This window comes from Streptomyces sp. NPDC005576, from assembly GCF_042871745.1.
Lineage (GTDB): Bacteria > Actinomycetota > Actinomycetes > Streptomycetales > Streptomycetaceae > Streptomyces.
The window spans coordinates 115130-229828 of record NZ_JBIAJC010000011.1; the positions used below are offsets into that span (position 1 = coordinate 115130).

Annotated in this window: 103 protein-coding genes, 5 tRNA genes and 1 pseudogene (2 of these 109 only partly in view); 81 read left to right on the forward strand and 28 right to left on the reverse strand. The window is 71.0% G+C overall.

The features are described from left to right. Positions 1-1353: the 5' portion of a hypothetical protein gene (locus ACFYPN_RS20945; protein WP_389300007.1), read on the reverse strand. Its footprint begins 252 nt before the window's first position; 1353 of the gene's 1605 nt are visible here — the first part of the coding sequence; it begins with the start codon at positions 1351-1353; the stop codon falls past the left edge of the window. A 198-nt stretch (positions 1354-1551) separates the two neighbouring features. Between ACFYPN_RS20945 and ACFYPN_RS20950 the strand changes: the two genes are divergently transcribed. Beyond that, entirely contained in the window at positions 1552-2256 is a 705-nt protein-coding gene (locus ACFYPN_RS20950) for a hypothetical protein (RefSeq protein ID WP_389300010.1), read from the forward strand. Further along, complete coding sequence (locus tag ACFYPN_RS20955; RefSeq protein ID WP_389300012.1) at positions 2253-2777, forward strand: hypothetical protein; 525 nt, start codon at positions 2253-2255, stop codon at positions 2775-2777. Before ACFYPN_RS20950 ends, ACFYPN_RS20955 begins: the two co-directional genes overlap by 4 nt. 78 nt (positions 2778-2855) lie before the next feature. On the opposite strand, the gene ACFYPN_RS20960 is transcribed toward ACFYPN_RS20955, so the two are convergent. Then, a complete protein-coding gene (locus ACFYPN_RS20960) occupies positions 2856-3707 on the reverse strand; it encodes a helix-turn-helix transcriptional regulator (RefSeq protein WP_358762825.1) in 852 nt (283 codons plus the stop codon). Positions 3708-3793: 86 nt separating this feature from the next. Here ACFYPN_RS20960 and ACFYPN_RS20965 point away from each other — a divergent pair, with 86 nt between their 5' ends. After that, entirely contained in the window at positions 3794-4576 is a 783-nt protein-coding gene (locus tag ACFYPN_RS20965; protein ID WP_389300015.1) for an SDR family NAD(P)-dependent oxidoreductase, read from the forward strand. 75 nt (positions 4577-4651) lie between these two features. Here ACFYPN_RS20965 and ACFYPN_RS20970 read toward each other — a convergent pair whose 3' ends face one another. Further along, positions 4652-5812, reverse strand: a complete 1161-nt coding sequence (locus tag ACFYPN_RS20970) for a PucR family transcriptional regulator (RefSeq protein WP_389300018.1) — start codon at positions 5810-5812, stop codon at positions 4652-4654. 225 nt (positions 5813-6037) lie between these two features. Here ACFYPN_RS20970 and ACFYPN_RS20975 point away from each other — a divergent pair, with 225 nt between their 5' ends. Beyond that, positions 6038-6964 (forward strand): proline dehydrogenase family protein, encoded by a 927-nt coding sequence (locus tag ACFYPN_RS20975; RefSeq protein ID WP_389300020.1) that lies wholly within the window; start codon positions 6038-6040, stop codon positions 6962-6964. Positions 6965-7013: 49 nt separating this feature from the next. Beyond that, positions 7014-8645 (forward strand): L-glutamate gamma-semialdehyde dehydrogenase, encoded by a 1632-nt coding sequence (gene pruA / locus ACFYPN_RS20980; RefSeq protein WP_389300023.1) that lies wholly within the window; start codon positions 7014-7016, stop codon positions 8643-8645. A gap of 135 nt (positions 8646-8780) precedes the next feature. On the opposite strand, the gene ACFYPN_RS20985 is transcribed toward pruA, so the two are convergent. Next, positions 8781-9452, reverse strand: coding sequence for an MSMEG_1061 family FMN-dependent PPOX-type flavoprotein (locus ACFYPN_RS20985; protein ID WP_389300025.1), 672 nt, complete (start codon positions 9450-9452; stop codon positions 8781-8783). A gap of 213 nt (positions 9453-9665) precedes the next feature. Between ACFYPN_RS20985 and ACFYPN_RS20990 the strand changes: the two genes are divergently transcribed. The 5 genes from ACFYPN_RS20990 (at position 9666) to ACFYPN_RS21010 (ending at position 14668) form a co-directional block, all read left to right on the forward strand. Continuing rightward, entirely contained in the window at positions 9666-10736 is a 1071-nt protein-coding gene (locus ACFYPN_RS20990; RefSeq protein ID WP_389300026.1) for a FecCD family ABC transporter permease, read from the forward strand. After that, positions 10733-11827, forward strand: coding sequence for a FecCD family ABC transporter permease (locus tag ACFYPN_RS20995; protein WP_389300029.1), 1095 nt, complete (start codon positions 10733-10735; stop codon positions 11825-11827). The genes ACFYPN_RS20990 and ACFYPN_RS20995 overlap by 4 nt, the downstream gene beginning before the upstream one ends. Before the next feature lie 98 nt (positions 11828-11925). Next, on the forward strand, positions 11926-12756 hold the full coding sequence (locus tag ACFYPN_RS21000) for an ABC transporter ATP-binding protein (protein ID WP_389300032.1): 831 nt from the start codon (positions 11926-11928) through the stop codon (positions 12754-12756). Between the two features lie 96 nt (positions 12757-12852). After that, positions 12853-13920, forward strand: coding sequence for an iron-siderophore ABC transporter substrate-binding protein (locus ACFYPN_RS21005; protein ID WP_389300035.1), 1068 nt, complete (start codon positions 12853-12855; stop codon positions 13918-13920). Positions 13921-14536: 616 nt separating this feature from the next. Beyond that, positions 14537-14668, forward strand: a complete 132-nt coding sequence (locus ACFYPN_RS21010) for a hypothetical protein (RefSeq protein ID WP_266709469.1) — start codon at positions 14537-14539, stop codon at positions 14666-14668. Positions 14669-14785: 117 nt separating this feature from the next. Here ACFYPN_RS21010 and ACFYPN_RS21015 read toward each other — a convergent pair whose 3' ends face one another. Next, on the reverse strand, positions 14786-16375 hold the full coding sequence (locus ACFYPN_RS21015) for a metallophosphoesterase family protein (protein WP_358756526.1): 1590 nt from the start codon (positions 16373-16375) through the stop codon (positions 14786-14788). A 129-nt stretch (positions 16376-16504) separates the two neighbouring features. Between ACFYPN_RS21015 and ACFYPN_RS21020 the strand changes: the two genes are divergently transcribed. After that, positions 16505-17545, forward strand: a complete 1041-nt coding sequence (locus tag ACFYPN_RS21020) for a 3-isopropylmalate dehydrogenase (protein ID WP_358756528.1) — start codon at positions 16505-16507, stop codon at positions 17543-17545. Positions 17546-17800: 255 nt separating this feature from the next. Then, the gene (locus ACFYPN_RS21025) at positions 17801-18892 is read left to right on the forward strand and encodes a branched-chain amino acid aminotransferase (protein ID WP_389300039.1); all 1092 of its coding nucleotides are present in this window, start codon (positions 17801-17803) and stop codon (positions 18890-18892) included. Between the two features lie 83 nt (positions 18893-18975). Here ACFYPN_RS21025 and ACFYPN_RS21030 read toward each other — a convergent pair whose 3' ends face one another. Continuing rightward, positions 18976-19626 carry an HAD family hydrolase gene (locus ACFYPN_RS21030; RefSeq protein WP_389300041.1) on the reverse strand — a complete coding sequence of 217 codons (651 nt, stop codon included), beginning with the start codon at positions 19624-19626 and terminating at the stop codon, positions 18976-18978. 157 nt (positions 19627-19783) lie between these two features. On the opposite strand from ACFYPN_RS21030, the gene ACFYPN_RS21035 reads away from it, so the two are divergent. The 3 genes from ACFYPN_RS21035 to ACFYPN_RS21045 all read left to right on the forward strand — a co-directional run bounded on the left by ACFYPN_RS21035 (position 19784) and on the right by ACFYPN_RS21045 (position 20834). Beyond that, the gene (locus ACFYPN_RS21035; protein ID WP_389300044.1) at positions 19784-19981 is read left to right on the forward strand and encodes a CsbD family protein; all 198 of its coding nucleotides are present in this window, start codon (positions 19784-19786) and stop codon (positions 19979-19981) included. Between the two features lie 152 nt (positions 19982-20133). Then, complete coding sequence (locus ACFYPN_RS21040; protein ID WP_358756536.1) at positions 20134-20367, forward strand: hypothetical protein; 234 nt, start codon at positions 20134-20136, stop codon at positions 20365-20367. Between the two features lie 83 nt (positions 20368-20450). Further along, positions 20451-20834, forward strand: a complete 384-nt coding sequence (locus tag ACFYPN_RS21045; protein WP_358756538.1) for a nucleoside triphosphate pyrophosphohydrolase — start codon at positions 20451-20453, stop codon at positions 20832-20834. 122 nt (positions 20835-20956) lie between these two features. On the opposite strand, the gene ACFYPN_RS21050 is transcribed toward ACFYPN_RS21045, so the two are convergent. Both ACFYPN_RS21050 and ACFYPN_RS21055 read right to left on the reverse strand, forming a co-directional pair. Further along, positions 20957-22297, reverse strand: a complete 1341-nt coding sequence (locus tag ACFYPN_RS21050; protein ID WP_389300046.1) for a methyltransferase domain-containing protein — start codon at positions 22295-22297, stop codon at positions 20957-20959. A 21-nt stretch (positions 22298-22318) separates the two neighbouring features. Continuing rightward, a complete protein-coding gene (locus tag ACFYPN_RS21055) occupies positions 22319-23389 on the reverse strand; it encodes a LysR family transcriptional regulator (RefSeq protein ID WP_389300048.1) in 1071 nt (356 codons plus the stop codon). A 207-nt stretch (positions 23390-23596) separates the two neighbouring features. On the opposite strand from ACFYPN_RS21055, the gene ACFYPN_RS21060 reads away from it, so the two are divergent. The 6 genes and pseudogenes from ACFYPN_RS21060 to cimA all read left to right on the forward strand — a co-directional run bounded on the left by ACFYPN_RS21060 (position 23597) and on the right by cimA (position 29414). Continuing rightward, positions 23597-24154: a hypothetical protein gene (locus ACFYPN_RS21060; protein ID WP_389300051.1), complete on the forward strand. Its 558-nt coding sequence runs from the start codon at positions 23597-23599 to the stop codon at positions 24152-24154. 5 nt (positions 24155-24159) lie between these two features. Then, the gene (locus tag ACFYPN_RS21065; protein ID WP_389300053.1) at positions 24160-24780 is read left to right on the forward strand and encodes a hypothetical protein; all 621 of its coding nucleotides are present in this window, start codon (positions 24160-24162) and stop codon (positions 24778-24780) included. A 115-nt stretch (positions 24781-24895) separates the two neighbouring features. Further along, positions 24896-25747, forward strand: coding sequence for a hypothetical protein (locus ACFYPN_RS21070; RefSeq protein WP_389300056.1), 852 nt, complete (start codon positions 24896-24898; stop codon positions 25745-25747). Beyond that, a complete protein-coding gene (locus ACFYPN_RS21075; RefSeq protein WP_389300059.1) occupies positions 25744-26907 on the forward strand; it encodes a cysteine desulfurase family protein in 1164 nt (387 codons plus the stop codon). The genes ACFYPN_RS21070 and ACFYPN_RS21075 overlap by 4 nt, the downstream gene beginning before the upstream one ends. Positions 26908-27155: 248 nt before the next feature. Next, a pseudogene (locus ACFYPN_RS21080) lies at positions 27156-27530 on the forward strand (MFS transporter); the annotation flags it as partial. Between the two features lie 276 nt (positions 27531-27806). Beyond that, entirely contained in the window at positions 27807-29414 is a 1608-nt protein-coding gene (gene cimA, locus ACFYPN_RS21085; RefSeq protein WP_389300062.1) for a citramalate synthase, read from the forward strand. An 88-nt stretch (positions 29415-29502) separates the two neighbouring features. On the opposite strand, the gene ACFYPN_RS21090 is transcribed toward cimA, so the two are convergent. Next, positions 29503-31389: a lectin gene (locus tag ACFYPN_RS21090; protein ID WP_389300065.1), complete on the reverse strand. Its 1887-nt coding sequence runs from the start codon at positions 31387-31389 to the stop codon at positions 29503-29505. A 357-nt stretch (positions 31390-31746) separates the two neighbouring features. Between ACFYPN_RS21090 and ACFYPN_RS21095 the strand changes: the two genes are divergently transcribed. The 4 genes from ACFYPN_RS21095 to ACFYPN_RS21110 all read left to right on the forward strand — a co-directional run bounded on the left by ACFYPN_RS21095 (position 31747) and on the right by ACFYPN_RS21110 (position 39396). Further along, positions 31747-32721, forward strand: coding sequence for a LacI family DNA-binding transcriptional regulator (locus tag ACFYPN_RS21095; RefSeq protein WP_358756551.1), 975 nt, complete (start codon positions 31747-31749; stop codon positions 32719-32721). 153 nt (positions 32722-32874) lie between these two features. Continuing rightward, positions 32875-35937: a glycoside hydrolase family 3 N-terminal domain-containing protein gene (locus tag ACFYPN_RS21100; protein WP_389300068.1), complete on the forward strand. Its 3063-nt coding sequence runs from the start codon at positions 32875-32877 to the stop codon at positions 35935-35937. A 282-nt stretch (positions 35938-36219) separates the two neighbouring features. Further along, the gene (locus tag ACFYPN_RS21105) at positions 36220-37632 is read left to right on the forward strand and encodes a hypothetical protein (RefSeq protein ID WP_358756555.1); all 1413 of its coding nucleotides are present in this window, start codon (positions 36220-36222) and stop codon (positions 37630-37632) included. 102 nt (positions 37633-37734) lie between these two features. After that, positions 37735-39396, forward strand: coding sequence for an FAD-dependent oxidoreductase (locus ACFYPN_RS21110; protein WP_389300071.1), 1662 nt, complete (start codon positions 37735-37737; stop codon positions 39394-39396). Between the two features lie 109 nt (positions 39397-39505). Here ACFYPN_RS21110 and ACFYPN_RS21115 read toward each other — a convergent pair whose 3' ends face one another. Beyond that, a complete protein-coding gene (locus tag ACFYPN_RS21115; RefSeq protein ID WP_358756558.1) occupies positions 39506-40120 on the reverse strand; it encodes a YceI family protein in 615 nt (204 codons plus the stop codon). 318 nt (positions 40121-40438) lie between these two features. Here ACFYPN_RS21115 and ACFYPN_RS21120 point away from each other — a divergent pair, with 318 nt between their 5' ends. Further along, positions 40439-40960, forward strand: coding sequence for a hypothetical protein (locus ACFYPN_RS21120; RefSeq protein WP_358756559.1), 522 nt, complete (start codon positions 40439-40441; stop codon positions 40958-40960). Positions 40961-41090: 130 nt separating this feature from the next. On the opposite strand, the gene ACFYPN_RS21125 is transcribed toward ACFYPN_RS21120, so the two are convergent. After that, positions 41091-42317 carry a glycoside hydrolase family 64 protein gene (locus ACFYPN_RS21125; RefSeq protein WP_389300075.1) on the reverse strand — a complete coding sequence of 409 codons (1227 nt, stop codon included), beginning with the start codon at positions 42315-42317 and terminating at the stop codon, positions 41091-41093. A 533-nt stretch (positions 42318-42850) separates the two neighbouring features. Here ACFYPN_RS21125 and ACFYPN_RS21130 point away from each other — a divergent pair. Together ACFYPN_RS21130 and ACFYPN_RS21135 are read left to right on the forward strand one after the other, a co-directional pair. Continuing rightward, entirely contained in the window at positions 42851-44434 is a 1584-nt protein-coding gene (locus ACFYPN_RS21130; RefSeq protein ID WP_358756562.1) for an acyl-CoA carboxylase subunit beta, read from the forward strand. A gap of 64 nt (positions 44435-44498) precedes the next feature. After that, positions 44499-44699: an acyl-CoA carboxylase subunit epsilon gene (locus ACFYPN_RS21135; RefSeq protein ID WP_358756564.1), complete on the forward strand. Its 201-nt coding sequence runs from the start codon at positions 44499-44501 to the stop codon at positions 44697-44699. Between the two features lie 259 nt (positions 44700-44958). On the opposite strand, the gene ACFYPN_RS21140 is transcribed toward ACFYPN_RS21135, so the two are convergent. The 8 genes from ACFYPN_RS21140 to ACFYPN_RS21175 form a co-directional block, all read right to left on the reverse strand. Next, a complete protein-coding gene (locus ACFYPN_RS21140) occupies positions 44959-45540 on the reverse strand; it encodes an ATP/GTP-binding protein (protein ID WP_148021028.1) in 582 nt (193 codons plus the stop codon). Continuing rightward, positions 45521-46189 carry a DUF742 domain-containing protein gene (locus tag ACFYPN_RS21145; RefSeq protein ID WP_389300078.1) on the reverse strand — a complete coding sequence of 223 codons (669 nt, stop codon included), beginning with the start codon at positions 46187-46189 and terminating at the stop codon, positions 45521-45523. The genes ACFYPN_RS21140 and ACFYPN_RS21145 overlap by 20 nt, the downstream gene beginning before the upstream one ends. A gap of 90 nt (positions 46190-46279) precedes the next feature. Next, entirely contained in the window at positions 46280-46693 is a 414-nt protein-coding gene (locus tag ACFYPN_RS21150; protein ID WP_266709517.1) for a roadblock/LC7 domain-containing protein, read from the reverse strand. A 10-nt stretch (positions 46694-46703) separates the two neighbouring features. Further along, positions 46704-49931 (reverse strand): nitrate- and nitrite sensing domain-containing protein, encoded by a 3228-nt coding sequence (locus ACFYPN_RS21155; protein ID WP_389300082.1) that lies wholly within the window; start codon positions 49929-49931, stop codon positions 46704-46706. Between the two features lie 350 nt (positions 49932-50281). After that, positions 50282-50863 carry an ATP/GTP-binding protein gene (locus ACFYPN_RS21160; RefSeq protein ID WP_266709547.1) on the reverse strand — a complete coding sequence of 194 codons (582 nt, stop codon included), beginning with the start codon at positions 50861-50863 and terminating at the stop codon, positions 50282-50284. Then, complete coding sequence (locus tag ACFYPN_RS21165) at positions 50844-51251, reverse strand: DUF742 domain-containing protein (RefSeq protein ID WP_358756572.1); 408 nt, start codon at positions 51249-51251, stop codon at positions 50844-50846. Before ACFYPN_RS21165 ends, ACFYPN_RS21160 begins: the two co-directional genes overlap by 20 nt. Positions 51252-51385: 134 nt before the next feature. Then, entirely contained in the window at positions 51386-51799 is a 414-nt protein-coding gene (locus tag ACFYPN_RS21170) for a roadblock/LC7 domain-containing protein (RefSeq protein ID WP_358756807.1), read from the reverse strand. A gap of 9 nt (positions 51800-51808) precedes the next feature. Further along, positions 51809-55711 (reverse strand): nitrate- and nitrite sensing domain-containing protein, encoded by a 3903-nt coding sequence (locus tag ACFYPN_RS21175; RefSeq protein ID WP_389300086.1) that lies wholly within the window; start codon positions 55709-55711, stop codon positions 51809-51811. Between the two features lie 581 nt (positions 55712-56292). Here ACFYPN_RS21175 and ACFYPN_RS21180 point away from each other — a divergent pair. The 9 genes from ACFYPN_RS21180 (at position 56293) to ACFYPN_RS21220 (ending at position 60415) form a co-directional block, all read left to right on the forward strand. After that, positions 56293-56448: a hypothetical protein gene (locus tag ACFYPN_RS21180; protein WP_389300089.1), complete on the forward strand. Its 156-nt coding sequence runs from the start codon at positions 56293-56295 to the stop codon at positions 56446-56448. A gap of 164 nt (positions 56449-56612) precedes the next feature. Then, positions 56613-57398 (forward strand): fumarylacetoacetate hydrolase family protein, encoded by a 786-nt coding sequence (locus ACFYPN_RS21185; RefSeq protein ID WP_358756576.1) that lies wholly within the window; start codon positions 56613-56615, stop codon positions 57396-57398. After that, positions 57391-58875: a glutamate--tRNA ligase gene (gene gltX, locus ACFYPN_RS21190; RefSeq protein ID WP_389300091.1), complete on the forward strand. Its 1485-nt coding sequence runs from the start codon at positions 57391-57393 to the stop codon at positions 58873-58875. The genes ACFYPN_RS21185 and gltX overlap by 8 nt, the downstream gene beginning before the upstream one ends. 220 nt (positions 58876-59095) lie before the next feature. Continuing rightward, complete coding sequence (locus ACFYPN_RS21195; protein WP_389300094.1) at positions 59096-59812, forward strand: HAD family hydrolase; 717 nt, start codon at positions 59096-59098, stop codon at positions 59810-59812. Positions 59813-59897: 85 nt separating this feature from the next. Further along, positions 59898-59969: transfer RNA gene (locus ACFYPN_RS21200), tRNA-Gln, on the forward strand. A 33-nt stretch (positions 59970-60002) separates the two neighbouring features. Next, a tRNA-Glu gene (locus ACFYPN_RS21205) sits at positions 60003-60075 on the forward strand. Between the two features lie 62 nt (positions 60076-60137). Beyond that, a tRNA-Glu gene (locus ACFYPN_RS21210) sits at positions 60138-60210 on the forward strand. Between the two features lie 12 nt (positions 60211-60222). Next, a tRNA-Gln gene (locus ACFYPN_RS21215) sits at positions 60223-60294 on the forward strand. Positions 60295-60342: 48 nt separating this feature from the next. Next, positions 60343-60415, forward strand: a tRNA-Glu gene (locus tag ACFYPN_RS21220). A gap of 269 nt (positions 60416-60684) precedes the next feature. Here ACFYPN_RS21220 and ndgR read toward each other — a convergent pair. Further along, positions 60685-61398 (reverse strand): IclR family transcriptional regulator NdgR, encoded by a 714-nt coding sequence (gene ndgR / locus ACFYPN_RS21225; protein ID WP_275491887.1) that lies wholly within the window; start codon positions 61396-61398, stop codon positions 60685-60687. A gap of 191 nt (positions 61399-61589) precedes the next feature. On the opposite strand from ndgR, the gene leuC reads away from it, so the two are divergent. The 4 genes from leuC (at position 61590) to ACFYPN_RS21245 (ending at position 64747) form a co-directional block, all read left to right on the forward strand. Beyond that, complete coding sequence (leuC, locus tag ACFYPN_RS21230) at positions 61590-63014, forward strand: 3-isopropylmalate dehydratase large subunit (RefSeq protein WP_389300096.1); 1425 nt, start codon at positions 61590-61592, stop codon at positions 63012-63014. A gap of 5 nt (positions 63015-63019) precedes the next feature. Next, a complete protein-coding gene (gene leuD, locus ACFYPN_RS21235; protein ID WP_358756584.1) occupies positions 63020-63613 on the forward strand; it encodes a 3-isopropylmalate dehydratase small subunit in 594 nt (197 codons plus the stop codon). A gap of 103 nt (positions 63614-63716) precedes the next feature. Beyond that, positions 63717-63944, forward strand: a complete 228-nt coding sequence (locus ACFYPN_RS21240) for a hypothetical protein (protein WP_358756586.1) — start codon at positions 63717-63719, stop codon at positions 63942-63944. Positions 63945-64087: 143 nt separating this feature from the next. Next, a complete protein-coding gene (locus tag ACFYPN_RS21245) occupies positions 64088-64747 on the forward strand; it encodes an HU family DNA-binding protein (RefSeq protein WP_389300099.1) in 660 nt (219 codons plus the stop codon). Between the two features lie 133 nt (positions 64748-64880). Here the strand turns inward: ACFYPN_RS21245 and ACFYPN_RS21250 are convergent, their stop codons facing one another. Together ACFYPN_RS21250 and cofC are read right to left on the reverse strand one after the other, a co-directional pair. After that, positions 64881-65084 carry a hypothetical protein gene (locus ACFYPN_RS21250; protein ID WP_358756590.1) on the reverse strand — a complete coding sequence of 68 codons (204 nt, stop codon included), beginning with the start codon at positions 65082-65084 and terminating at the stop codon, positions 64881-64883. Positions 65085-65094: 10 nt separating this feature from the next. Then, on the reverse strand, positions 65095-65823 hold the full coding sequence (cofC, locus tag ACFYPN_RS21255; protein WP_389300102.1) for a 2-phospho-L-lactate guanylyltransferase: 729 nt from the start codon (positions 65821-65823) through the stop codon (positions 65095-65097). 151 nt (positions 65824-65974) lie between these two features. Here cofC and ACFYPN_RS21260 point away from each other — a divergent pair, with 151 nt between their 5' ends. From ACFYPN_RS21260 to ACFYPN_RS21270, 3 genes are read left to right on the forward strand one after another with little or no spacing between them, the layout of a single operon-like run. Next, positions 65975-66727: a lysophospholipid acyltransferase family protein gene (locus tag ACFYPN_RS21260; RefSeq protein ID WP_389300104.1), complete on the forward strand. Its 753-nt coding sequence runs from the start codon at positions 65975-65977 to the stop codon at positions 66725-66727. Beyond that, positions 66724-67734 (forward strand): NAD(P)H-dependent glycerol-3-phosphate dehydrogenase, encoded by a 1011-nt coding sequence (locus tag ACFYPN_RS21265; RefSeq protein WP_389300106.1) that lies wholly within the window; start codon positions 66724-66726, stop codon positions 67732-67734. The genes ACFYPN_RS21260 and ACFYPN_RS21265 overlap by 4 nt, the downstream gene beginning before the upstream one ends. Positions 67735-67769: 35 nt before the next feature. Next, on the forward strand, positions 67770-68963 hold the full coding sequence (locus tag ACFYPN_RS21270) for a D-alanine--D-alanine ligase family protein (RefSeq protein WP_358756598.1): 1194 nt from the start codon (positions 67770-67772) through the stop codon (positions 68961-68963). Between the two features lie 79 nt (positions 68964-69042). On the opposite strand, the gene ACFYPN_RS21275 is transcribed toward ACFYPN_RS21270, so the two are convergent. Together ACFYPN_RS21275 and ACFYPN_RS21280 are read right to left on the reverse strand one after the other, a co-directional pair. Continuing rightward, positions 69043-69525 (reverse strand): DUF3515 domain-containing protein, encoded by a 483-nt coding sequence (locus tag ACFYPN_RS21275; protein ID WP_389300109.1) that lies wholly within the window; start codon positions 69523-69525, stop codon positions 69043-69045. Between the two features lie 20 nt (positions 69526-69545). After that, a complete protein-coding gene (locus ACFYPN_RS21280) occupies positions 69546-69779 on the reverse strand; it encodes an Lrp/AsnC ligand binding domain-containing protein (protein WP_328719194.1) in 234 nt (77 codons plus the stop codon). A gap of 261 nt (positions 69780-70040) precedes the next feature. On the opposite strand from ACFYPN_RS21280, the gene ACFYPN_RS21285 reads away from it, so the two are divergent. Together ACFYPN_RS21285 and thiD are read left to right on the forward strand one after the other, a co-directional pair. Beyond that, positions 70041-71012 (forward strand): thiamine-phosphate kinase, encoded by a 972-nt coding sequence (locus ACFYPN_RS21285; protein ID WP_358756602.1) that lies wholly within the window; start codon positions 70041-70043, stop codon positions 71010-71012. Positions 71013-71172: 160 nt separating this feature from the next. Further along, positions 71173-71982 carry a bifunctional hydroxymethylpyrimidine kinase/phosphomethylpyrimidine kinase gene (gene thiD, locus ACFYPN_RS21290; RefSeq protein ID WP_389300112.1) on the forward strand — a complete coding sequence of 270 codons (810 nt, stop codon included), beginning with the start codon at positions 71173-71175 and terminating at the stop codon, positions 71980-71982. A gap of 193 nt (positions 71983-72175) precedes the next feature. Here thiD and rpmB read toward each other — a convergent pair whose 3' ends face one another. Further along, entirely contained in the window at positions 72176-72361 is a 186-nt protein-coding gene (gene rpmB, locus ACFYPN_RS21295) for a 50S ribosomal protein L28 (RefSeq protein ID WP_019762972.1), read from the reverse strand. A gap of 258 nt (positions 72362-72619) precedes the next feature. Between rpmB and ACFYPN_RS21300 the strand changes: the two genes are divergently transcribed. The 11 genes from ACFYPN_RS21300 to ACFYPN_RS21350 all read left to right on the forward strand — a co-directional run bounded on the left by ACFYPN_RS21300 (position 72620) and on the right by ACFYPN_RS21350 (position 83752). After that, complete coding sequence (locus ACFYPN_RS21300) at positions 72620-74356, forward strand: DAK2 domain-containing protein (RefSeq protein WP_389300115.1); 1737 nt, start codon at positions 72620-72622, stop codon at positions 74354-74356. A gap of 90 nt (positions 74357-74446) precedes the next feature. Then, entirely contained in the window at positions 74447-76714 is a 2268-nt protein-coding gene (gene recG / locus ACFYPN_RS21305; RefSeq protein ID WP_358756608.1) for an ATP-dependent DNA helicase RecG, read from the forward strand. 171 nt (positions 76715-76885) lie between these two features. Then, positions 76886-77470 carry a 16S rRNA (guanine(966)-N(2))-methyltransferase RsmD gene (gene rsmD, locus ACFYPN_RS21310; RefSeq protein WP_389300117.1) on the forward strand — a complete coding sequence of 195 codons (585 nt, stop codon included), beginning with the start codon at positions 76886-76888 and terminating at the stop codon, positions 77468-77470. A gap of 26 nt (positions 77471-77496) precedes the next feature. Beyond that, positions 77497-77976, forward strand: coding sequence for a pantetheine-phosphate adenylyltransferase (gene coaD / locus ACFYPN_RS21315; RefSeq protein WP_358756808.1), 480 nt, complete (start codon positions 77497-77499; stop codon positions 77974-77976). Positions 77977-78073: 97 nt separating this feature from the next. Beyond that, positions 78074-79231 carry a cell division initiation protein gene (locus tag ACFYPN_RS21320; RefSeq protein ID WP_389300120.1) on the forward strand — a complete coding sequence of 386 codons (1158 nt, stop codon included), beginning with the start codon at positions 78074-78076 and terminating at the stop codon, positions 79229-79231. 229 nt (positions 79232-79460) lie between these two features. Further along, positions 79461-80069 (forward strand): DUF177 domain-containing protein, encoded by a 609-nt coding sequence (locus ACFYPN_RS21325; protein ID WP_358756614.1) that lies wholly within the window; start codon positions 79461-79463, stop codon positions 80067-80069. A 2-nt stretch (positions 80070-80071) separates the two neighbouring features. Next, positions 80072-80245, forward strand: coding sequence for a 50S ribosomal protein L32 (gene rpmF / locus ACFYPN_RS21330; protein ID WP_003965982.1), 174 nt, complete (start codon positions 80072-80074; stop codon positions 80243-80245). Positions 80246-80264: 19 nt separating this feature from the next. Next, entirely contained in the window at positions 80265-81089 is an 825-nt protein-coding gene (gene rnc / locus ACFYPN_RS21335; protein WP_358756616.1) for a ribonuclease III, read from the forward strand. A gap of 84 nt (positions 81090-81173) precedes the next feature. Next, positions 81174-82031 carry a bifunctional DNA-formamidopyrimidine glycosylase/DNA-(apurinic or apyrimidinic site) lyase gene (mutM, locus tag ACFYPN_RS21340; protein ID WP_358756618.1) on the forward strand — a complete coding sequence of 286 codons (858 nt, stop codon included), beginning with the start codon at positions 81174-81176 and terminating at the stop codon, positions 82029-82031. A 424-nt stretch (positions 82032-82455) separates the two neighbouring features. Beyond that, complete coding sequence (locus ACFYPN_RS21345) at positions 82456-82857, forward strand: hypothetical protein (protein WP_389300124.1); 402 nt, start codon at positions 82456-82458, stop codon at positions 82855-82857. A gap of 457 nt (positions 82858-83314) precedes the next feature. Beyond that, the gene (locus tag ACFYPN_RS21350; protein ID WP_389300127.1) at positions 83315-83752 is read left to right on the forward strand and encodes a DUF6941 family protein; all 438 of its coding nucleotides are present in this window, start codon (positions 83315-83317) and stop codon (positions 83750-83752) included. Positions 83753-84054: 302 nt separating this feature from the next. On the opposite strand, the gene ACFYPN_RS21355 is transcribed toward ACFYPN_RS21350, so the two are convergent. Continuing rightward, the gene (locus ACFYPN_RS21355) at positions 84055-84975 is read right to left on the reverse strand and encodes a CAP domain-containing protein (RefSeq protein ID WP_389300130.1); all 921 of its coding nucleotides are present in this window, start codon (positions 84973-84975) and stop codon (positions 84055-84057) included. A 164-nt stretch (positions 84976-85139) separates the two neighbouring features. Here ACFYPN_RS21355 and ACFYPN_RS21360 point away from each other — a divergent pair, with 164 nt between their 5' ends. The 5 genes from ACFYPN_RS21360 to ftsY all read left to right on the forward strand — a co-directional run bounded on the left by ACFYPN_RS21360 (position 85140) and on the right by ftsY (position 93280). Next, positions 85140-85421 (forward strand): acylphosphatase, encoded by a 282-nt coding sequence (locus ACFYPN_RS21360; protein WP_358756622.1) that lies wholly within the window; start codon positions 85140-85142, stop codon positions 85419-85421. Between the two features lie 437 nt (positions 85422-85858). Continuing rightward, positions 85859-86068 (forward strand): hypothetical protein, encoded by a 210-nt coding sequence (locus tag ACFYPN_RS21365; protein ID WP_358756624.1) that lies wholly within the window; start codon positions 85859-85861, stop codon positions 86066-86068. A gap of 406 nt (positions 86069-86474) precedes the next feature. Continuing rightward, positions 86475-90188, forward strand: a complete 3714-nt coding sequence (locus ACFYPN_RS21370) for an AAA family ATPase (protein ID WP_389300133.1) — start codon at positions 86475-86477, stop codon at positions 90186-90188. A 208-nt stretch (positions 90189-90396) separates the two neighbouring features. After that, positions 90397-91815, forward strand: coding sequence for a sugar porter family MFS transporter (locus ACFYPN_RS21375; protein WP_358756628.1), 1419 nt, complete (start codon positions 90397-90399; stop codon positions 91813-91815). A gap of 262 nt (positions 91816-92077) precedes the next feature. Next, positions 92078-93280, forward strand: a complete 1203-nt coding sequence (gene ftsY / locus ACFYPN_RS21380; RefSeq protein ID WP_358756630.1) for a signal recognition particle-docking protein FtsY — start codon at positions 92078-92080, stop codon at positions 93278-93280. 108 nt (positions 93281-93388) lie between these two features. Here the strand turns inward: ftsY and ACFYPN_RS21385 are convergent, their stop codons facing one another. Beyond that, positions 93389-94042: a bifunctional DNA primase/polymerase gene (locus ACFYPN_RS21385; RefSeq protein WP_389300137.1), complete on the reverse strand. Its 654-nt coding sequence runs from the start codon at positions 94040-94042 to the stop codon at positions 93389-93391. A 444-nt stretch (positions 94043-94486) separates the two neighbouring features. Here ACFYPN_RS21385 and ACFYPN_RS21390 point away from each other — a divergent pair, with 444 nt between their 5' ends. The 6 genes from ACFYPN_RS21390 (at position 94487) to ftsH (ending at position 104381) form a co-directional block, all read left to right on the forward strand. After that, complete coding sequence (locus ACFYPN_RS21390; RefSeq protein WP_358756634.1) at positions 94487-95962, forward strand: hypothetical protein; 1476 nt, start codon at positions 94487-94489, stop codon at positions 95960-95962. Between the two features lie 344 nt (positions 95963-96306). Further along, entirely contained in the window at positions 96307-97656 is a 1350-nt protein-coding gene (locus ACFYPN_RS21395) for an ammonium transporter (protein WP_358756636.1), read from the forward strand. Then, positions 97653-97991, forward strand: a complete 339-nt coding sequence (locus tag ACFYPN_RS21400) for a P-II family nitrogen regulator (protein ID WP_299533529.1) — start codon at positions 97653-97655, stop codon at positions 97989-97991. The genes ACFYPN_RS21395 and ACFYPN_RS21400 overlap by 4 nt, the downstream gene beginning before the upstream one ends. A gap of 31 nt (positions 97992-98022) precedes the next feature. Then, the gene (locus ACFYPN_RS21405) at positions 98023-100473 is read left to right on the forward strand and encodes a [protein-PII] uridylyltransferase (RefSeq protein WP_358756638.1); all 2451 of its coding nucleotides are present in this window, start codon (positions 98023-98025) and stop codon (positions 100471-100473) included. 204 nt (positions 100474-100677) lie between these two features. Next, complete coding sequence (gene ffh / locus ACFYPN_RS21410) at positions 100678-102234, forward strand: signal recognition particle protein (protein ID WP_358756640.1); 1557 nt, start codon at positions 100678-100680, stop codon at positions 102232-102234. 218 nt (positions 102235-102452) lie between these two features. Next, complete coding sequence (ftsH, locus tag ACFYPN_RS21415; RefSeq protein WP_358756642.1) at positions 102453-104381, forward strand: ATP-dependent zinc metalloprotease FtsH; 1929 nt, start codon at positions 102453-102455, stop codon at positions 104379-104381. Between the two features lie 85 nt (positions 104382-104466). Here the strand turns inward: ftsH and ACFYPN_RS21420 are convergent, their stop codons facing one another. After that, positions 104467-105345, reverse strand: coding sequence for a methyltransferase domain-containing protein (locus ACFYPN_RS21420; RefSeq protein WP_358756644.1), 879 nt, complete (start codon positions 105343-105345; stop codon positions 104467-104469). 765 nt (positions 105346-106110) lie between these two features. Between ACFYPN_RS21420 and ACFYPN_RS21425 the strand changes: the two genes are divergently transcribed. The 13 genes from ACFYPN_RS21425 to ACFYPN_RS21485 all read left to right on the forward strand — a co-directional run. Continuing rightward, positions 106111-106704 (forward strand): hypothetical protein, encoded by a 594-nt coding sequence (locus ACFYPN_RS21425; RefSeq protein ID WP_358756646.1) that lies wholly within the window; start codon positions 106111-106113, stop codon positions 106702-106704. Positions 106705-106860: 156 nt separating this feature from the next. After that, positions 106861-107292 carry a 30S ribosomal protein S16 gene (gene rpsP / locus ACFYPN_RS21430; RefSeq protein WP_266709635.1) on the forward strand — a complete coding sequence of 144 codons (432 nt, stop codon included), beginning with the start codon at positions 106861-106863 and terminating at the stop codon, positions 107290-107292. A gap of 2 nt (positions 107293-107294) precedes the next feature. Continuing rightward, the gene (locus ACFYPN_RS21435) at positions 107295-107534 is read left to right on the forward strand and encodes an RNA-binding protein (protein WP_014153811.1); all 240 of its coding nucleotides are present in this window, start codon (positions 107295-107297) and stop codon (positions 107532-107534) included. A 187-nt stretch (positions 107535-107721) separates the two neighbouring features. Next, a complete protein-coding gene (rimM, locus tag ACFYPN_RS21440) occupies positions 107722-108357 on the forward strand; it encodes a ribosome maturation factor RimM (RefSeq protein ID WP_358756648.1) in 636 nt (211 codons plus the stop codon). Beyond that, positions 108357-109178, forward strand: coding sequence for a tRNA (guanosine(37)-N1)-methyltransferase TrmD (gene trmD, locus ACFYPN_RS21445; RefSeq protein ID WP_358756650.1), 822 nt, complete (start codon positions 108357-108359; stop codon positions 109176-109178). The genes rimM and trmD overlap by 1 nt, the downstream gene beginning before the upstream one ends. 130 nt (positions 109179-109308) lie before the next feature. Beyond that, entirely contained in the window at positions 109309-109659 is a 351-nt protein-coding gene (gene rplS / locus ACFYPN_RS21450; protein WP_266709644.1) for a 50S ribosomal protein L19, read from the forward strand. Between the two features lie 45 nt (positions 109660-109704). Then, on the forward strand, positions 109705-110565 hold the full coding sequence (gene lepB, locus ACFYPN_RS21455; protein ID WP_389300145.1) for a signal peptidase I: 861 nt from the start codon (positions 109705-109707) through the stop codon (positions 110563-110565). Next, a complete protein-coding gene (gene lepB, locus ACFYPN_RS21460; RefSeq protein WP_389300148.1) occupies positions 110558-111658 on the forward strand; it encodes a signal peptidase I in 1101 nt (366 codons plus the stop codon). The genes lepB (ACFYPN_RS21455) and lepB (ACFYPN_RS21460) overlap by 8 nt, the downstream gene beginning before the upstream one ends. Then, positions 111561-112448 carry a signal peptidase I gene (gene lepB / locus ACFYPN_RS21465; RefSeq protein ID WP_358756810.1) on the forward strand — a complete coding sequence of 296 codons (888 nt, stop codon included), beginning with the start codon at positions 111561-111563 and terminating at the stop codon, positions 112446-112448. The genes lepB (ACFYPN_RS21460) and lepB (ACFYPN_RS21465) overlap by 98 nt, the downstream gene beginning before the upstream one ends. 49 nt (positions 112449-112497) lie before the next feature. Beyond that, positions 112498-113322 (forward strand): signal peptidase I, encoded by an 825-nt coding sequence (lepB, locus tag ACFYPN_RS21470; RefSeq protein ID WP_358756656.1) that lies wholly within the window; start codon positions 112498-112500, stop codon positions 113320-113322. Further along, a complete protein-coding gene (locus ACFYPN_RS21475) occupies positions 113312-113800 on the forward strand; it encodes an NUDIX hydrolase (RefSeq protein ID WP_358756658.1) in 489 nt (162 codons plus the stop codon). Before lepB (ACFYPN_RS21470) ends, ACFYPN_RS21475 begins: the two co-directional genes overlap by 11 nt. 64 nt (positions 113801-113864) lie before the next feature. Next, positions 113865-114173 (forward strand): DUF2469 domain-containing protein, encoded by a 309-nt coding sequence (locus tag ACFYPN_RS21480; RefSeq protein ID WP_003965949.1) that lies wholly within the window; start codon positions 113865-113867, stop codon positions 114171-114173. Between the two features lie 185 nt (positions 114174-114358). After that, on the forward strand, positions 114359-114699 hold the 5' portion of the coding sequence (locus tag ACFYPN_RS21485; RefSeq protein ID WP_358756660.1) for a YraN family protein. 22 nt of this gene lie beyond the right edge of the window; 341 of the gene's 363 nt are visible here — the first part of the coding sequence; its start codon is at positions 114359-114361; its stop codon lies off the right edge, out of view.

Below are 114699 nucleotides of genomic sequence, written 5' to 3' on the forward strand. Positions count from 1 at the left end.
GGTGGCCAGGGCCCGGACGTCGGGGTCCTCGTGGTCGGCGTAGGCGGCCAGCCCGTCGGTCGGGAAGTTCGGCCGGCTGGTGAGGCGGCTGCGCCCGGCACCGGTGTACTCGACAAAACCGCGCAGCAGAAGGGGGGCGGGGGCGTCCGGATGGTTCTGTGCCAGCAGGACGCGTACGCCGAGGTCGTCGTCGTCGGCCAGGCGTGCGACGAGGTCCGGCGGGAGCAGGTGATCGCCGGCCGCCCGCCGGCGCAGCAGGGGGTGGTCGGAGAGCGCGTTCCGCCGGACGGTCTCGGGCTCCTGGGGCGTCAGGCCCGGAATTCGCGGGCCGAAGTCATCGTCCAGGGGGACTTCGTAGTCGATCCGGGCGCGTTCCTCCTCGCTCAGTCCGGGGTGGACGGACACGGCCAGCCGGACCTCCGGGTCGGAGTCCGTCGCGAGCGCGCGGCGCTCGGCCGGCCCCAGGTCCGGGTGGCGCGCGACCCTCCTGCGTACCCCCGGGTCGGGATCGGCGACGAGTGCGTGGCGCTCGGCGGGCCCCAGGTCCGTGCGGCACGCGATCCGCCCCCGTATCTCCGGCTCCGGATCGGCGGCGAGGAGGGCCACGGTCTCGGGAGGGAGAGTGGGATTGGCGGCGATCATCGCCCTGTCCTCCCCACCCACGGGCGTCGCGAGGACGCTCTCCACCACCGCTCTGCTGAGGGCTCTGTTGAGCAGCATGTCGGTGCGGGCGTGGCACGACCGGTCGGGGAGCGCGTTCTCCACCCACACCGGGTCTTCGAGGCGCGCATGCCGCCGTGCGGCCTCCCGGACGCCGTCGTCGGGGTCGGCCAGCAGTGCGGCCAATTGGTCGGCGGTCCCTGGCCCGAACATGCCGAGCCCCCAACGGCGGACCTCCGCGATCGGATGCGTACGTATGGACGCGCGGAGCGGGGCCGAGACATGCCGGTAGAGACTCCCCCGTAGCTCGTCGTCATACGTTCTGATCATGTGGATGACGGTTTCGTCGGGCAGGGGCCGGAGCCGGTCGGGGAAGCGGGCCTCGGGCCCCTCGGCGAGGTGGGCTCGGACGAACCACTCGGGATCGTCCACCAGCCGGGCCCGCTGGGCCGGATCTACATGAGGGTTCCGGGCGAAGAAACTGCGGGTGCGGGTGTCGGGGTGGTCGATCACCGCGTCGACGACGGCGTCGGGCAGGGCCCGGTCCCGGCAGAGCGCCATCCGTGCGGCCAATGGGGCGTCCGCGAGAAGCCGCAGCAGGACACTCTCCGGCACCGCTGGGTTGAGGGCCAGCCCGGCGAGCCGACGGGTGGGAAGCCCGGCGTCCGCCCAGATCTCGGCAGGTGTCGGCATGCCGCGTGCCTCCATGGGTCAACCAGCTTGGTCATGCTCCTGGTTCGCGACCCTATCCGCCTCGCACGAGGACGGGCCGAACGTCGAGCCACCCCGGCCGACATCGACTCGCGCCTCCACGATCGGACGTGGCTCCGCGACGGAACCGTCCTATCCTGCTGACCCAAGAGGCATGGACAAGGGCGACGGAGGAGACGAATGCGGCGTGTGGTGCGGGGCTTCTGGGGCCCGCGGGTGGAGACCGTCGAAGAGCTGGCCCAGCGCTGGGAGCTGACGCTCCACCAGGTGGCCCGGCTGCTCGGGGACACGGCGACCGGGCCCGGGTGGGCGTGGCGGCGGGTCCGGGCGTCCGGCGCGGACGACGCCCCGCTCGCTCCGGGGCGGGAGCCGCTTGCCGAGGTCCTGGGCGAGGCGCGTACCGCCGACGACTGGTCCGACCGGGTCGGCACCGGGCTCCGGCTGATTGCCGTGCCGGAAGCGGGAGTTCGGGTGGAGATCAGCGGACTGGGCGGCGGGACACCGGAGTTCCTGCTCCAGTCCGTGGTGATGGCCGTCGAGGCGCCGGACGACGCCGAGGTCCCCGAGGGCGAACTGCTCGCCGTCCTCGCGCGCGTCTGGGAACCGGACTTCGGCGATGTCAGCGACGACGACCTCCTCGACGCCCTGGAGGACGAGGCCGGTCACACCGTCGGCGACCCGGTCGTCGGGCGGTACGGCTACCTCTCGCCCGCCCGGGCGGCCCTCGTCCCGGCCGGGATCGGGGCCGGCCGGCAGGAACTGCCCGGCGGGGGCGTCCTGCTGGCTCTCGGCGGCACGGCCGAGGTGGTCGCGGCCTACGCGGCACTGCACGCGAGCGGGGCGCTCCACCCGCTGCCCCGCCCGCTGGACCGGGCCGTGCTGTGAGCGTGCGGGCCGGGGAGGCCTTCGACGCCCGGCGGGCCGTGGCCGAGGTGGCGGCTTTGGCTGCGGGGACCGTACCCACCGCGGGGCCCACCCTCGGCGAGGGCGACCCGGTGACGGGGGAGTGGCGGGCGACTGCCGGACAGGGGTTCCGCCTCGTCCCGCTCTGGGAGAGCGACGATCTGACCGGCGCGTACGGAAGCGACTGGACCGACGCGGAGGGCGCGGCGCAGCGCCAACTCGACTTTCTCGTAGCGGAGCTGGACGTCCGGTGGGGGCCGCACCGCCGGGTGGCGATGCACCCGGCGCTCTCCCGTCGGCAGGCGGGCCGGCCGCTGCCCGAGCCCTTCGCCGCACTGCTCGACGAGGACTGCTACGGCGACCTGAGTGTCTGGGGACCGCTGCCCGGACGCGACCGCTGGGTGGGGGTGAGTGTCGGCCACAGCGACGGGGACGCGCCCCTGGTGATGGTCGCGCTGGTCAGCGAGTCGCCCGTGGTCGAGGTGGACCGGGAGGAGGACTGACGGTCTCCCTGCGGGTGGCCGGCGCGCCGGCGGTGACCACACCCGCGGGTCGCTCCGTCGCGGAGGCCGGCAGGCTCGCTATCGCCGGTAGTCGACCGCCTCGGTCCCCAGCACGTTCAACAGGGCCAGCGCCTCGGCGTCGGACGACCCCAGCGGTGCGCTGTAGAGCACCAGATGCTGGTCGCAGTCGGTGAGAGCGAGGCTGTCGCAGTCCACGGTGACCTCGCCGACGACGGGGTGGTGGAAGGTCTTCCTGAGCGTCGGGGCGGCCTGCACGTCGTGCCGCTCCCACAGACGGGCGAAGTCCGGGCTGCCGTCGCGGAGTTCGTCGACCAGGTCGGTCACGTCGGGGTCGGTCGGATAACGGGCCGCGGTGGCACGCAGCTCCTTCACCACGTGGTGCCGGAACTCGGAGGCGTCGGACACCCCGTAGAGAGGGCGGCCGGGCCGTCGCTCCCCGAGGAAGGCGCGGCGGGCGAGGTTGCGTTCCTGGCGGGTGAGGGCCGCGAAGTCCTCCATGAGAGCGGCGGCGAGGCCGTTCCAGGCGAGTACCTCGAACGCGGCGGACATGACGATGCCCGCCGTCTGCGGCAGTCGCTCCAGGAGGGTGAGGACGCTCGGCCGGACATCCCGCCGGTGCAGCCGGTTGCGGAGCGGCGCGGTGCCCGCCAGGACATGGAGGTGTTCGGTCTCGGCGTCGGTGAGCCGCAGTGCACTCGCTATCCCGGCGAGGACCTCGCCCGACGGCCGGGGCGCGCGGCCCTGCTCCAGACGGACGTAGTACTCCGTGGAGATGTGCGCGAGGACCGCGGCCTCCTCGCGGCGCAGTCCGGGGGTCCGCCGACGCGGTCCGGAGGGGAGACCGACGTCTTGTGGCGGGAGCCGTTCGCGGCGGCTGCGGAGGAACGCGCCCAGTTCCTGTCTGTCCATGGCCCCAGTGTGCACGGGGTACGGCGCTGTTCCCTGGTACAGCCTGTGCCTGTATCCGGTCCGGCCGTCCGCCCAAGACTGCTGACATGACGAAGCCCAGAGAATTCCCCCCTGCCGGCCTGCTCACTTCCAAGGTCGTCCTCATCACCGGCGCGAGCCGCGGCATCGGCGCCGCGGCGGCCAAACTCTTCGCCCGCGAAGGGGCGGTCGTGGTCCTCGCGGCCCGTTCGACGAGCGCCCTCGACGAGATCGTCACCGGCATCCGGGCTGGCGGCGGCGTGGCCCACGCCGTCCCCATGGACCTCGCCGACCGCGTGAGCATCCGCGCGGCCGTCGACCGCGTCGAGGAACTGCACGGCAGGTTGGACGGCGCCTTCAACAACGGTGCGGCGATCCAGCATCCCGGCCCGCTCGACACCACCAGCGACGAAGAGATCGACGAGCAGTTCACCGTGAACTTCCGGGGGCACTGGACGGCCATGAACGCGCAGGCGGCCCTCATGCGGCGGGGCGGCGGTGGCGCCATCGTCAACACGTCGAGCATCGGCAGCCGCCGTGCCAACCCGGCCCTGCCGGCGTACGGCGCGATGAAACGGGCGCTCAACAGTCTCACCGAGACCGCCGCGGTGAGCTGGGCCCGCGACGGTATCCGCGTCAACGGCCTGACCCCGGGCGCCACCGCCACCGAGATGATCGACAGCTGGGAGGCGCAGACCCCCGGCATCAAGGCGCAGCTGACCACGTCCATCCCGCTGGGGCGGATGGCGGAGCCGCACGAGGTCGCGGAGGCCGCCGCGTGGCTGCTCAGCGACCGTGCGGCGATGGTGACGGGCGTGATGCTGCCGGTGGACGGCGGGGCAGGCGCCTGACGGCAGGCGCCCGGCCGACGTGTCGCGGACTTCGGTGCGGTGAGGAGCACCGACGGGGCCGTCGGTGCGAACCGCTCAGAGCCGCGCCGCCTTCAGCGCCATGTGCAGCAGCAGCCGGTCCTCGCCGTCGTTGAGGTCCAGCCCGGTGAGCTGCTGGATCCTGGAGAGCCGGTAGTAGAGGGTCTGGCGGTGGATGCCCAGCTCGGCCGCCGTCCGGCTCGCCTGCCCCGCGAGGTCGAGGAAGGTCTCCGCCGTGCGGGCCAGCTCCGCGTGGCCCGGGGCCAGCAGCGCCACCACCGAGGGGTCCGGGCCGGTGGGGGAGCGGGGCAGGGCGGTCAGCAGGCGGTACGGGCCGATGCCGGACCACTGGGCGACCGGGCCGAACCGGGGCTCGGCCGCCGCCGCGCGGGCCGCCGACTCCGCCTCGTGCCAGGCCCCGGCCAGCTCGGCGAGGCCCCGGCGCGGAGCGGCGACCCCGGCGGTCGCCGCGCGGCCGGCGTCGGCGCGCAGCCGGCCGGCCGCCGAGTGGGCGGGGCCGGGCGAGTCCGTGGAGCGCAGCCGTACGAGCGCGGCCAGGCGCGGCGGCTCGGCTGCCGGCGGCGCTCCCGCCGGGGAGCCCACCACCGAGAGCGCGGCGGCCGACGGGACCGTACGGGCCGACGGGGTGTCGTCCGCCGTCCACGGCAGCACGCAGACCATCGCGTGCGGGCCGTCCGCATCGGTGCCGAGCGCCTCCCGGAGCGCGGTCAGCGCCATGTCCCGCTGCCAGCCGTGCCCCGCCGTGAGGGCGGCACCCAGTTCGCGGGAGAGGTCGGCGCCGGCCCGCGCCTCCTCCGCGAGGAGCGCGCCGATCCGGTCCGCCACCTCCATGGCCGCCGCCAGCCGTTCATCGGTGGGGCCGGGCTCGGTGTCCAGCAGCCATACGTACCCGAGCACCACGCCCCGGTGGCGTACCGGGAGGCAGATCCGGCCACGGTTGACCCCGGCCTCCGGGCCCGCCGGAATCCGGACCGGACCGGTCGCCCGGGTGATGCCGAACCCCTCGAACCAGGCGCGGACCGCCGGGGTGGAGCGGCGGGTCAGGATCGACCGGGTGCGGACGGGGTCCATGGCGGTGTCGTCGTCGCTGTCGTGCGCGCCGAAGGCGATCAGTCCGAAGTCACGGTTCTCCAGGGTGGCGGGCGCGGTCAGCAGCCCGGAGATCTCGTCGACGAGTTCCTGATAGTCGCCCTTCATCCCGCCATTCTCGCACCCTTCAGACAGATGTCTGAGGTGGTGAGCACGGATGCGTGACAGCTGTCGATGGCACACGATCGGTGACATCCATAGATTTCACCGTGGTTCTCCGTGACGTCACGGTCCGGACCGGTCCGGTGGTTTTCGCCCCGTTCTCCCGGCCCGTACAGGGACACGGACGGCCGTTCACGCAGTCGTTCATCCGTACTTATGTGGAGGTGCCCCGTGCTGGGTCCCGTGATTCTCGCCGCGTCGCGCAGCGACCGCATGCGCCGGTTCATCTCGGCCGCACCGGGCACCAAGCAGGTCGTCGACCGCTTCATCGCCGGTGAGAACGTCGACCACGTCCTCCCGGTCGTGCAGACCTCCGTCGACAAGGGCCTGGAACTCACCCTCGACGTGGTCGGCGAGGACATCACCACGCCCGCTGAGGCCGCCGCCGCACGCGACGCCTACCTGGAGCTGGTCGGCCGTCTGAAGGACCTGGGCCTCGGCACCAAGGCCGAGATGTCCGTCAAGCTCTCGATGTTCGGCCAGGCCCTCGAGGGCGGCCACGAGCTGGCCCTCGCGAACGTCCGGCCGGTCGTCGAGGCCGCCGCGGCCATCGGCACCACGGTCACCCTGGACGCCGAGGACCACACCACCCTCGACTCGATGTTCGCCATCCACGAGGAGCTGCGGAAGGACTTCCCGCAGACCGGCTGCGTGATCCAGGCCTACCTGTTCCGCACCGATGACGACGCCCGCCGCCTCGCCGCCGCGGGCAGCCGCGTGCGTATCGTGAAGGGTGCGTACAAGGAGCCCGCCTCCGTCGCGTACCAGGACAAGGCCGAGATCGACAAGGCGTACGTCCGCATCATGAAGATCCTCATGGAGGGCGACGGCTACCCGATGATCGGGTCGCACGACCCGCGTCTCGTCGCCATCGCCCAGGAACTCGGCCGCCAGGCCGGCCGCAAGCTCGACGAGTACGAGTTCCAGATGCTCTACGGCATCCGCAGCGACGAGCACGTCCGCCTCGCCGCGGAGGGCCACCGGATGCGTGTCTACACCGCGTACGGCACCGACTGGTACGGCTACTTCATGCGCCGCCTCGCCGAGAAGCCGGCCAACCTCCTCTTCTTCGCGCGCTCCATCCTCACCAAGGGCTGATCTCGCCCCGGCGGTCCCCACCCCGACGAACCAAGGAGACAAGGCACTCATGGATGCTGTCACCCAGGTCCCCGCGCCGGTCAACGAGCCGGTCCACTCCTACGCCCCGGGTTCCCCCGAGCGCGCCCGCCTGGAGGCGAAGCTCAAGGAGCTCGGCGAGAACCCGATCGACCTCCCGCTGACCATCGGCGGCGAGAAGCGGATGGGCGGCGGCGCGCGCTTCGACGTCGTGCAGCCGCACAACCACCGCGCCGTCATCGGTACCTTCGCCGGCGCCACCGAGCAGGATGCCAAGGACGCGATCGACGCCGCCCTCGCCGCCGCGCCGGCCTGGCGCGCGATGGCCTTCGACGACCGCGCCGCGATCATCCTGCGTGCCGCCGAGCTGCTCTCCGGGCCGTGGCGCGAGACGATGGCCGCCTCCACGATGCTCGGCCAGGGCAAGACCGCCCAGCAGGCGGAGATCGACACCCCCTGCGAGCTCGTCGACTTCTGGCGCTTCAACGTGCACTACGCGCGCCAGATCCTGGCCGAGCAGCCGCCGGCCAACTCCACCGGTGTGTGGAACCGCATGGACCACCGCCCGCTGGAGGGCTTCGTCTACGCGATCACGCCGTTCAACTTCACCGCCATCGCGGGCAACCTGCCGACCGCCCCGGCGCTCATGGGCAACGTCGTCGTGTGGAAGCCGTCCCCGACGCAGACCCACTCCGCGGTGCTGCTGATGCAGCTCCTGGAAGAGGCCGGTCTGCCCAAGGGCGTCATCAACCTGGTGACCGGCGACGGCATCGCCGTCTCCGAGGTGGCCCTGAACCACCGCGACCTGGCCGGTATCCACTTCACCGGCTCGACCCCCACCTTCCAGCACCTGTGGAAGACGGTCGGCAACAACATCGCCACCTACCGCACCTACCCGCGTCTCGTCGGCGAGACCGGTGGCAAGGACTTCGTCGTCGCCCACCCGTCGGCCGACCAGGCCGTCCTGAAGACCGCGCTGACCCGCGGCTCCTTCGAGTTCCAGGGCCAGAAGTGCTCGGCGTCCTCGCGCGCCTACGTTCCGGCCTCCATCTGGAACTCCGGCTTCAAGGAGAAGTTCGCAGCCGAGGTCGACGCCATCACCATGGGCGACGTCACCGACCTGTCGCACTTCATGGGCGCCGTCATCGACGAGCGCGCGTTCGCGAAGAACAAGGCCGCCATCGACCGCGCCGCCGCCGACCCGGCGTGCACGATCGTCGCGGGCGGCACCTACGACGACGCGGTGGGCTGGTTCGTCCGGCCGACCGTCATCGAGTGCACCGACCCGGAGAACGAGGTCTTCACGACCGAGTACTTCGGCCCGATCCTCGCCGTCCACGTGTACGAGGACGACCAGTACGACGCGATGCTCGACCAGATGGAGTCGGTCTCCGACTACGCCCTGACCGGTTCCGTCATCGCCAACGACCGCGCCGCCGCGGCCCACACGATGGAGAAGCTCCGCTACGCGGCGGGCAACTTCTACATCAACGACAAGTCGACCGGTGCCGTCGTCGGCCAGCAGCCCTTCGGTGGCGGCCGCGCCTCGGGCACCAACGACAAGGCCGGTGCGCCGCAGAACCTGCAGCGCTGGACGCTGACCCGCGCCATCAAGGAGACGCTGGTCGCGCCGACCGAGTACACCTACCCCCACCAGGGCTGACGCTCCGGGGGCGCCGCCTCCGTGCCTCGATCACCAGGCCGTCGCCCCACCCAGAACCCCGCCCCTGTCCGGCACCCCCCCTGCCGGACGGGGGCGGTCTGCGTTTCGCCCGTCCGGCGGGCGGCGGGCCGGCGCTCAGCCGCGCTGCCGGGGCACCGCGGACGGCGTGCCCCACGTATCCGGCCGCCAGACACCCGAGCGGCGCAGGGCCGCCGGGCAGTGCCGGAAGATCTCGTCGATCTCGACCAGCAGCGCCAGCTGCGGCCGGGTGCCCTTCGCGTCCGCCAGTTCGTCGAAGAACGGCGCGTCCCGCAGGACCCGTGCGCGGCCGTTGACCCGCAGCACGTCCATGACGCCGGGTATGAAGTAGAGCAGGCCCACGTGCGGGTTGCTCAGGATGTTGCGGAAGCCGTCCGCGCGGCGGTTGCCCGGCAGGTCCGGGAGTACGAGGGTGCGCTCGTCCAGGACGAACGTGAACCCCGGCTCCCCGCCCTTGGGCGAGGCGTCGCAGTTGCCCGCCGCGTCCGAGGTGGCGACCGTGCACAGCGGGGACTGCCCGAGGAGCCGGAGGTCCTCCTCCGTCAGCCTGTCGTGGACCTTCTCGATGACGATCGGGTGCGGGGCGCCGAGGAGTCCGGTCAGTTCCTCGGGGGCGGTGAGCTCGACCCAGCCTTCGCGGGAGAGCGGGGCGGCGGCGGACGGGGCGGCGGCGGGCGCTGCGGTGCTGAGGTGCAAGACGGCTTCCTGGCAGGTGACCTGGCGGTACGTACGGGCGGAGCCGGCGCCGGCCCGTATGGATGGCTCCATCTGGCCGGATCTGGACGGTGGGCCAGCGGATCATTCCGACCCGGACCGGTTTTTTCCGTACACCCTTACGATGTTAGGGTCACCTTACTGTAAGCCCTCGGGTGATCTCCTGGCGGGCATTCCCCCTGCGTGGAACCGGTTCCCGGCTGTACGCGGAGCCGTTGAGGAGCGAACGATGCCGGACGCGATACCGGCCACCGCGACAGGTGCCCGGTGACCCCGGCCTCCGCCACCCTGCCTTCGGCGCGCACCGCACCGCCGACCGGTGGCGTCAGCCGCAGGGGGTCCCGCCCCGCGCTCGCCGCCGGTCTCGTGGCCGCGCTGGTGGTGCTCGTACTGATCGCCGGAGTCAGCCTCGCCGTCGGATCGGGGCACGTACCGCTCGCCGACGTGTGGCACGGCCTGGTCACTCCCGACGACGCCCGGCGCGCCGACGTCGTCGTGCGGACGGTCCGCATCCCGCGCACCGTCGCCGGAGTCCTCGCCGGGGTCGCCCTCGGCCTCGCCGGGGCGCTCATGCAGGGCGTCACCCGTAACCCGCTGGCCGACCCGGGACTGCTCGGCGTGAACGCCGGAGCCTCCGCCTTCGTGGTCCTCGCCATGGGCGTCCTCGGCCTCACCGCCCCCGGGCAGTACATCTGGTTCGGCTTCGGCGGCGCGCTGCTCGCCGCCCTCTTCGTCTACGGCATCAGCTCGGTGGGCAGGGACGGGCCCACCCCGGTCAAGCTGGCGCTCGCCGGTGCCGCGACCACCGCCCTCCTCGGATCGCTCACCACGGCGATCCTGCTGACCGACAGCAAGACCTTCGACCAGTTCCGCTTCTGGCAGGTGGGCTCGCTCTCCGGACGGGAGACCGACGCGCTCTGGCAGGTGCTGCCCTTCATCGTCGTCGGCTCCCTCCTCGCCTTCGCCCTCGGTCCCCAGCTCAACGCCCTCGCCCTCGGCGACGACGTGGCGCGCGGCCTCGGGCAGCGGGTGGGCCCTGCCCGCGCCGCCGCCGCCCTCGCCGTGGTACTGCTCTGCGGTGCGGCGACCGTGATCGCCGGACCCATCGGGTTCGTCGGACTGGTCGTCCCGCACGCCGCCCGTCTGATCACCGGCCCCGACCACCGCTGGGTCCTCGCCTACAGCGCGGTCCTCGCCCCGGTCCTGCTCCTCGCCGCCGACATCGTCGGCCGTCTGGTGGCCCGCCCCGCCGAGGTGCAGGCCGGCATCGTCACCGCGGTGATCGGCTGCATCCCCTTCATCGTCCTGGTCCGCCGCCGCAAGCAGGTGGAACTGTGACCGCCCCCGCCGCACCTCCTGCACCCCCCGCGCACGCCGGGGCCGTACGCGAGGTGGCCCGGGTGCGCAGGGCCGGTCGCGTCCGCTACCTGTCCGTCTGCGTGGCCCTCGCCGTCGCCACCGTCGCCGCCCTCTGCGCCTCGCTGGCGTACGGGGACATGGCGGTGCCGCTCTCCGACGTGGTGGCCGCCCTCACCGGGCGGGCCGACCCCGCCACCTGGTTCATCGTCGGGGAACTGCGGATGCCCCGCGCCCTCATGGCCATCCTGATCGGAGTCGCCTTCGGGCTCTCGGGCGCGGTCTTCCAGAGCCTGCTGCGCAACCCGCTGGCCAGCCCCGACGTCATCGGCATCAGCTCGGGAGCCTCGGTCGCGGCCGTGCTCGCCTCCTCGCTCTTCGCCGTCAGCGGGGTCCTGCTCTCCGCGTGCGCGCTGGCCGGAGCGCTGCTCACCGGGGCGCTGATCTACGCGCTCGCCTGGCGGCGCGGTGTCACCGGCGCCCGGCTCGTCCTCGTCGGCATCGGGATCGGCGCCGGACTGTCCAGCGTGGTCTCGTACCTGATGACCCGCTCCGAGGTCACCGAGGCGCAGTCGGCGCTGCTCTGGCTCACCGGCAGCCTCAACGGCCGCTCCTGGGACCTGCTGCGGCCGCTGGCCTGGGCGCTCGTGGTGCTGCTGCCGCTGCTGTACCTGGCGGCCCGGCAACTGCCCGTGCTCCAACTCGGCGACGACACCGCCGCCGGACTGGGCGCCCGCACCCAGCGGGGCCGGACGGTCCTGCTCGCCTGCGCCGTCGCCCTGGCCGGGGTGGCGACCGCGGCAGCCGGACCGGTCGGGTTCGTCGCCTTCGTCTCCGCGCCGATCGCCCGTCGGCTGGCCCCCGGGCGGGGCGCCTCACTCGTCGCCTCCGGGCTGACCGGCGCGCTGCTGGTCCTGGTCGCCGACTTCGCGGCACAGCACGTGCTGGACCTCGTGCGGCTGCCCGTCGGCGCCTCGGGGCAGCTGCCCGTCGGGGTCGTCACCAGCGTGATCGGTGCCCCGTACCTGATGTGGCTGCTGGTCCGCTCCAACCGTGCGGGACAGGGCGGATGAGCCGGCCGCCGGCCTCCGCCGCCACCCGCGCGAGCAGGACCGGCACGGACCACCACGGATCACAGGACCACCAAGGGACCAGCGGGAAGGAGCACCGCGTGAGCGCGGAACACAGCCTGGGGGCGCGCGGGCTGCGCCTCGGATACGGCAGCCGCGACATCGTCGAGGACCTCGACATCGACATCCCGCCGGGCCGCGTGACGATGATCGTGGGCCCCAACGCCTGCGGGAAGTCCACCCTGCTGCGGTCCCTGGCCCGGCTCCTCGCCCCCTCGGCGGGCACCGTCCTGCTGGACGGCGAGGACATCCGGTCGATGCCGACCAGAGCCGTCGCCGGAATCCTCGGCATCCTCCCGCAGACCCCGGTGGCCCCCGAGGGCATCACCGTGGCCGACCTGGTCGGCCGGGGCCGCTACCCCCGCCAGGGCTGGCTGCGTTCCCGGACCGCCGAGGACGACGCGGCGGTCGCCGAGGCACTCGTCGCCACCGACGTGCTGGAGCTCGCCGAGCGCCCGGTCGACGAACTCTCCGGCGGTCAGCGCCAGCGTGTCTGGATCGCCATGGCGATCGCCCAGCACACCGACGTGCTGCTGCTCGACGAGCCGACCACCTACCTCGACATCAGCCACCAGCTGGACGTCCTCGACCTGCTCACCGACCTCAACCGGGAGCGCGGGGTGACGATGGTCGCCGTGCTGCACGACCTGAACCTCGCCTGCCGGTACGCCGACCACCTGGTCGCGATGAAGGACGGCCGGATCGTCGCCGAGGGCCGCCCCACCGAGATCGTGACCGAGGAGCTGGTCACGGAGATCTTCGGGATGCGCTGCTCGGTCGTCCCCGACCCGGCTTCCGGCACCCCGATGATCGTGCCGATCGGCCGCCACCACGTGCCGGCGACTGCTCGCGAGGGCGCGGCCGCGCCCTGAACGCCCGGCGGCCCAACCCGCCCCGGAGCGGAGCGAATTGCACGCTTACCGCACCCCCGTACGCGAAGGAAAATAAGGTTAGGCTAACCTCACGGTATGAAGATCGTGCGTCTCCGGAACCCCCTTGCCCGTCGTTCCGGCATCCCCACTCGCTCCCGCGCCTCCCTCGGCCTGCTGGCACTCCCGCTCGCCGCCGTGCTGATCGGCGCGACCGGCTGCTCCTCCGACGACTCCGGCGACTCGGGTGACTCCGCCAAGGACGCGGCGTCCACCGCCTCTGCCTCTGCCGGCGCGTTCCCGGTGTCCGTCGACACCAAGTTCGGCTCCATCACGGTGAAGGAGCAGCCCGAGCGGGTCGTCGCACTCGGCTGGGGCGACGCGGAGACCGCCCTCGCCCTCGGCGTCCAGCCGGTCGGCGAGAGTGACTGGCTGGCCTTCGGCGGTGACGGCGTCGGCCCCTGGGCCAAGGGCCTCTACACCAAGAGCCCCGAGAAGATCGGCACCATGGAGCCGGAGTACGAGAAGATCGCGGCGCTCAAGCCCGACCTGATCCTCGACACCAAGTCCAGCGGTGACCAGACCCGTTACGACACCCTCAGCAAGATCGCCCCGGTCATCGGCGTCCCGAAGGGCGGCGACCAGTACAAGTTGTCCTGGGAGCAGCAGACCGAGATGGTCTCCACCGCGCTGGGCAAGAAGGCCGAGGGTGACAAGCTGATCAAGGGCGTCGAGGACAAGTTCGCCGCCGCGGCGAAGGCGCACCCCGAGTTCAAGGACAAGACGGTCACCCTCGCCTCGAAGACCTCGGTCGGCTGGGGCGCGTACGTCTCGGGCACCGGTCGCGTCGACTTCGTCGAGCGGCTCGGCTTCAAGAACAACCCGGTCATCGAGAAGCAGGCTGGTGACGCGTTCTCGGTCAGTGTGTCCGAGGAGAACCTCGACCAGTTCGACGCCGACCTGCTCGTACTGGCGCCCATCGGCGTCACCCCCGCCCAGGTCACCTCCGACGCCCTGTACAAGAAGATCCCCGCGGTCGCCGACGGCCACGCGATCGTCTTCGACCAGGACGGTCTGAGCCAGGCGTTCGCCACCGACTCGATCCTCTCGACCTCCTACGCGATCGACCACGTCGTCCCGGAGTTCGCGAAGTACGTCCAGAAGTAGGTACGGAAGCCGGGCGCGGAAGCCGGGCACGGAAGCAGGAACCACCCACGCGGGCCACCGGGTCGGGGGGACGGGCGCACGGTCGCGCCCGTCCCCCCGACCCGGTCCGTTTTCCCCCGGGCGGGGCGGGGTGGGCCGGCCGCCGGGTCCGGCCCCGCCCGCCGACCGTGCGCTCGTGGGCGGGCACGATCCCGTGCGGTGCGGGCGCTCCCGGGGGGAGTCGCAGGGGGCGGGGGTACACCCGCCGTCTCAGATAGTAGGAAGTCCGAGTAATTGTGGAGACAGAGTGCTCCGGGTGTCCTACTTTTGTAGAAGCCGAACGATTCGCTCCTACCAGCGACTGGTGGTGAGCGGGCACGCCCGATGCAGGCCACCCCTGCGGCGTCCGCTCCCGTACCTTCCGGCGTTTCCCACCCGGTTCCGGCGTCCCCGGCGGCTGTACGTCACCCGCCGCCGTACCTCACCGGAGTCCGGCCCCGGTCCGCGCGCGTTTCCCGCGCCGCCGGTCGTACCCCGATACCCGTGACACCCCACCACCGGTAGCACCCGTGACACCCGTGACACCCGTGAGATCAGTGATCCCGTGACATCCGTGATTTCCAGGAGGCGTTCCCCCATGGCAGAGACCACCGTCCGCCGCCGCGTCCGTCACACTCCCCGCCCCACCGAAGCCGAGCGCCAGAACGCCGCCGCGGCCCTCCAGCGCGCCCTGGACCGCCGGGACAACGGCGGATCCACCGGCCACTGACGCCGACGGGCCCGAAGGCTCCCCTCCGCAGCCCCCCCGGGACGGGCGGGCGGGAGCCCCGGACCTGCGGCGACCGGTCACCGCAGTCGCCGACCGGCAGTCGGAGACCGTGCCGGATCAGCCGCGGCTGACCTCGAAGTGGTCGATGCGTGCGCCGGACTCGGCGAGCGCGGTGACCTTCATCTTCGGGTGCGGGCCGACCGAGACCTCCACCGCGAGGAAGGAGTAGCCGGTGTACCGCACGCGGGACCACTCCACGGTCTCCGCCGCGTGCACGCCACCCTTGGCCACGTAGTACGTGTCCACGCTCTCCTGGTCCTTGACGTGCCCCTCGTAGGTGTCGGGCGCCGGAAAGTTGTAGAGCGACTTGCCCGCGCCGCCGGCCGTGACGTACACGATGCCGTCGCGGGTCGGGTCCGTGCGCTCGCCGATCGGCACCTTGCGGGAGACCACGTTCTTCAGGATCGCGTCCGTGCGCTCGTACACGTGGTTGTGGCCGTTGATGACCAGGTCCACCTGGTGCTTCTCGAACAGCGGCACCCATGCCTCGCGGACCCCGCCCTCGGAGGCGTGCGCGTTGGTCGTCGAGAAGGCGCAGTGGTGGAAGAAGACCACGACGAAGTCGACGTCCCTGCGGGCGCGCAGCTCGCCGAGGCGGCGGTCCAGCCACTTCGTCTGCTTGCCGCCGCTGATGCCGAGGTTCGCCGGGATCTCGTTCGAGACGTCATTGGCGTCCAGCGCGACGACGGCCACGTTGCCGTGCACGAACGAGTACACGCCGGGCTGGCCCACCGGGTCGGGGCCGTTGTCCGGCAGCGTCCAGCGGGCGTTCTGGCCGCCGTAGCCGTCGGGGGAGTACCAGGCCTCCATGTCGTGGTTGCCGGTCGTCACCATCCACGGCACCGTCTTCGCGACGGTCTCCGTCTGGGCCAGGAACTGGTCCCAGGTGCGCGCGTCGTAGGTGTCGGTCTCCTGGCCCTGGCCCGACGGGTCGGCGTAGCAGATGTCGCCGGCGTGCAGGTGGAAGGCCGGGTTCTGACCGAGCAGCAGCTGGTCGTTGCCGAGGGCGTGGTAGCTCACGCCCTGGTCGCCGAAGGCCGTGAAGGTGAAGTTCTCGGCGCGCGACGGCGCGGTGGTGAACGTACCGAGCGAGCCCAGGTTGCGGGTGTCGGCCGGGTCGAAGCCGTCGTGGCCGACGCCGTAGTAGTACGTGGTGCCGGGCTGCAGGCGCTCCAGGCTCGCGTGCACGTAGAACTGCTCGGCGGCGGCGATCGCGCCGTTGTTCAGCGTCGGCGTGGTGAGGTGGCGCACCTCGGCGTCGATGCGGCGGCTCAGCGACCACGGCTTGAGGCCGATGCGGATGTACGGGCGCTTCACGGCGAACGGGACCTGCCACGCGACGCTCATCTGCGACTTCGGGTCGGCGCCGTACGCGAGGTGGCGGCCGAACGGGGCCACCAGCGAACCGTCCACCTGCGTGGTGGAGCGCGGGATGAGCACGGTCGGGTCGTTCTTGGAGGAGTTGGCGGCGGCGGGCGAGGCGGTGAGGAGGCCGGTGCCCAGGCCGGCGCCGGCGACGGCGGCGGTCGCCACGCTCGTACGGAGCACGCCGCGGCGCGTCAGCTTGGTGCGAAGGTACTCGTGCTGCTCCGCCATGCTCATGCGGGCGGCGAGCTTCTCGGGGATTCCGAAGCGAGGGATGTCCATGGCCAGAACATCTACTTCCGGAGTGTCCCGATCTCGTCCGTGAGGTGAACGGCACGCGTACAGCTCACCATGTGTCCGTATAGTGGACGGCTGGTGTCATGGGATGGGACGCGCGGATAGGGTGCCTTCATGTCTCGCAGCATCAATCTCGCAGTGATCCCCGGTGACGGAATCGGCCAGGAAGTCGTTGCCCAGGGCCTCAAGGTCCTCAACGCCGTCCTCCCGCAGGATGTGAAGCTGGAGACCAAGGAGTACGACCTTGGCGCCCAGCGCTGGCACCGCACGGGTGAAACCCTCCCGGACGCGGAGCTCGAATCCCTCAAGGGCCACGACGCCATCCTGCTCGGCGCGATCGGTGACCCCTCGGTCCCGTCCGGCGTGCTGGAGCGCGGGCTCCTGCTGAAGCTGCGCTTCGCCTTCGACCACTTCATCAACCTGCGGCCGTCGAAGCTCTTCCCGAACACCGCGACCCCGCTGGCCGGCCGCCCCGACATCGACTTCGTCGTCGTGCGCGAGGGCACCGAGGGCCCGTACACCGGCAACGGCGGTTCGCTGCGCACCGGTACGCCCGCCGAGGTCGCCACCGAGGTCAGCGTCAACACCGCGTACGGTGTCGAGCGCGTGGTCCGGGACGCCTTCGACCGCGCCGCGGCCCGCCCCCGCAAGAAGCTGACGCTGGTCCACAAGAACAACGTCCTCGTCTTCGCCGGGCACCTGTGGAAGAACACCTTCGACCGGGTCGCGGCCGAGTACCCCCAGGTCACCACCGACTACCTGCACGTCGACGCGGCGACGATCTTCTTCGTCACGCAGCCGGAGCGCTTCGACGTCATCGTCACCGACAACCTCTTCGGCGACATCCTCACCGACCTCGCCGCCGCCGTCACCGGTGGTATCGGCCTGGCCGCCTCCGGCAACATCAACCCGACCGGGGCCTTCCCGTCGATGTTCGAGCCGGTCCACGGCTCGGCCCCCGACATCGCCGGCCAGGGCAAGGCCGACCCCACGGCCACGATCCTCTCCGTCGCCCTCCTGCTGCGCCACCTCGGCCACGAGACCGAGGCCGCGCGCATCGAGGACGCCGTCTCCGCCGACCTGGCCGAGCGCGACGGGAAGACCCGCACCACCGACGAGATCGGCGACGCGCTCGCGGTACGCGTAGCAGGCTGACCCGACGACTCTCCAAGAAGCCGCCGGGTCGCGAAAGCGCCCGGCGGCTTCTTCACGTGCGGCCCCGGGTGCCACCATCGATCCGGGACCGCACTCCCGCCGCGTTTCGTGCCCGGCCCTCCCCGCGTGATAATCGAACGTGGGGCCGCGGCTCATGGCACTGCTCGGACGTCCTCGCGCTCTGCTCGCACCTGCGGGCGGGGACGGGCGGGAGCACGGTCCCTCACACACAAGAACGGTGAAGGACACGCACTCATGACGACGCCCACGATCGAGCTCAAGCCCACCTCGTCCCCGCTGTCCGACGCGGAGCGCGAGGCGATCCTCGCCGCCCCCGGATTCGGCCGCCACTTCTCCGACCACATGGTCACCATCCGGTGGACCGAAGGCCGCGGCTGGCACGACGCTCAGCTCGTTCCGTACGCCCCTCTCTCCCTCGATCCGGCGACCATGGTGCTGCACTACGCCCAGGAGATCTTCGAGGGACTGAAGGCGTACCGGCAGCCCGACGGCACCGTCGCCACCTTCCGCCCCGAGGCCAACGCCAAGCGCTTCCAGCGCTCCGCCCACCGCCTCGGCATGCCCGAGCTGCCGGTGGAGACCTTCATCGAGGCCTGTGACGTGCTGGTCCAGACGGACAAGGCGTGGGTCCCGGCACACGGCGGCGAGGAGTCCTTCTACCTCCGCCCGTTCATGATCGCCACCGAGGTCGGTCTGGGCGTGAAGCCCGCCAACGAGTACCTCTTCCTCGTCATCGGCTCCCCGGCCGGCGCCTACTTCCCCGGCGGCGTGAAGCCGGTCTCCATCTGGCTCTCCGAGGACCGCGTCCGCGCGGTCCCCGGCGGCATGGGCGACGCCAAGACCGGCGGCAACTACGCCGCGTCCCTGCTCGCCCAGGCCGAGGCCAGTGCCAGGGGTTGCGACCAGGTCGCCTACCTCGACGCGGTGGAGCACAAGTGGGTCGAGGAGCTCGGCGGGATGAACCTCTACTTCGTGTACGACAACCACATCGTCACCCCCGCCCTCACCGGCTCCCTGCTCGCCGGCGTCACCCGTGACTCCCTCCTCACCGTCGCCCGCGACCTGGGCTACACCTCCGAGGAGGGCCGGGTCTCCATCGACCAGTGGCGTGAGGACAGCGCGAACGGCACCCTGAAGGAGGTCTTCGCCTGCGGCACCGCCGCCGTGATCACCCCCGTCGGCACCGTCAAGTCGGCCGGGGGCGAGTGGACCCAGGGCGACGGCACCCCCGGCGAGATCACCCTCAAGCTCCGCGACCGCCTCCTGGACATCCAGCGCGGCACCGCCGAGGACACCCACGGCTGGATGCACCCGCTGGGCGACTGACGCCCGGGGCGCGGCCTTCGTACGTACGGCGCACCCGGGTCGGCCGGGTGCGCCGTACGTACGAAGGGAAGACCCCCCGCCCCCTACTCCCGCTCCCCCCGCACCAGCTCCGCCACCTCGTCGAGCGAGTCGACCGACCAGTCCGCCGTGGCGCGGACGGCCGGGTCGTCGGCCCACCAGTGGCCCCACGGCCCGCGCCGCAGGTGGGCGGTGCGCAGGCCGGCGGCGTGGGCGGGGAAGACGTCGTTGGCCGGATGGTCGCCGACGTACAGGGTGCTCTCGGAGCGGGTGCCGGAGACACCGAGGACGCGGGCGAAGAAGGCGGGCTCCGGTTTCGCGGCGCCCCACTCCTCGGACATCACGACGAGGTCGGCGGGCAGGTCCAACGCCCGCAGCGACACCCCGGCGCGGGCCGTCTGGTTCCCCGCGACGATCACCCGGATGCCGAGTTCGCGGAGCCCGCCGAGGGCCGGCCGTACGTCCGGGTAGAGGTCCGGCTCGTCCAGGTACTCGCCCCGGCCGGCCGCCCCACGGGCCCGCCACTCGGCCTCGACGTCGATGCCGGGGCGTACGAGCCGCAGCGCGTCGGAGTTGTCGCGGCCCTGGGTCACCACCGCCCCCACCAGAGCACTCAGGGTGTGGCGGGGCACGTCCAGCCAGTCCGCCCACGAGTTCCAGTACCGGTTGTCGTTGGTCAGCGTCTCGCCGACGTCGAAGACGATGGTCTCGATCACCGGGTCAACCCTACTGGGCCGCCGGAGCGGGGAGCCCGGCCCCCGCGGCTTCGCCCGCCCCTGTTTCGTCCGGACTCCGGCGGGCAGGCGCCCTTCTGCAGGCACTGCCGAGGTGACCTACGTTGGCAGTGACAGTTCGTCCATCCGAGGAGGCCCCGTGACTGACGGAAGCAAGGACAAGGTCAAGGGCAAGGCCAAGGAAGCCATGGGCAAGATGACCGGCAACCACAGCAAGGTCGCCGAGGGCAAGGCCGACCAGGCCAAGGGGGCCGCGAAGGACGCCGTGGACGACGCGCGCAGGGACCTGCGTGACAGGTCCGGTCCGAAGGACCCGCTGATCACCGACGACGAGTGAGTTCTCCCCGTCGCCTCCCGGGCCCCCGCCTTGTTTCTCCGGCGGGGGCCCGGTGGCTTTGCGGGCGGGGGATACCAGCCGGCCGAGCCGCCGCTCCGGCCGGAACCCACTCCTCCGCCGGTGAACGCAACGTACGCAAGTACCCCGGATCGTTGCCCTTCGCGCCCTTGTCCGCGCTCCCGGGCGTACGGCACGGGAAGCGGCGGCTGGCTGACCTGCTGGGCACTTACGCGGTCATGATCGAGCAGTACGCCCGGGAGCGGGCCGAAGCCATGGCCGAGAGCGATGAGTCCCTGGCCGCCCGGGACGACGCGTTGGGTGTCACCGTCCTGAATCCGTCACCGCAGCGGGCGGCCCATGCAGGACGGACTCACGGGAGGCGGTGACCCTGGACCCGTCTGGACCCGAACGGGTGGGAATGGCGGTTCGCCTGGCGAGTGGGGTGCCGTTTTCCTTAGGCTGCCTCGGCATGAAGGGGCCGGCCGTCAGGGGCCGCCTCACGCTGATAGGCGCAGGAGAACACCCGGTGGACCGCTACAGCAAGGTCGGCAAGTTGGTGCGGGACCGGATTCCGCAGATCATCCGCGAGGACGGGGCGGACCCGGTCACCTACGTCGCGGGTTCGCAGGAGTACCGCGACCGGCTCCGGGACAAGCTCTGCGAGGAGGCCGCCGAGGTGCTGGAGGCCGCCGATGAGAAGGCGCCGGAGGAACTTGCGGACGTCCTGGAGGTCGTGCACGCGCTCGCCGCGGACCTGGGCATCGACACGGACCAGTTGGAGAAGATCCGCGAGGCCAAGGCGAGTGAGCGCGGCGGCTTCGCGGAGCGCATCGTCTGGACCGGCAACCGCTGAGAGCCTCGCCGAGAAGCTGCTACGCGGATTCCGCACCACTTCTTAGGCGGCTGGGGATTTTGGCGGGTTTGCGGCTTCGTGCACCAGTCCGTAGGTGACTGGGCACGTTCCTCCGTGCGCTCCTATGCGGCTGGTTTGTGCAGGACCACATGGCAGACCCCGGGCAGCGGCAGCACCGGGACACCCTGGGCGGGCTGGAGGCCGGCCTGGCGGGCGAGGACGCTGATCTCGCTGGGAGCTATGCCGCGCTGGAAGGTTCCCTTGGCTTGACTGGACCAGAACCCGTCGTGATGGACGCTCCAGTCGCCGTCTGCGGCGGCCTTGGTGATTTCCTCGGGTGAGCGGGTGACGACCACGACATGTCCACCGGGGCGAGCGAAGGAGGCGGCGTCCTTGAGGGCCTGGATCCGCTGCCAGGGGTCGGGCAGCACGTTGAGGACGAACATTGAGGTGACCAGGTCGAATTTGGTCCGTTCGGGGCGGGGCCAACCGAAGTCTTCGTGCGGGTCGAAGCCTTCGGCCTCAAGGCCCGCCGAGCGGTAGTGGGCCACGTCGGCGCCGCGGCCGCAGCCATGGTCCAGGACGCTGCGGATGCCGAGCGGGCCGGTCAGGTGCGCGGTCACCGCCCGGGAGGCCGGAGAGGGGGCCTGGCGGCTCATCGCGGTCTTATGGGGCTGGTAGCCCCGCCGGGCCGGGGTCGCGGCGGGCCCGGCGCTGGTCAGCTCGCTCAGGGAGAAGAGGACGTCGTCCGGCTCGCCGGCCTGCAGAGTGAGGGGTAGGTCGATCAGCAGCGCGGAGTGGTCGGTGAACGCGGAGGGACCGCTTCGCACCGCAGCGTCCACGGTGACGGTGGTCGTCTGCGTCAAATGGCTGCTGAGCAGGACGAGATCGCAGCGGAAGCGGCTGGGCTTGCCGTTGAAGACCCGCTCAAAGGTGAAGGTGGGCACCTGATCGGCGGTGGTGTCGACCAAGTCCGCGTCCTGCATCAGCTGCTCCAGGACGCGTCGTTCGGCGTCGGTGGTGAAGGTGCTGGTCTCCTCGCCGAAGAGACCGTCTTCGGGTCGGCGGGCGAGGTTGAAGTCCCCGCAGATCACAAGCGGGTGCCCCTTCTCGGCCGTGGTCAGCGCGGTAAGTTCGGTCAGCTGGGCGGCCCGGGAGGCACCGGCATAAGCATCAAGGTGCACCTGGTAGACGACCAACCACTCCAGCTCGATGCGTTGAACCCACGGGGCCGGGGTGGCCACCGTCGGCGGGGCGAGGTCCTCGCTGATCCAGGCGGCCAGGCGCCCGTCCCCACCGGCGAAGGTGAAGCCTCCTAGGACCGGCGGCGTCCGGTCGGCCGGCTTGAACGGCTCCTGCGCGACCATGACTTTCACGCCGTGTTCGCGGAGCCAGGCGGCAAGGTTCGCGCGGGCGCCGGAGGTGCCGAGACGCTTGTTGAGGTTGACCGAGGCCAGCAGCACTAAGGTCCTCCAGAGCAGGGATCATAGGGGCAGGGGCTTGCCGCAGGCGGCCTCCTCGCGGAATGCCTCCCACAGGATGTTCAGCGGGTGGGAGGCGTCATACGTTTCGCGTTCTCCCTTGCGGGCGAAGACGCCGGAGACCAGCTGGAGCATGGGGTCGAAATCGTCGGCGAAGTCGATGAGCCGAAAGTCCTCGCTGCTGGGCAGCCGACCGTCGACGGCGGCCTCGCCGAGGGAGCGGGCACACAGCATGCACCCATAAGTCATGTGGGATCGCAGCAGGGCGAGTCCGTAATAGATGTCGTCGATCTCGGCGGCGATCTGCAGCCGCGAGCGGAAGTCGGGGCCATACCAGCGCTCGACGAAGTCGGTGATCACCCCGCGGGAGGGGATGACCAGCGGCAGGCTCCGCAGCCGGTCGATTCCTACGGTCTTCGAGGCGAATTCGCGCACCGGCAGGTTCGTCAGCAGGGCCAAGCCCTCGCGATGCCATTCGAGGAAGTCGTACTCGGGGGCGACCTTCTCGGCGGCGGCGTCGGCCGCGAGCCCACCGCACAGCAGGTCGACCTGGTTGGAGTCCAGGCGCTTCCAGAAGTCGCGGGTCCGCACGTGCACGACCTTCAGCTCGATCTCCCGCTCCAGCAGCTGCGGGGCCACCCTCTCCCACACCCGCCCCAGGAAGCCGAGGGTGAACTCGGTGGTTCCCACTGTGAGCGTCGAGCCGAGCCGGCGTCTGGAGTCGGCAATGCCCTGAAGCCAGTCGGCGAAGGTCGCCCGTCCTCGCTCGACGACCTCCAGTCCGGTCGGGGTGAAGAGGAAGTCCCGGCCCCGCCCCTGCTTGACCACCAGCAACTCGCCGGTCAACGCCTGGAAGTTGCGGTTGAGGATGTCCAGCTGCTTCTGCACGCTGGACTGCTCTCGCCGCAGAATTTTCGCCGCTGCCAGCGCGGTCCCCGCCTCCCGCACCACGATCAGTGTCCTCAATTGGTCCCAGGTCAGGTCCAGAAGGTCGGGGGAACACGAGATCAAATCGGCGCGGAACCCCTCGGGACCCGGCACCCTCAACGGTCCGGACGGTAACGACGGCATCATGATGTCCCCTCCCTGAAACGGCCTCACTCAGCTTGCACTGTTCGCACGGCCAGCGGAACTGAACTTCTCCGCATTTCACCCCAAGAAAACCTTTAAATGTCCAACCGGACATAGGGATATCGGGGAGTATCCCGGGGAACATTTGAGCTGCCGTCTTCGATCCGAAGGCTAGGAGCGAAGTACTGCCCAATCCCCCGGGGGTGAGCCATGCTCTCAGCCGAGTTGATCAACTGGCTGATCGGACAGAACGCTCTGGATTGGCCGGGTCAACTCCGGGGTGACGGGCTGCTCTTGACGCTTGGCTCACCGCTGCAACCGCTGGCCGATCCGAACACGCAGGTGATCGACCTGGCTGACCAGGCCAGCATCGACAACCTCTACGGTGAGCCGGTCACCGACTGGACGAGCTACGAGATGATGCCCGGCGAGATGCTGCTGGGCTCGGTCGAACAGCCCCTGCGGCTCGGTGCCGGACTGATGGGCATGATCGGTGGGCTGAGCCACCTGGCTCGCGTCGGCTTGGCCGTCCATGTCACCAGCCCGTTCGTGCTGCCCGGCTGGAACGGACACCTGACGCTGGAGCTGGTCAACACCGGCCCCGCCGTCTTGCGGCTGCACCACGGCATGGCACTGGGCCGCCTGCTCGTCTTCGCCCTGGACGGCCCACGCCCCGACGGCAGCGCACCCCACCCCTTCTACGGCCGCGAGGCCGACTTGAAGAGCCGATACGCCGATGAGTTCCCCACCAACCGTAGTTCGAGGTGACCGTGATGGACTGCCAGTTCTGCACCGAATTCGCCGCACGCGAGAGCACGACCCGGATCATCACCGAGACCGCAGAAGGCTGGGTGCTGCTGCCGACCGTCGGGACCCTGGCTCCGGGTTACTGCCTGTTCATGCCGCTGGAGCACCTGGACGCCGCCGCCGATGTCACCCCCGCCAGCCTGCAGCGCGTCGCAGAGGAAACCGAGGGCATGCGCGCACTGATCCAGGCCCGCTACGGACCGGTGATCCTGGCCGAACACGGCCCGCGCGACTGCGAGCTGGGTGCCTCCTGCTGCAGTCACTGCCACTTGCACCTGATCCCCGTCCCTGACCCCGACGAGATCACCGCCGCCTACGAGAAGATCGGTGGGCCGGGCCTGCGGCTCACCTCCATGACCGACCTGCCGGCGGCTGCGGACGGCTCCTACCTCTACCTCTCCCCGCATGCCGGCGAGCACTACTACTGGCCCTCGGCCGGCTTCGCCCGGCAGTTCGTACGCCGCGTCTGCGCGGACCAGCTCGGCATCGGCGCCTCCTATGACTGGCGCGATCACCCCTTCACCGAAAACAGTCAGCGCACCTTCGCCGAGCTGAGTGCCGACCTGCGTCTCACGGACGCCGCTTGAACCACGAGAGGGGAACAGCGCGATGCCGATATCCCTGCCCTGCCCGTTACACGCACTCAGTGCCGCCGAGCTGGAAGCGGCGGCGAGGGACCGGCGCTGGCCAAAGTGGCAGACCATGGCCCTGCTGCACTCGTTGAAACTGCCCGTACTCAACGCCTGCGTGATCCCGCCCAGCCACGGTGCGGCCGCAGTCCGCACCACCGCCCAGGTTCTGGCCGCCGCCACCGGCACCCAGACGCTGATGATCCGCTCGGACGGCGGGGTCGAGACCAAGCGTTACTACCGTGGCGGCAACACCTTCGCCATCGAGGAGATCGCGCCCCGGGCCGCAGCCCTGCTGGCGGACGGCCGAGCGGTGATCCTCGCGGAGCCCACCAACCGCTTCACCAACCGCCTCACCGTCCTTGTCCGCATGGACCGGCCCGGACCCGGCCGTCCCGGCTCGCTGACCCTGGAAGCTCTGGGGCCCGGCTACGACGTCGCGGACCTGACCCGCGGACATATCCCGCCGCAGGTCACCGCCCACCTTGACGATGTCGACTTCGCCCACTACCAGCCGCCCCGCTGGCACGAATGGAAGATCACCGGGGATAAGTGCCCCGGCGGCGAGGACGCCCGCCGCACCCGTCGCCTGGAACGCCTCGCCGCCCAGACCCTCACCGACGGCGGCCACCTGGACGGCGAGGCCAGCGCCGAGCACGCCGAATCCTGGCTGCGGCAGCGCGGTTACCTGCACCTGTTCGCCCCGCAGCCGACCCGCGAGGCCTTGGCCAAGCGCGCGCGTCGGCTCTTCGACGACGCCTTCTTCCTCGCGCTGTCCCAGCCGAACCGGAACTGGCACTGCCTGGCCACCGCGTTCTCCGTGTTCGCCGAGCCCCGGACCATCTACTGGGACCTGGTCGACGGCGAGCGCAAGTACGCCGCGACGGCACCGGCCGCCGCCCGACACCAGGAGCGGGCCGTATGAACACTCAGCCGATTTACCTCGACCACCAGGCCACCACCCCGCTCGATGAGCGTGTTCTTCAGGCGATGCTGCCGTTCCTCACCCGTGAGTACGGCAACCCCTCCAGCCCGCACGCCCTCGGACGCAGTGCGGCCAAGGCGATCCGCAGCGCCCGTCGCCAGGTCACCGACCTGATCTGCGCGAAGAACGAGCTGGAAATCGTCTTCACCTCCGGCGCCACCGAGGCCAACCACCTTGCGATTGTCGGCGCCGCCCTGGCCGCCCGGCCTACCGGCGGGCACGTCGTCACCACTGCGATCGAGCACAAGGCCGTCCTCGCCGCCTGCCGGCGCCTCGTCGACCACCACGGCTACACCCTTACCCAAGTCGGCGTCGACGCGTACGGCCGTGTCCACCCTGCCGACATTGCGGCTGTCCTCACCCGGCACACCGTGCTCGTCTCGGTGATGCACGCCAACAACGAGATCGGCACCCTGCAACGGCTCGCGGCCATCGCCGAGATCACTGCTCCACGCGGCATTCGCCTGCACACCGACGCCGCCCAGAGTGCTGGCAGCGGACTGCTGGACGTTACCGAACTCGGCGTTGACCTCGCCTCCCTGTCCTCTCACAAACTTCACGGTCCCAAAGGCATCGGCGCCCTCTACATCCGTGGCGGCACCCGCGTCACCGCCCAGCAGACCGGCGGTGGACAAGAACGCGGACTGCGGGCCGGCACCCCCAACGTCCCCGCCATCGTCGGCTTCGGCGCCGCCGCCCATCTCATCACCACCGACGCCGTCCCGCCCCCGGCCCGCATCCGGGTCCTCCGTGACCGGCTCCAGGGCCTCCTCCTGGCCTCGATCCCCGGCGCCACCGTCAACGGGCACCCGCACCGGCGGCTGCCCGGGAACCTCAGCCTCACCCTGCCAGGCATCGAGGCCACCGACCTCCTCGACCGCCTCCCCAACATCGCAGCTTCCACCGGATCGGCCTGCAGCACCGGCAGCGGGGAGCCCTCCCACGTCCTTACCTCGATCGGGCTCACCCGCTACCAAGCTCGCGCGACCCTCCGGCTCAGCATCGGCCGCACCACCACCGACACCGACATCGACCAGGCCGCCGACCTGATCATCCGCACGGCCCACACCCTGATGCCGGCCACTGTCCACGCGGCCTGACCTGCCAACCGAACCGGGACGCCTCCGCGGGAAAATCCCCCCAGGCCCGCCGGGGCGGCCCTTCGAGCGCCGCTCAGTCGTGGCAGCGTGGCGTGAGGCCGAATTCGCCTCCATGGCGTCGCCTACACCAACGGCACGGCCGGGGCCCTACCGGAAGCCTGGTCTCATGTCCTGCTCGTCAGCCCCTGCATTTCAGCCAGAGCGCACAGCAGAGATGAAGGGCAACACGCACAGACCGGCGGGAGAACATGGTGATGCCCAAGCACACCGGCACGTTCTGGCCCGCCCTCGTCGTCACCGGTTACACCTCCATCAACGCCTGTGTGAAGGCCGAGTTGTTCCCGACCGGCATCCGCGCGCTGGGGGTGGCCCTCCCGTACGCCGTCGCCAACGCGCTCTTCGGCGGGACGGCCGAGTACATCGCGCTCTGGTTCAAGGACGCGGGCGCCGAGTCCGGGTACTTCTGGTACGTGGCCGGCTGCGCCGCCGTCTCGCTCGTCGTCTACCTGAGCATGCGGGAGACGCGTGACCTGGACCTGTACCGGATCGGCGGCGCGGGTGAGCCGGCCGCACCCGCTCCGGGGCGGCCCTCCGGCGAGACGAGTGTCACGACCGCATTTTGAGACGGGCCCCTCAGGGGGACGGTGCTGTGCCAGACTGCTCCCGTGTCCTCGTTGTCCACGATTATTGGCAGCAGGCGCGCCGGTCCGCAGTGACCGTCCCGTACCACCACGTACGGCACGGCCACCGTGCCCCAGACCCGCGCGCAGACCTCTCGCACCCGCGAGGGGTTTTTTCGTTTTCCGGCCCCCACCCAGGCCGGGACGGCGTGCGCGGGATGATGGGGGCAAGTGGAGCCCGATCGTCCGGATCCACTCATCCGACAGGAGTCGCATCGCATGACCACCAAGGCCACCGCCACCGACGACAGTTTCCATGTCTTCGACACCACCCTGCGCGACGGTGCACAGCGTGAAGGCATCAACCTGACGGTCGCCGACAAGCTGACCATCGCCCGGCACTTGGACGACTTCGGCGTCGGATTCATCGAGGGCGGCTGGCCCGGCGCCAACCCCCGGGACACCGAGTTCTTCGCCCGCGCCCAGCAGGAGATCACCTTCGCCCACGCCCAGCTCGTGGCGTTCGGCGCGACCCGCAGGGCCGGTGGCAAGGCCGCCGAGGACCCGCAGGTCAAGGCGCTGCTCGACTCCGGCGCCCCCGTGATCACCCTGGTCGCCAAGTCCCACGACCGCCACGTCGAACTCGCCCTGCGCACCACCCTGGACGAGAACCTGGAGATGGTCCGCGACACCGTCTCCCACCTGCGCGAGCAGGGCCGCCGGGTCTTCGTCGACTGCGAGCACTTCTTCGACGGGTACCGCGCCAACCCCGAGTACGCGAAGGCCGTGGTCCGCGCCGCCTCCGAGGCCGGCGCCGACGTCGTCATCCTCTGCGACACCAACGGCGGGATGCTCCCCGCCCAGGTCCAGGCCGTCGTGTCCACCGTCCTCGCCGACACCGGCGCCCGGCTCGGCATCCACGCCCAGGACGACACCGGCTGCGCCGTCGCCAACACCCTCGCGGCGGTCGACGCGGGCGCCACCCACGTCCAGTGCACCGCCAACGGCTACGGAGAACGCGTCGGCAACGCCAACCTCTTCCCGGTCGTCGCCGCCCTGGAACTGAAGTACGGCAAGACGGTGCTCCCCGCGGGCGCGCTCGGCGAGATGACCCGCATCTCCCACGCGATCGCCGAGGTCGTCAACCTGACCCCCTCCACGCACCAGCCGTACGTGGGAGTGTCGGCCTTCGCCCACAAGGCCGGACTGCACGCCTCCGCGATCAAGGTCGACCCCGACCTCTACCAGCACATCGACCCCGCGCTCGTCGGCAACAGCATGCGGATGCTCGTCTCCGACATGGCCGGCCGCGCCTCCATCGAGCTGAAGGGCAAGGAGCTCGGCATCGACCTCGGTGGCGACCGCGAGCTGGTCGGCCGCGTGGTCGACCGGGTCAAGGAGCGCGAACTCCTCGGCTACACCTACGAGGCGGCCGACGCCTCCTTCGAACTCCTGCTCCGCGGCGAGGTCGACGGCCGCGCCCCCCGCTACTTCCGCACCGAATCGTGGCGGGCCATCGTCGAGGACCGCCCCGACGGTGTGCACGCCAACGAGGCGACCGTGAAGCTCTGGGCCAAGGGCGAGCGGATCGTCGCCACCGCCGAGGGCAACGGCCCCGTCAACGCCCTGGACCGGGCGCTCCGGGTGGCCCTGGAGCGGATCTACCCGCAGCTCGCCAAGCTCGAACTGGTCGACTACAAGGTCCGCATCCTGGAGGGACGTACCGGCACCGACTCCACCACCCGGGTACTGATCACCACGGGCGACGGCACGGGCGAGTGGGCGACCGTGGGGGTCGCCGAGAACGTCATCGCCGCGTCCTGGCAGGCGCTGGAGGACGCGTACACCTTCGGTCTGCTGCGGGCGGGGATCGAGCCCACGGAGTAAAGGCGTTCCCGGTGACGGGCGTCCCGCGAGCCGCTGTTTCCGAGGGCGCGGGGCGGCCCGTCACCGGGCCCTGCTCACGCGGCGGGTCTCACTGGAGCCGCCACTTCTGGTGGGCGGCCCCGGTGCAGCTCCAGATCTGGGCGCGCGCCCCGTTGGCCGTCGAGGCGTCCGTGACGTCCAGGCACTTGTTCGCCGCCGTGTTCACGACGTCCCCGGTGGTGGCGTTGTACGTCCACCGCTGCGCCCCGGTGCCGTTGCAGGTGTAGAGCTGGACCTTCGCGCCGTCGGCGGTCGACGCCGAGGTCACGTCCAGGCAGGCGCCGAGGGCGCGGATCGTGCCGTCGGACTGCACCGTCCAGCGCTGCGCGGCCGAGCCGTTGCAGTCGTAGAGCTGCACCGCCGTGCCGTCCGCCGCGCTGCCGTTCGCCGCGTCCAGGCACTTTCCGCCGGTGCCGGTGAACGCCCCCGAGGTGCCGGTCGCGCCGCCGGTGCCGGACTGGGTGCCGGACCAGGTGAAGGTGGCCGAGGTGCGGGCGGGCAGGGAGTAACCGAAGGTGGAGCCGCCCCAGTTGACGGTGAGCTGCTGGGCGGAGGAGCCGCCGTTGTAGGCGATCAGCGCCTTGGAGCCGTCCGTGTTGCGCCAGGCGACGTTGGGGATCGTGGAGCTGGCGGTGGACGCGATCCGGGAGGCTCCCGGGCGGACGAACTTCGTCAGGTGGCCCATCGTGTAGTACTCGATGTTGTAGTCCACCTGCCCACTCCTGCTGTCACCGTTGTGGACCGTGATCAGCCCGTCGCAGGTGCCGCAACCGCCGTTGTGCGGGCCCCGGTTCTGGTCCACCGCGAGGGACCACTTGGTGACCGACTTCGCCCAGTTGCGGGTGTAGTCGACGATGTTGAGCATGTCCTCCCGCTGCTGGTCGGCGATCCAGGTGCCGCCCGAGTGCTCGGTCTGGAACGCGTCCATCGTGGGGTACTGGTTGTGCACCGCGGTCTGCTTGGCGATGTCGCCGCCGTAGCCGTGCCAGGCGACCCCGCCGAAGTTCGGGTGGCTGCGCACCGCGGCGTCGTCCACGGTCGGCGCGGCGTAGGCGTCGTAGGTGTCCCAGTTCCAGTCGTGCGCCAGCACTTTGGTGGTGAGCCCCGCCGCCTGGAGCTTCGGCAGCAGCTCGCTCTTGGTGAAGTAGGCGAGCCCCGAGCCGTTCCAGCTCATCGAGGGATAGCCGGAGCAGCAGGTCGGCTCGTTCTGCGCGGTGACGTACTGGACCGGAACGCCCTGGTCGCGGTACGCCTGGAGGTACTTCACGAAGTAGTCGGCGTACGCGCCGTAGTCCTCGGCCTTCAGCCAGCCGCCGTTGAGCTGGCCACTGTCCTTCATCCACGCCGGGGCGGTCCAGGGCGAGGCCATCGTGGTGAGGGACGGGTTGAGCTGCTTCGCCTGCTTGGTCAGCGGCAGGACGTCCGCGAGGTCGTGCGCCACCGAGAACTTCGCCAGCGAGGGGTCGGTCTGCCCGGCGGGCAGGTCGTCGTAGGTGTACCCGGTCCTCGCCAGGTCCGAACCGCCCATCGGATTGCGGACGAACGAGAGCCCGATGCCCTCCGTGGGGGAGAAGAGCTTCTTCATCGTGGCGTCGCGGGTCGCGTCGCTGAGCGCCCCGCTGCTCTTCATCAGCCAGGCCGCCGTGTCCGTGAAGGACGCACCGCCGCCGGTGAAGGTCTGGTACCGGGTGTTCTCGTCCACCGTCACCGTGGTGCCCGCGCTCCCGCTGCCGGCGGTGAAGGCGACCGGCGTCTGGGCCTGGAGTCCCCGGGTGACGTGACGGCCACCGGAGTCGTCGGTCGTGGTCAGCACGATGGAGACGCTCTCGCCGGCCGCCTGGGCGGCGGGTGCGGCCAGCCCGGTGAGACCGGCCGCGGCGAGTGCGGTGGCCAGGAGCGCCGCGGCCGCTCCGCGGGATCTGTTCGATCGGATCATGGGGGAATGCCCTTCTTCGGCACAGGGGTGGGGTGTTGCCGTCGATCGAGGCGTGAGTGAACTGCTCTTGCCGGGCCCCGTCAAGAGGGGGCGCTCCTCCAAGAAGTGAAGGCACAACTACCCTTGCCTGCTTGCCGGATGGGCGTGGACCAATCTCGGTGTGAAGTATTGACGGCTCTGTTCGAGCGGAGTTAACTCCAGCCGCGACGCCGGTACCGGTTCCGGGACCGGTACCGCGAGCCGGCCGTCACTCCCATCGGCGTCGGCACTCCTCGTCACGTCCCGGCGGGCTGAAAACCACCGTTCCGGTGGCGGAAAGCGCGCAGGCCCCGAGTACGTCCTGGTCAGGAGGCTCCGTTGCGCGTCACGATCGCCGATGTGGCCCGGGCCGCCGGAGTAAGCAAGACGACCGTCTCGCGGGTGCTCAACACCAAGGCGGACGTGGACCGTTCCACCGCCTCCCGTGTTCGTGAAGTGATCGCGCACCTCGGCTACGTCCCCAGCTCCGGAGCGGTCGGCCTGGCCCGGGGGCGCAGCCGTACCGTGGGGATGCTGGTGCCCTCGCTGACCTGGCCGTGGATGGGCGAGGTCCTCCAGGGAGTCGTGGACACCGTCGAGGCGGCGGAGTACGGCCTGCTGCTCTTCACCTGCAACCGGGGCGCCGAGTCCGTGCGCCGCTTCACGACGCAGGTGTCGGCCCGCGCCTTCGACGGGCTCGTGGTCGTGGAGCCGGAGAACACCCTCGGCCACCTCACCGCGCTCCACCGCGGCGGCCTGCCGATCGTGCTGATCGACGACCGGGGGCACCACCCCGAATTCCCCTCGGTCGTGACCACCAATTACGAGGGCGGCGCGAGTGCCGGCCGCCACCTGCTGGCCGGCGGACGCACCCGCCCGCTGGTCCTCGGTGGGCCCGCCCACTACGGCTGCGTACGCGAACGGCTCGACGGATTCCGGTCCGTGCTGCCGGACGCCCTCGTCGCCCAGGGCGACTTCACCGAACGCGGGGGAGAGCGCGTCATGGCCCAACTCCTCGCATCCGGAACCCCGTTCGACTCCGTCTTCGCGCACAACGACGTCAGCGCCACCGGCGCCCTGAGAGCGCTCCGCGCCGCCGGCCGCCGGGTACCCGAGGACGTCGCCCTCATCGGCTTCGACGACATCCCGATGGCCGCGCACACCGCGCCCCCGCTGACCACCGTCCGCCAGCCCACCCGGGCGATGGGCGAGACGGCTGCCCGGATGCTCCTCGCCCACCTCGGCGGCACCCCCGCCCCGGCGGAACCGGTCGTGCTGCCCACGGAACTCGTGGTGCGCCGCTCGGCGCCCTGACCCCTCCCGGCGCACCCGCGGCTCCGGACGGCCGCACCCACCGGGACCCACCCACCCCCCCGCGGGATCCCCCACGAACCTCCGCCCCCGCACCCCTCGCCCCACCCGCACCGCTGCCGGACCCCGCGCAGCCGAGACGAGAGAAGAGCCGCAATGCCAGCTACCCGTCACCGAAGAGGATCGGCGCGGGCCCTCCTCGCCGCCGTCACGGTCCTCGCCGGACTGATCACGGCCGCCGTCCCCGCGGCGGCCGACGACCCCGCACCGGTGCTCGTCGACCGGTTCGAGGGCGAGGTCCCCCTCAGCGCCCCGCCCGCAGACTCGATCTTCACCTGGGGCTCGGACGCCGACGACCAGCCGAAGCTCGCCCTCACCGAGCGCGCCGACGCCCCCGAGGGCTCCAAGGTCCTCGAAGGCACCTACGACATCAGCGGCTGGGGCGGACTGAGCCACGAGTTCGCCGTCGACCAGACCCCCCAGAACTGGAGCGCCCACAAGGGCATCCGCTTCTGGTGGTACGGGCAGAACAAGGCGCCCCTGCCCCCCGGCTCCGGCAAGAAGATCAGCTTCGAGATCAAGGACGGCGGCGCCAACGGCGGTGCGTCCGAACTGTGGACGATGTCCTTCACCGACGACTGGGAGGGCTGGCACCAGGTCGAGGTCCCGTTCGCGGACTTCGTCTACCGCGGCGACTACCAGCCCGTCGGCGGCATCGACCACATCCTCGGCCTCGACCGGATGTGGGGCTACGCCCTCACCCTGCCGACCGGCGCGCCCGGCTCCTTCGCCATCGACGGCATGGAGCTCTACGGCAAGGCCGACCCGGCGCTGACCGCGGGCATCGCCACGGACGCCACCGTGCACCCGGTGGACGGCGGCGGCGCGGCGACCGTTCGCCTCATCCTGTCCACGACCGGCGGCCTTCCCGTCGAGGAGCCCGTCACCGTCGCGTACACCACGCAGGGCGGCACCGCGGTGGCCGGAACCGACTACACCCCGGTCACCGGGACGTACACCTTCCCGGCGGGCACCGCCTCGGGCGCCACCCACACCGTCGAGGTGACCACCAAGAAGGCGAAGAAGGCGTCCGAGGCCCGGACGATCCCGCTCGTCCTCACCGTCACCGGCGCGAAGGCCCCGACGGAGACCCCGCAGGTCGTCATCAACGCCCACGGCCTCCCGTACCAGAACGCCAAGCTCCCGGTGAAGCAGCGCGTCGCCGACCTGCTGTCCCGCCTCTCGCCCGCCGAGAAGGCCGGCCAGATGACCCAGGCCGAACGCAACGCGCTGCGCAGCCCCGGCGACATCGCCTCCTACGACCTCGGCTCGCTGCTCTCCGGCGGCGGCTCGGTCCCCACGCCCAACACCCCCGAGGCGTGGGCGTCGATGATCGACTCCTACCAGCTGCGCGCCCAGGCGACCCGCTTCCAGATCCCGCTGATCTACGGCGTGGACGCGGTGCACGGCCACAACAACGTCATCGGCTCGACGATCATGCCGCACAACATCGGCATCGGCGCCACCCGTGACCCGCAGACCGCCCAGAGGACCGGCGCGGTCACCGCGAGCGAGGTGCGCGCCACCGGCATCCCGTGGGACTTCGCCCCCTGCGTCTGCGTCACCCGCGACGAGCGCTGGGGCCGGTCCTACGAGTCCTACGGCGAGGACCCGGCGCTCGTCGAGTCCATGGAGACCGTGATCCAGGGCATGCAGGGCGCGGCGAACGGCAGCGACCTGGACCGCGACGACAAGGTGCTCGCCACCGCGAAGCACTACGTCGGTGACGGCGGCACCGAGTTCGGTTCCTCCACCACCGGTTCGTACACGATCGACCAGGGCGTCACCAAGGTCACCCGCGAGGAGCTGGAGGCGGTGCACCTCGCGCCGTTCCAGGAGGCGGTGGACCGCGGTATCGGCACCGTCATGCCGTCGTACTCCTCACTGGACATCCTGGGCGACGACCAGGGCCCGGTGAAGATGCACGCCGACGCCGAGATGATCAACGGCGTCCTCAAGGACCGGATGGGCTTCGAGGGCTTCGTCATCAGCGACTGGCAGGCCATCGACCAGATCCCCGGTGACTACGCCAGCGACGTGCGCACCTCGGTCAACGCCGGCCTCGACATGATCATGGTGCCGACCGCGTACCAGGACTTCACCAGCACACTCCGGAGCGAGGTCACCGCGGGCCGCATCAGCCAGGCCCGGATCGACGACGCGGTCTCCCGCATCCTGACCCAGAAGTTCAAGCTGGGCCTCTTCGAGAAGCCGTACGCCGACACGTCGAACATCGACGACATCGGCTCCGCCGCGCACCGTGCGGTGGCCCGTGAGGCGGCGGCCAAGTCCCAGGTGCTGCTGAAGAACGACGGCGCCGTCCTCCCGCTGAAGGCGAACCAGAAGGTCTACGTCGCCGGCTCCAACGCCGACAACATCGGCAACCAGGCCGGTGGCTGGACGGTGAGCTGGCAGGGCTCTTCCGGTGACATCACCGAGGGCACCACGATCCTGGAGGGCATGAAGAAGGACGCCTCCTCGGTCACCTACTCCCAGGACGCCTCCGCCGCCACCGACGGCTACGACGTGGGTGTGGTCGTCGTCGGCGAGACCCCGTACGCCGAGGGCATCGGCGACGTCGGCAACGGCAACGACCTGGAGCTGACGGCCGCCGACAAGGCCGCGATCCACAAGGTCTGCGCCGCGATGAAGTGCGCGGTCCTGGTCGTCTCCGGCCGTCCGCAGCTCATCGGCGACCGCCTCGGTGACATCGACGCCCTGGTCGCCTCCTGGCTCCCGGGCACCGAGGGCGACGGCGTGGCCGACGTGCTCTACGGCAAGCGCGCCTTCACCGGCCAGTTGCCCGTCACCTGGCCGAAGTCCGAGACCCAGCTGCCCATCAACGTGGGCGACGCCACCTACGACCCGCAGTTCCCCTTCGGCTGGGGTCTCACCACCCGGAAGAAGGCCCCCGCGGGCGGCGAGGCCACCCTGACCGCCCTCTCGGTGGCGGCCGGGATCGCCGAGAAGCTCCACCTCGGCAACACCGCCGCGGGCAAGGTGATCGCCGACCAGGCCCGGCTGCTGGTCCAGCAGAAGACCGGCGGAAAGCTGACGGCGGCGGTCTCCAAGCCGTTCGCCGAGGCCGACCACCTGCTGCTCACCGGTGACCTCACCGGCGCGGTGGCCAAGCTGCGGGCGGCCTACCGGGCCGCGTGACCCGCCGGTAGCGAGCGTACGAGCGAGCGAGCGTACGAGGGTGTGCCCGGGCAGGGCGTTCGTGCCCGGGCACACCTGTCGTCCGGGCACACCTGTCGTCCGGGCACACCTGTCGTCCGGGCACACCTGTCGTCCGGGCACACCTGTCGTCCGGGCACACCTGTCGTCCGGGTACGCCTGTCGTCCGGGCACGCGTGTCCCCTCCAGGCACAGCTGTTGCGCCTGGGTGTCCTCCCACCCCGGGACAGCGCGCGGGCCGGGCCGTCCGGAGTAGCGTGAAGTATGCGGAAAAGGCAGATGTTCGCATTCCTGGCCGGCCTGCTGCTGGTGCTCTCGACCGCGCTCCTGGCCTTCGTCCCCGCCGCGTCCGCGTTCCCGGGACGCGCGCCGACCGCCACGATCGAGGACGCGGCGCGGGCGCTCCGCAAGGACCCCGTGTACGTGGACCCGGGCGCCCGCGACCAGCTCTCCACCGCCCAGGAGAAGGCCCTGGAGAACCGGATCACCCAGGCCGACAAGCCGGTGTTCGTCGCCGTGCTCCCGAGCACCTCCGCCTTCCCCCCGGAAGGACTGCTGGCGACCCTGCGCAACGACACCGGCATCACCGGGGTGTACGCCGTCCGCCTCGGCGACGGGTTCGACGCGGGCGCCGACCCGCAGGTCATGCCGGTCCGCGCGGTCGACAACCTCACCGCGGCCGTGAAGGCCCCGGCCGCCGACACCTCCACCGACGCACAGCTCGGCGCCTTCGTCGACAGCGCGCTCCAACAGGCCAGGGGCAATGCCCCCGCGTCCTGGGGCGGCGGTGGGAACGGCTCCGCCGCCCGCGGCTCGGCCGGCACCGGACTGCTCGTCCTCGCCGGGGTCGCGGTCGTCGGCAGCGCGGGAGCCTACGCGGTCGTGCGCCGCAACCGCCGTCGGGTGCGCGCCGAGGAGAGCGCCGCGCTCGACAAGCTCAGGGTCGTCGTCGACGAGGACATCACCGCCTACGGCGAGACCCTGGAACGGCTCGACTTCCGCCCCGGCGAGCCCGGCGCCGACGAGGCGATGCGCGCCGACTACGCGCGTGCGCTCGACTCGTACGAGAGCGCCAAATCGCGCATGGAGAAGGCCGAGCGCCCGGCCGACGTCCGGGCCGTCACCCAGGCCCTGGAGGACGGCCGCTACTCCCTCGCCGTGCTGGAGGCCCGCCGCACCGGCTCCGCACTGCCCGACCGCAGGCCCCCCTGCTTCTTCGACCCGCGCCACGGCCCCTCGGTCGCCGACGCGCGGTGGCGCCCCACCGGCGGCTCCCCCCGCGAGGTCCCCGTCTGCGCCGCCGACCGGGCCCGGCTGGAGGACGGCGAGGACCCGGCGAGCCGCACCGTCGACGTGGGCGGCGGCCACCGGCGCCCGTACTGGGAGGCCGGACCCGCGTACGGGCCCTGGGCCGGCGGCTACTTCGGCGGCGGGCTGCTCCCCGGACTGCTGGTCGGCACGATGCTCGGTTCGATGCTCTCCACCCCCGCCTACGCGGCGGATTACGGCGGCGGGGACTTCGGCTCCGGCGGTGACTGGTCCGGCGGCGACGTCTCCGGCTCCGACTTCGACTCCTCCGGCTTCGGCGACGGCGGAGGCTTCGGCGACGGCGGAGGCTTCGGGGACGGCGGCGGTTTCGGCGGCGGGGGAGGATTCGACGGGGGCGGCGGGTTCTGAGCCTGTGCCGCTGGGTCACCATCCGATTTTGCCGTTCCGGCAAGCAAGCTTGTCGTCGGCGCGGGGCGGGCGCACCATCTCCGGTCAAGGAGGTGTTGCCCCATGAGTGACTCGACGCAGGGGTGTGACACGTACGACGTCGTGGTGGTCGGCGGTGGCGCCGCCGGGCTGAGCGGAGCCCTGGCGCTGGCCCGGGCGCGGCGGTCGGTGCTGGTGATCGACGCGGGGGAGCCGCGCAACGCGCCCGCGGCGCACGCCCACAACTACCTGGGCCGTGAGGGCGTCCCGCCGCGGGAACTGCTGGCGGACGGCCGGGCCGAAGCGGCCGCGTACGGCGCGCGGATCGTTGCGGGTGAGGCGGTGGGGGCCAGGGCACTGCCGGGCGGCGGGTTCCGGGTGGAACGCGCGGACGGGCCGGCGGTCGAGGGGCGCAGGCTTCTCGTCACCACCGGCCTGGTGGACGAACTCCCGCCCGTCCCCGGCTTGGCCGAACAGTGGGGCGCCGGGGTCCTGCACTGTCCGTACTGCCACGGCTGGGAGGTGCGCACCCGGCCCGTCGGCGTCCTGGCCACCAGCCCCCTGGCCGTGCACCACGCGTTGTTGTGGCGGCAGTGGACCGACGATGTGACGCTCTTCCGGCACTTGGCGGACGACTTCGGCGAGGAGGAGCACGAACAGCTCGCCGCGCGGGGCGTCACGGTGGTGGAAGGTGAGGTGGCCCGGGTCGAGGCGCGGGACGGCCGTCTCACCGGGGTCCGGCTGGCCTCCGGCGAGGTGGTGGCGCGCGAGGCGCTCGTCGTCCAGCCGCGCTTCACCGCACGCTCCGGCGTGCTGGAAGGCCTCGGGCTGGTGCCCACCGCGATGGAGATGTCCGGCCAGGTCCTGGGTACGTACATCGCCGCCGACCCGACGGGTGCCACGGACGTGCCCGGGGTGTGGGTGGCGGGGAACGTCGCCAACCTCATGGAACAGCTCGTCGGAGCGGCCGCCGCCGGGCTGAAGGCGGCCGCGGCGCTCAACGCGGACCTCGTCGCCGAAGACACCCGCCGTGCGGTGGAAGCCCGCCGCTCACCCTCCACCGATCCGGGAGACCGTATGACCGACGACCTGACCGACGACAGCACCGCACGCACCGACACCGGGACGCGTACCGACGCCGAGATGTGGGACGACCGCTACCGCGAGAGCGACCGGATCTGGAGCGGGAACCCCAACACCGTGCTGGTCCGGGAGGTGGCGGACCTTGAGCCGGGGCGCGCGCTGGACCTGGGATGCGGGGAGGGCGCCGACGCCGTCTGGCTGGCGCGGCAGGGCTGGCACGTCACCGCGACCGACCTGTCGCGGGTGGCGCTGGGCCGGGCGGCCGGCCACGCGGCCGACGCCGGGGTCACCGACCGGATCGACTGGCAGTGGCACGACCTGGGGGTGTCCTTCCCGGAGGGGGAGTTCGACCTGGTGTCGGCGCAGTTCCTGCACTCCATGGGGGACCTGCCCCGGGAGCGGATTCTGCGGCGGGCGGCCGACGCCGTCGCGCCCGGCGGGATTCTGCTGGTCGTGGGCCACGCGGGTTTCCCGCACTGGGAGAAGAACCCGGATCCCCGGGTGCCCTTCCCGACGCCCGAAGAGGTGCTGGCCTCGTTGGAACCGGCGCCGGGGGAGTGGGAGGTGCTCCTCAGCGGTGAGCACGAGCGGGTGCAGAACGACCCGGACGGCAACCCCACCACCCGTACGGACAACGCCCTGAAGATCCGCCGTACGGGGTGACCGGCACCGGGTGACCGGCCCGGCGTGCCATCCCCGCACGCGCGAGCGCCCGCCCCGGTCCTCCCCGGCGGGGGAGGGAGGGGCGGGCGCGCTCGGGGTCACGCGGGGATCAGGCGGCGGCCTTGATCGCGGAGATGTCGAAGGTCAGCTTGACCTTGTCGCTGACCATCACGCCACCGGTCTCCAGAGCGGCGTTCCAGGTCAGGCCCCAGTCGGAGCGCAGGATGGTCGCGTCACCCTCGAAGCCGACACGCTCGTTGCCGTAGACGTCGGTGGCCGAGCCGTTGAACTCCAGGTCGATGGAGAGCGGGCGGGTGACGTCCTTGATGGTGAGGTCGCCGGTGATCCGGTAGGTGTCCCCACCGAGCTGCTCGGCGCTGGTGGAGCGGAACGTCATCAGCGGGAACTTCTCGGTGTCGAAGAAGTCGCCGCTGCGCAGGTGGCCGTCACGGTCGGCGATGCCGGTGTCGATGCTGGCGATCTTGACGTCGATGGAGGCGGTGGAGTGGTGGGGGTCGGTGCCGTTCAGCACCAGGGTGCCCTCGTGCTCACCGAAGGAGCCGCGCACGTTCGTCACCATGGCGTGGCGCACCGTGAAGCCGATGCTGCTGTGGGCCGGGTCGATCGTGTAGGTGCCGGTCAGGGCGGCGAGCGCGGGGTCCACGGCGGGCTTCTCGGCGACAGCGGTCGTGGTGGCGGCGGCCTTGCGGTTGAACAGAGCCATGGCTCCTCCTCAGGAGACGTGATCCAGGAAGTCGAAGGCGATCGGGTTGTTCAACCTTCAACGACATTGACTCTAGACCTGTTTAGTTCAAAGTTCAACATCGAGGTCGAAGTCCCTTCCGCGGGCCGTCTCCCTGGGCCCCGACCCCGCCGTCGCCGCCTGCCAGCCCCGGCATTCACCGCATCGCCACGGATGCGGTCTGGCGGACGCGCGTAGAACTCGGGCAGTATCGCCCTTGCCGCGCCGCGCTCTCGCGTCCCATCCTTTCCGCTGCGCGGCGACAGACCAGAGTTGTCATGAGCAGGAGGAGATCCCCCCATGTTGACCCGTCCCAGGCTCCGCTCCGCCCTCACCGCCCTCGCCCTCGTCCTGGGCGTCCTCTTCGCCCCCGGAGTCGGCGTGCTCGGCGGCGCCACCGACGCCCACGCCGCCACCAAACTCACCCACGCCCAGGCCACCGCCCGGTTCAGCTCGTCCGGGATCACCTGGTCCTCCTCCGGCGGCTGTTCGGACCGGAACAACGCCACGTGCACCTCCTTCGACCAGCTCAACCTGGCCACCGCCCAGGGCGCCCAGACCCTCAAGAGCGCCACCGGCTGCGCCCTCAACATCACCGGGGGTACGGAGACGGGTCACGCGGGTGGCACCTACTCGCACTGGAACGGCTACAAGCTCGACTTCGCGAAGAACACCTGCCTGAACAACTACGTCACCGGCACCTTCACCTACATCGGGCTCCGCGGCGACGGATACGCCCAGTACCAGGCGGGTTCCGGCAACGTCTACGTCAACGAGGGCAACCACTGGGACGTGACCTACTACAACTGCGGCGGCTGCTGACCGGGCCGGGCCGGCACGCACACGTGTGCCCCCTCCCTCCGCTTCGTCAGGAGCGGGAGGAGGGGGCACACGTGCCGTGGGGGACCGGACGGCCGGGGGGCGGGGTCTTGAGGGTCTTGACCGTTGAGGATCAGGAACCGACGCTCACGGTGAAGCGCCGGGGGTTGCCGTCGTTCGCGGCGCCCGAGACGTCCGGCTGACCGTCCGGGCGTACGTCGTCGTAGGGGAAGGCGTACCCGATCGGGCTGTTGGCGTGCACGATGCGGGACCAGTGGTTGGTCACGGCCTCCCGGTAGTAGTCCGCGGTGGTCGTCCCGTTCGGCTGGTCCGGATGGCTGAGCATGATCGAGCGGTTGAACCCCGCCGCCAGCCGCGCCAGCAGGGCCTTCTTGTCGTCCGAGTCGGCGGGGTTGTTGGTGAAGGGGCCGTGGTTGCAGGTGAAGACGTCCTTGGACACCGGCTTGCTGAACGTGTGGCCCCCGTCGAAGACCAGCGTGTCCCCGCTGACCCGGCCGGCCCGCACGCCCCGGCCGCCCTGCAGGTCGATCCGCAGATCGGTGGAGCGGTACCGCTCCCAGACCTGGTCGATCTGCGCGGTGAACAGGTCCCGGAACGGCATCTGGTCCGGCCGGTCGAAGTACGGTGCCATGAGGTTCTGCGGGGAGACGACCCGCAGCACCTGCCCGTCCGCACCCCGGGTGACCAACTGGTCCCAGGGCTGCCCGTCCGCCGCCGCCTGGGCGGTCAGCCCGTCCGCGATCCGCTGCACCGCACCGTCGGGCAGCGGGGCGACGGTGTGGGTGCTGTCGCCCTCCAGGGTCAGCCCGATCGGGAGCGCCGTGACGAGGTCGACGTAGCTGATGTTCGCGTAGAGCTGCTGCGGGTTGAAGGTGAACTCGCAGAAGGACCAGGTCCGCCCGTAGTTCGGGTCCGCGGAGGTGGCGAAGGCCGGCTCCACCAGGGCAGGGCCCGGGTTCAGGTAGAAGTCCAGCGTGTCGTCCCGTACGAAGTACACCCGGGCGCCGTACATCTGCGGGAGCGTCAGCACCACCGGAGCGCCGCCCGCCCCGTTGAGCGGGATCGAGCAGTCGACCGGCAGGGGGGTCTGTGCCGCGGCGGGGGAGTCCGGCCGGTAGAGGCTGCCGTCCGCGCGCAGGAGCACCCATCGGTCGGTGGACTGCTCGTGGCCGGTGACGTACGCCCGCACCGTGCCGGGGAGCGAGCGGTTCACCAGGGCCAGCTCGCAGGTCGCGGCGGCGGCCGAGGCGCGCGGCGAGAGGGCGCTGCCCCAGACGGGATAGCTGAGCGCCGCGGCAGAGGCGGCCGCGCCGGTGAGGAAGGTACGACGAGAGATCACGAGGAGCTCCGCAGGGGTGGGGGGTGAGAGGGGGAGCACGGCCGGACCGTGCGGACGGTGGGGGCCGCCCTGTGGTGCGCACCACTCTCACCACGCCCGTCACAGGGGTCAAGAGGTGTGACTGAGAGCGCTCTCAGTATCGTTGTTTCTTCACAACTCGTCTTCAAGAACCCCGTGTTGGCAGGTGCGGGGGTGTCACTCGCCCTCGTCCGGGCCGAGAGGCGACAAGAGGTGGAAGGAAGTGCGGCCCTCGACGCGGCCCGGCCGCCGGGGGCCCCGCGGAGGGGTGGCGGCCGGCGGCCCCGGTACCCGGCGGAGTAGGTGTTCCACTACGCTCGACCCCGCACGGCCCTCCCGGGCGTACCTCCACGCCCTCCCGCCTCTTTGTGGGAACCCCATAATGCGGAGTGGGTCCGAGATGGTGGATCGCACGCATGGTGCGAGGGTTCTGTCGGTCCTCGCCAGGAAACGGGGCAGGAGACTGTACGGATTCGACGGCGGTATTTGTGCCGCCGGATTCGTAGGGTCGGTACATGACCGTTGTGGACGAAATCCCGGGTGAGTCGAGCGACACGCGTGGCCGGGTGGCCGAGCTGCTGGCCCTGCGCGAGCAGGCGCGGCGCGGCCCGAGCGACCGGGCGACCGAGGCGCAGCACGCCAAGGGCAAGCTGACCGCCCGCGAGCGCATCGAACTCCTGCTGGACGCCGGTTCGTTCAAGGAGGTCGAGCAGCTCAGGCGGCACCGGGCCACCGGCTTCGGCCTGGAGTCCAAGAAGCCCTACACCGACGGTGTCATCACCGGCTGGGGCACCGTCGACGGCCGGACGGTCTTCGTCTACGCACACGACTTCCGGATCTTCGGAGGCGCACTGGGCGAGGCCCACGCCACCAAGATCCACAAGATCATGGACATGGCCATCTCGGCCGGAGCGCCGCTGGTCTCCCTGAACGACGGCGCCGGTGCCCGTATCCAGGAGGGCGTCAGCGCGCTCGCCGGCTACGGCGGCATCTTCCAGCGCAACACCCGGGCGTCCGGTGTCATCCCGCAGATCAGCGTGATGCTCGGCCCGTGCGCGGGCGGCGCGGCGTACAGCCCCGCCCTCACCGACTTCGTCTTCATGGTCCGCGAGACCTCGCAGATGTTCATCACCGGCCCGGACGTCGTCAAGGCGGTCACCGGCGAAGAGATCACCCAGAACGGCCTCGGCGGCGCGGACGTGCACGCCGAGACCTCGGGCGTCGCGCACTTCGCGTACGACGACGAGGAGACCTGCATCGCCGAGGTCCGCTACCTCATCGGGATGCTGCCCTCGAACAACCGCGAGAACCCCCCGTCGGTCGCGAGCGACGACCCGGCGGACCGGCGCGGCGAGGTCCTGCTGGACCTGGTGCCGGCCGACGGCAACCGCCCGTACGACATGCACAAGGTCATCGAGGAGCTCGTCGACGACGGCGACTACCTGGAGATCCACGAGCGCTGGGCCCGCAACATCATCTGCGCCCTCGCCCGGCTCGACGGTCAGGTCGTCGGGCTCGTCGCCAACCAGCCGCAGTCCCTGGCCGGTGTCCTGGACATCGAAGCGTCCGAGAAGGCCGCACGATTCGTCCAGATGTGTGACGCCTTCAACATCCCGATCATCACTCTTCTGGACGTACCCGGCTTCCTCCCCGGCGTGGACCAGGAGCACGGTGGGATCATCCGGCACGGTGCCAAGCTGCTCTACGCGTACTGCAACGCCACCGTGCCGAGGATCTCGCTGATCCTGCGCAAGGCGTACGGCGGTGCGTACATCGTCATGGACAGCCAGTCCATCGGCGCCGACCTCACCTACGCCTGGCCGACCAACGAGATCGCGGTCATGGGAGCCGAAGGTGCCGCCAACGTCATCTTCCGCCGCCAGATCGCCGAGGCCGAGGACCCCGAGGCCATGCGGACCCGCATGGTCAAGGAGTACAAGGCCGAGCTGATGCACCCGTACTACGCGGCGGAGCGCGGACTGGTCGACGACGTCATCGACCCGGCCGAGACCCGCGAGGTGCTGATCGCCTCGCTCGCGATGCTCCGGAACAAGCACGCCGACCTGCCGTCCCGCAAGCACGGCAACCCCCCGCAGTAGTCGCCGGCCCGCGCGGTACCCGCGCACCGACCACGACACCCTGCCGAGAAGACGGAGACATCCCATGAGCGTCACCACTGCCGAGTCCGTGCTGCGCGTCGAGAAGGGGCACGCCGCTCCCGAGGAGCTCGCGGCCATCACCGCCGTGCTGCTCGCCCGCGCCGCGGCCCAGCCCGTTCCCGCCCGCCGGCTCCGGGACACGGCCGGATGGCGCCGCCTGGAGCGCACCCCCGGCTTCCGCGCCCCGCACAGCTGGCAGGGCTGACACCCCTCCCGGGGGCCCGTAACCCCCCGCACGGCCCTGGAGGGCCGCTCTGAGTACGCATGAGGCCCCGGCCGGGAAATTCTCCGGCCGGGGCCATTGCATGGCCGGAAAGAGCCGTCTTCGCCGCCGGAGGGCGGGCCGCACGGCACAGGCACGACCCGGACGGCACAGGCACGAGAAGAAGCCCCGACCTCCCGGTGAACAACCGGGGGAGCGGGGCTTCTCGTCGCGCGGGGGCGTCCCCCCGAGGTGGGCGCAGTCAGCGCAGCCGGGCCATCAGGGCGTGCTCGACCAGGGTGATGAGGGCGCTCTTGGCGTCCGAGCGGTGGCGGGCGTCGGTGGTGAGGATCGGGGTGTCGGGTCCGATCTGGAGTGCCTCGCGTACTTCGTCGGGGGTGTACGGCTGGTGTCCGTCGAAGCCGTTGAGGGCGATGACGAAGGGGAGGCCGCTGTTCTCGAAGTAGTCGACCGCGGGGAAGCAGTCGGCGAGGCGGCGGGTGTCGACCAGGACGACGGCGCCGATGGCGCCGCGTACGAGGTCGTCCCACATGAACCAGAAACGGTCCTGCCCGGGGGTGCCGAACAGGTACAGGATCAGGTCCTGGTCCAGGGTGATGCGTCCGAAGTCCATGGCCACCGTGGTGGTGGTCTTGTCCCCGGTGTGGGTCAGGTCGTCGATGCCCGCGGACGCGGACGTCATCACGGCTTCGGTGCGCAGCGGGTTGATCTCCGAAACGGCACCGACAAACGTGGTCTTACCCACGCCGAAGCCCCCTGCCACCACGATCTTCGCCGAGGTGGTGGAGCGGGCCGCTCCGCCGCTAGAGCTTGCGAAGTCCACTGAGCACCCTTTCGAGCAGTGTCACATCTGGCTGGCCGCCGGCGGTCTCGTCGCCGCCGGGCTGATGGATAGCGACGAGTCCGGCCTCGGCCAGGTCGGCGACGAGGATCCGGGCAACGCCGAGCGGGATCGAGAGAAGGGCCGAGATCTCGGCCACCGACTTGATCTCGAAGCAGAGCCGGCAGATCCGCTGGTGCTCGGGCAACTGCCCTTGCAGCCGGGAAGGATCGGCCGTCGTACTCACCAGCGCCTCGATGGCGAGCTGGTAACGCGGCCGCGTCCGTCCGCCGGTCATGGCGTACGGACGGACCAACGGGTTGTGAGCGGCAGGTGCCGGCGGCGCGGGCCGCGAAGGCCGCTGCGCCACCGGCTGGATCCGGGGGGCCGGGGCCTCGAACCGCTGCGGCGGCTCCTGCCGGGGCTGGTACTCGGACTGCTGCCGCTGGGACCACCCCGGTCCCGGATGCTGAGGCCAGTCGGCTCCGCGCGGGTGCGGCTGTACGGGCTGCTGGGGCGGGAAATAGGGGTCGTAACCCTGCGCACCGCCCTCGCTGCTCGCTGCGGAAGGGAAGTTGAAGCGGTTTTCCCCGTGCTCGTCCGGAACCCGCTGACTGCCGTCATACGGGTGTCCGCCTGTGGGTGCTGCCACGTCTCCTCCTCCTACTGCCATTCGCCGATCCCAGAGGGGCCGCGCCACCGCACCCTATGGCGCGGTGACGAGAAACGCACTGTCTGTCTCCTAGTTGAGAAGACTTCCCTGGAGCTCGGCGCGCAGATCCGGCGTCAGGACGCCGCCCGCGCGGTCCACCAAAAGTGCCATTTCGTACCCAACCAGACCGATATCGGCGTCCGGGTGGGCCAGAACCGCCAGCGAGGATCCGTCCGAAATCGACATGATGAAGAGAAACCCTCGCTCCATCTCCACAACTGTCTGGTTGACGGCACCGCCCTCGAAGATCCGCGAAGCACCCGCGGTCAGCGACGTCAGACCGGAGGCGACGGCCGCCAGCTGGTCGGCGCGGTCGCGCGGGAACCCCTCGGACATGGCCAGCAGGAGTCCGTCGGCGGAGACCACCACCGTGTGCGACACCCCGGGGGTGCTGTCCACGAAGCTGGTGATCAACCAGTTGAGATTCTGCGCCGCCTGGCTCATCGGGCTCACACTAACGCTCCTGGTTGTAGGTATTACTGCTGTCCGACCCCTGCTTGCGTCCCTGCTGGATGCCGCGCCGGAGGTTGCTCAACCTGCCGCGGATGTCCTCGGGGGTGCGGGAGATCTGGGGCCCGCCCTGCTGGGTCTGCTCCGCGGTGCCTTCGACCAGATTGGCCTTGGGTACCCGCCGGGGAAGCCCCGAGAGGGTTATTCCGCCGGCCTTCGGGTCCCGGAGCTTCTCGGCCCGCTCCCAGCGCTCGTCGTTGGTCGAACGCCAGTCGTCCGTGCCTTCGCCGTCCTGCGGTTCGGTGGCCGAAGGTGGGTCCTGCCGCTGGGGCAGGCCGGCCGGATGCTGCGGCTGCCCGCCCCGGCGCGGGAGCCCCGCGTCGGTCATCTCGTGACCGGCGTTCGCGGTGGGACCCGAATGATCGAAGCCTACGCGCTCGGGCGTCTCCTCGGGAGCGCCGGGAGCAGATTCCGCTTCTTCCTGGGGCGGGGACTCGTAGGAGCCCTGGAAACCACCCTGTTCCGGCCACCCGCCCTGCTGGTGCTGGTCACCGTGGGGCGCGAAATGGTCACCGAACGAAGGCTGTTGGGTGTTCTGAGCCGGGTAACCCTGTTCCGCATAGCCGCTCTGGGGGAGCTGCTCGGCGTCCGGCCGGTAGGTGGCGTCCGCCGTGTACGGGTCGTACGCCGTCTGATGGCCGGCCTGCTCGAAGCCCTGCTGCTGCGCGTAGGGGTCCGGCTGGTAGGAGCCCTGATCGAACGTGCCCTGCGGGTAGCCGTTCCGGTCGTACGGGGGCTGCTCGTACCCGGGCTGCGGGTAGCCGTTCTGCTCGAACGGCTGCTGCGGGGCACCCTGTCCGGCGCCTTCGAACGGAGACTGCTCGCCGCCGGTGTGGGCGGCCTCCAGGGCGGCCCGGCGCTCCTCGCGCATCAGCGAGCGGCCCACCGGGTCGAGCGTCGGGGAGTCCCCCTCGTAGCGCGAGTCGTCGAAGCCGAGTTCGGCTGCCGTGCGCATTCCCGAGAGCTGCGGAGCGGGGGGCTGGGGGTGCTGCTGCTCCGGGATGATCGAGGAGACGGTGAAGTCGCCCGCCGGTGCGACGGGTTCGCCACCGCCACCGTGGGTGATCGCGTCCGGCAGCATGACCAGGGAGGTCGTACCGGCCTGCTCGCCCGACGGGCGCAGCTGCACCCGGACGCCGTGGCGGTCGGAGAGCCGGCCGACCACGAAGAGGCCCATCCGCTGGGAGACCGCGGCGTCCACGGTCGGCGGGTTGGCGAGCTTGTGGTTGATGTCGGCGAAGTCCTCGGCGGTGAGGCCGATTCCCTTGTCGTGGATCTCGATCATCACGCGGCCGTCCGGCAGCCGGGTCGCGGTGACCCGGACCTTGGTCTGCGGCGACGAGAAGACCGTGGCGTTCTCCAGCAGCTCCGCCAGCAGGTGCACGAGGTCGGTCACGGCCTGGCCGTGGATCTCGGTGTCCGGGACCCCGGTGAGTTCGATGCGCTCGTACGACTCCACCTCGGAGGAGGCGGCACGGAGCACGTCCACCAGGGGCACCGGCTGGTTCCAGCGGCGGCCCGGCTCCTCGCCGGCGAGCACCAGGAGGTTCTCGCCGTTGCGCCGCATACGGGTGGCCAGGTGGTCGAGCTTGAAGAGGCTCTCCAACTGGTCCGGGTCGGCCTCGTTGTTCTCCAGGCCGGTGATGAGGGTCAGCTGGCCCTCGATGAGCGACTGGTTGCGGCGCGAGAGGTTGGTGAAGATCGCGTTGACGTTCCCCCGGAGCATCGCCTGCTCCGCGGCGAGCCGGACGGCCTCGCGGTGCACCTGGTCGAAGGCGCGGGCGACCTCGCCGATCTCGTCGCTGGTGTTGATCGGGATGGGCTGGACCCGGGTGTCGACCCGGCCCGGGTCGGTCCGCGACAGCTGGTCGACGAGCGACGGCAGCCGCTGCTCGGCGACCTCGAAGGCGGCGGTGCGCAGCCGGCGCATCGCCCGGCTCATCTGCCGTGCCATGAATCCGGCCACGACGAACGCGGCGAGCAGGGCGACGACGACGATCGAGGCGTTGACGATGGCGTCGGTCTTGGCGTCGGAGGAGATCTGCGCGGCCTCCTCCACCGCCTTGTCGACGAGCTCGTCCGTGACGGTGGCGTACCCCTCGAACTTCGCGGTGGACGCGGCCAGCCACGTCTCCGGGGTGATGCCCTTCGCCTTCAGCTCGGACGGGGAGAGCCCCTTGCCGATCTGCGCGGCCATTCCGTCGAAGACGGAGCCGTCGACGGTGGGCGGGGCCACGAACGGCGCCCCCGTGGCCTCGGCCTGCTCCTTGGCGGCCTTCAACTGGTCGGCGCCCTCCGCGGCCTTGCCGGCCATGACCGTCCGAAGACGGTTCACGTCCGTCTCGGTGCCACCGGAGTTGAACTCGCCGAGCGCGATCTGTTCCAGGTAGTTGTACGAGCCGAAGGCCTTGACCTGGTCGTTGAAGGTGGTCTCCTTCTCGCTCGGACGCACCAGCAGGTGCAGTCCGATCGAGCGCTGGAGCGATTCGGCGGCCTGTGAGAGTTCGAGTGCGTAGACGGTACGGCCGTAGCTGGTGACGTTGCCGGTACCCAGGCCGAGCTCGTTGGCGAACTCCATCAGCGAGTGCTGGATCTGGGTGTAGCCCTCCTCGGTCTTCACCGGGTCCAGGCTCGTGGCGTACGCGGACTTCCGCAGCGCGGCGAGCTTCGGCTCCTCGCCCCTGAAGAGCTTCAGCCGACGCTGCAGACCCGCGGTCCGCGGCATGTCGGCCACCGCTTCGGTGAACCCGGACGCGGCGGCGTCGGTGGCGGCACGGCTCTGCGTCACGACGGAGGCGGTGGACTCCTTCGCCAGGAGGGGCTGGGCGGTGAGGTCGCGCTCGTTCAGCAGCGCCTGCCCGTACACCGAGGCCGCACGGACGACGAAGGCGGTCTTCTCGGCGTCCTGTGCCTCGTTCCAGGTGTCGATCGACCCCTTCACCTGGAAGCCGCCCATGATGAGGCCCACCAGCGCGGGGATCAGGAGGATCGCGTTCAGCCGCGTCGCCACGCGCCAGTTGCGCGGGGACAGCTTGCTCGTGCTGCCGACGGGCGATCCGTCGTCGGCCGTGTCCGCACGGTCGGCGCGCTCCCCGGGGGACACAGCGGTGCGCGGCGGCGTGAAGTTGCCCCGCTCAGGCTGCGTCGGGGAGCCTTCGTTGCTTCGCCTCACTCGACCAACAACCTCTCGGCGTCGGCACCTACGTTGTGCCGGTAAATTCGTTCAGGGCCGTACTACTCGGGAGTTCGCCGCATTCCAGCATGGGGACCTGCCGCGTTCCAAACACTCCGACTCGATCGTGCCGAGTGGCGCATGCCTCAGATAAAACGGGCATAAAGAACGAGCCCCGCCAAAAGGCGAGGCTCACATGAGCGGAGTGACACCGGACGGATGCGTCGGGTGTCGGCCCGCTGGAAATTCTCTGTCGAAACGTTATGAACGCGGGGGCGGATCGTGTCGAAGGACACAGGACCACCCCCGCGTGGCTACGGCAACTTGCCTACGCCGATACCGACTTATGCCTACTTGAGCCGGGCCATCAGGGCGTGCTCGACCAGGGTGATGAGGGCGCTCTTGGCGTCCGAGCGGTGGCGGGCGTCGGTGGTGAGGATCGGGGTGTCGGGTCCGATCTGGAGTGCCTCGCGTACTTCGTCGGGGGTGTACGGCTGGTGTCCGTCGAAGCCGTTGAGGGCGATGACGAAGGGGAGGCCGCTGTTCTCGAAGTAGTCGACCGCGGGGAAGCAGTCGGCGAGGCGGCGGGTGTCGACCAGGACGACAGCGCCGATGGCGCCGCGTACGAGGTCGTCCCACATGAACCAGAAACGGTCCTGCCCGGGGGTGCCGAACAGGTACAGGATCAGGTCCTGGTCCAGGGTGATGCGTCCGAAGTCCATGGCCACCGTGGTGGTGGTCTTGTCCCCGGTGTGGGTCAGGTCGTCGATGCCCGCGGACGCGGACGTCATCACGGCCTCGGTGCGCAGCGGGCTGATCTCCGAAACGGCACCGACAAACGTGGTCTTACCCACGCCGAAGCCCCCCGCCACCACGATCTTCGCGGACGTGGTGGAGCGGGCCGTACCGCCGCTAGAGCTTGCGAAGTCCACTGAGCACCCTTTCGAGCAGTGTCACATCCGGCGTTCCGCCGGTCTCTCCGTTGCCCGGCTGGTGGATGGCCACCATGCCGGCTTCCGCCAGGTCCGCGACCAGGATGCGGGCCACACCGAGCGGCATGGACAGCAGAGCCGAAACCTCGGCCACCGACTTGACCTCGCGGCAGAGGTGGCAGATCCGCTGGTGCTCGGGCAGCAGCGTCCCCAGGTGCGCGGGGTCGGCCGTCGTACTGACCAACGCCTCGATGGCGAGCTGGTAACGCGGTCGCGTCCGTCCGCCGGTCATGGCGTACGGACGAACCAGCGGCTGGTCGCCCTCGCCGTCGTACGACGCGTGGTGCAGAGCGCCGTACGGATCGGGTGAGGCGGGTGGCGGGGTCATGAATCCTCCGGGCGTGACAGCAGAGTGTCTACTCGCCGTCTGCAAGGGGCCGGTGGGGGCGGTTAGCGGCCGGACGAGTGAGGGTGGTGGGCAGTACCTGAGGAGATCCCGAGGGATTTCCGCTGCGTGGCCGCCTAGTGGAGCAGACTTCCTTGGAGCTCGGCGCGCAGGTCGGGCGTGAGGACGGAGCCGGCACGGTCGACGAGCAGAGCCATCTCGTAACCCACGAGGCCGATGTCGGCCTCCGGGTGTGCGAGAACGGCCAGCGACGAACCGTCCGAGACGGACATCAGGAACAGGAAGCCGCGCTCCATCTCCACCACCGTCTGGCTGACGGCGCCGCCCTCGAAGATCCGGGAGGCGCCGGCCGTCAGTGAGGTGAGCCCGGAGGCGACGGCCGCCAGCTGGTCGGCGCGGTCGCGCGGGAATCCTTCGGACATGGCCAGCAGGAGTCCGTCGGCGGAGACCACCACCGTGTGCGACACCCCGGGGGTGTTGTCCACGAAATTGGTGATCAGCCAGTTCAGATTCTGCGCGGCCTGACTCATGGGGCTCAACTAACGCTCCTGCTGGTGAGTGGGGCCGAGTTGGAAGCTGCCGGTCGACTGGCTGTTCGCCTGCCGACCCTGCTGGATGCCCCGGCGGAGATTGGTCAGACGCCCGCGCACGTCGTCGGGCGCACGCGAAACCTGAGGTCCGGACTGGTGATTCTGCTGCTGAGCGGTACCCGGAACCAAATTGGCACGCGGAACCCGCCGGGGAAGCCCCGAAGTGGTGACACCGCCGGCAGCCGGCTTCTTGACCCGCTCGGCCTGACGTACGAGTTCGTCGTTGGGCGAAGCCCGCCACGGACCGGACGGGGTTGCTTCTCCGGAGGAGCGACGCGGCGCCGCCGGAGCCGGAACGCCGTCGGACGGCGAAGGAGCCGCCGTCGCGTCGGCCGGCCGGCCGCCCTGCTGGGGGCCGTGGAACCAGTTGGTCTCGAGCGTGTCGTACAGCGGGGTGCGGCCGTCGCCCGGACCGGCCGGCGGCAACGCCTCGGGCGCGGGCCGGCGCGGCGGCAGCGAACGCTGGGGCGGCTCGGCTGCCGGAGCCGGACGCGGTACACCCTGCTCGTCGCCGCTGCCGTACTGGCGCGGAGCGGGCAGGCCCTGGTCCGGAACCCCGAAGTCGGGACGGGCGAACTGCGCGGTGCTCGCGGGGTCCTGCTGCTGCGGGACCTGCGGCGCCGAGAAGTCCGGGCGGGCGAACTCCGAGGTGGAGCCGGGACCCTGCCGGTCGTCGCCGGGAGTGCGCCGGTTCAGCGGGGAGGTGAAGTTCCGGTTGGGGACGGGTCCCGTCGGAGCCGCGAACTGTCCCGTGGCCTCGGCCTCTTCGTGCCCCCGGGGCGCGTCGGCCTGACCCCGGTGCTGTGCGCCCCGGTCCTCCGTGCCCCAGGTGGTGGTCGGTGGCTGGGGGTGCTGCGGCTGCGGGTTGCCCCCGGGCAGCTCGGCACGCGGGCCACCGGGCGGCGGCAGCTGACGGCCGGGACCGCCCGGCTGCTGGAACCCGTTCTGACCCGGACCGCCCTGACCCTGGCCGCCCATGCCCTGGCCGTGCTGGGGCTGGTTGCCCTGGTGCCGGCCGAACCCGGGCTGACCGCCCTGAACCTGACCGCCCTGACCGCCCTGGGCGAACGGATCGTTCTGGCCGCCCTGGGCGAACGGATCGTTCTGGCCGAACTGACCGTTCTGACCGTTCTGGCCGTTCTGGTTTCCGGGGTTGCCGGGGTTGCCCTGCCACTGCTGCGGCTGCTGCTGCCCGTTGGCTCCGCCGAAGACATCCTGTCGTACGGGACGGCCGCCCTGCTCCTGCCGGCCCATCGGGGCCTGGTGGGCCGGGGCGTTGTGCCCGAAGAGGTTCGGCTGGTCCTGCTCGGGACCGCTCTGCGGGCCGCGGGCGCCCAGCCGGGCACCACCGCCCTGCCGCTGCGGTTCGGGCCGCCCGAAGTCCTGCGGACCCTGCGGACGACCGGCCTGCGGGCCCGTCTGCGGGACGGACGGACCGCCCGGCTGCCGCTGGGGCCCACCGGTCTGCGGTCCACCCTGCGGACCTGGCTGCTGGGGGCCGCGCGCCGCGGTGTCGCGCGAGGGCAACGCCGCACGCGGACCGGAGCCCGCGCCGACCTGACCGCGCGCGGGGGCGGTGCCCGCCAGTCCCTTGGCCCCGGGCGCCGGACCGCCGAGACCGGCGCGCGGAGCACCGGAACCCCCGGCGAGCAGACCGCCGGGCGCCTGCTGGCCCCCGCCCGCCTTGGGCGGCGGCTGCTTGCCGCCCTGTGCGACGTCCACGGGCAGCATGACGAGTGCCGTGGTGCCGCCGGAGTCGGAGGGCCGGAGCTGGATGCGGATGCCGTGACGCAAGGACAGCCGGCCGACCACGAACAGACCCATGCGGCGGGAGACCGAGACGTCCACGGTGGGCGGCGAGGCGAGCCGCTCGTTGATCGCCGCGAGGTCCTCGGGCGAGAGACCGATACCGGTGTCGTGGATCTCGACGAGCACCCGGCCGTCCGGCAGGGCGTGACCGGTGACCCGGACCTTCGTCTGCGGCGAGGAGAACGACGTGGCGTTCTCCAGCAGCTCGGCGAGGAGGTGCACGAGGTCGTTGACGACCCGGCCGGCCACTTCGGTGGCGGGCACCGCGGCCAGTTCGATGCGCTCGTACTGCTCCACCTCGGAGGCGGCGGCACGGAGCACGTCGACCAGCGGGACAGGGCGGGTCCAGCGGCGGCCCGGCTCCTCACCGGCGAGGACGAGGAGGTTCTCGCCGTTCCGGCGCATACGGGTCGCGAGGTGGTCGAGCTTGAAGAGCGAGGAGAGCTGGTCCGGGTCGGCCTCGCGGGACTCCAGCTCGGAGATGAGCGAGAGCTGACGCTGGATGAGGCCCTGGCTGCGGCGCGAGAGGTTGGTGAACATCGCGTTGACGTTCCCTCGCAGGAGGGCCTGCTCGGCGGCGAGGCGGACGGCCTCGCGGTGCACGTCGTCGAAGGCCGCGGCCACCTGGCCGATCTCGTCACGGGAGTGGACACCGACGGACTCGACGGAGGTGTCGACGTCCTGCGGGTCGGTCTCGGAGAGCTGGCGGACGAGCTCGGGCAGCCGGTCCTGGGCGACCCGGGTCGCGGTGTCCTGGAGACGGCGCAGCGAGCGGATCATGGACCGGGCCACGACGAAGGCGCCGACGAGCGAGACGCCGAGCACCAGCAGGATGACGGCACCGTTGAGGATCGCCTCGCGCTGGGAGGCTTCGCGCAGCTCGCGGGCCTTGCCCTCCATGTCGCTGAGGAGGGTCGCCTCGATGGTTTCCATCGCCTGGATCTTGGTGGAGCTCTGGTCGTACCAGTCGAGGTAGGAGCGCGGCTTGCGCCCCTTGATGCCGACCGTCGTGTCGAGCACCTGCTTGGCGTAGGTGTTGGCCGCCTGGATCTCGGGGTTACCGCTGGAGAGCGGTGCGGTGAGATCGGAGGCGCTGTGCCCGGTGGTCGCGTAGATCGTCTCGAAGGAGTTCATCGCCAGGCTCTCCTTGCGGAGCGCGTTGCGACCGAACTGCTGGTCGTTGGCACTGAGGTGCGTCTTGGTGCTGTTCCCGCCCGGCAGCGCGGCGGCGATGATCGCCCGCTGGACCGAGGCGTACTCCTTGGCGGAGGAGAAGGCCGCCAGCGCACGGGTGCGCTTGATCATCTCCGGGCTGGAGGTCGCCTGGGCCATGTCCTGCGAGAGGCTCAGCAGCGAAGTGATCAACTGGCTGTACTGGTCGATCGTGTTGACGCTCGGAGTGCCCTTGGCGTACGCGGTCTTGCGGATGTCGCGGATCTGCCCGAGCTGCGTCGCGATCATGTTGACGCTGGCGTGGATGCCTTCGAGGGCCTCGTCGTTCTGCGTGTCCCCGATGGCCATGGTGGCGTCGAGGAACGCCTCCTTGGCCCGGTCCGTCTTCTTGCGGGGCTCGGTGACCTTGTAGTTGGTCACCTTCACGCCGTTGGAGAGCGGTCCCGCCGACTCGTCGCGCTCGACCTGCAGGGCCTGCGCGAGGGCGGTCGCCTGCTTGGTCATCTGGGTCAGCAGCTGCATGTGCTCCAGCTGCTGCATGTCGTTCATGGACTCGTTGATGCGGAGTCCACCCAGCGAGGTGGCGGCGACCACGGGGAGCGCCAGCAGGGAAACCAGGCGGGTGCTGATGCGCCAGTTACGCAGGGCTACGCGCGACCCCGTGCTCACCGGGTCACGGGGTTTTGCGGCCGCCGCCGGTTCGGCGCCCTCGGTCGTCGTGGAGCCCGGGCGCGCAGTCTGCTCCGCGCCGTCGCCGGCGCCTGCCGACCCGGGGTTCTGGGCGTGCTGGGGCGAGGAACCGCGGTCGGTCCCGCCGCGCGGCTCCTGTTCCGCCGGAGCGCTGCCATCCCTCTTGAAACGTCCCTGCACTAGCGTCGCAACCTCTGGACCAGGCGTCCCCCCGCATGCGCGGCGGTGACGGTGTCGGCGTCGTGGGGCGCTGGACGCGCCCCATGGTGGTCGATGAACGACCGGCGTTCTTGAACCCCCTCCGCCGCCTCTCGGCGCTGCGTTGCGCCCCTGCGCACCGGTCTCTACCCGCGGCGGTGCGTGGAATTCCAGCACAGTGCCGGACCTCCAACAAGGCCCACGGGTTCCCCTCGGGTGGGTGTTACGGGGTGTGATGGCCGTGTGACCAGCCGTGCGGCGTGTTCATGTGGAAAGTGGATCATTACGGACAGGGTGGCCGGATGAGTGTGGTGTCCCAGTCCTGATGATCAGGAGCGGAATAGAACATTCAGTGGTGCAATGTCCGTTTCTTCGGTCATGATCATCATTCCGGTATGCGGCATTTATGGGGTCGGCCGTGAGCAAACTCACATGATGATCGCCGTCTCATCCGGGGCCCGGCCGGGAATCCGATGTTTAGCCTGACGCTTTACTGGGATGGCGAACCCGACAACTGGGCGCACCCCCGGGTCGCGCCCCCGGCGACAAGGTCCGAACGGCAGATGAACACCACGCAGCCCCGCAAGCTCGCCAATCCCCGGCGCATTACGCTGGCGCACCTCGACGACGCCTCCACGCTGGGGGCCCCCGAGCGTCCCGAGCACACCGCCGAGCTGCCGGCGCGGACGGCCAACCCGCGCCGCACCATCCTCCGGTAGACGCGCCACCGGCATCACCGATACCACCGGCATCACCGGCACGACAGCCGCCCCGGGGCTGTCCGGCGACGATCCGCCGGACGCTCCCTGGTCCCCGCACGGCGAGGCGATAGCCTGGAGCGTCAGTCTTCAGCCAGCCAGCAAGTGAGGGGCGACAGCATCCCGTGCGCATCGCCAGGTTCTCCATCGACGGCAATGTCGCCTTCGGCGCCGTCGAGGGGGAGGGCACCGTGGAATCCGGTGGCCTCGTCCTCGACATCATCAAGGGCATTCCGTACGCCGACTTCGAGCTCTCCGGCACCAAGGTCCCGCTGAGCAAGGTCCGGCTCCTGCCCCCCGTGCTCCCCAACAAGGTCGTGGCCATCGGCCGCAACTACGCCGAGCACGCCGCCGAACTGGGCAATGAGGTCCCGGACGTCCCGGTCGCCTTCTTCAAGCCCACCACCTCGGTGATCGGCTCCGGCGACGCCATCGAGTACCCCTCCTTCTCCGACGAGGTCCACTACGAGGCCGAACTGGCCGTGGTGATCGGCCGGATGTGCCGCGAGGTCCCCCGCGAACGGGTCAAGGACGTCATCCTCGGCTACACCTGCGCCAACGACGTCACCGCCCGCGACGCGCAGAAACGCGAGAAGCAGTGGGCCCGGGCCAAGGGCTTCGACACCTCCTGCCCGCTGGGCCCCTGGGTGGAGACCGATCTGGACCCGTCCGACCTGACGATCCAGGCGACCGTCAACGGCGAGCAGCGTCAGCTCGGCCGTACGAGCGAGATGATCCGCTCCATCGAGGACCTGGTCGTCCACATCACCGAAGCGATGACGCTCCTCCCCGGTGACGTCATTCTCACCGGCACCCCCGCGGGGGTCGGCCCCCTGCACATCGGCGACGAGGTCGCCGTCACCATCGAAGGCATCGGCACTCTCACCAACAAGGTGATCAAGCGTGGTTAACGGATCTTCCCCCCGTGTCCGGTTCTGTCCCTCCCCGACCGGCAACCCCCACGTGGGCCTGGTCCGGACGGCCCTCTTCAACTGGGCCTTCGCCCGGCACAACCAGGGTTCGCTGGTCTTCCGCATCGAGGACACCGACGCGGCGCGCGACTCGGAGGAGTCGTACCAGCAGCTGCTCGACTCGATGCGCTGGCTCGGCTTCGACTGGGACGAGGGCCCCGAGATCGGCGGCCCGCACGCCCCGTACCGGCAGTCGCAGCGGATGGACGTCTACCGTGACGTCGCCGCGAAGCTGAAGGCCGGCGGCTACGCGTACGACTGCTACTGCACCACCGAGGAGCTCGATGCCCGCCGCGCCGCCGCCCGTGCCGCCGGCAAGCCGTCCGGGTACGACGGCCACTGCCGCGACCTCACCGCCGAGCAGGTGGCCGCGTACGAGGCCGAGGGCCGCGCGCACATCGTGCGCTTCCGGATGCCCGACGTACCGCAGACCTTCACCGACCTGGTGCGCGGTGAGCTGACCTTCCAGCCGGAGAACGTGCCGGACTACGGCATCGTCCGTGCCAACGGGGCCCCGCTCTACACGCTCGTCAACCCCGTCGACGACGCGCTGATGGAGATCACCCACGTCCTGCGCGGCGAGGACCTGCTCTCCTCCACCCCCCGCCAGCTCGCCCTGTACGCCGCCCTGACCGATCTGGGCATCGCCAAGGCGACCCCCGTCTTCGGCCACCTCCCCTACGTCATGGGGGAGGGCAACAAGAAGCTGTCCAAGCGTGACCCCGAGGCGTCCCTCAACCTCTACCGGGAGCGCGGCTTCCTGCCCGAGGGGCTGCTCAACTACCTCTCGCTGCTGGGCTGGTCGATCGCCGAGGACCGCGACATCTTCTCCGTCGAGGAGATGGTGGCCGCCTTCGACATCGCGGACGTCAACGCCAACCCGGCCCGCTTCGACCTCAAGAAGGCCGAGCACATCAACGCCGAGCACATCCGCCGGCTCGACGTGAAGGACTTCACCGAGGCGTGCGGTCCCTGGCTGCGGGCGCCGTACGCGAACTGGGCCCCCGAGGCGTTCGACGCGGACCGGTTCGCCGAGATCGCGCCGCACGCCCAGACCCGGGTGACGGTCCTCTCCGACATCACCGCCAACGTCGACTTCCTCTTCCTCGACCAGCCCGTCGAGGACGAGGCGTCCTGGGCCAAGGCGATGAAGGAGGGCTCCGACGCCCTGCTCACCACCGCCCGCGCCCATCTGGCCGGCGCCGAGTGGAACGCCGAGGCCCTGAAGAACGCCGTTCTCGCAGCGGGCGAGGCCCACGGCCTCAAGCTCGGCAAGGCCCAGGCCCCGGTACGCGTGGCCGTCACCGGCCGCACGGTCGGCCTGCCGCTCTTCGAGTCCATGGAGATCCTGGGCCGGGAGAAGACCCTGTCCCGGGTGGACGCGGCCCTGGCGAAGCTCACCGCCGCAACCGCGTAACGCGCACCGCACGCACGTCCCGAGGGGCGGACCACCGGAATCCCGGTGGTCCGCCCCTCGGGCGTCCCGGAAGCCTGTCCGGCCTGTCCGGCCTGTCCGGCCTGTCCGGCCTGTCCGGCCTGCCCGGCCTGTCCGGCCTGTCCGGCCTGCACGGCCTGCCCGGCCTTCTTGGCCGGTAGACGCCGGGCCGGGCGGGGGCGGGGCCGGTAGCGTGGCCCGCATGCCTATCTGCGCCGTGCTCTGGGACATCGACGACACGCTCTTCGACTATTCGGGAGCCGACCGGCAGGCCATGGCGCGGCTGCTGGAGCTGGAGGGGCTGCCCGGTGGTTACACCACGCCCGACGAGGCCCTGGACGACTGGCGGACGATCGCCGGACGTCACTGGACACGGTTCGCCGCGGGAGAGACCGACTACGAGGGTCAGCGCAGGGGCCGGGTGCGGGAGTTCCTGGCACGGGACCTGGAGGACGCGGAGGCCGACGCGTGGTTCGGGCGGCACGCGGCTCACTACGAGGCCGCCTGGAGCCTCTTCCCGGACGTGATTCCGGTCCTCGACCTGCTGGACGGCTACCGTCACGGCGTCCTCTCGAACGCGGGCGCCGTGACGCAGGACCGCAAGCTGCTCACGCTGGGCGTACGGCACCGGTTCGAGGCGTTCCTGTGCGCCGTGGAGCTGGGCGTCTCCAAGCCGGATCCGGGCGCCTTCCACGCCGCCTGCGAGGCGCTCGCGCTGGACCCGCACGAGGTCGCGTACGTCGGCGACGAACCCGACACCGACGCCGCGGGCGCGGTCGCGGCCGGGCTGACGGGGATCTGGCTGGACCGCTGGGAGCGCGGCGGGAGGGCCGATCTCGTACGGATCACGAGCCTCCACCAGTTGCCCGCACTGCTGTCCGGCGATACCCGTTTTGGAGCGCCGGACACCTTCGGGTAATGTTCTTTCTGCGCCGCCCGAGCGGGCCGAAAGATCCGGCCGGGACGCGCACACGGAGACAAGACCCGCAGGGGTTGCGTTTCAGTGGGCTATGGTGTAATTGGCAACACTACGGTTTCTGGTACCGTCATTCTAGGTTCGAGTCCTGGTAGCCCAGCGCAAGACTGAAGCAAGCACGATCGAAGTACACGCCCCCGTTGTGTAGCGGCCTAGCACGCTGCCCTCTCACGGCAGTAGCGCCGGTTCGAATCCGGTCGGGGGTACAGATCCTTCCCGCGGGAACAATCCGGGTCGCACCCGATGTTCCTGATGCAGGATCGCTAGGGCCCCCGTTGTGTAGCGGCCTAGCACGCTGCCCTCTCACGGCAGTAGCGCCGGTTCGAATCCGGTCGGGGGTACGTACCACACCATGGGCTATGGTGTAATTGGCAACACTACGGTTTCTGGTACCGTCATTCTAGGTTCGAGTCCTGGTAGCCCAGCGCAAGTACCGATTTCGGCAAGGTTGTTCAGCCGGTCTGAAGTCACACGCCCCCGTTGTGTAGCGGCCTAGCACGCTGCCCTCTCACGGCAGTAGCGCCGGTTCGAATCCGGTCGGGGGTACAACGCAGCAGAAGAGAAAGGCCCTCCACTCCGGTGGAGGGCCTTTCTCGTGCTCCCGGGCCGTGGGTGCGAGTCGTGCACCGGGGCCCGCCCCACATCTCACCTCCCCTGCCCGGCCGTTACAGCCCGGACGCCCGGAACATGAAAAAGGCCGCTACGACGCTGGGGCGGCCAGTGCGAACAGGAGCGGTGACGCGAGCAAGGGCGGTAACGGGAACAACGGGTGAGGAAACGGAGGCACGGGGCGGGCGAACGGTCGTCGAGGGTGATCAGCCGCGGCGCAGCGCCTCGCTGAGCCGCGCGGCCGAGTCGATGACCGCCTGCGCGTGCATCCGTCCCGGGTGCCGCGTCAGCCGCTCGATCGGGCCGGAGATGGAGACCGCGGCCACCACCCGGTTCGAGGGGCCGCGCACCGGGGCCGAGACCGACGCGACGCCCGGTTCGCGCTCACCGATCGACTGGGCCCATCCCCTGCGACGTACCCCGGAGAGGGCCGTAGCCGTGAACCGGGCGCCCTGGAGACCCCGGTGGAGGCGTTCGGGCTCCTCCCAGGCCATCAGGATCTGCGCGGAGGAGCCCGCCTTCATGGTGAGCGTGGAGCCGACCGGCACGGTGTCCCTGAGCCCGGAGAGCCGTTCGGCCGCGGCGACACAGATGCGCATGTCGCCCTGGCGGCGGTAGAGCTGCGCGCTCTCGCCCGTGATGTCGCGGAGGTGGGTGAGTACGGGTCCTGCCGTCGCCAGGAGGCGGTCCTCGCCGGCTGCCGCAGCGAGCTCGGCGAGCCGCGGGCCGAGGATGAACCGGCCCTGCATGTCCCGGGCCACCAAGCGGTGGTGTTCGAGTGCCACGGCCAGCCGGTGGGCCGTGGGGCGAGCGAGACCGGTCGCCGCGACCAGCCCGGCGAGGGTGGCCGGACCGGACTCCAGAGCGCTCAGTACGAGTGCAGCCTTGTCGAGAACGCCGACGCCGCTAGAGTTGTCCATACGACGATATTCGCGTCTCACTCTGTGAAACGCAAGTTCAATTTCCCGTGGAAGTTGCGAACCTGTACCGACGGCCGTACAACGGCCCGCAGTCGCCGCCCCGATCGGGGGAGCCGTCCCGCACGGGACAGGGGCGGTGGCGCACCGAATCTCTAGTTGGGCCGGCGAAGACGCCGGTCGGAGGGAAAGCGATGGGTAGGACACTCGCGGAGAAGGTCTGGGACGACCACGTCGTCCGGCGCGCAGAGGGCGAGCCCGACCTCCTCTACATCGATCTGCACCTTCTGCACGAGGTGACCAGTCCGCAGGCCTTCGACGGTCTCCGGCAGGCCGGACGCCCGGTGCGGCGCCTCGACCTCACCATCGCCACCGAGGATCACAACACTCCGACCCTCGACATCGACAAGCCGATCGCCGACCCGGTGTCCCGCGCCCAGCTGGAGACCCTGCGGAAGAACTGCGCGGAGTTCGGCGTCCGCCTGCACCCGCTCGGCGACGTCGAGCAGGGCGTCGTGCACGTGGTCGGCCCTCAGTTGGGCCTCACCCAGCCGGGCATGACCGTCGTCTGCGGCGACTCCCACACCTCCACCCACGGCGCCTTCGGCGGACTGGCGTTCGGCATCGGCACCAGCCAGGTGGAGCACGTACTGGCCACCCAGACGCTGCCGATGGCCCGCCCGAAGACGATGGCCATCACCATCGACGGCGACCTCCCCGAGGACGTCACGGCCAAGGACCTCATCCTGGCGGTCATCGCCCGGATCGGCACCGGCGGCGGCCAGGGATACATCCTCGAATACCGCGGCTCCGCCATCGAGAAGCTCTCGATGGAAGCGCGGATGACCATCTGCAACATGTCGATCGAGGCCGGCGCCCGCGCGGGCATGATCGCCCCGGACGAGACGACCTTCGCGTATCTGAAGGGCCGCCCGCACGCCCCCGTGGGCGAGGACTGGGACGCCGCCGTCGCGTACTGGAAGACCCTGCGCACGGACGACGACGCCGTCTTCGACGCCGAGGTGGTCTTCGAGGCCGCCGCGCTCGCCCCGTTCGTGACCTGGGGCACCAACCCCGGCCAGGGTGCTCCGCTCTCCGCCAACGTCCCCGACCCCGCTTCGTACGAGGACGCCTCGGAGCGCGTCGCCGCCGAAAAGGCGCTGGAGTACATGGGGTTGACCGCCGGCCAGCCGCTCCGCGACATCGGCGTGGACACCGTCTTCGTCGGTTCCTGCACCAACGGCCGCATCGAGGACCTGCGCAACGTCGCCGCGATCATGGACGGCCGCAAAGTCGCCGACGGCGTGCGGATGCTGGTCGTCCCCGGCTCGGTCCGGGTCGCTCTGCAGGCGGTCTCGGAGGGCCTGGACAAGGTCTTCACCGCGGCCGGTGCCGAATGGCGCCACGCGGGCTGCTCGATGTGTCTCGGCATGAACCCGGACCAGCTGGCACCCGGCGAGCGCTCCGCCTCCACCTCGAACCGCAACTTCGAGGGCCGGCAGGGCAAGGGCGGCCGGACCCACCTGGTCTCCCCGCAGGTCGCCGCCGCCACCGCGGTCCTCGGCCACCTGGCCTCGCCCGCCGACCTGTCCGACGACCGCACGCCTGCCGGAGTCTGAGAACCATGGAAGCTTTCACCGCACACACCGGCCGGGCCGTCCCGCTGCGCCGCAGCAACGTCGACACGGACCAGATCATCCCCGCGCACTGGCTGAAGAAGGTCACCCGCGACGGGTTCGAGGACGGCCTCTTCGAAGCCTGGCGCAAGGACGAGAACTTCATCCTCAACCGCCCCGAACGACAGGGTGCCTCGGTGCTGGTGGCCGGCCCCGACTTCGGTACCGGCTCCTCCCGTGAGCACGCCGTCTGGGCGCTCCAGAACTACGGCTTCAAGACCGTCATCTCGGCCCGGTTCGCCGACATCTTCCGCGGCAACTCGCTGAAGAACGGCCTGTTGACCGTGGTGCTCGACCAGTCCGTCGTGGACGCGCTGTCGGACCTGACCGAGGCCGACCCCACGGCCGAGATCACCGTCGACCTGGAGGCCCGCCAGGTCCGTGCCGAGGGCATCGAAGCGCCCTTCGAGCTCGACGAGAACGCCCGCTGGCGTCTGTTGAACGGGCTGGACGACATCAGCCTCACCCTGCAGAACGAAGCGGACATCGCGGCATATGAGGTGGCAAGGCCGACCTTCAAGCCGCGTACAATTGAGGTCTGAGCAGCGCTTTTCCAGACTGCGCCCCCTGCCTTCGGGTAGGGGGCGCAGTCGGTTGTTGAGACCCTGTCGGGCGACAACTCGCCCCAGATGGCACAATCGGTGCATGGAAGGCGACAACCAACTCAAGCTCTATGGCCAAGTCGCCGACCAATTGAAGGAAGCGCACGGAAGGGTGCGCGCACTGCAAGTCCCGGAGGGCGTACGGATGGCGCTGTCCCGGAAGCTGTTGGCCGTCACGGCGATGGCGAAGCACGATCTCTCAGGCGCGGCAAGGCGCCTGGACCGGTTGATGAAGGACCTCGATGAGGACCGATTCCCCGAAGGTGACTGACTCCGCGGAAGTCCGCATCAGTCGACTTCGTTGCGGCACTAGGGTGATTAGCCCGTTTCGTGTTTGATTTGCGGTATATATCTGCCTAACGTGCGAAAACGCTTGAACACTTTCGTTCTGGCAATGTCTCCGAAGGGGAAGACGTGAACAAGGCTCAGCTCGTAGAAGCGATTGCCGAGAAGGTCGGCGGCCGCCAGCAGGCCGCTGACGCGGTGGACGCGGTACTCGACGCGATCGTCCGCGCCGTCGTGGCCGGAGACCGTGTTTCGGTCACCGGTTTCGGCTCGTTCGAGAAGGTCGACCGCCCGGCGCGGTACGCCCGCAACCCGCAGACCGGCGAGCGCGTCCGGGTCAAGAAGACCTCGGTGCCCCGCTTCCGCGCGGGTCAGGGCTTCAAGGACCTGGTGAGCGGCTCCAAGAAGCTCCCCAAGAACGACGTGGCCGTGAAGAAGGCGCCCAAGGGCAGCCTCTCGGGCGGTGCTTCCACCCGTACGACCACCAAGGCCGCGGCCAAGAAGGCCACCGCCCGCAAGGCGGCGACGGCGCGGAAGACCACGGCTGCCGCCACGACGACGGCGGCGAAGAAGACCACCGCCACCCCCGCGAAGAAGGCGACCACCGCCGCAGCGGCGAAGAAGACCACGGCGGCCGCGAAGAAGGCGGCCACGCCGGCGAAGAAGACCACCGCCGTCGCCAAGAAGACGGCCCCGGCCAAGAAGGCCACCGCCAAGAAGGCGCCCGCCAAGAAGACCACGGCGCGCACCACCACGGCCAAGAAGGCTGCCGCCGCTCGCAAGAAGTGAGACCGAGCACCCGCTCGTTCTCGCACGACGCGCCGGGCCGGGTTCCCCTCGGGGAGCCCGGCCCGCGGGCTGTCCGGGGCCGGCTGGGCCGTGTCCGACCCTTCGCGCCGAGCGGGCGGCGCCCGGCGCGGCACTAGAAGGTCTGCAGGGTCACCAGGTCGATCCGGAGCGAGGCACCCTCGCCCGACCCCTCGATCCGCACCCGCTGGCCGGGACGGAGCAGCCGGAGGCCGCCCGCGTCGAACGCGGCGGTACCGAAGTCCACCGGGGTGCCGTCATCGAGCAGCACACTGCCGCTGCGGGTCTCGGAGTCGTACGTGTACGCGGTCGCCTGCATGGCCCGCAGCCTATCGCCCGGTGGGGGCGGGGTCCGCGGGCCGCGGGACCGCCTCCAGCGCCCGTCGCGCGGTGTCGCCGAGTTCCGCCGTGCGCGGCCCCACGCCCAGGGCCAGTGCCACCCGCAGATCGTCCCCGGTGTCCACGTCCCGGCGGACCGAATCCAGGCCCGCGGTCGGCACCTCCCGCGCCCCCGACGCGAGATGACGCTCGCGCGAGGGCCCGCCGAAAGCAGGCCGCAATTCCACTCCGGGTGCCGCCGAGAGAAATGTCGTTCCGATTCCCGCGGCGTCCGAAAGGAATGTCCGGGGAAATCCGGAAGAGAATACGAGGACCCGGGACAATTCTGAGGGGCGCAGCGCGGGGAGATCCGCGTTGAGGGCCGCGACCGGAGCCGCCGGCCGCCCGGCGCGCACCAGACCCGCGCCGTACGCGAGCGCCGCGTTGAGACCGGCGGCCGGGAAGTCGGGTGCGACGCGGGCTCCCAGCGCCGCCAGACGGTCCGCCGCCAGTGGGTCGTCCGTGACGACCACCACATCCCGTACGTCCGGACAGGAGAGCGCCGCCGCGACCGTGTCCTCGGCGAAGGCCAGCGCGAGCCGGGGGCGCAGCCCTTCGCCCAGGGCGTCCCGCAGTCTGCTTTTGGCGTACGCCAAGAGCTTCAACGGGACGACCAGTGACCAGCCGCCGAGCGGGTCGGTGTTCGTGGTGATCTCCCCCTCCGTGAACGTCGGCCCCATTCTCGCCTGTCGGGGGCGACCGCCTGCAGGTCCGGTCCGGGGAGCGGGGCGTACGGTGTTCTCGACAGAGCGAGGGCCTGGTGCGGGACATGACCGTCCGAGGCTGAGCAGCAGGTCAGGTCCGAGAGAAACCCGAGTGAGAGGTGTCCGAGTGCCCCGCCGCAGAATCGGCTTCTGGTACCGCCTGGCGGCGGCCATCGCGAAGCCGCCACTGGTGGTTCTCTTCAAGCGCGACTGGCGGGGAATGGAGAACATTCCGGCCGACGGCGGATTCATCACGGTCGTCAACCACAACTCCTACGTGGACCCCCTCTCCTACGGGCACTTCCAGTACAACACCGGCCGGGTGCCGAGGTTCCTGGCGAAGGCCGCTCTCTTCCGGGCCCCGTTCGTCGGCATGATGCTGCGCGGTACCGGCCAGATCCCGGTGTACCGCGAGACCACCGACGCGCTGAACGCCTTCCGCGCCGCCGTGGCTGCGATCGAGGACGGCGAGTGCGTCGCCTTCTACCCCGAGGGCACCCTCACCCGCGACCCCGACATGTGGCCCATGAACGGCAAGACCGGCGCCGCCCGTGTCGCGTTGACGACCCGGGCGCCCGTCATCCCGGTCGCCCAGTGGGGCGCGAACCTCGCGATGCCGCCGTACGCCAAGGAGAACAAGTACCGGTTCTTCCCCCGGAAGACCCTCCAGGTGCAGGTCGGCCCTCCCGTCGACCTCAGCCGCTTCTACGACGCCCAGCCGACTCCCGAGGTGCTGCGCGAGGTCACCGCCGCCATCATGGCCGCGATCACCGAGCAACTGGAGATCGTCCGGGGCGAGAAGGCTCCCGCCGAGCCGTACGACCACCGCAAGGCCCGCGCGAACCAGCGGCGCGCGGCCGAAGAGAAGGGCTCCCAGTGACTCTCCCGCGCAAAGTTGCCGTCTTCGGGGCAGGCTCCTGGGGCACGGCCTTCGCCGTGATCCTGGGCGACGCCGGCTGCGAGGTCACCCTCTGCGCCCGCCGTCCCGAGGTCGTCGAGGCCATCAACACCACCCGGACCAACCCCGGCTACCTCCCCGGCGCGGAACTGCCCGCGTCCGTCCGGGCCACCACCGACCCCGCCGAGGCGCTGCGCGGCGCGGAGTTCGCGGTGCTCACGGTGCCCTCCCAGACCCTGCGCGCCAACCTCGCCCGGTGGGCCCCGCACCTGGAACCGGACACCGTCCTCGTCTCCCTGATGAAGGGCGTCGAACTCGGCACCGCCAAGCTGATGAGCGAGGTGATCACGGACGTGACGAAGGTCTCCGCCGACCGTGTCGCCGTCGTCACCGGCCCCAACCTCGCCGGGGAGATCGCCCAACGGCGCCCCGCGGCGGCCGTCGTGGCCTGCACGGACGAGTCGGTGGCCCAGCGGCTCCAGGCCGCCTGCCACACCCCGTACTTCCGCCCGTACACCAACACCGACGTCGTCGGCTGCGAACTCGGCGGGGCCGTCAAGAACGTCATCGGCCTCGCGGTCGGTATCGCCGACGGCATGGGACTCGGTGACAACGCCAAGGGCTCGCTCATCACCCGGGGGCTCGCGGAGACCACCCGGCTGGGTCTCGCCATGGGCGCGGACCCGTTGACGTTCTCCGGACTCGCGGGCCTCGGGGACCTGGTGGCGACCTGCTCCTCGCCGCTCTCGCGCAACCACTCCTTCGGCACCAACCTCGGGCGGGGCATGACGCTCCAGGAGGCGATCGCCGCCACCAGCCAGACCGCCGAAGGAGTCAAGTCCTGCGAATCGGTGCTCGATCTGGCGCGCCGGCACGGGGTCGACATGCCGATCACGGAGACCGTCGTCGAGATCGTCCACGAGGGCAAGTCGCCGGTCGTCGCGGTCAAGGAGTTGATGTCGCGGAGCGCCAAGCCCGAGCGGCGCTGACTCCTTCCGGTACCAGCAGGTACGCTCATCGCGATATGAGCAGCGAGAACCTCCCCCAGAGCCCTGAGCGTCCCGAGAGCCCTGAGGGCCCCGAGAGCCCTGGGCAGCAGCGCCGCAAGCCGCGTGTGGCCGTCGTGTTCGGCGGACGTAGTTCCGAACACGGCATCTCGGTCGTCACGGCCGGCGCCGTCCTGAAAGCCATCGACCGGACCGTCTACGACGTCCTGCCGATCGGCATCACCAAGGACGGCCGCTGGGCACTCACCGGCGACGACCCGGCCCGCATGGCCATCACCGACCGGCAGGTTCCCGACGTGGACGCGCTCGCCGAGTCGGAGAAGGGCGGCGTGGTTCTCTCGGTGGACCCGGGCAGCCGTGAAGTCGTCCTCAACGAGCCGGGATCGGTGCCCCGGGCACTCGGTGAGGTGGACGTCGTCTTCCCCGTGCTGCACGGCCCGTACGGCGAGGACGGCACCCTCCAGGGCCTCCTGGAACTCTCCGGTGTCCCCTACGTCGGCGCGGGCGTCCTCGCCTCGGCCGTCGGCCAGGACAAGGAGTACATGAAGCGGGTCTTCCTCTCCTTCGGGCTCCCCGTCGGTCCCTTCCTGGTCGTCCGTCCGCGGGAGTGGGAGAGCGACCCCTCCGCCGCCCGCAAGCGGATCGTGGACTTCGCCGGCGAGCACGGCTGGCCGCTCTTCGTGAAGCCCGCGCGCGGCGGTTCGTCGGTGGGCATCACCAAGGTCGACGGGCTCGGCGGGCTGGACGAGGCGATCGAGGAGGCCCGCCGCCACGACCCGAAGTTCCTCGTCGAGTCGCTGCTGAGCGGACGCGAGATCGAGTGCGGGGTGCTGGAGTTCGAGGACGGTCCGCGCGCCAGCGTGCCGGCCGAGATCCCGCCGGTCACCGCACACGACTTCTACGACTTCGAGGCCAAGTACATCGACGCGGCCGACGCCCTGGTGCCCGCTCCGCTCACCCCCGAGCAGACCGCGGAGGTCCAGCGGCTCGCCGTCGCGGCCTTCGAGTCCGTCTCCTGCGAGGGACTGGTGCGCGCCGACTTCTTCCTCACCGACGACGGCGGGTTCGTCATCAACGAGGTCAACACCCTGCCCGGATTCACCCCCATCTCGATGTTCCCGAGGATGTGGCAGGAGAGCGGCGTCAACTACCCGGAGCTGGTCGACCGGCTCATCCAGGCGGCCCTGACCCGCTCCACCGGCCTGCGCTGACACCGCGCCCGCCCCGCCCGGCCGCCGCACCACCGGCCGGGCGGGGCGGGGGTGCGGCGGCACACGTCGGGGCCGTGGTTCACAGGCTGTCGGGGACCGTCTCGCGCACCGGCTTCGCGAACTCGGCGAGCGGGCTCGCGTCGTGGGCGTACTCGACCCCCAGGGTGACCTCGACATACGCCTTGCGGTACGTCGTCGTGAACCGGGGCCCCGCGTCCGGGCGTTGCTCCAGCAGCCAGTTGACGCCGTCCGCGTCGATCCCCCTGGAAGCCGAGTCCGCCATGGCGGCGGGCCGGGGAACCCCGCAGCGAAGTACGATCGCCCCGTCCCCCCAGCCGGCGGTCAGCTCCGACTCCGGTGCGGGATCGCTGCGTTCCAGCCCGGCCACGGTCTTCGGCAGCGCCTCGTGCAGCGCCGAACAGTACGCGGCGGCGTCCCGGGACGGGGTGGGCACCGCGACCGACGGCTGAGAGCCGCCGGAGCAGCCCGCCGCCAGCAGGAGCGCGGCGGCGGACGGCACGAGGAACGACGGGCGGAGCGGCCGGCGGCGGGAAGACGTCACCGGACCAGCGTAGACGGGGGTCAGAGGTGGACTACGGGGCAGGTCAGGGTTCGCGTGATGCCTTCCACCTGCTGGACCCGGGCGACCACCATGCGGCCGATCTCGTCCACCGTGTCGGCTTGGGCACGCACGATCACGTCGTAGGGGCCGGTGACGTCCTCTGCCTGGATCACTCCCGGAAGTTTCGCGATGGTTTCGGCGACGATCGACGCCTTGCCCACCTCGGTCTGAATAAGGATGTACGCCTGTACCACGGAACCTCCAGGGCGGCCACGAGGATCATGTGGGGGAGAGGGACGCCACGTTATCGCGTCGCAGAGGGGAGCGGGGAGACCCGGGACCGGGAGACGTCCGTAGCGTGGCGTACGGGCGACACGGGACGACGTGTCTCCCGACATCACAGACAGCGGTGACCGCCCGCGACCGGGCCCGTGCGGGGGGACGGGCGCACCCGCGCGGACACGTCGGAGCAGCCCGCACCGGACGCCGGTGCGACGAACGAGAGGTGACACCCGGTGAAGGGAACCGTGGGTGAGTTGGGGGAGTTCGGGCTCATCAGAGAGCTGACCGCCCGCCTCACCACCACTCCGGCGGTACGGCTGGGGCCCGGCGACGACGCCGCGGTCGTGGCGGCTCCGGACCGCAGGGTCGTGGCGAGTACCGACGTACTGATCGAAGGACGCCACTTCCGCCGCGACTGGTCGACCGCGTACGACGTCGGACGCAAGGCCGCGGCGCAGAACCTCGCCGACATCGCGGCGATGGGCGCCGTGCCCACCGCCCTGCTCCTCGGCCTCGTCGTACCGGCGAGCCTCCCGGTGACCTGGGCGACCGAACTCATGGACGGGCTCCGCGACGAGTGCCAGGTCGCCGGGGCGGCCGTGGTCGGCGGCGACGTGGTCGGCGGGGACACCATCACCGTCGCGATCACCGCGCTCGGCGACCTCCGCAACCACGAACCGGTCACCCGGGCCGGCGCCCGCCCCGGCGACGTCGTCGCGGTCACCGGCTGGCTCGGCTGGTCCGCCGCCGGATTCGCCGTACTCTCCCGGGGATTCCGCTCGCCCCGGGCCTTCGTGGAAGCCCACCGTCGCCCCGAACCGCCCTACCACGCGGGCCCCGCGGCCGCCGGGCTCGGCGCCACCGCGATGACCGACGTCAGCGACGGACTGGTCGCCGACCTCGGACACATCGCCGAGGCCAGCAAGGTCCGTATCGACCTGCGCTCAGGACTCATCGACATTCCGTCCCAGATGTCGGACATCGGACAGGCGGTCGGCGTCGACCCGCTCCAGTGGGTGCTCACCGGGGGAGAGGACCACGCGATCGTGGCGACCTTCCCGCCCGACGTGAAGCTGCCTGCCCGCTGGAGGGTGATCGGCGAGGTCCTGAACCCGTCCGCCCTCCCCCGGGTCACCGTCGACGGTGCGCCCTGGACGAGCAGGGGAGGCTGGGACCACTTCGGCGACGTCGAGGACGCGCCATAGGCCTGCCCCGGTCGTCCCACCTTCCCCACCCCGTCCCCACCGGCCGGACTCCCCGTCCCCGGAGTCCGGCACCCGGAGTCCGGCACCCGGAGTCCGGCACCCGGAGTCCGGCCGGTGGACCGTCGACCCCGCGCATCACCGCGCCCAGTACATTGCGGGCATGCCGATATCTGCCGCCGCCGTACCTCCCCGTGTCCTCACCGTCGCCGGATCGGACTCCGGCGGCGGTGCCGGCATCCAGGCCGACCTCAAGACGATGCTGGCGCTGGGCGTGCACGGCATGAGCGTGCTGACCGCCGTGACCGCCCAGAACTCCCTGGGCGTCCAGGGCGCCTGGGAGTTGCCGGCCGACGCGGTACGCGCCCAGTACCGCAGCGTCGTGGACGACATCGGAATCCAGGCGGTGAAGACGGGCATGCTGTCGTCCGCCGCACTGGTCGGGACGGTCGCCGAACTCCTCGCGGGCACCGGTGTCCCGGTCGTTGTCGATCCGGTGGGGGTCTCCAAACACGGGGACGCGCTGCTCGCCGCCGAGGCCCTCGATTCCGTACGGACCACCCTGCTGCCCCTGGCCACGGTCGCCACCCCGAACCTGGACGAAGTGGCACAGCTCACGGGCGTGGAGGTGGTCGAGGAGTCCGACATGCGACGGGCGGCCGCCGCCGTGCTCGCCTTCGGCCCGCGCTGGGTGGTGATCAAGGGCGGCCATCTGCCCGGTGAGGCCGTCGACCTGCTCACCGACGGTGACCGGGAGCACTGGCTGCGTGCCCCGCGCCATGACAACCGGCACACCCACGGCACGGGGTGCACCCTCGCCTCGGCCATCGCCTGCGGGCTGGCACGCGGTCAGAACGTGCCCACGGCGGTCCGGAACGCGAAGACCTACGTCACCGGGGCGATCGAGGCCGGCTTCCCCCTCGGCTCCGGCATCGGCCCGGTCGACCACGGCTGGCGCAGCCGCCGGGCCTGAAGGCGCGGGACGCTCCCGGCCCCCCGTCCGCCCAGCCCTCGGTCTCCGCCCCTGCCCCCGCCCCCGTCGCCCCGGGCCCGGGGCGACGGGGGCGGGGCGACGGGGCCGTCTCCGGCCGGGCGCAGCAAAAAGCCGGTCCACCGAGGTGGACCGGCTTTTTGGGCAACCGGAAGGCTGCGCTACGACGGGGACGTCAGCGCGCGACCTTGCCGGCCTTGATGCACGAGGTGCAGACGTTGAGCCGCTTCGGCGTCCGACCGACCACGGCACGCACGCGCTGGATGTTGGGATTCCAGCGACGAGACGTACGGCGGTGCGAGTGGGAGATGCTGTTGCCGAAGCCCGGCCCCTTGCCACAGACGTCGCAGTTGGCAGCCACGGGTCACTCCAAAGACTTCAGGTGCACTTACAGTGAAATCCGGCGCGCCGGAATCAGAGAACTGAAGTGACGGCACCGGAGGAATAGCCCGACTTCCATCGGGCAACCGAAACACCATACAACGGCTGCGTCGGTACAACGAAACTACCACGGCTGCGCCCGCCGCCCTCCCGTCCCCCGGAGCGGGCCACTCTCCGGTGGCCCGGGGTTAACCTGCGAGGCAGCCCGCCGTACACGGCCGCTTCAAGGAGGACCCAGGTGCCGCAACCCCCCGACGTTTTCGACGCCGTCGCGGTACGCACCTGGTGCTCCCTGACCCTCGAAGCCCTGGGGCGGGAGCGCGCCGCCATCGACGCGATCAACGTCTACCCCGTCCCCGACGGGGACACCGGCACCAACCTCTTCCTCACCGTGGAGTCCGCGCGGGCCGCCGTCGAGGCCGTCTTCGCGGCCCACGGCACCGATGCCGCAGCGCCCGACGCGGGGCCGGGCTCGATGGGGCCGGGCGCACCGGGGCCGGGCGCCGCCGACGCGGGGCCGGGCTCAATGGGGCCGGGCGCACCGGGGCCGGGCGCCGCCGACGCGGTACGCGCCATGGCGCACGGGGCGCTCATCGGGGCGCGGGGCAACTCCGGCACCATCCTGGCCCAGCTCCTGCGCGGGATGGCGGCCGTCCTCGCGGACGGCGGGGACGCGGACCACCTGTCCCGGGCCCTGGCGCACGCCGCCACCGCGGCCCGCCGGGCCGTCGCCCACCCCGTCGAGGGCACCATCCTCACCGTGGCCACCGCCGCCGCGCGGGCCGCCGGGGCCCTCGCCGCCGGGAGCGGCCTGGCGGCCGTCGCACGGGCGGCCCACGCGGGAGCCGCCGAGGCGCTCGCGGAAACCCCCGGCCGACTGCCGGTACTCGGCCGCGCCGGAGTCGTGGACGCCGGCGGCCAGGGCCTGGTGACCGTGCTGGGGGCGCTGGTCGAGACGGTGACCGGACAGGCTCCCGCGCACGTCCCCCGGCAGGTGCCCCAACCGCTTCCCCCGGCGGACGGGAGCCCCGCCGCCGGGGAGTGCGAGGACCGGGCGGCGTCCGGCGACGGGCCCGCGTTCGAGGTCATCTACCTGCTGGAGGCCGAAGAAGCAGCGGTGGACCTGCTCCGCCAACGGCTCGACGCCCTCGGTGACTCCCTCGTCGTGGTCGGCGGCGACGGCCTGTGGAACGTCCACGTGCACGTCGACGACGCCGGTGCCGCCGTGGAGGCGGGCGTGGAGGCCGGGCGCCCGCACCGGATCCGGATCACCCACTTCGGCGCCGCGCGTACGGCCCCGCCCACCGAACCCGCCCCACGCTCCGTCGTCCTGGTCGTCCCCGGCGAGGGCCTAAGGGGACTCTGCGAGGAGGCCGGCGCCGTCACGGTGCTCGCGCGCCCCGGCAGGCCGCCCGTCAGTGGCGAACTCGTCGAAGCCGTCCGCCGGGCCCACGCCCGTGAGGTCGTGCTGCTCCCCAACGACGCCGGCCTGCGCCACGTCGCGGCCGTCGCCGCAGAGCGGGCCAGGGACGACGGCATCCGGGTCGCCGTCGTCCCGACGCGCGCCGTCGTCCAGGGCATCGCCGCCCTCGCCGTGCACGAGCCCGGCCGCAGTTTCGACGAGGACGTCGTCGCCATGACCGCGGCCGCCGGGGCCACCCGCTACGCCGAACTCGCCGTCGCCGAAAGGCAGTCGTGGACCACGGCCGGCATCTGCCAGGCCGGCGACATCCTCGGCCTGATCGACGGGGACGTGGCCGTCATCGGCGCGGACGTCCCCGGCACCGCCCGTACCGTCCTGGACCGGATGCTCGCGGCCGGCGGGGAGCTCGTGACCCTCGTCCTCGGCGAGGACGTACCGGACACCCTCGGCGACACGCTGGAGGCGTACGTACGCGAACGGCACCTGGCCGTCGACACCACGGTCTACCGGGGCGGGCACCCGGGAACCCCCCTGCTGATCGGCGTCGAATAGCCGGACGGCGGGGAACCCCCGTGCCGCGGGAGCCCCGCCGGACACGCCCCGGGCACTCCGGGCCGACGACTGTCGGTGGCGTGGTGTGCAATGGAACCCGTGTCCGCGCTCGATGAACCCCTCAAGAAGCTGCTCGGCGGAGCCACCGCGAAGGTGATGGCCGAGCACCTCGGCCTGCACACCGTCGGCGACCTCCTGCACCACTACCCGCGCCGGTACGAGGAGCGGGGCCGGCTCACCCCGCTCTCCGACCTCCCGCTGGACGAACACGTCACGGTGGTCGCCCAGGTCGCCGACGCCCGGGTGCTGGGCTTCAACAACGGCCGCGGCAAACGCCTGGAGGTCACCCTCACCGACGGCAGCGGCCGGCTCCAGCTCGTCTTCTTCGGCCACGGGGTGCACAAGCCGCACCAGGAACTCCTCCCCGGCCGCCGGGCGATGTTCGCGGGCAAGGTCGGCGTCTTCAACCGCAAGACACAACTCGCCCACCCCACGTACCAACTGCTCGACACCGAGGCCGGCGCGGCGGACGGGGAGGCGGGCGTGCGCGAGGCCGTGGACGCCTTCGCCGGACGGCTGCTGCCCCTCTACCCCGCCTGCAAGCAGCTCGACTCCTGGCGCATCGCCAAGGCCGTGGACACCGTGCTGCCCAGCGCCCAGGAGGCCGTCGACCCGCTGCCCGCCGCGCTGCGGGAAGGGCGCGGGCTCGTCCCGCTGCCCGAGGCCCTGGTCAAGGTGCACCGGCCGCAGACGAAGGCGGACATCGAGGAGGCCAGGGACCGGCTCAAGTGGGACGAGGCGTTCGTCCTCCAGGTCGCGCTGGCCCGCCGCCGGTTCGCCGACACCCAGCTCCCCGCGGTCGCCCGCCGCCCGGCCCCCGACGGCCTGCTCGACGCCTTCGACGCCCGGCTGCCGTTCACCCTCACCGAGGGCCAGCGGACGGTGTCCGGCGAGATCTTCGACGACCTCGCCACCGAACACCCCATGCACCGGCTGCTCCAGGGCGAGGTCGGCTCCGGCAAGACCATGGTGGCCCTGCGCGCGATGCTCGCCGTCGTGGACAGCGGTGGGCAGGCCGCCATGCTCGCCCCCACCGAGGTGCTCGCCCAGCAGCACCACCGTTCCATCACCGAGATGATGGGCGACCTCGCCGAGGGCGGAATGCTCGGGGGCTCCTCGCTCGGTACCAAGGTCGTCCTGCTCACCGGGTCCATGGGGACGGCGGCCCGCCGCCGGGCGCTGCTCGACCTGACCACCGGCGAGGCCGGACTGGTCATCGGCACCCATGCGCTGATCGAGGACAAGGTGTCCTTCCACGACCTCGGGCTGGTCGTCGTCGACGAGCAGCACCGCTTCGGCGTGGAACAGCGCGACGCCCTGCGCTCCAAGGGGAAGCAGCCGCCGCACCTGCTGGTGATGACCGCCACACCCATCCCGCGCACGGTCGCGATGACGGTCTTCGGTGACCTGGAGACGTCCGTCCTGGACCAGCTCCCCGCCGGGCGCTCGCCGATCGCGACCCACGTGGTGCCCGCCACCGACAAGCCGCACTTCCTCGCCCGCGCCTGGGAGCGGGTCCGCGAGGAGGTGGAGGGCGGCCATCAGGCGTACGTCGTCTGCCCCCGGATCGGGGACGACGCCGAGGAGACGGGCGGAGCGAAGGGCGGCAGGAAGTCCGCGACGAAGGCCGCCGAGCGGGAGACGGCGGAGGAGAAGGCGCCGAGCGCCTCCGAGGGCGACAAGCGGCCGCCGCTCGCCGTGCTCGACATCGCGGCCGGGCTCGCCGCCGGGCCGCTCTCCGGCCTCCGCGTCGAAGTGCTGCACGGCCGGATGAACCCGGACGACAAGGACGACGTGATGCGGCGGTTCGCCGCCGGCCAGGTCGACGTGCTGGTCGCCACCACCGTGATCGAGGTCGGGGTGAACGTCCCCAACGCCACCGCGATGGTGATCATGGACGCGGACCGGTTCGGCGTCTCCCAGCTCCACCAGCTGCGCGGCCGGGTCGGCCGGGGCTCCGCCCCCGGACTCTGCCTGCTGGTCAGCGAGGCGCACGAGGCCAGTCCCGCCCGCGCCCGGCTGAGTGCGGTCGCCGCCACCCTGGACGGCTTCGAGCTCTCCCGGATCGACCTCGAACAGCGTCGCGAAGGCGATGTGCTCGGCCAGGCCCAGTCCGGCGTCCGCTCCTCCCTGCGGATGCTCACGGTCATCGAGGACGAGGAGGTCATCACCGCCGCGCGGGCCGAGGCCACCCGGACCGTCGCCGCCGACCCGGAGCTGACCGGTCACCCGGAGCTGCGGATCGCCCTGGACGCCCTGCTGGACAAGGACCGCGAGGAGTTCCTCGACAAGGGGTGACCGGGACGGGCCCGGGTCCGCCCGGGCCCGCGCCGCCCGCACGCCATATCGTGGGACGTGTCTCGCGTCGGGGCGTCCCGTCCGGATCGGGACGGGACGCCCCGTGCGAAACACGCCCCAGAGAGGCACGCGACCCCCGCGCGCCTTCCCGCGACCCGAGGACCGACTCCCATGACCCGCGTGATCGCCGGTTCGGCCGGCGGACGCCGCCTGGCCGTACCGCCCGGCAACGGCACCCGCCCCACCTCCGACCGTGCGCGTGAGGGCCTCTTCTCGACCTGGGAGGCGCTGCTCGGCACGCTCGACGGCATCCGGATCGCCGACCTGTACGCGGGTTCCGGCGCGGTCGGTCTGGAGGCGCTCTCCCGGGGCGCCGTCCACGCGCTGCTCGTGGAGGCAGACCCCAAGGCGGTCCGTACCGTCCGCGCGAACGCCGGCGCGGTCGGTCTGCCCGGCGCGGAGGTCCGTACCGGCAAGGCCGAACAGGTCGTCTCCGGACCGGCGCCCGCCGACCCGTACGACGTGGTCTTCCTGGACCCGCCCTACGTCGTCACCGACGACGATCTTCGGGAGATCCTGCTCACACTCCGCTCGCGGGGCTGGCTTGGCGAGGGCGCACTCGTCACCGTGGAACGAGCCACCAGAGGCGGGGAATTCGTCTGGCCGGAGGGTTTCGAGCCGTTGAGGTCCCGTCGCTACGGCGAAGCGACCCTTTGGTACGGTCGCGCCGCCTCCATGTGCGAAGACGCACGATGACCGGACCCGGGAGCGAGGGAACCACGTTGCGCCGCGCCGTCTGTCCGGGGTCGTTCGACCCCATCACCAACGGACATCTCGACATCATTGGCCGAGCCTCGAAGCTGTACGACGTCGTGCACGTCGCAGTGATGATCAACCAGTCCAAGAAAGGGCTGTTCACCGTCGAGGAACGGATCGCGCTGATCCGCGAGGTCACCTCCGACTTCGGCAACGTCGAGGTCGAGTCCTTCCACGGCCTGCTGGTCGACTTCTGCAAGCAGCGGGAGATCCCCGCCATCGTGAAGGGGCTCCGGGCGGTCAGCGACTTCGACTACGAACTGCAGATGGCCCAGATGAACAACGGCCTCTCCGGTGTCGAGACGCTCTTCGTCCCCACCAACCCCACCTACAGCTTCCTGTCGTCCTCCCTGGTCAAGGAGGTGGCGACCTGGGGCGGAGACGTCTCCCACCTGCTGCCGCCGGCCGTCCACGCCGCGCTGCAGGAACGGCTGGAGCGGAAGTGACCGGCTGACCGGCCGTCACCCGGTGTCGGACGGCGGGCGACTGGCCTTACAGTCGTCCCGTCCGTCTCCAACAGCGGCAGAGAGTGGCGAGCACACGGTGGACGTGCAGAAGAAACTCGACGAGATCGTCGAGGCGGTCGGGAACGCCCGGTCCATGCCCATGTCGGCCTCGTGCGTGATCAATCGCGCCGATCTGCTCGGGATGCTCGAGGAGCTCCGCGAAGCACTGCCCGGCTCGCTGGCCCACGCCGAGGAGGTCATCGGCGGGAGTGAACAGCTCGTCGACCGGGCCCGCCAGGAGGCGGAGCGGATCATCGAGTCCGCCCACGCCGAGCGCGGCTCGCTGATCTCCGGTACCGAGGTCGTCGTACGGTCCCAGAACGAGGCCGACCGCATCCTGGCCGAGGCGCGCCGGGAGGCCGCCGAGGTCAAGGCGGAGGCCGACGAGTACGTCGACAGCAAGCTCGCCAACTTCGAGGTCGTCCTCACCAAGACCATCGGCTCCGTCGACCGGGGCCGGGAGAAGCTGCTCGGCCGCAGCCACGGTCTCGACGAGCAGGGCTACGAGGACCCCGATTTCGCCGAGGCCCCCGAGCGCAGCGCCGACCCGGAGACGCTCCAGCGCCGCGCCGACGAGTACGTGGACACCAAGCTCGGCGCCTTCGAGGCGGTCCTCGGCAAGACCCTGGAGGCGGTGGGGCGCGGCCGGCAGAAGCTGCACGGCCGGGTGGCCACCGACGACCTCGGCGTGCACATGGCCGCCCAGGACGCCGCGGGCCACCAGGGCCACACCAGCGACGCCGACTACCTGGCCGGCCTCGCCGAGCTGGCCGACCCCGAACTGCCGCAGGCCTCCCCCAACTACCCGGCGCGGCCCCTGTCCCCGTACGCCGAGCCCGTCCAGAGCTACGACTACCAGCAGCCGGCCCAGCAGGACCCGTACGGCTACGAGCAGCCGCAGCAGGACGGCTACGAGCGCCAGGACGGCTACGAGCGCCAGGACGGCTACGAGCGCCAGGACGGCTACGAGCAGCCGCAGCAGGACGTGTACGCCTACCAGCAGCAGCCGTACGACCCGAACGCCTACCAGCCGCAGAGCGGCCATCCCGGGCAGACGGACCAGCCCGAGTACGGGTGGGCCGACCAGCAGCCGCAGCAGCCGCAGGAGGCGCCGCCCGCGCTCGACGAGACCAGCCTCTTCGACACCAGCATGATCGACCTGGAGCAGTTGCGCCGGTACGAGCAGGGCCGCTGAGGAGGGCCGCTGACCGGACGCCGCACGGCTCCCACCGGTCCGACAGGTCCGGATTGGGTGCTGAGCGGTACGTCCAGTATCCTGGCTCCTCGGTCGCGCGTATCTCCGCGATCCCGGCTGCCCGCTTCGAATCCGGAACGGGCCGGCCCCTCCCGACGCCGTGCGATGCACATGAATCTCGAAAGCAGGAGAAGCCCTGAACGGCCACCTCGACCACCGCAATCCTCTCGTGTTCGATACGCACGAGCTGGGTCGGCGTCCCGGTGCCCTGAAGCGGCTGACCCGCTCGGTGGAGGCACCGAGGGATCTGGGTATCGACGGGGTCATCGGTGTGCCGGAAGGCGCTCCGCTGACGCTGGACCTCCGCCTCGAATCGGTCATGGAAGGGGTGCTCGTCACAGGCACCGCCCGTGCATCCGCCGAGGGGGAGTGCGTAAGGTGTCTGGAACCGCTGACCTTCGAGGTCGAAGCGGACTTCCAGGAACTGTTCTCGTACCCTGACGCCGACGACCGGGGCCGCGGCAAGACCGCGGACCCGGCCGACGACGCCGAGGACGACGAGGACGAGTTTTTCCTTGAGGACGGCTTGTTCGACCTCGAATCAGTGCTGCGTGACGCGGTAGTGCTCGCACTGCCGATGCAGCCGGTGTGCTCGGAGACCTGTGCCGGTCTGTGTTCCGAATGCGGAATCAGGCTGGACGAGAATCCGGGCCACCACCACGACGCCGCCGACCCCCGGTGGGCGGCATTGCAGGGACTCGCCGAGACCGTTCAGGACGGCGAGAAGGACAACATGGGCGGCGCCGAACCTGGCGTCGACGAGAAGCAGGAGAAGTAGCCGTGGCTGTTCCGAAGCGGAAGATGTCGCGCAGCAACACGCGCCACCGCCGGTCGCAGTGGAAGGCTGCGGTCCCCACCCTGGTTTCGTGCGAGCGTTGCCAGGAGCCGAAGCTCCAGCACATTGCGTGCCCGAGCTGCGGCACGTACAACAAGCGCCAGGTCCTCGAAGTCTGAGTGGCTGGTGAGAGGCACGATGTCTGAGTTGTCCCACGCCAAGAAGCAGGCAGACAACGTCAACACAGCCTCGTCCCACACGCTTCTGGAAGGGCGGCTCGGGTATCACCTTGAGTCCGCCCTTCTGGTGCGTGCGCTGACCCACCGCTCGTTCGCGTACGAGAACGGCGGCCTGCCCACCAACGAGCGTCTCGAATTCCTCGGGGATTCGGTGCTCGGCCTGGTGGTCACGGACACGCTGTACCGCACCCACCCCGACCTGCCCGAAGGCCAGCTGGCCAAGTTGCGGGCCGCGGTGGTCAACTCGCGTGCGCTTGCGGAAGTGGGCCGCGGCCTCGAACTCGGTTCCTTCATCCGGCTCGGCCGCGGTGAAGAGGGCACGGGTGGCCGGGACAAGGCTTCCATCCTCGCCGACACCCTTGAAGCGGTGATCGGCGCGGTCTATCTCGATCAGGGCCTCGACGCGGCCTCGGAGCTGGTCCACCGGCTCTTCGACCCGCTCATCGACAGGTCCTCGAACCTCGGCGCCGGCCTGGACTGGAAGACCAGCCTCCAGGAACTCACCGCGAGCGAGGGTCTCGGAGTCCCCGAGTACCTCGTCACGGAGACCGGCCCGGACCACGAGAAGATCTTTACTGCTGCCGCTCGCGTCGGTGGTGTCTCGTACGGCACCGGCACCGGTCGTAGCAAGAAGGAAGCGGAGCAGCAGGCGGCCGAGTCCGCCTGGCGTGAAATCAGCGCCGCCGCCGAAGCGAGGGTGACCGCGGAGAAGTCCGCGGCCGACGCAGGGACCGCCGACATTCCTGCCGAACCCCCGCAGAACACGGACGTCACTCCGGCCTGACCCCGTTCGCGACCCCCCGGTGCCCCGTGCACCGGGGGGTCGCGGCATTCGCCGTACCCCTGGTGCCCCTGGAGGAGTCTCACCGTGCCCGAGCTGCCCGAGGTCGAAGTCGTACGCCGGGGTCTGGAACGCTGGGTCGCCGGCCGGACCGTCTCCGAGGTGGAGGTCCTGCACCCGCGCTCGGTGCGGCGCCATCTCGCGGGCGGGGTGGACTTCGCCGCCCGGCTGCGCGGCATGCGCCTGGGCACCGCGATGCGGCGCGGCAAGTACCTGTGGATCCCGCTGGAGGAGGAGCCCGTCTCCCTCCTCGGCCACCTCGGGATGAGCGGCCAACTGCTGGTGCGGCCCGACGACGCCCCGGCCGAGAAGCACCTGCGGATCAGGATGCGCTTCGCCGACACCCTCGGCACCGACCTGCGCTTCGTCGATCAGCGCACCTTCGGCGGGCTCTCGCTGCACGCCACCACCCCGGACGGGCTCCCCGACGTCATCGCGCACATCGCCCGCGACCCCCTCGACCCCGCCTTCGACGACGCGGCCTTCCACACCGCGCTGCGCCTGCGCCGCACGACGGTCAAGCGGGCCCTGCTCGACCAGTCGCTGATCAGCGGCGTCGGCAACATCTACGCGGACGAGGCGCTCTGGCGCGCGAAGCTCCACTACGAGCGGCCCACCGCGACCCTCACCCGCCCGAAGTCCGCAGAACTGCTCGGCCACGTCCGGGACGTGATGAACGCGGCGCTCGCCCAGGGCGGCACCAGCTTCGACAGCCTGTACGTCAACGTGAACGGCGAATCGGGCTACTTCGACCGCTCGCTCGACGCCTACGGCCGCGAGGGCGAGCCCTGCCACCGCTGCGGGACCCCGATGTGCCGCCGCCCCTGGATGAACCGCTCCAGCTACTTCTGCCCGAACTGCCAGCGGGTGCCGCGGGCGCGGTGAGGGGGCGCCAGGGCGCTGAGCGGGGATGCCGGGGGCCGACGTGCGAGTGCGGCGCCCCGGAACACCGGAGGCGCCGCACGTGACGAAACCGGTCGGCCGTCCGACCGTCCGGTCAGAAGCCGAAGAACTGAGGCGGTCCCGTTTCAGCGACCTGCCTAACGTCGTACCTGCGCGGCTCTGAACTGGGCAACAGTAGTGGGCGCTGGTGACCGCTGATGATGTTTGGCAGTGTTCTGACAGCCGACAGACGTCCCAGACACAGGGTGGCGAGTTGTGTTGGGATCCCGCGCCGGCTGTTGCCCCCAACGGACTAGTCGGCTGGGGCAAGCACGAAAGTGCTGCGTGGGGCACGCGACGATGCGTAGTGGCCTGAGAGTTTGTTAAGGGTGATGCCCTGTCAGAAGGAGGGCGCTAGACTCTTGGGGTGGTTGAACTGTCAGCGGGGGAGCTGCTTCTTGTGCGCTTTTCACCCTTTACGGAGCGAGGCCTGACAGAGCATGCCCAAGATGAGTACGACCGTCTAAGAGCCATGGGGAAACACCCAATCTACGCAGTCTCATCCTTCGGGATGGTCCGGGCTGAACCCGACCAGACGATTGATGAGATGATCGCGTTCATCTGTCGTGAAGCTCCATGCGGTGGGAAGAACGTCTGTGTAACGACTCGTTCTGCACTCGCCGAAGAGGGCTTTGGTGTGCAACTCTCAGAGCCCCTGCCCTACCACCACGACATAATTTTGGGTAACGAGTTGGTTCCCGCTGACGTTAAGAGGCTAGAAGCTCTACTCGCGGCAGGCCGAAGGAGGAATCCAGCATGGAGCAAGTGAGAACCTCCACGCGCCCCCCTGTGAGGGTGCGCATCGACCTCAACGCTAGGACTGCTTCTGGATTGGTCCCGACGAGGGCATCGCGAGCGGACGGCTACATGGCCGTGGGTGACTGCGTCGTTGCCTACGAACCTGACGACGAAGTCGCAGCTCCTGCGCGTGTGGCCCATATGGATGACACCTTTGTCTACTTGGACGTCGACTGGGAGGCGCTGGGGGACGACGTCGTCATCCCTCACGCGGTTCCAATCCCCTCCGTCGCGACAGCCGGGGAGCAGCGAATCACTGGCTCGCTGACCAGTTGGCTGAGGGTGGGGGGGTTCCGTAATCAGTTGGTTGCGGGCGCCGCAGTTCTGGCGGCTGTGGTTCCAGGCATGGCTACAACGGCCGTCAACGCCGTCGTCCCAGCGAGAGTGTCGGCTGCGGATGCTGGCCCAGCGGAGGACCTTCCACAGACATGAAACTCAGCATGGCTGTGTTGTGCGACCGCGCGACCGTTCGCGAGGGGCTTCTGCATGTCCTCGGTGCCGGCGTGACCGTGCTGGCAGTGCCGCTTCCGGCTCCTCTCGACGTCGACCTAGCGGTGCTGCTGTCGCCAGCTGATTACGTTGAGTTGGCTGGCTCGCACAAGATGACTGTCAGAGTGACAGAAGTTGAGGGCGGGCGGAGGTTGGGCGAGATTCAGACTGGCTGGTTCGGGCCTAGCGCCCCGCCCGATGAAGATCTCCCGCAGCCGAGTTTGCCCGTGTCGGTCCCGCTTCGAGGACTGCTGATCGAGCGCTACGGCCAACACCGCATCGTCATTGAAGTAGATGGCGGCGAGGTTGAGACCCTCGAATTCCTGGTCAGAGACCCTGGCTCCGTCCTGGCTGGCGTGACATCCCAGCCCCAGTAGAACCTGTGCATGGGTCGTTTCCTGGTGAAAATTGACCGGGAAACGACCCTTCCTTTTCGGCACGATGTCGCTTTTGTGATGCTTCTGTAAAGTGGCTGGCCAATGGGCTGACCCCCGTCCCTCGACCGGCTCAACCAGCCGATCCCATGTAGCACGCAGCCTTAGGCTAGCGGCCGGTCACTCGGCCCGTCCGGCGCCGAGTTCGGATGCCACCGCCTCGTCTCGTGGGTTGGAATTGGGGCCTGGCGCGGCCCTGTCGCGGCCTGCAGAGGCCGTGACGCGGTTTGTTCGGCCTTGCTTTCTCAGAAGCCGAAGTCCTGCGTCCACCACGGGCCGCCGTCGGCGATGTACACGCCGACGCCCAGGGTCGTGTAATCGCAGTTGAGAATGTTTGCTCGGTGGCCTTCGCTGTTCATCCAGCTGTCCATGACGGCCTGGGCGTCGGCCTGGCCGCGGGCGATGTTCTCGCCGCCGAGGTTGCTGATCCCGGCCGCCGCCGCGCGGTCCCAGGGCGTGTCGCCGTCCGGGTCGGTGTGGTCGAAGAAGTCACGGGCCGCCATGTCCTGGCTGAAGCGCTGGGCCAGCGAGGTCAGCGAGGAGCTGAGCGTCAGCGGGCTGCAGCCGACCTTCGACCGTTCCTGGTTGACCAGGCTCAGGACCGCCGCCTGTACGGAGGTGTCCACGGCCGGCTCGGGAGCCTCGGTCTTCGCCGCGGCCGAGGTGGGGGCCGGGGCGGGGGCGGCGGTGGACTTCGCAGGGTCGGGCGCGGTGGCCGTCTTCGCCACCGGGGGAGTGGCGGAGGGCGTCGGGCTCGCGGTCTTCTCCGTGGCGGACGCGGACGCGGAGGGGGAGGCGGCGGCCGTCTTCGAGGGCGTCCCCGGGCGCTCGCTGCCCCGGCTCGCCGGGGTGGGGGCCGCGGTGCCACGGCCTGCCGGGTCGGCGCTCGCGGTGCCCTGGGTGAGCAGGTCCGGGGCACCGCCGGAGTCTGCGCGGTCGGCGTGGGAGCTGTCGCTCAGGCCGTACGTCTCACCGCCCGGGAGCATCCCGGAGGCGGCCGCGACGGCGCCCACCGCCACCGCGGCGGATATCCCGAGCAGCCCGGCGCGTACCGGAAGGGGCACCCGGCGCTTCGTCCGGCGGGCGCCCCCGTGCCGTCCCCCGGAGGGCACCGGGGCGGTTTCGTCAGCGGCGGGGCCTGCGGCGGATCGTCGGTGGCGTCCCATGCGCTGTGCCTTCCTCGTGCCGTGCGGCGGTCCCCGTGGTCCCCGGGGAGGTCACCGTGTCCGTGGTACTCACCCGTTCGGGTGAGGTTATTGCGACCGGACTGTACGCCATGAGGGACGGCTGCGAGGGGCTTCGGAGCGGCCGGTCCGGTTAGCGTTCCCGTATGAGCGAAGACGCACGACTCGTGGTGTGGGTACGCGGCCGAGTACAGCAAGTAGGGTTCCGCTGGTTCACCAGGGCAAACGCTCTGGAGATCGGAGGGCTCGTCGGCTTCGCCCTCAATCTGGACGACGGCAGGGTGCAGGTCGTCGCCGAGGGAGCACGTGAGAATTGCCACCGTCTGCTGGAGTGGCTGGGCTCCGACGACACGCCCGGACGCGTGGACGGAGTGACTGAGATCTGGGACACCCCCCGCGGCGGTTACGACGGGTTCGCCATCCGGTGAGCGGGGCGCCGGGCGCGGGTTCGGGGAGGTCGTCCGCGCGGTGCCCGGCCCCCTCCACCGTGGTGCGCGCCGGGGTGACGGCACCCGGAATGACCTGCGGCGAAGTCCCGCCGCACCCCGGTGTTGCCAAAGGCCGCCGGGCATGCGAAGCTACCCGATTGGTCAAGATCGCCGAAAGGTGCCGGCCCGCCGGCGGCCGCGGTCCGGGTGATCGCCGGGCAGGCCGTCCCGGGGATGGTGGCGCCCACGGGGTGTGATCGTGTTGACCGTCAAACTTTTTGGTGAGACTCTGAAATCCCCGCGCACCTCAGCTGTTCGACAGGGCTGTTTCCGCCGTTACCGCAGTGATGACAAGAGCACTGCCGGGCACCGCGGGTGCGATTCCCTCACGACCCACACCGCTTCGGTCGGTCACTCAGTGTGGAGGACCATCCATCATGGCAAAGGCGCTTCTCGGTTACGTCGGCGGTTCCGACCCGCGACTCCTCGCCGAGATGCGACGGCTCCAGAAGCGCGTCCAAGACCTGGAATCCGAGCTCGTACGGATCCAGGACGAGAACGACGCGCTCAACGCCGCCGCCCAGCACCAGTCGCTGCTCGACGGCATCGACATGGACGTACACCAGGCAGAGCCCGCTCTGACCTGACCGGTCGCCCGACAGGGGGCCGGCCGGGCCCGCAGGATTTCGGCGGCCCGGGAGCGTTTCCGGATCGTCTTCACCGCGGATCGGCGGTACCGCACCTCGTGATCGTCCGAGATCGCGGGCGTACGGCCACTGATCCACCGTGCGGGACGATCCGTGGACCTCACCCACCCACGGGATCGCGCGCGCATACGGTTTTACGGTCTCGCGCACGCACCACGCACCACCAGGGACGCTTCGGCGTCCCTTCTTTTCTTCCCCCTCGCGTCAATCCCGCTACCGGGCCCGCCCCCGCCCCGCCCCTTTGCCGCGCGTCCCTTTCCCCAGGGAGATCAGCGGTTCGGTTAACGTCAGATGTGCCCTGCACCCTCAGCGGTGAAACCGTGCACGAAAGGTAGAGTCCGGCGGCGTGCACCTCAAGGCCCTGACCCTGCGCGGTTTCAAATCGTTCGCCTCCGCCACCACGCTGCGCTTTGAACCGGGGATCACCTGCGTCGTCGGCCCCAACGGGTCGGGCAAGTCCAATGTGGTCGACGCGCTCTCCTGGGTCATGGGGGAACAGGGGGCGAAGTCCCTGCGCGGCGGCAAGATGGAGGACGTCATCTTCGCCGGGACGACCGGGCGCCCGCCGCTCGGGCGTGCCGAAGTCTCGCTCACCATCGACAACTCGGACGGCGCGCTGCCCATCGAGTACGCCGAGGTGACGATCACCCGGATCATGTTCCGCAACGGCGGCAGCGAGTACCAGATCAACGGCGACACCTGCCGGCTGCTCGACATCCAGGAACTCCTCTCCGACTCCGGCATCGGCCGCGAGATGCATGTCATCGTCGGCCAGGGCCAGTTGGATTCCGTCCTGCACGCCGACCCGATGGGCCGCCGGGCGTTCATCGAAGAGGCCGCCGGGGTCCTCAAGCACCGCAGGCGCAAGGAGAAGGCGCTGCGGAAGCTCGACGCGATGGGCGCCAACCTCGCCCGCGTCCAGGACCTCACCGAGGAACTCCGCCGGCAGCTCAAGCCACTCGGCCGGCAGGCCGCCGTCGCCCGCCGGGCCGCGGTCATCCAGGCGGATCTGCGCGACGCGCGGCTGCGGCTGCTCGCCGACGACCTGGTGACCCTGCGGGACGCGTTGCGCGAGGAGATCGCCGACGAGGCCGAGTCGAAACGCCGCAAGGAGTCCGCCGAGGCGCGGCTGAAAGAGGCCCTCGCCCGGGAGGCCGAGCTGGAGGGCGAGGTCCGCCGTCTCACCCCACGCCTCCAGCGGGCCCAGCAGAGCTGGCACGAGCTGTCGCAACTGGCCGAGCGGGTCAGGGGCACGATCTCGCTCGCCGACGCCCGGGTGAAGAGCGCCGCAGCCGTACCGGAGGAGGAGCGGCGCGGACGGGACCCCGAGGACATGGAACGCGAGGCCGCCCGGATCCGTGAACAGGAAGCGGAGTTGACCGCAGCCCTGGAGGCCGCGGAACACGCGCTGGAGGACACCGCCGCCCACCGGGCCGAACTGGAACGCGAGCTGGCGGCCGAGGAACGACGTCTCCGGGACGCCGCACGGTCCCTCGCGGACCGCAGGGAGGGGCTCGCCCGGCTCGGCGGCCAGGTCAACGCCGCCCGCAGCCGGGCCGCCGCGGCCCAGGCCGAGATCGACCGCCTCGCCGACTCCCGGGACGGCGCCAGGGAGCGGGCCACCGCCGCCCAGGAGGAGTACGAGCAGCTCAAGGCCGAAGTCGACGGACTCGACGCGGACGACGCCCGGTTGAGCGAGGAGCACGCGAGCGCGCGGCGGGACCTCGCGCAGGCGCAGACCGCGCACGGCGCCGCGCGCGACGCCGCGACCGGGGCGGAACGCAGCCGGGCCGCCACCGCCGCCCGCCACGACGCCCTCGCGCTCGGGCTGCGCCGCAAGGACGGTACGGGCGCACTGCTCGGTGCCGGGGACCGGCTGGCCGGGGTGCTCGGCCCGGCGGCCCGCCTCCTCGACGTGGAGCCCGGGTACGAGGTGGCGGTGGCCGCCGCGCTCGGAGCGGCGGCCGACGCGGTCGCGGTGACCGGGACCGCGACCGCCGCCGAGGCGATCAGGCTGCTCCGCGCCGAGGACGCGGGCCGTGCCGCACTCCTGCTCGGGGGCACGGAGCTTCCCGGCGGACCGGACGGAGAACCCGGCCGGGTGCCGGCGCAGGGCGGCGACCAGGCGCCCGGGCGTCCTGCCGCGGTGCCCCCGCAAGGTGCCGCCGCCCAGTCGGCCGCCCCCGTGTCCGCCGGCGAGCCGGGCGGTACGGCCCCGGGGACGCGCCACACCGGCGCGGAGATCCGTACTACCGGCACCGGCCGGCCGGTCGCCGGGCTCGTCCGCGCGCGGGGCGGACTCATGGAAACCGTGCGGGTGCTGACCCGGTCCATGGTCGTCGTGCCGACGCTGGAGGACGCCGAGCGGCTCGTCGCCGTCGAACCGGGAGTCACCGCCGTCACCGGGGAGGGCGACGTGCTCTCCGCCCACTTCGCGCACGGCGGCTCGGCCGGGGCGCCCAGCCTGCTGGAGGTGCAGGCCTCCGTCGACGAGGCCGCCGCCGAGCTGGCCTCGCTCGTCGTGCGCTGCGCGGAACTCGCCGAGGCCCAGCGCCTCGCGGCTGAGCGCCGCGAGGAAGCCTCCGCCCGCGTCGAGGCGCTGGAGGCGCGCCGCAGGACGGCGGACCGGGAGAAGTCCCAGGTCGCCCAGGAACTCGGCCGGCTCGCCGGCCAGGCCAGGGGAGCCGCGGGCGAGGCCGAACGGACCGCCTCCTCGGCCGCCCGCGCCCAGGAGACGCTGGAACGCGCCACCGAGGAGGCCGAGGTGCTGGCCGAACGGCTGCTGGTGGCCGAGGAGACGCCCCTGGAGGAGGAGCCGGACACGGCGCGGCGCGACCGGCTCGCGGCCGACGGGGCCAATGCGCGCCAGACCGAGATGGAGGCCCGCCTCCAGGTCCGTACCCACGAGGAGCGGGTGAAGGGTTTGGCGGGCCGGGCCGACTCCCTCGACCGGGGAGCCAGGGCCGAGCGCGAGGCCCGCGCCCGCGCCGAACAGCGCCGCGCCAGGCTGCGCCACGAGGCGGCGGTGGCCGCAGCGGTCGCCTCCGGCGCCCGGCAGTTGCTCGCGCACGTCGAGGTGTCCGTCGTACGGGCGCAGGAGGAGCGGGCGGCGGCCGAGGCGGCGAAGGCCGAGGGGGAGAACGCGCTCTCCGCGGCCCGCGCCGAGGGCCGGGACCTCAAGGGTGAGCTGGACAAGCTCACCGACACGGTCCACCGGGGCGAGGTGCTGGGCGCCGAGAAGCGGATGCGCGTGGAGCAGCTGGAGGCGAAGGCGCTGGAGGAACTGGGCGTCGAGCCGGCGGCGCTGGTCGCCGAGTACGGCCCCGGGCGGCCGGTACCCCCGTCGCTCCCGGCCGAGGGCGAGGAGCTGCCCGAGGACCCGGAGCACCCACGCAACCAGCCCCGGCCCTTCGACCGGGCCGAGCAGGAGAAGCGGCTGAGGGCGGCCGAACGGGCGTACCAGCAACTCGGAAAGGTGAATCCGCTCGCGCTGGAGGAGTTCTCCGCGCTGGAGGAGCGGCACCAGTTCCTCGCCGAGCAGCTCGACGACCTGCGCAAGACCAGGTCAGACCTCCTCCAGGTCGTCAAGGAGGTCGACGAGCGGGTGGAGCGGGTCTTCACCGAGGCGTACCTGGACACCGCCCGTGAGTTCGAGGGTGTCTTCTCCCGTCTCTTCCCGGGCGGCGACGGGCGCCTGATCCTCACCGATCCGGAGCACATGCTCACCACCGGCGTCGACGTGGAGGCCCGCCCGCCGGGCAAGAAGGTGAAGCGCCTCTCCCTGCTCTCCGGCGGTGAGCGCTCCCTGACGGCGGTGGCCCTGCTGGTCGCCATCTTCAAGGCCAGGCCGAGTCCGTTCTACGTGATGGACGAGGTGGAGGCGGCGCTCGACGACACCAATCTGCAGCGGCTCATCCGCATCATGGAGGAGCTCCAGGAGAGCTCGCAGCTGATCGTGATCACGCACCAGAAGCGGACGATGGAGGTGGCCGACGCCTTGTACGGGGTCTCCATGCAGGGTGACGGAGTATCGAAAGTCATCAGTCAGCGCCTTCGCTGAATCTTCACCGAAATACCCGGGCTGCTTCACGCGAATGGTGAAGACGCGGGTAGGTGTGGGCTCTCGTACACGCCCGAATTCGACGAGTGAACCGGTGATTCCCGGCGCATCCCCTGCGTATTCAAGTGGTGGCGAAGTGTTTCGTATGCGCCACTTAAAGGGCTCATCCATCCACGTCTGACATTGCGGGCAGGCACCAGGAGTTCATGTGACCAGCAGAGTGCAAGGACCTGAGTCCGGAGCCAGGGCGGCTCACCCGGACCACATCGGGCACGTCATCTTCATCACGGCCGCCGCCGCGATGGGTGGCTTCCTGTTCGGCTACGACAGTTCCGTGATCAACGGTGCCGTCGAAGCCATCCGCGACCGGTACGACATCGGGTCCGGAACCCTCGCCCAGGTCATCGCCGTCGCGCTGATCGGCTGTGCCATCGGCGCCGCGACGGCGGGACGCATCGCCGACCGCATCGGCCGTATCCGGTGCATGCAGATCGCCGCCGTGCTGTTCACCATCAGTGCGGTCGGTTCGGCGCTCCCCTTCGCGCTCTGGGACCTGGCGATGTGGCGCATCATCGGTGGCTTCGGCATCGGCATGGCCTCCGTCATCGGCCCCGCCTACATCGCCGAGGTCTCGCCGCCCGCCTACCGCGGCCGCCTCGGCTCCTTCCAGCAGGCCGCGATCGTCATCGGCATCGCGATCTCGCAGCTGGTCAACTACGGCATCCTCCAGCTCGCGGACGGCGACCAGCGCGGCAAGATCGGCGGGCTGGAAGCCTGGCAGTGGATGCTCGGCGTGATGGTGGTGCCCGCCGTCCTGTACGGGCTGCTCTCCTTCGCCATCCCGGAGTCGCCGCGCTACCTGATCTCGGTCGGGAAGAAGGAGCGGGCCCGCAAGATCCTCTCCGAGGTGGAGGGGAAGAACGTCGATCTGGACGCCCGTGTCACCGAGATCGAGACGGCCATGCACCGGGAGCACAAGTCCTCCTTCAAGGACCTGCTGGGCAGCCGCTTCGGCTTCCTGCCCATCGTCTGGGTCGGTATCGGGCTGTCGGTCTTCCAGCAGCTCGTCGGCATCAACGTCGCCTTCTACTACTCGGCGACGCTGTGGCAGTCGGTCGGCATCGACCCGACGGACTCGTTCTTCTACTCGTTCACGACCTCGATCGTGAACATCATCGGTACGGTCATCGCGATGGTCCTGGTCGACCGGGTGGGACGCAAACCGCTCGCCCTCACCGGCTCCATCGGCATGGCCGTCGCGCTGGCCTTCGAAGCGTGGGCGTTCTCCGCCAAGCTGGTCGACGGGAAGCTGCCGAACACGGAAGGCACGGTGGCGCTGGTCGCCGCCCACGTCTTCGTGCTCTTCTTCGCACTGTCCTGGGGTGTCATCGTCTGGGTCTTCCTCGGCGAGATGTTCCCCAACCGCATCCGCGCGGCCGCCCTCGGTGTCGCCGCCTCGGCGCAGTGGATCGCCAACTGGGCCATCACCGCGAGCTTCCCGAGCCTGGCGGACTGGAACCTCTCGGGGACGTACATCATCTACACCTGCTTCGCGGCCCTCTCCATCCCCTTCGTGGTGCTGTTCGTGAAGGAGACCAAGGGCAAGGCCCTGGAGGAGATGGGCTGACCCGCCCGCCCGGCCTGCTCCTGCTCGCCCGTACCGTCACCGCTGCCCCGGCCCCGGCCGGGGCAGCGGTGTTCCCGGCGCCGTACGGGTGAGGTGCTGCGCCCACCGAGCCCACCGAGTCCGCCCGAGCCCCGTAATTCGCCGCGTCCCGTGTCTCCGCTCACCGCAATGACCGCCAAAAGGCGCAAAGTGGGGCACCGGATGCCGAGGGGCACTCCGAGGCACCTCTCCGGCCCCGCCCGTGGCCGATACTGGACGGGTTATGGAAATCGTCATCCTTGCTGTAGTCATCGCCCTGGTCGCTGTCGGCCTGATCAGCGGGCTCGTGGTCAGCAGCCGCAAGAAGAAGCAGCTGCCGCCCTCGGCGCCGTCGAGCACGCCGACCATCACTCCTCCCGCCGAACCCCGTGCCGGCGAGGAGTCCGAGGCGCCGCGCGACGAAGCGCGGCGCACCACCGAGGAAACCGGTCTCCCGGGCACCGAGGCCCCCGCCGGGGAAGCCCCGGCCGCCGCGGCGGAGGCCCCCGCCCTCGACGTCCCCGAGCCCACCGCGGGCCGTCTCGTACGGCTCCGGGCCCGGCTCGCCCGCTCGCAGAACTCCCTCGGCAAGGGGCTGCTCACGCTCCTGTCGCGGGACAACCTCGACGAGGACACCTGGGAGGAGATCGAGGAGACCCTCCTCACCGCCGACGTCGGCGTGGCTCCCACCCAGGAGCTCGTCGAGCGGCTGCGCGAACGCGTCCGGGTGCTCGGCACCCGGACCCCCGAGGAACTCCGCGCCCTGCTGCGCGAAGAGCTGATCACCCTGCTGGCCCCCGAATTCGACCGTGAGGTCAGGACCGAGGGCGGCGCCGAGACCCCGGGCGTCGTCATGGTCGTCGGTGTCAACGGCACCGGCAAGACCACCACGACCGGCAAGCTGGCCCGGGTGCTGGTGGCCGACGGCCGCAGCGTGGTTCTCGGCGCGGCCGACACCTTCCGTGCCGCCGCCGCCGACCAGCTCCAGACCTGGGGCGAGCGCGTCGGAGCGCGTACGGTACGCGGTCCCGAGGGCGGCGACCCCGCGTCGATCGCCTTCGACGCCGTGAAGGAAGGCATCGCCGAGGGCGCGGACGTCGTACTCATCGACACGGCCGGCCGGCTGCACACCAAGACCGGCCTGATGGACGAGCTCGGCAAGGTCAAGCGCGTCGTGGAGAAGCACGGCCCGCTCGACGAGATCCTGCTCGTGCTCGACGCCACCACCGGCCAGAACGGTCTGGTCCAGGCCCGGGTCTTCGCCGAGGTCGTGGACATCACCGGCATCGTCCTGACCAAGCTCGACGGCACCGCCAAGGGCGGCATCGTCATCGCGGTCCAGCGCGAGCTGGGCGTCCCGGTGAAGCTCATCGGGCTCGGCGAGGGGCCGGACGACCTGGCCCCGTTCGAGCCGGGCGCCTTCGTCGACGCGCTGATCGGCGACTGACCGCTCCTCGAAACGCAGTTCGCACGCCGATGGGCGGCGGCCCCCGATCCGGGGCCGCCGCCCATCGGCGTGCGTGCGGGTTGCGAGGAGCGGCCCGGTCTCCCGTGGTTACGTGCGGTGGCAGCTGTACGCCAGGGTGCCGAGCAGCAACCGGGCCGGCGGGGGAGCGGTCGCCGTGTCCAGGGCCGGGGGGCGCAGCCAGCGGACCGGACCGAGGCCGCCGAGGTCGCAGGGCGGCGCGGTGATGTGGGTGCCCGGCCCGAGGGCGCGCAGGTCGAGCGGGGCGTCGTCCCAGCCCATCCGGTAGAGCAGCTCCGGAAGCTGGGCGGCGGCTCCGGGGGCGACGAAGAACTGGGCCCGGCCGTCCGGGGTGACCGCCACCGGGCCGAGCGGCAACCCCATCCGCTCCAGCCGGACCAGTGCCCGTCGGCCCGCCGCCTCCGCCACCTCCAGGATGTCGAAGACCCGGCCCACCGGCAGCATCATCGAGGCTCCGGGGACCTCGGCCCAGGCGCAGGCCGCGTCGTCGAGGGAAGCTCCGGCGGGAACCTCGCGGGCGGACTCCAGCGGATGGGCGCCGGGCGCGGCGCAGCGCCGGTCGCCGCAGGAGCAGGTGCGGGAGCCGGTCCGTGCGCGGGCGCCGGGCCGTACGGCCCATCCCCACAGGCCGGTGTACTGCGCCACGGCCGTACTCCCGGGCGTGCGGTCGCGGTGCCGCGACCCGGATCGCAGCCCACGGATACCGCCGATCGTGAAGCCCATGCCCCCTCCAACGGGTCCGGCGCGCCGATGGTTACGTGGCGGCGGGGTTCCGCGATCCGGCGAACCGCCGGTGGTCGCCCCCGAATGGGCGGCGCGCGGGAGCACTCGGGAATGGTGCGATGAGATCCGCACCACCCGGAGCACTCCTTCACGCCCCCTGTTGTTCGGCGCCTGTCAAGTCAAGCGCGCCCCGCGCCGGAGAGCTTCATTCGAAGGGGTGGCGAATGGTGGCGTTTCTGCATTCGCCCTCGCCGCGTGGGTGATCGTAGGATTACCGTCGGTACGCGGACTCTGGGAGTATGAGCACCCTCGGGTATGCCGATGGCAACCCGATTTCTTGTTCGATGGCGGGCAACTTCCGTACGGGCGGTACCGGGTTACGGCATTCTGAGTAGCTGGGCAGGGCTTCGCGCGAAGAGGTTCCGGCGAGATGGGGGCGTTCCGGTGAGTGGCAGTGGCGCAGGCGATACGAATGCCGGAAAGCGCCCCAACGGGCAATTGGGATCATGGTTCGTGCGCAGCGGCTGGTCCAAGGGGGAGCTCGCCCGCCAGGTCAACCGGCGGGCCCGCCAGATGGGTGCCCACCACATCAGTACCGACACCTCGCGCGTACGGCGGTGGCTCGACGGCGAACAGCCCCGCGAGCCGATCCCCCGCATCCTCTCGGAGCTCTTCTCGGAACGCTTCGGCAGCGTCGTCGCCGTGGAGGACCTCGGGCTGCGGACCGCCCACACCTCGCCCTCCGTCTCGGGGGTGGACCTGCCCTGGGCGGGGCCGCAGACCGTCGCCCTGCTCAGCGAGTTCTCCCGCAGCGACCTGATGCTCGCCCGCCGGGGCTTCCTCGGCTCCTCGCTCCAGCTCGCCGCCGGACCCACGCTGATCGAGCCCATGCAGCGCTGGCTGGTGCCGGTCACCCCCACCGGGCCGGCCGAACCCGAATCACCCGCCGCCGCACGCCGCCCGTCCCGCCTCTCCAAGCCCGAACTCGACCTGCTGGAGTCCACCACGGCGATGTTCCGCCAGTGGGACGCGCAGTGCGGTGGCGGACTGCGCCGCAAGGCGGTCGTCGGCCAACTCCACGAGGTCACCGACCTGTTGCAGGAGCCCCAGCCCGCGGCCACCGCCGTCCGGCTCTTCCGCTGCGCCGCCGAACTCGCCGAACTGGCGGGCTGGATGAGTTACGACGTCGGTCTCCAGCCCACCGCTCAGAAGTACTTCGTCCTCGCCCTGCACGCGGCCAAGGAGGCCGGGGACAAGCCGCTGGGCTCGTACATCCTCTCCAGCATGAGCCGGCAGATGATCCACCTCGGCCGCCCGGACGACGCCCTGGAGTTGATCCACCTCGCGCAGTACGGCAGCCGCGAGTGCGCGACGGCCCGGACCCAGTCGATGCTGTATGCGATGGAGGCCCGCGCCCACGCCAACATGGGCCAGCCCGGAAAGTGCAAGCGCGCGGTCCGCATGGCCATGGACACCTTCGACGACGCCGGTCTGGACGACGAACCCGAGCCCGACTGGATCAAGTTCTTCTCCGAGGCCGAACTCAACGGCGAGAACGCCCACTCCTACCGCGACCTGGCCTATGTCGCCGGCCGCAGCCCGACGTACGCCTCGCTCGCCGCACCCGCCATGGCCAGAGCCGTCGAGCTGTTCGCCGAGGACGACGAGCACCACCGCTCGTACGCGCTCAACCTCATCGGCATGGCCACGGTCCGTCTGCTCCAGCGCGAGCCCGAGCAGGCCATGGTGCTGGCCGGCCAGGCGCTCGCCGTCGCCAAGAAGGTCCGCTCCGAGCGGGTCAACACCCGTCTGCGCAAGACCGTCGACGCCGCTGCCAGGGACTTCGGGGACGTGGCCGACGTCGCGCACCTCACCGACGCGCTCGGGGACCAACTGCCGGAGACCGCCGAAGCGGTCTGATCCGGCCCCGCGCCCACTGGCCGCGGCGACCACCCCGCAACCACCGGCCGGGCTCTTCCGCGCCAGGTGGGCGAGGGTCGCCGTGGCCGGTTCGCGTGTCGCGGGACTTCAACCGCACCGTATGCGGCATGGACCGCATGGTAGGCGGGACACCGGTTACGTCGCTCCGGGTTCATGCCGACGTAACACTCCGGGCGGCTTCGTCACTGCGGCGAAACACCGAGCGGCATTCCTGGAAATGGTGCTCCGCCAATCTCATGGCGCATAAGGCCCGCACCTTTTTTCCAGTGGTCCCGCAGCCTTCCCCCGCACGCCGCGGCCGCTCCGACGACGAGGAGACGCCGATGCCCCCAGGCATCACGACGCTTGCCGCAGACGCACCCCAGCTGTCTGCCGCCAACACCGGGTTCATGCTCATCTGCTCGGCCCTGGTGATGCTCATGACCCCGGCCCTGGCCTTCTTCTACGGAGGCATGGTCCGCGTCAAGAGCAGCCTGAACATGCTGATGATGAGCTTCATCAGCCTCGGGATCGTGACGATCCTGTGGGTGCTCTACGGATTCAGCCTCGCCTTCGGCACCGACTCCGGCTCCCTCATCGGCTGGTCGTCCGATTACGTCGGCCTCAGCGGCATCGGCCTGAACGAGCTCTGGGACGGTTACACCATCCCGGTGTACGTCTTCGCCGTCTTCCAGCTGATGTTCGCCATCATCACCCCGGCCCTGATCAGCGGTGCTCTCGCCGACCGCGTGAAGTTCAGCGCCTGGGCGCTCTTCATCACCCTCTGGGTGACCGTGGTCTACTTCCCTGTCGCCCACTGGGTCTGGGGCGCGGGCGGCTGGCTCTTCGAGCTGGGCGTCATCGACTTCGCCGGCGGTACGGCCGTCCACATCAACGCCGGTGCCGCGGCCCTCGGCGTGATCCTCGTGATCGGCAAGCGCGTCGGCTTCAAGCGTGACCCGATGAGGCCGCACAGCCTGCCGCTCGTCATGCTCGGCGCCGGCCTCCTGTGGTTCGGCTGGTTCGGCTTCAACGCCGGCTCCTGGCTCGGCAACGACGACGGCGTGGGCGCCGTGATGTTCGTCAACACGCAGGTCGCCACCGCCGCCGCGATGCTCGCCTGGCTCGGGTACGAGAAGCTGCGCCACGGCTCCTTCACCACCCTCGGCGCCGCCTCCGGTGCCGTCGCCGGTCTCGTCGCCATCACCCCCTCGGGCGGGGCGGTCAGCCCCCTCGGTGCCATCGCCGTCGGTGTCATCGCGGGTCTCCTCTGCGCCATGGCGGTCGGCCTGAAGTACAGGTTCGGCTACGACGACTCGCTCGACGTCGTCGGAGTCCACCTCGTCGGCGGTGTCGCCGGCTCGCTGCTCATCGGGTTCTTCGCCACCGGCGGTGTCCAGTCCGACGCCAAGGGCCTCTTCTACGGCGGCGGTCTCGACCAGCTCGGCAAGCAGGCCGTAGGAGTCTTCTCCGTCCTGGCCTACTCTCTGGTGGTGTCCGCGATCCTCGCCTTCCTCGTCGACAAGACGATGGGGATGCGGGTCACCGAGGACGACGAGGTATCCGGCATCGACCAGGTCGAACACGCCGAGACTGCCTACGACTTCAGCGGCGCCGGCGGCGGCACGGTCTCCCGCACCGCCGCACCGGTCCTGGACACCCCGGCAGCTCCGATCAAGAAGGTGGACGCATGAAGCTCATCACAGCGGTCGTGAAGCCCCACCGGCTGGACGAGATCAAGGAGGCCCTGCAGGCCTTCGGCGTCCAGGGGCTGACGGTGACCGAGGCCAGCGGCTACGGACGCCAGCGCGGCCACACCGAGGTCTACCGCGGTGCCGAGTACACCGTCGACCTGGTACCCAAGATCCGTATCGAGGTCCTCGTCGAGGACGAGGACTCCGAACAGCTCATCGACGTCGTCGTGAAGGCCGCCAGAACCGGCAAGATCGGGGACGGCAAGGTCTGGAGCGTTCCGGTCGACACGGCGGTCCGGGTACGGACCGGCGAACGCGGCCCGGACGCTCTCTGACACCAAAGCCCGTGGAACGGAAGGCAACTGGGTGACGAGTACCGAAGTGACCACCGAAACCGAAGACTCGGGACCCAGCGGCTACGCGGCGGCCCGGCTGCGCCTCCTCCAGCAGGAGACGCGGTCCGGGCCGCCGCGCCGTTCGGCCCTGGCCGGCCTCACCGACGACTGGCTGAACGGCCTCTTCACCGCTGCCGCCGAACACGCGGGCGTACGCGGCGCCGCTCTCGTCGCCGTCGGCGGCTACGGCCGCGGCGAACTCTCCCCGCGCAGCGACCTCGATCTCCTCCTGCTGCACGACGGTTCGGCCGACGCCGGAGCCGTCTCCGCCCTGGCGGACCGCATGTGGTACCCCGTCTGGGACCTGGGCCTCGCGCTCGACCACTCCGTACGCACCCCGACGGAGGCACGCAAGGCCGCCGTCGACGACCTCAAGGTCCACCTCGGCCTGCTGGACGCCCGCGCGGTCGCCGGCGACGTCGGCCTCGTCACCGCGCTGCGCACCCACGTCCTCGCGGACTGGCGCAACCAGGCCCCCAAGCGGCTGCCCGCCCTCCACGCGCTCTGCCAGGAGCGGGCCGAACGCATGGGCGAACTCCAGTTCCTCCTGGAGCCCGACCTCAAGGAGGCCCGGGGCGGCCTCCGCGACGCCACCGCCCTGCGCGCCGTCGCCGCCTCCTGGGTGGCCGACGCCCCCCGCGAAGGACTCCTCGAAGCCCGCCGCGTCCTTCTCGACACCCGTGACGCCCTGCACCTCGTGACCGGCCGGGCCACCGACCGGCTCGCCCTCCAGGAACAGGACCAGGTCGCCGAGGCCCTCGGCCTGCTCGACGCCGACGCCCTGCTCCGCCAGGTGTACGAGGCCGCCCGCACCATCTCGTACGCCTCCGACGTCACCTGGCGCGAGGTCGACCGCGTCCTGCGCGCCCGGTCGATGCGCCCCCGCCTGCGCGCGATGCTCGGCGGCGCCAAACCCGCACCCGAACGCACCCCGCTCGCCGAAGGGGTGGTCGAGGCGGACGGCGAGGTCGTCCTCGCCCGCTCCGCGCGCCCCGAGCGCGACCCCGTGCTGACCCTCCGGGCCGCCGCGGCGGCCGCCGAGTCCGGGCTCCCGCTCTCCCGCCACCTGGTGCGTCACCTCGCCGGAGCGGCGGCGCCCCTCTCCGTACCCTGGCCCCCCGAGGCCCGCGAGGAACTGGTCACCCTGCTCGGCGCGGGCGAGGCGACGATCGCAGTGTGGGAGGCCCTCGAAGCCGAGGGCATCGTCACCCGGCTGCTGCCCGACTGGGAACGCGTCCACTGCCGCCCCCAGCGCAACGCCGTCCACACCTGGACCGTCGACCGCCACCTCGTGGAGACCGCCGTCCGTGCCGCCTCCCTGACCCGCCGGGTCGGGCGCCCCGACCTGCTGCTGGTCGCCGCCCTGCTGCACGACATCGGCAAGGGCTGGCCCGGTGACCACTCCGTCGCCGGCGAGGTCATCGCCCGCGACATGGCCACCCGCATCGGCTTCGACAAGGCCGACGTCGCCGTCGTCGCCACTCTCGTACGGCAGCACCTGCTGCTCATCGAGACCGCGACCCGCCGCGACCTGGACGATCCCGACACCGTCTCCTCGGTCGCCGAGGCGGTCGGCTCCGCCTCCACCCTCGAACTGCTCCACGCCCTCACCGAAGCCGACGCGCTGGCCACCGGACCCGCCGCCTGGAGCACCTGGCGCGCCTCCCTCGTCGACGACCTCGTCGGACGGGTGGCGGCCGTCCTGGCCGGAGCGGCACCCGCCGACCCCGGGCCCGCCGTGCCCGACGCCGAACAGGAGCGCCTCGCCGTCGAGGCGCTGCGCACCCGCGAACCCGTCCTCGCCCTGCACACCCAGCCCGAACCGCCCTCCGAGTCCGGCGAACCGGGCCCGGTCGGCGTCGAACTCCTCATCGCGCTGCCGGACCGGCCGGGGGTCCTGCCCGCCGTCGCGGGGGTGCTCGCCCTGCACCGCCTCACCGTCCGGGCCGCCGACCTGCGCGCCGTGGAGCTCCCCACCGAGCTGGGCGAATCCGCCGACCTGCTGCTGCTCAGCTGGCGGGTGGCCGCCGAGTACGGCGAGCTGCCGCAGGTCTCCCGCCTCCGCACCGACCTCCTGCGGGTGCTCGACGGAGGGCTCGACATCCAGGCCCGGCTCGCCGAACGGGAGTCCGCCTATCCCCGGCGGCGCGGCATCAAGGCCCCGCCGCCCCGGGTCACGGTCGCCTCCGCCGCCTCGCGGCAGGCCACGGTCATCGAGGTCCGCGCGCAGGACGCCCCGGGGCTGCTGCACCGGATCGGCCAGGCGCTGGAGGACAGCGTGGTACGGGTGCGCTCGGCCCACGTCGCGACGCTCGGCGCCAACGCGGTGGACACCGTCTACGTCACACGCCCCGACGGGACGGTCCTCTCCGACGAGGAGGCCGCCACCGTGGCGAAGTCGCTGGAGGCCGCCCTGCGCTGAGCGGGCCGCCCCCGGCTCCCGACCCGGGGGCGGCGGTACGGGCGAAGGCGCGAACCCTGTGCCCGTACCGCCGCCGCTGCCTCGCGCCGTCGTGCGCCTTCCCCGTACGTACCGATCGCCACCGGCGAGGACGGCCGCCCGCCCGGGCCGGATACTCTAGGAGGCGACCTGCCACGCCCCCGACCCTGAGGACCGACGAGCGCCGTGTTCGATACTCTCTCCGACCGCCTTGCCGCGACTTTCAAGAACCTCCGGGGCAAGGGCCGCTTGTCCGAGGCGGACATCGACGCCACGGCTCGCGAGATCCGTATCGCCCTGCTCGAAGCGGACGTCGCGCTTCCGGTGGTGCGCGCCTTCATCGCCAACGTCAAGGAGCGGGCGCGCGGCGCCGAGGTCTCCGGCGCGCTGAACCCGGCGCAGCAGGTCGTCAAGATCGTCAACGAGGAGCTCGTCTCCATCCTCGGCGGGGAGACCCGGCGGCTGCGGTTCGCCAAGAACCCGCCCACCGTGATCATGCTCGCGGGCCTCCAGGGTGCCGGTAAGACGACCCTCGCCGGAAAGCTCGGCCTCTGGCTCAAGGGGCAGGGGCACTCCCCGCTCCTCGTCGCCTGTGACCTCCAGCGCCCCAACGCCGTCAACCAGCTGAGTGTCGTCGCCGGGCGCGCGGGCGTCGCGGTGTACGCGCCGGAGCCGGGCAACGGCGTCGGCGACCCGGTGAAGGTCGCGAAGGACTCCATCGAGTACGCCAAGGCCAAGGTCCACGACATCGTCATCGTCGACACCGCCGGCCGCCTCGGTATCGACCAGGAGCTGATGCGCCAGGCCGCGGACATCCGCGACGCCGTCAGCCCGGACGAGATCCTCTTCGTCGTCGACGCGATGATCGGCCAGGACGCGGTCAACACCGCGGAGGCATTCCGCGACGGTGTCGGCTTCGACGGCGTGGTGCTCTCCAAGCTCGACGGTGACGCCCGCGGTGGTGCCGCCCTGTCGATCGCCCACGTCACGGGCAAGCAGATCATGTTCGCGTCCAACGGCGAGAAGCTCGACGAGTTCGACGCCTTCCACCCGGACCGCATGGCCTCCCGCATCCTCGACATGGGTGACCTGCTCACCCTCATCGAGCAGGCGGAGAAGACGTTCAGCCAGGAAGAGGCCGCCAAAATGGCCTCCAAGCTGGCGTCGAGCAAGGGCAAGGACTTCACGCTCGACGACTTCCTGTCGCAGATGGAGCAGGTCCGCAAGATGGGCTCCATCTCCAAGCTGCTCGGCATGCTGCCCGGCATGGGGCAGATCAAGGACCAGATCGCCAACATCGACGAGCGCGACGTGGACCGCACCGCCGCGATCATCAAGTCGATGACGCCCAAGGAGCGCGCCGAGCCGACCATCATCAACGGCTCGCGCCGGGCCCGTATCGCCAAGGGCTCGGGCGTCGAGGTCTCCGCGGTGAAGAACCTCGTGGAGCGCTTCTTCGAAGCCCGCAAGATGATGTCGCGGATGGCCCAGGGCGGCGGAATGCCGGGGATGCCGGGGATGCCGGGCATGGGTGGCGGCCCCGGTCGGCAGAAGAAGCAGATCAAGCAGGCCAAGGGCAAGCGCAAGAGCGGCAACCCGATGAAGCGCAAGGCCGAGGAGCAGGCCGCCGCGGACCGTCGCGAGCAGGCGGCCGCCCAGGGCAACGCCCTCGGCGTACCCGGCCAGGCCCCCCAGGGCAAGGACTTCGAGCTGCCGGACGAGTTCAAGAAGTTCATGGGCTGACCGCCGCGAGCGGGTCCGGTCACGGGCGTCCGCAGTACGCGAAAAGGGGCGCGCACCACGACGGTGCGCGCCCCTTCCGTGTGCCGCCGCGTGCCCCCGGGGCGGGCCCCGGGCGTGCCGCGTACGGCCCAGGGGGCGGACTCTCCAGGGGCTTCTGCGTGCTTTCTCACCTAATGTCGCGAATACCGCCACTCACGGTCGTCGGCAGAGGAGAGCGTGTGACCACCCCCGTACCTCCCCGCGATCGCCCCGACCAGCCCTGGCGTTCCGAAGGGGCACCGCCGCCCCCGCCGCAACGGCGCAAGATGCCCGGCGGCTGGGGACGGCTGCTGCTCACCGCGCTGATCGTCTACCTCCTCGCCAACCTGGTGCTCTCCTTCTTCAACGGCGACGACGAGCCGACCATCGCCTACACCGAGTTCACCAAACAGGTCGGCGCCGGGAACGTCTCCAAGATCTACTCCAAGGGTGACGCCATCCAGGGCGAGCTGAAGAAGAAGGCGAAGGTCCCCGGCGAGGACACCGAGTACACCAAGTTCACCACCCAGCGGCCCGCCTTCGCGGACGACAGTCTGTGGGACGAACTGGTCCACGACGACGTCACCGTCACCGCGGAACCGGTCGTCCAGCAGCGCAGTTTCCTCGCCAACCTCCTGATCTCGCTGGCACCGATGCTGCTCCTCGTCCTGCTCTGGGTGTTCATCGCCCGGCGGATGTCGCGCGGCGGCCCGGGCGGTGGCATGGGCGGCTTCGGCCGCAAGGCGCCGCCCAAACCGGTTGCCTTGGAGAGCTCCACCCGCACCACCTTCGCCGACGTGGCCGGCATCGACGAGGTGGAGGGCGAACTCAACGACGTCGTCGACTTCCTGAAGAATCCCGAGGCCTACCGGAAGATGGGCGCCCGCATGCCGGGCGGGGTCCTCCTCGCCGGGCCGCCCGGCACCGGCAAGACGCTGCTGGCGCGCGCCGTCGCGGGCGAAGCCGGGGTGCCGTTCTTCTCCGCGTCCGCTTCCGAGTTCATCGAGATGATCGTCGGGGTGGGCGCGGGCCGGGTGCGCGAACTCTTCGCCGAGGCCCGCAAGGTCGCTCCCGCCATCGTCTTCATCGACGAGATCGACACCATCGGCCGCGTCCGGGGCGGCAGCGCCGGCATGGGCGGCCACGACGAGCGCGAGCAGACGCTCAACCAGATCCTCACCGAGATGGACGGCTTCTCGGGCTCCGAGGGCGTGATCGTGCTGGCCGCGACCAACCGGGCCGACGTACTCGACCCCGCCCTCACCCGGCCCGGCAGATTCGACCGCATCGTGCAGGTCAGCCCGCCGGACCGGGGCGGCCGCGAGGCGATCCTGAAGATCCACACCCGGCGGATTCCGCTCGCCGACGGTGTCGACCTCTCCCGGGTGGCCGCGGCCACCCCGGGGATGACCGGTGCCGACCTCGCCAACCTCGCCAACGAAGCGGCGCTGCTGGCCGTCAAGCGCAAGGGGGACGAGGTCGGGCAGACGGACCTCTCGCAGGCCCTGGAGAAGGTCCAGCTCGGCGCCGAACGGCCGCTGGTCATGCCGGAGGAGGAGCGCCGCAGGACCGCCTACCACGAGAGCGGCCACGCCCTCCTCGGCATGCTCCAGCCGGGCGCCGACCCGGTGCGCAAGGTCACCATCGTGCCGCGCGGCCGGGCCCTGGGGGTCACGCTCTCCACGCCGGACGCCGACAAGTACGCGTACACCGAGGACTATCTGCGCGGGAGGATCATCGGCGCCCTCGGCGGCATGGCCGCGGAGCACGTGGTCTACGACGTGATCACCACGGGCGCCGAGAGCGACCTGGAACAGGTCACCAGCCTGGCGCGGGGCATGGTCGGACGGTGGGGGATGAGCCACCGGGTCGGCAGGCTCACGGCCATCCCGGCCGACGCCCAGCAGGCGTACGGGCTGTCGGCGGCGCCCGCCACCCTGGACGCGATCGACGAGGAGATGCGGCGCATCGTCGACGAGTGCTACGAGGACGCCTGCCGGCTGCTGCGGGAGAACCGCGACCGGCTCGACTCGCTCGCCGAGGCGCTGCTGGCGAACGAGACGCTGGAGGAGGCGGAGGCGTACCGCGCCGCCGGGATCACCCGGCTGGAGAAACCGCCCCCGGTGTGAGCGGGATGCGGGATGCCACACAGCCGTGTGCGGGGGACGGGCACCCGCCCGTCCCCCGCACACGCGGCGCGCGGGCGGGTGGGTCTCAGCAGACGCAGACCAGGTAGCGGAAGACGTTCGGCATCCACACCGTGCCGTCGGACCGCCGGTGCGGTCGCAGCGCCTCCGCGATCTCCTCGGCGACCCGACCGCGGTCCGTGGCCGCCACCGCCGCGTCGAAGAACCCGGTCGAGAGCAGTCCGCGAACCGCGCTCTCCGGCCCGGCGTAGCCGAACGGGCAGGACACCCGGCCCGAGCCGTCCGGTTTCAGCCCCGCCCGGGAGGCGACCTCCTCCAGATCGTCCCGCCGCGCCGGACGCCCTGCGCCGGAGTGCTCGCCGCCGGACGGGTTCGCGAGCCGGTCCGCCACCTCCAGCACCCCGGCCGTGGCGCACCTCTCGGGCGGCCCCCAGCCGGTCAGTACGACGGTCGCGCCCCGGGCCGCCAGCGGTACGGCGGCCTTCAGTGCGGGGACGAGTTCCTCGGAGTCGCCCGCCGTGCAGCCGATCGGATCGAAAGCGGTCAGCAGGTCGTACGGGACTCCGTCCGCGGGCACCGCCGGGACGGAGTCGACGAGTCGTGGCGGTGCGCCGACGCCGGCTGCGTACGGTCCGGGCCGGCCGGCCGGCCCCTCCGCCCCGGGCGGGAGCAGCCGCTCCCGGGCCAGCGCGAGCCGGTCGTGGTCGGTGTCCACACCGGTGACCCGGGCCCCGCGGGCCGCCGCGATCAACAGCGCGAGTCCCGAACCGCAGCCGAGGGAGAGCATGCGGGTGCCGGACCCGACTTCGAGCCTCTCGTAGACCGCTTCGTACAGCGGCGACAGCATCCGCTCCTGGATCTCTGCCCAGTCGCGGGCACGGGTACCGGTGTCCACCGGAGCGGGGGTGTCCGCGTACCTGTGGTGCCGGACGAGCGTTGGTGTCATGGATGTACCCCAATCGCCAAGAGGGTTCGGTCGTGCCCGAATGCGCGCCCTCGAGTGCGGGCGTCCGCATCCCCGTATGTCAGGGAACTGCGCATCGGCCGCCGCGTCCAGGGGGCGCAGGGTCATTCATTGCGCGCCCCGGTGGTGCGCCCTCCACGGGCGGGGGCTGCGCCGGACCGCCGACTCTCGCCGTCGGGAAGGCGGTACCGATCAGCTTCGCGGGCCCTGCGGGTCCGCGGGTGGCGCCAAGCGGTCCGGCGGCCCGCGGTGGGACGGGGACGCCGGGAGGGCGGGCCTCCCGTTCCTTCCGCCCAGTCTTACCCGACACGCGGGGCTCAGCACGTCGAGCGTTCCCCGCCCGCGCGGGGCGGGGTCAGGGGCGGTAGCGGGGGTGGTGGTCCGGGGTGTTCGTGGCGCTCGGGCCCGCGCACGCCCCGGACCGGGTACGGGGCCGGTGCTCCGTCCCGAGGGCGGGCCCGGTAGCCTCGCCCCCGACCGGGCGAGGGCCCCGTCGTCGCGGGCGGACCCGGGCTCCGGGCGGTGCGTGACGGCGTGCGGGAAGTACGGACCCGTCCGGACCCGCCCACTCGACGGGATCGCCTACGCGTTACTACGTACGACCTTGGTGTGAGCTGTGAAGCTTCTCCGCAGATCGGCGTACCCGCCCGCGTACACATGGCATCGCCGTCAACCGGCTGGTACGTGCAAATTATTTGGGATGCCCCGGAATAGGAACACCGAGGCCCTCCGGCTCGTTATCACGACGTGAGCACGACACCACCTGTACTTGCCGCAGAGCTGGCACAGGCGTGGGCCGACATTCAGCGGTACCACCCCGAGCTGCCCGATCTCGCCGCACCCGAGTCCCTGATCGGAGAGTCCTCGTCCGCCTGTGGCGCCGAACTCTCCTTCGAGCGACTGCTCCACGAGGCAGTCCACGGCATCGCCGCCGCCCGAGGTGTCCGCGACACCTCCCGCGCCGGCCGTTACCACAACCGACGTTTTCTCGCGATCGCCGAAGAGCTGGGCCTCGACCACACCGAGGAGCCCCATCCCAGCAGCGGCTTCTCGCTGGTCACTCTCAACGCGGAGGCCAGGAGGCGGTACCGCCCCACGGCCGAACGGCTCCAGCGCGCGCTCAAGGCGCACACCGTGGCGACGGCGGCCGACACCAAGCGGTCGTTCCGGGGGCCCGCAGCCCGGCACGGCTCGTCCGGCGGCGGCGTCCGCGTCAAGGCCGTCTGCGACTGCGGACGCAACGTCCGCGTCGTCCCCTCGGTCCTCGCCCAGGCGCCGATCGTGTGCGGCGGTTGCGGCAAGCCGTTCCGTATCCCGGAAGCCACCGTCGCGGTGGGGTGAGTCGACGGTGTGTGGCACAATGGACAGCTGCACTCGACAGTCGAACAGGACCCCTCTCTCCTCCGGCTGACGCGTCCATCGGGCACCTCGAGTGCCACAACCCCACGTGGCATTTTGTTGTGCCCAATCCCGTCAAGACCAGGAGACACCACTTCCGTGGCAGTCAAGATCAAGCTGAAGCGTCTGGGCAAGATCCGTTCGCCTCACTACCGCATCGTCGTCGCCGACTCCCGCACCCGCCGTGACGGCCGGGCCATCGAGGAGATCGGCCTGTACCACCCGGTGCAGAACCCGTCCCGCATCGAGGTCAACGCGGAGCGCGCGCAGTACTGGCTGTCCGTCGGCGCCCAGCCGACCGAGCCCGTCCTGGCGATCCTGAAGCTCACCGGTGACTGGCAGGCGCACAAGGGCCTCCCGGCCCCCGCGCCGCTGCTGCAGCCGGAGCCCAAGGCCGACAAGCGCGCCCTGTTCGAGGCCCTGACCTCCGACGGCGACGAGGCCAAGGGTGAGGCCATCACCCCGAAGGCCAAGAAGTCCGAGAAGAAGGCTGACGAGGCGGCCGACGCTGCCGAGTCGACCGAGGCCTGAGCATGCTCGAGGAGGCTCTCGAGCACCTCGTGAAAGGCATCGTCGACAACCCCGACGATGTGCAGGTCGCCTCGCGTGATCTGCGCCGCGGACGCGTGCTGGAGGTCCGGGTACACCCCGACGACCTCGGCAAGGTGATCGGCCGCAACGGCCGCACCGCGCGTGCTCTGCGCACGGTCGTGGGCGCCATCGGCGGCCGTGGCATCCGTGTCGACCTCGTCGACGTGGACCAGGTGCGCTGAAAAGGTTGAACACCGGCCAGGGCCGGGGAGGGCTTCACAGCCGTCCCCGGCCCTTGTCGTCGCTCCGGCCCCGAGGCATCGCCAGACACGGGCCCAGTGGTGCCCGGGGCGGCCCTCCCGTACCCCCGGCGCTGTCGCCCGGCTCCCGCCGGACGTCACCGTCCGCCCCATCAATCGGAGAATCAGCGTGCAGTTGGTAGTTGCGCGGATCGGCCGCGCCCACGGCATCAAGGGCGAAGTCACCGTCGAGGTCCGCACGGACGAGCCGGAGCTGCGACTCGGTCCGGGTGCCGTGCTCGCCACCGAGCCGGCGGCCGTGGGACCCCTTACGATCGAGACCGGCCGGGTGCACAGCGGCCGGCTGCTGCTCCGCTTCGCGGGCGTGAGCGACCGGACCGCGGCCGAGGCGCTGCGCAACACCCTGCTGATCGCCGACGTGGACCCCGAGGAACTCCCCGAGGACCCGGAGGAGTTCTACGACCACCAGCTGATGGACCTCGACGTGGTCCTGGTGGACGGTACCGAGATCGGCCGGATCATCGAGATCACCCACCTGCCCTCGCAGGACCTCTTCATCGTGGAGCGTCCGGACGGCAGCGAAGTGATGATCCCGTTCGTGGAGGAGATCGTCACCGAGATCGACCTGGAGGAGCAGCGGGCCGTCATCGACCCGCCGCCCGGTCTGATCGACGCGAGCGAGGCGGTCGTCGCGTCCTCGCGCGACGAGGAACCCGGGACCCGGGCCGAGGGTGCGGGGACCGGGAGCGACGGTGACTCCGGGACGGACGACGGCTCCGGGGCCGGTGCGGGGAGCAAGGCGTAATGCGTCTCGACGTCGTCACCATCTTCCCCGAGTACCTCGACCCGCTGAACGTCTCGCTCGTGGGCAAGGCCCGCGCCCGGGGCAGCCTCGACGTGCAGGTCCACGATCTGCGGGAGTGGACGTACGACCGGCACAACACCGTGGACGACACCCCTTACGGCGGCGGCCCCGGCATGGTCATGAAGACCGAGCCCTGGGGCGACGCCCTCGACCAGGTGCTCGCCGACGGCTACGAGGCCGGCGCGCACAGCCCCGTCATGGTCGTGCCCACGCCCAGCGGACGCCCCTTCACCCAGGAACTCGCGGTCGAACTCTCCGAGCGGCCCTGGCTGGTCTTCACCCCGGCGCGGTACGAGGGCATCGACCGCCGCGTGATGGAGGAGTACGCCACCCGCATGCCGGTCGTCGAGGTCTCCATCGGGGACTACGTCCTGGCCGGAGGGGAGGCGGCCGTGCTCGTCGTCACCGAGGCCGTGGCCCGCCTGCTGCCCGGCGTCCTCGGCAACGCCGAGTCGCACCGCGACGACTCCTTCGCCCCCGGGGCGATGGCCAACCTGCTGGAGGGCCCCGTCTACACCAAGCCCCCCGAGTGGCGCGGCCGGGTCATCCCCGACGTGCTGCTCACCGGCCACCACGGGAGGATCGCGCGGTGGCGGCGGGACCAGGCGTTCGCCCGAACCGCGCTGAACAGGCCCGATCTGATCGAGCGCTGCGCCGCGAGCGACTTCGACAAGAAGGATCGCGAGATCCTCTCCATCCTCGGCTGGGCGCCCGAGCCCGGCGGCCGATTTTGGCGCAGGCCTTCCCCCGTGGAAGAATGAGCAGCTGCTGTACGTCCGACGTGCGCCCCTGCCACAGGGGGAACGACGTCCGCCCGGCGTGATCAGCACTTCGATCTTCCTCACGATCTCCCGTCGATGACCTGTGGCATCGGCGAAGAAAGCAGACAAAATGGCTTCCCTGCTCGATGGCGTCAACGCCGCCTCCCTGCGTTCGGACCTCCCGGCGTTCCGCGCCGGTGACACCGTCAACGTCCACGTGCGCGTGATCGAGGGCAACCGCTCCCGTATCCAGCAGTTCAAGGGCATCGTCATCCGCCGCCAGGGCGCGGGCGTCAGCGAGACCTTCACGGTCCGCAAGGTCTCCTTCAGCGTCGGCGTCGAGCGCACCTTCCCGGTGCACAGCCCGATCTTCGAGAAGATCGAGCTCGTCACCCGCGGTGACGTCCGTCGCGCCAAGCTGTACTTCCTCCGTGAGCTGCGCGGCAAGGCCGCGAAGATCAAGGAGAAGCGCGACCGCTGAGCTGACACCGACGTCCACAGCGCGGCCGGATAAGCTTCGGCCGCGATGGACACGGAAGAACAGCACACGAAGCGCGATCGCTCCTCGGGACCTGCGAATGGTCCGGGGGCGCGGTCGCGCTTTTCGCGTTCCGGGGACTCCGGGGACTCCGGGGACGGGCCGGCCGAGCCAGGTGAGTCCCCTGCCTCCGGTGCGTCCGGTGAGCCGGGCCCCGACGACGGTGGGCGGACCGGACGCAGACCGGCGCTGCGGCGGGCGGCCCTGATCTGCGCCGCCCTGCCGGCCGCCGTCCTCCTCCTCGGCGCGTTCGTCGTACAGCCCTTCCTCATCCCGAGCGGCTCCATGGAGTCCACGCTGCGGGTGGGGGACCGGGTGCTCGTGAACAAGCTGGCCTACCGTTTCGGCTCCGGGCCGGAGAGGGGCGACGTGGTGGTCTTCGACGGCACCGGCTCCTTCGTCCCTGAGGCCGCCGGCCAGAGCCCCGTCGCCGGTCTGCTGCGCGGAGCCGCCGCGGTGCTCGGGCTGGCCGACCCCCCGGACACCGACTTCGTGAAGCGGGTCGTCGGGGTGGGCGGCGACCACGTGGCCTGCTGCGACCGCGCCGGCCGGCTGGAGGTGAACGGCACCCCCCTGGACGAGGAGTACCTGCACCGGGGAGACGCCCCGTCCAGGGTGCCGTTCGACATCGTCGTGCCCGACGGCACCCTCTGGATGATGGGCGATCACCGCGACCGCTCCAGCGACTCGCGCGACCACCTCGGCGAGCCCGGGGGCGGCATGGTGCCCGTGGACCAGGTGATCGGACGGGTGGACCGGATCGGCTGGCCCTGGAGCCGGACGGGAGTGCCGGCCGGTTCCGGCGGCGCGTTCGACGGCGTACCGGAGCCGGGTGACGCGCATGGGTAGCCGCGGCCGCGCGAGCCGCTCCGCCGCGGAGGATGCCTCCTGCCGCCCCGCCGACGCGGACGGGTCCGAGCCGCAGACCGGGACCGAGGGCGGCCGTACGGCACCGACCCGGGCCGAGCGGCGGAGGCTGGCGCGACGGGTCGTGCGACGGCGCCGCAGGTCCCGGGTGGTCGAGGTGCCCCTCCTGCTGGTGTTCGCGCTGCTGATCGCGCTGGTCCTCAAGACCTTCCTCGTGCAGGCTTTCGTGATCCCCTCGGGGTCGATGGAACAGACCATCAAGATCGGCGACAGGGTCCTGGTCGACAAGCTGACGCCGTGGTTCCACGCGGAGCCGCACCGGGGCGACGTGGTGGTCTTCAAGGACCCCGGGGGCTGGCTGGGGGAGAGCGGGACGGCGAGCACCAGCAGTGCGCCGGCCGGCGTCCGGCAGGGACAGGAGTTCCTCACCTTCATCGGACTGCTGCCCTCCGCCGATGAACAGGACTTGATCAAGCGCGTGGTCGGGGTCGGCGGGGACACCGTGAAGTGCTGCGGCAAGGACGGCCGGCTCACGGTCAACGGCGTCGCCGTCGACGAGCCCTATCTGAACCTTGGGGATGTGCCATCGGCCATCCAATTCGAGGTAAAGGTTCCCGAGGGCCGGATCTTCGTCATGGGCGACCACCGGTCCAATTCCGCCGACTCCCGCTACCACCTGGGCAACGGCTTCGACGGCACTGTGCCGCTGTCGGACGTCGTGGGGCGCGCCGTGGTCATCGCCTGGCCGCTGGGGAGCTGGGCCTCGCTGGGGCAGCGCGACGCGTTCGCCGGGGTCCCGGACGCGGCGGCGGGAGCGTCGGCCGCTTCCGGCGTCTCGCATAGTGTGTCCCACCAGGATCCCTACGGAATGATCCCGCTCCCGACCCCTGCGGAACTCCCGCTCGTTATGGGAGTGATGGGCCTGCGTCGCATCCGGCGTGGGCGGTGGCACGGAGTGAGGAGTGGATGTGGGGGATTTGGCGGTCGGCGCACGATCCGGACACGACGAACCCGAGGACCGGCCCGGACGGACCGGGGATCCGTCGGAGACGGGGGCGCACCGGACGGGGGATGACGACACTCCCGACGGTGCCGCCGGAGGCCCCAAACAGCGCTCCTTCTGGAAGGAGCTCCCGCTCCTCATCGGCATCGCGCTCGTCCTGGCACTGCTGATCAAGACCTTCCTGGTCCAGGCGTTCTCGATTCCCTCGGACTCCATGCAGGACACGCTCCAGCGCGGCGACCGGGTGCTGGTGGACAAGCTCACCCCGTGGTTCGGCTCCGAACCGGAACGCGGTGAGGTCGTCGTCTTCCACGACCCGGGTGGCTGGCTGGAGGGCACGACCACCCCCGATCCGAACGTCGCGCAGAAGTTCCTCAGCTTCATCGGGCTCATGCCGTCCGCCGAGGAGAAGGACCTGATCAAGCGGGTCATCGCGGTGGGCGGCGACACGGTGGAGTGCAAGCAGAACGGCCCCGTCACGGTGAACGGGAAGGCGCTGGACGAGAAGTCCTTCATCTACCCGGGCAACACTCCCTGCGACGACAAGCCGTTCGGCCCGATCAAGGTTCCGGACGGCCGGATCTGGGTCATGGGCGACCACCGCCAGAACTCCCTGGACTCCCGCTACCACCAGAACCTCCCCGGCCAGGGCACCGTCTCCGTCGACGACGTCGTCGGCCGGGCCGTGCTGGTGGCCTGGCCCGTCAACCGCTGGGCGACGCTGCCGGTGCCCGGCACCTTCGACCAGTCCGGCCTGAACGCCGCCGCGGCGGCCGCTCCGGCCGCGCTCGGAGTGGCCGGAGCGCTTCCGCTGGTCTTCTGGCGTCGCAGGAGGCTGACCCCCGGGCGTACCGACGGGTAGTGTGCCGACTCGGATCAGCGATTGTCGATCTCCGATGGGGGACGCTGGGATGAGTGGAACAGGACGTACGGGAGACGGCCGCGGCCGGCTCGGCAGTGTGCTGTCGGGTCTGGTCGTGGCCGTCGGCTGTGTGCTCTTCCTCGGCGGGTTCGCCTGGGCCGCGCTGGTGTACCGGCCGTACACCGTGCCGACCGGATCGATGTCCCCGACCGTGGAGACCGGGTCCAAGGTGCTGGCACAGCGGATATCGGGCGACGAGGTGCGGCGCGGCGACGTCGTGGTCTTCACGGACACGGTGTGGAGCACCTCCCCGATGGTCAAACGTGTCATCGGGATCGGGGGTGACACCGTCGTCTGCTGCGACGCGAAGGGCCGGCTCACCGTCAACGACGTGCCGATCGAGGAGCCGTATCTGAAGCCGGCGGTGGGCGCCTCCGGCGGCCTCGGGGACTCCGCTGCTTCCGGGACCTCCGGAGGTGCCGGGGAGAGCGACGGCTCCGGCGGTTCCGCCCCGGCGGCCCTGACGGAATTCAGCGCGAAGGTCCCCGAGGGGGAACTCTTCCTGCTCGGCGACAACCGCGCTATCTCCCTGGACTCCCGCGTCCACCTCACGGAGGAGGGACAGGGCTCGGTGCCCCGCGACACGGTCGAAGCACGGGTCGACGCCGTGGCCTGGCCGTCCGGCGGCATGCTCGACCGGCCGGAGGGGTTCGCCGGGCTTCCCGGCGGCATCTCGTCCCCGGGGCCGCTGCCGTTCCAGCTCGGAGCCGTGGTGCTGGGCGTGATCCTGATCCTGGGCGGCTGCGCCTACGGGCCGATCGCCGCGTGGGCCCGGCGCGGCAGGTCCGCGAAGGCGGTGGCGGGTGCCCGCTGAGATCCGGACGGTCGCACGGGTCGTCCTCCTCGACCCGCAGGACCGGATTCTGCTGATGCACGGCTTCGAACCCGAGGATCCCGCGAAGACCTGGTGGTTCACACCGGGCGGCGGACTGGAGGGCGACGAGAGCCACGAGCAGGCCGCCCGCCGCGAGCTGGCCGAGGAGACCGGCATCACGGACGTGGAGCTCGGCCCGGTCCTCTGGAAGCGCAGGTGCTCCTTTCCCTTCGACGGCCGCCGGTGGGAACAGGACGAGTGGTATTTTCTCGCGCGCACGGAACGGACCGCCACCGACCTGGGGGGTCTGACCGAGTTGGAGCGCCGCAGCGTCACAGGTCTCAGGTGGTGGACTTCCGCCGAACTGCGGGCGACCCGTGAGACGGTGTATCCGACCAAGCTCGCCGAACTGCTGCGCACGCTGCTCGACGAGGGTTCTCCGAGCGTTCCGCAGATTCTCGCCCCCGAAATCGCCTGAACGTCCGGGGGCGTCACCGGCTGCAGCACAATGGGGGAACGCACGGCTGAAGGGGACGCATGCCATGAGCGCCGAGGACCTCGAAAAGTACGAGACCGAGATGGAGCTGAAGCTCTACCGGGAGTACCGCGACGTCGTCGGTCTGTTCAAATACGTGATCGAGACCGAACGTCGCTTCTACCTCACCAACGACTACGAGATGCAGGTCCACTCGGTCCAGGGGGAGGTGTTCTTCGAAGTGTCCATGGCGGATGCCTGGGTCTGGGACATGTACCGGCCGGCGAGATTCGTCAAGCAGGTGCGTGTGCTGACCTTCAAGGACGTGAACATCGAAGAGCTCAACAAGAGCGATCTCGAACTTCCGGGCGGCTGACCGCCCCTCGGTGAGAAGTGGGGAGCTCGCGCCGGGGCGTATGGCGGATCGTTTCCCCGGCTCGTCAATCCGGGCCACCCGGTCATCCTCAGGGGTGGCCGGGTTTTCCACATCCGGGGAGTTGTCCACCAAGATCCACAAGGATCGGCCGGCCCGCGCAGAGTCGGTGCCGGAGGTGGTGCCGGATGAAGAACGCACGGGGAGCACTCGGGCGGTACGGCGAGGAGTTGGCGGCGCGGTTGCTGACCGACGCGGGCATGGCCGTGGTGGAGCGCAACTGGCGCTGCCGGGCCGGAGAGATCGACATCGTCGCGCGCGACGGTGACGCCCTCGTCGTCTGCGAGGTGAAGACCCGCAGATCGGTGGAGTACCAGCACCCGATGGCGGCCGTCACCCCGGTCAAGGCGGAACGGCTGCGGCGGCTCGCGGAGTTGTGGCTCGACGCGCACGGGGGACCGCCGCCGGGCGGCGTGCGTATCGACCTCGTCGGGGTGATCGTGCCCCGACGCGGCGGTCCGGTCGCCGA

What these genes read in the sequence shown, in the direction of transcription:
- ACFYPN_RS20950 (WP_389300010.1), top strand. Translation starts at nt 1,552, where the DNA reads ATGCGGCGTGTGGTGCGGGGCTTCTGGGGCCCGCGGGTGGAGACCGTC.
- ACFYPN_RS20960 (WP_358762825.1), bottom strand. Translation starts at nt 3,707, where the DNA reads ATGGACAGACAGGAACTGGGCGCGTTCCTCCGCAGCCGCCGCGAACGG.
- ACFYPN_RS20965 (WP_389300015.1), top strand. Translation starts at nt 3,794, where the DNA reads ATGACGAAGCCCAGAGAATTCCCCCCTGCCGGCCTGCTCACTTCCAAG.
- ACFYPN_RS20970 (WP_389300018.1), bottom strand. Translation starts at nt 5,812, where the DNA reads ATGAAGGGCGACTATCAGGAACTCGTCGACGAGATCTCCGGGCTGCTG.
- pruA (WP_389300023.1), top strand. Translation starts at nt 7,014, where the DNA reads ATGGATGCTGTCACCCAGGTCCCCGCGCCGGTCAACGAGCCGGTCCAC.
- ACFYPN_RS20985 (WP_389300025.1), bottom strand. Translation starts at nt 9,452, where the DNA reads ATGGAGCCATCCATACGGGCCGGCGCCGGCTCCGCCCGTACGTACCGC.
- ACFYPN_RS21005 (WP_389300035.1), top strand. Translation starts at nt 12,853, where the DNA reads ATGAAGATCGTGCGTCTCCGGAACCCCCTTGCCCGTCGTTCCGGCATC.
- ACFYPN_RS21010 (WP_266709469.1), top strand. Translation starts at nt 14,537, where the DNA reads ATGGCAGAGACCACCGTCCGCCGCCGCGTCCGTCACACTCCCCGCCCC.
- ACFYPN_RS21015 (WP_358756526.1), bottom strand. Translation starts at nt 16,375, where the DNA reads ATGGACATCCCTCGCTTCGGAATCCCCGAGAAGCTCGCCGCCCGCATG.
- ACFYPN_RS21020 (WP_358756528.1), top strand. Translation starts at nt 16,505, where the DNA reads ATGTCTCGCAGCATCAATCTCGCAGTGATCCCCGGTGACGGAATCGGC.
- ACFYPN_RS21025 (WP_389300039.1), top strand. Translation starts at nt 17,801, where the DNA reads ATGACGACGCCCACGATCGAGCTCAAGCCCACCTCGTCCCCGCTGTCC.
- ACFYPN_RS21045 (WP_358756538.1), top strand. Translation starts at nt 20,451, where the DNA reads ATGAAGGGGCCGGCCGTCAGGGGCCGCCTCACGCTGATAGGCGCAGGA.
- ACFYPN_RS21055 (WP_389300048.1), bottom strand. Translation starts at nt 23,389, where the DNA reads ATGATGCCGTCGTTACCGTCCGGACCGTTGAGGGTGCCGGGTCCCGAG.
- ACFYPN_RS21060 (WP_389300051.1), top strand. Translation starts at nt 23,597, where the DNA reads ATGCTCTCAGCCGAGTTGATCAACTGGCTGATCGGACAGAACGCTCTG.
- ACFYPN_RS21065 (WP_389300053.1), top strand. Translation starts at nt 24,160, where the DNA reads ATGGACTGCCAGTTCTGCACCGAATTCGCCGCACGCGAGAGCACGACC.
- ACFYPN_RS21070 (WP_389300056.1), top strand. Translation starts at nt 24,896, where the DNA reads ATGGCCCTGCTGCACTCGTTGAAACTGCCCGTACTCAACGCCTGCGTG.
- ACFYPN_RS21075 (WP_389300059.1), top strand. Translation starts at nt 25,744, where the DNA reads ATGAACACTCAGCCGATTTACCTCGACCACCAGGCCACCACCCCGCTC.
- cimA (WP_389300062.1), top strand. Translation starts at nt 27,807, where the DNA reads ATGACCACCAAGGCCACCGCCACCGACGACAGTTTCCATGTCTTCGAC.
- ACFYPN_RS21090 (WP_389300065.1), bottom strand. Translation starts at nt 31,389, where the DNA reads ATGATCCGATCGAACAGATCCCGCGGAGCGGCCGCGGCGCTCCTGGCC.
- ACFYPN_RS21100 (WP_389300068.1), top strand. Translation starts at nt 32,875, where the DNA reads ATGCCAGCTACCCGTCACCGAAGAGGATCGGCGCGGGCCCTCCTCGCC.
- ACFYPN_RS21105 (WP_358756555.1), top strand. Translation starts at nt 36,220, where the DNA reads ATGCGGAAAAGGCAGATGTTCGCATTCCTGGCCGGCCTGCTGCTGGTG.
- ACFYPN_RS21110 (WP_389300071.1), top strand. Translation starts at nt 37,735, where the DNA reads ATGAGTGACTCGACGCAGGGGTGTGACACGTACGACGTCGTGGTGGTC.
- ACFYPN_RS21115 (WP_358756558.1), bottom strand. Translation starts at nt 40,120, where the DNA reads ATGGCTCTGTTCAACCGCAAGGCCGCCGCCACCACGACCGCTGTCGCC.
- ACFYPN_RS21120 (WP_358756559.1), top strand. Translation starts at nt 40,439, where the DNA reads ATGTTGACCCGTCCCAGGCTCCGCTCCGCCCTCACCGCCCTCGCCCTC.
- ACFYPN_RS21130 (WP_358756562.1), top strand. Translation starts at nt 42,851, where the DNA reads ATGACCGTTGTGGACGAAATCCCGGGTGAGTCGAGCGACACGCGTGGC.
- ACFYPN_RS21135 (WP_358756564.1), top strand. Translation starts at nt 44,499, where the DNA reads ATGAGCGTCACCACTGCCGAGTCCGTGCTGCGCGTCGAGAAGGGGCAC.
- ACFYPN_RS21150 (WP_266709517.1), bottom strand. Translation starts at nt 46,693, where the DNA reads ATGAGCCAGGCGGCGCAGAATCTCAACTGGTTGATCACCAGCTTCGTG.
- ACFYPN_RS21165 (WP_358756572.1), bottom strand. Translation starts at nt 51,251, where the DNA reads ATGACCCCGCCACCCGCCTCACCCGATCCGTACGGCGCTCTGCACCAC.
- ACFYPN_RS21170 (WP_358756807.1), bottom strand. Translation starts at nt 51,799, where the DNA reads ATGAGTCAGGCCGCGCAGAATCTGAACTGGCTGATCACCAATTTCGTG.
- ACFYPN_RS21180 (WP_389300089.1), top strand. Translation starts at nt 56,293, where the DNA reads ATGAACACCACGCAGCCCCGCAAGCTCGCCAATCCCCGGCGCATTACG.
- ACFYPN_RS21195 (WP_389300094.1), top strand. Translation starts at nt 59,096, where the DNA reads ATGCCTATCTGCGCCGTGCTCTGGGACATCGACGACACGCTCTTCGAC.
- ndgR (WP_275491887.1), bottom strand. Translation starts at nt 61,398, where the DNA reads ATGGACAACTCTAGCGGCGTCGGCGTTCTCGACAAGGCTGCACTCGTA.
- leuC (WP_389300096.1), top strand. Translation starts at nt 61,590, where the DNA reads ATGGGTAGGACACTCGCGGAGAAGGTCTGGGACGACCACGTCGTCCGG.
- leuD (WP_358756584.1), top strand. Translation starts at nt 63,020, where the DNA reads ATGGAAGCTTTCACCGCACACACCGGCCGGGCCGTCCCGCTGCGCCGC.
- ACFYPN_RS21240 (WP_358756586.1), top strand. Translation starts at nt 63,717, where the DNA reads ATGGAAGGCGACAACCAACTCAAGCTCTATGGCCAAGTCGCCGACCAA.
- ACFYPN_RS21250 (WP_358756590.1), bottom strand. Translation starts at nt 65,084, where the DNA reads ATGCAGGCGACCGCGTACACGTACGACTCCGAGACCCGCAGCGGCAGT.
- cofC (WP_389300102.1), bottom strand. Translation starts at nt 65,823, where the DNA reads ATGGGGCCGACGTTCACGGAGGGGGAGATCACCACGAACACCGACCCG.
- ACFYPN_RS21270 (WP_358756598.1), top strand. Translation starts at nt 67,770, where the DNA reads ATGAGCAGCGAGAACCTCCCCCAGAGCCCTGAGCGTCCCGAGAGCCCT.
- thiD (WP_389300112.1), top strand. Translation starts at nt 71,173, where the DNA reads ATGCCGATATCTGCCGCCGCCGTACCTCCCCGTGTCCTCACCGTCGCC.
- recG (WP_358756608.1), top strand. Translation starts at nt 74,447, where the DNA reads ATGGAACCCGTGTCCGCGCTCGATGAACCCCTCAAGAAGCTGCTCGGC.
- rsmD (WP_389300117.1), top strand. Translation starts at nt 76,886, where the DNA reads ATGACCCGCGTGATCGCCGGTTCGGCCGGCGGACGCCGCCTGGCCGTA.
- rnc (WP_358756616.1), top strand. Translation starts at nt 80,265, where the DNA reads ATGTCTGAGTTGTCCCACGCCAAGAAGCAGGCAGACAACGTCAACACA.
- ACFYPN_RS21350 (WP_389300127.1), top strand. Translation starts at nt 83,315, where the DNA reads ATGAAACTCAGCATGGCTGTGTTGTGCGACCGCGCGACCGTTCGCGAG.
- ACFYPN_RS21355 (WP_389300130.1), bottom strand. Translation starts at nt 84,975, where the DNA reads ATGGGACGCCACCGACGATCCGCCGCAGGCCCCGCCGCTGACGAAACC.
- ACFYPN_RS21360 (WP_358756622.1), top strand. Translation starts at nt 85,140, where the DNA reads ATGAGCGAAGACGCACGACTCGTGGTGTGGGTACGCGGCCGAGTACAG.
- ACFYPN_RS21365 (WP_358756624.1), top strand. Translation starts at nt 85,859, where the DNA reads ATGGCAAAGGCGCTTCTCGGTTACGTCGGCGGTTCCGACCCGCGACTC.
- ftsY (WP_358756630.1), top strand. Translation starts at nt 92,078, where the DNA reads ATGGAAATCGTCATCCTTGCTGTAGTCATCGCCCTGGTCGCTGTCGGC.
- ACFYPN_RS21385 (WP_389300137.1), bottom strand. Translation starts at nt 94,042, where the DNA reads ATGGGCTTCACGATCGGCGGTATCCGTGGGCTGCGATCCGGGTCGCGG.
- ACFYPN_RS21395 (WP_358756636.1), top strand. Translation starts at nt 96,307, where the DNA reads ATGCCCCCAGGCATCACGACGCTTGCCGCAGACGCACCCCAGCTGTCT.
- ACFYPN_RS21400 (WP_299533529.1), top strand. Translation starts at nt 97,653, where the DNA reads ATGAAGCTCATCACAGCGGTCGTGAAGCCCCACCGGCTGGACGAGATC.
- ACFYPN_RS21420 (WP_358756644.1), bottom strand. Translation starts at nt 105,345, where the DNA reads ATGACACCAACGCTCGTCCGGCACCACAGGTACGCGGACACCCCCGCT.
- ACFYPN_RS21435 (WP_014153811.1), top strand. Translation starts at nt 107,295, where the DNA reads ATGCTCGAGGAGGCTCTCGAGCACCTCGTGAAAGGCATCGTCGACAAC.
- trmD (WP_358756650.1), top strand. Translation starts at nt 108,357, where the DNA reads ATGCGTCTCGACGTCGTCACCATCTTCCCCGAGTACCTCGACCCGCTG.
- rplS (WP_266709644.1), top strand. Translation starts at nt 109,309, where the DNA reads ATGGCTTCCCTGCTCGATGGCGTCAACGCCGCCTCCCTGCGTTCGGAC.
- lepB (WP_389300145.1), top strand. Translation starts at nt 109,705, where the DNA reads ATGGACACGGAAGAACAGCACACGAAGCGCGATCGCTCCTCGGGACCT.
- lepB (WP_389300148.1), top strand. Translation starts at nt 110,558, where the DNA reads ATGGGTAGCCGCGGCCGCGCGAGCCGCTCCGCCGCGGAGGATGCCTCC.
- lepB (WP_358756656.1), top strand. Translation starts at nt 112,498, where the DNA reads ATGAGTGGAACAGGACGTACGGGAGACGGCCGCGGCCGGCTCGGCAGT.
- ACFYPN_RS21480 (WP_003965949.1), top strand. Translation starts at nt 113,865, where the DNA reads ATGAGCGCCGAGGACCTCGAAAAGTACGAGACCGAGATGGAGCTGAAG.